Raw genomic sequence first — 110,912 nt, 5'->3', positions numbered from 1 at the left:
CCGCCCTGCACGCCGGCCAGGCTGTTGGCCACGGCCAGGCCCAGGTCGTTGTGGCAGTGGGTCGAGAAGATCACCTTGTCGGCGCCCTCGACATTGTTGACCATCCAGTTGAACAGGTCGGCGTATTCCGACGGATAGGTGTAGCCCACCGTGTCGGGCAGGTTGATCGTCGTGGCGCCGGCCTTGATGGCGGTCTCGATGGCGCGGCGCAGGAACTGGCGGTCGCTGCGGGTGGCGTCCTCGGCCGACCACTCGACGTCGTCGCGCAGGTTGCGGGCGTGCGTCACCGAGCGGGCGATCACGTCGATGACGGCGTCCGGCTCCATCTGCAGCTTGTGCTTCATGTGCAGGTCGGAGGTGGCGATCACCACGTGGATGCGGCCGCGCTGGGTGGGCTTCAGGGCCTCGGCGCAGCGGTCGATATCCACCTGGTGGGCGCGGCACAGGCCGGCGATCGTGCTGTTCTTGACGATCTTGGCGATCTCGTTGACCGACTGGAAGTCGCCGTTCGAGGCGATCGGGAAGCCGGCCTCGATGATGTCGACCCCCATCTCCTCGAGGATCTTGGCCAGCTCCAGCTTCTCTTCCAGCGACATCGAGGCGCCGGGCGACTGCTCGCCGTCGCGCATGGTGGTGTCGAAGATGACGACGTTGTCGCGGCCCGACCCGATCTTGGAATCAGCGGCGACGGGCGAGATGGGGGCGGTCATGGAGGTGTCTTTCGCGAGGTCCGGAGGGCTGAAGGGTGTTGTCCCCTGAGCGACCGGCCGCGACGATACGTACGCGCGGCTAGACGGACGCCCAGGGGCGGCTAAGCCCCAGCGCAAGGAGAAGAAGGTTGTCGCGTTCGCGGCACATGCCGGTTGTATTACCCAACCACGCCAAATCCAGCAAGCCGTTTGCTCACAGGGCAGTCAATTCGCCGCGCCAGGGGCAATAATTACCCCAAACCCGATTATTGGTCAGCTTGTTCTTCCTTGGCCTTCAGCCAATCGCGGGCGACCCAACCCGCGCCGATCCAGATCGCGGCCGCCACGACCAGCAGGATGACGTGCTGCACGCCCCCGCCCCGCATGGCCTGGACGATGGTGTTGCCGGCAAACGCCGTCAGGGCGATCTTCGGGATGATGCCGATGGCCGTGCCTGAGACGAAGTCGCGCACCCGCATCGGCGTGACGCCGGCGGCCATGTTGACGACGATGAACGGCGCGGACGGCACCAGGCGCACGATCAGGCTGGCCATGAAGCCGTTCTTGCCGATCAGCTTCATGAACTTGTGCACGCCGTCGCTGGGCAGGCTGGCCAGCATCTTGCCGCCGAACGCCCGGCCGACCCAGAAGCCGACCATCGACGAGACCAGGGTGCCGATCCAGCTGTAGGCGAAGCCGGTCCACGGCCCGAAGGCCACCACCGCCGCGGCGATCAGCACGAACTGCGGCACGCCCACGAAGGCCAGGGCCGCGAAGGCGCCGACGGCCACCGGCAGGGCCCAGGGCCCATGCGCCGCGCTCAGCCAGTGCTCGACCGTGGTCTCGCCATCCAGGCCCAGCAGTTGGGCGCCGAACAGGAAGACGATCCCCACCCCGCCGAACAGCACGAAGGAGACGGCCACCGCGCGCCAGGCGCGGGCGTCCATGTTGGTGAAGAAATCGATGAGACGGCGGATGATCACGGCCCCTGCCTCGCGCATGGCTATCGCCGGGTCAAGCGCCCCGATGGCGTCAAAAGCGTGGCCGCTGCGCATTCGCGGCCAAACTTCGCCGTTCAGGCGGGCGCCGGCGAGCGGATTCGCCCTTCACGACATTTACGTTGCGATAACGTCGTAGAGCGACGCTACTTATCCACAGGCCTGCAGGGGGACGTGGGCGCTTGGTGAGGAAACGTACGTGAAGACCTTGGCCGTCATCTCGCGCAAGGGGGGCGCGGGCAAAACCACTCTATCCGTCAATCTGGCGATCGCCGCCCATCTGGCCGGCTGCCGCACCGTGCTGGCCGACATCGACCCGCAGCGCTCGGCGTCGGACGTGCTGCGCGGCCGCGAAGCCGACGGTCCGGCCCTGCTGGAAAGCAGCGCCGGCAAGCTGTTCCAGGCGCGCTTCCACGCCGAGCACGAGCGGTTGGACCTGATGCTGATCGACACGCCCGCCTCGCCCGAGGCCGACGTGGTCACCGCCATCAACACCGCCGACCTGTGCCTGCTGGTCTGCCGACCGACCTTCCTCGACATCGCCGCCGTGGCGCGCTCGGCCGAGGCCGTGCGGCGCCTGGGCAAGAACGGCCTGATCGTCATCAATCAGGCGCCGGCCAAGCGCGGCGGGCAGGAGCCGGCCAGCGTGGTCAAGGCGGCCGAGGCCCTGCGCTTCTGCGGGCTGCCTCTGGCGGCCGTCGGCCTGCGCTCGCGCGCGGCCTTCCAGCAGTCGATCGCCCACGGCCGCTCGGTGCTGGAATGGGAGCCCGCCGGCGCCGCCGCCCAGGAGATCAGCCGCCTTTGGGGCCAGGTCGCCGGTCATCTGGCCTTGCCGATCGCCGCCCCGGCCGCCCGCGCCAGCTGAACCTTGCCCGGGCCGCCCGACGGCGGGCATGGTCGCGGCTCCTAGCGTTTCGGAGTCGCGCATGAACCTTCTCGGCATTTCCGGCAGCCTGCGGGCCGGCTCGTTCAACACCGCCCTCCTCCGCGCCGCCCAGGGCCTGGCGCCCGAAGGCGTGTCGATCACCCAGTTCTCGCTGCGCGACCTGCCGTTCTTCGACCAGGACCTCGAGGCCGAGGGCGATCCCGCCGCCGTCGTCGCGTGGAAAGAGGCGGTGCGCGCCTCCGACGGCCTGCTGATCGCTTGTCCCGAATACAACGGCGGGATCACCGGCGTGCTGAAGAACGCCGTCGACTGGGCCTCGCGCGGCAAGCCCGCGCCGCTGGCGGGCAAGCCGTGCTGCCTGGTCGGCGCCTCGCCGGGGATCACCGGAACCGTCCGCGCCCAGGACGCCCTGCGCCTGTCCCTGCGCCGCGCCGGCGCCCGCACCGAACCGCAGGGCGACGTCCTGGTCGGCCAGGCCCACACCAAGATCGAGGACGGCGTGCTGACCGACGAGCGCACGATCGAGGCCCTGCGCCGGCACCTGAAGGAGTTCGCCGAGGTGGTGCGGGCGTGAATTTAGATCCTCCCCCTTTGAGGAGGCAGCCCAGAAGGGTCGGAAGCCCCTACCAATCCCATTTTCCGCAAAACCCCCGCGAAAGCGGGGGCCTAGGCTTTTTCTGAAGCGCGGGAAGCTCGACGATAAAACGCCTGGGTCCCCGCTTTCGCGGGGATTTTACGGGATGTTGGTCGGGCGAGTACGAAGACCTGGCTCTCCCTACTTCACCTGCGACGGATCGTAGTTGGCCCCGAAGTCCAGCACGAACAACGGACCCAGCACCACGGTCTGCTTCGTCGAGCCCAGGTGCAGCGACACCGCCGCCCCGCCCTTGTCGGCGTCCATCGTGGCGCGGCCGCTGACGGTGTAGATCTTCCAGTCGGGGCTATCGACCTTGATGGCCCCGCCCTCGACGATCCCGCCCCACGGCTCGGCCGACTGCTGAACGCGGACATTGGTCACGGTGGCGGCCGGCGCGCCGCCGTCCACCGCCTCGGCCTTGGCCCAGAAGGCCACGGTGATGACGTCGCCCTTGGTGATCTTGCCGTTGACCGCCTGGCTGCCCGACACCCGCCAGGCCGCCGCCGGATCGGGCGTGGCGACCACCACCCGCACCCCGCCGCCGCCGACCACGGCCTTGTCCTTGACATAGGCGTTGGTCTGGCCGGGCCCGTAGACGTTCCAGGCCGTCGACGGCTTGTTGATGGCGTACTTCATGATTCCCTCGTCAGCCGCCGTGGCGACCGGCGCGGACAGCGACAGGGCGAGCGCCGCGACGGCGGCTCCGAGAATCGTCTTCTTCATGTGGCTTCCCCCTTCCGAAAGGCATGATCTTGCTCGCCCGCGCGATGCGGACGAACGGCCGTCTCCTTCCCTGGGGGATTGTCGAAAATGCTCCGACCACGTCCCCCGACGCGGGGTTCCGTCGTGCGCGCGGCGGAACCTTGTTCTTCGATGGTAGCGGTAGCGCGGCCGCCACAAACTGGCAAGAAGCGGCGCTTTGCGGCCCCTCCCGCGTTGCGCCGCGAGGGGGTCGGGCGTAAAGACCGCCGCAATCCTGAAACCGGTCCTTTCCAGGGGAGTCCAAGACAATGTCGCTCGAGTCCGCCGCACTGCGGCGCATCGCACCGTCGGCCACCATCGCCATCAGCGCCAAGGCGCGCGCGCTGAAAGCCGCCGGTCGTGACGTGATCGCCCTTTCGGCGGGCGAACCGGACTTCGACACCCCGGACAATATCAAGGACGCGGCCATCGCCGCCATCAAGGCCGGCAAGACCAAGTATACCGACCCCGACGGCATGCCCGAGCTGAAGGCGGCCATCTGCGCCAAGTTCAAGCGCGAGAACGGCCTGGACTACAAGCCGAGCCAGGTGCACGTCGCCCCGGGCGGCAAGCCGGTGATCTACAACGCCTTCGTCGCCACCCTGAACCCGGGCGACGAAGTGATCATCCCCGCGCCGTACTGGGTGTCCTACCCCGACATGACGCTGCTGGCCGGCGGCACGCCGGTGCCGGTCGAGACCACCGCCGAGAGCGGCTTCAAGATCACCCCGCAAGCCCTGGAAGCGGCGATCACGCCCAAGTCCAGGTGGCTGATCATCAACAGCCCGTCCAACCCCTCGGGCGGCGCCTATACCCGCGCCGAACTGCAGGCCATCGCCGACGTGCTGCTCAAGCACCCGCACGTCTGGGTGCTGACCGACGACATGTACGAGCACCTGGTGTTCGACGACTTCGAGTTCACCACCATCGCCCAGGTCGAGCCCAGGCTCTATGACCGCACCCTGACGATGAACGGCGTCTCGAAGGGCTATTCGATGACCGGCTGGCGCATCGGCTACGCCGCGGGTCCCGAGGCGCTGATCAAGGCCATGGGCAAGATGATCAGCCAGACGACCTCGAACCCCTGCTCGATCAGCCAGTGGGCGGCGCTTGAGGCCCTCAACGGCCCGCAGGACTTCATCAAGCCGAACGCCAAGCTGTTCCAGGAGCGCCGCGACCTCGTCGTGTCGATGCTGAACCAGGCCACCGGCCTGCACTGCCCCACCCCGGAAGGCGCGTTCTACGTCTACCCCTCGTGCGCCGGCCTGATCGGCAAGACCGCTCCCTCGGGCAAGGTCATCCAGAGCGACGAGGACTTCGCCGTCGAACTGCTGGAAACCGAGGGCGTGGCCGTGGTTCACGGCGCGGCGTTCGGCCTGTCGCCGTTCTTCCGCATCAGCTACGCCACCAGCAACGAGGTGCTGGAAGACGCCTGCTCGCGCATCCAGCGCTTCTGCGCCAACGTGAAGTAAGCTTTCCGGCCCGTCCGGAAACGACGAAGCCGCGGTCCCTGGGCCGCGGCTTTTTCATTGGCCGAGCTGCGCCCTCAGTGCTTCTCGCGCCAGCCGGCCTTGGCGTCATCGCGGGTCATGCTGAGGTGCACCGCGTCGTCGTCGACATAGTCGACCCACGACAGCGGGATCATGTGGTGCTTGAGGCCCGAGCCCAGGTCGAGCTTGGTCAGTTCGATCTCCGTGCCGACCACGTGGTCGACCCGGCCGACATGCTTGCCGTCGGAACCGACCACCTCGAGATGCTCGCGGATCAGAGATGCATCCATCATCGGACATGTCCTCCCATCGTCGGCGCCTCCACCGCGCCGTCATGGGGCTTCAAACGGCTGTGGGCGACCATTGGTTTCCCGATTGCCGAGCCCCTTCGTTCGCCTTACGTTCGCCGGCAAGACCGCGAGGCCAAGCGGTTCAAGGAGACGCGTCATGCTCACCCTCTTCCACGCTCCGCGATCGCGCTCGACGCGCTTCCTCTGGCTGCTGGAGGAGCTGGGCGCGCCCTACCGCATCGAGAAGGTCGACATCTTCCGCAGCATGAGCGGCACGGGCGCGCGCGACCCGCGCAATCCCCACCCGCACGGCCAGGTGCCGGCCCTGCTCGACGAAGGCGTGCTGATCACCGAAAGCGCCGCCATCGCCCTCTACCTGACCGACAAGTTCCCCACCGCGGGCCTGGGGCCCATGATCAGCGACCCGCATCGCGGACCCTACCTGTCGTGGCTGGCCTACTACGCCGGGGTGCTGGAGCCGGCGGTGACCAATCTCTGGAAGCAGCGGCAGGACGACCAGGACAAGGCCCAGTACGCGGCCCTGGACGAGCGCCTGCGCACCACCCTGGAAAAGCAGCCCTGGCTGCTGGGCGAGCAGTTCTCGGCCGCCGACATCCTGTTCGTCAGCCTGTTGCAGTTCGCGCGCCAGATGCTGCCGCCCCATGCGGTCTATGACGACTGGCTGGCCCGCGCCAACGCCCGCCCCGCCCTCGCCCGGGCGTTCGCCAAGGACGACCTGTCTTGAGAAAAGCCGCTCTCGCCGCCGCCATCCTCTTCAGCGCCGCCACGCCGGCTCTGGCCGGCCGCATCGACGCTGTGCTCAGCGACGACGCCCTGACCGTCACCGAGGACGGCAAGACGGTGCTGGTCTATCGCACCAAGCCGCTGGACCCGGCCAAGGAGCCGGGCCGCTCCAACTACGTGCATCCGCTATACGCGCCCGACGGCACGGTGCTGACCGAGGACCGGCCCGCCGATCACCTGCACCAGCGAGGGGCCTTCTGGAGCTGGCACCAGGTGCTGGTCGACGGCAAGAGCATCGGCGACGGCTGGTTCATGCAGGGCCTCTCCTTCAACATCCACGACCGCAGCTTCGAGGGCGACGGCGCCGGGCGCGGCAAGCTGACCATCAAGGCCGACTGGCTGGTCAATTCCGGGCCCGAAGTGGTCTATGCGGCTGCCGAGACGACCTCGATCATCGTCCATCCGCTGAAGGGCGGCGCGCGGCGGATCGAGTTCGACACCACCATCACCGCCCGCACCGACAGCCTGGCGCTGGGCGGCAGCAACGACGTCAAGGGCTATGGCGGCTTCTCGATCCGCCTGATCCGGCCCGACGCCCTGGTGTTCGGCTCGGACGGCAAGCAGGTCAAAGCCCAGAACGAACCGGTCGAGGCCGGCAAGGCCATGGGCTTCGCCTGGTCTTCCCCCTCTGGGGCGCCGGGCGTCCCGGCCTGGACCGTGGGCCTGAGCTGCAAGGCCAACGGCAAGCCGGTCACCCGCTGGATCCTGCGCAACGAGCTGTCGATGCAGAACTGCGTCTTTCCCGGCCGCGCGCCTTATGTGATCAAGAAGGGTGAAAGCCTGCGCCTGCAGGAAACCCTCGTCATCCGTCCGGCCAGCAAGCGCGCGCCCGCCCCTGCTCCGGCCGCCAAGCCCAAGACCTGAACAACGACCCGATCACCATGGCCGAGATCCTCAACCTCAACCACGCCCGCAAGGCCAAGGCCAAGACCGACGCCAAGCAGACCGCCGCCGAGAACCGCGCCCGCTTCGGCCGCACCAAGGCGGAAAAGACGCTCGACGCGGCGCGGGCCGAAAAGCTTTCGCGCGGGCTCGACGGCGCCAAGCGCGAGGAATGACCGAGCCTTTCCACCGCAACCCAAGGGCGGAATCCTTCACCTCCGGCCAACGAAAGTGGGCGGAAGCGGCGATCTATGCCGGTGTGGTCGGCGCGCTGCTGATCGGCTGCCATCTGTTCTGGAACTGGATGATCCCGCTGGATCCAGCCTGGTCGCCGCCGCCGCGCAATCAGACTCTCATCGCCAGCGGCGTCTTCGCCAGCAGCACCGACGCCTTCCAGCCGCGCGGCTATGACTTCGTAAGCCTTGGCGGCGGCCACCTGCGCCTGCGCTGCACGCCCTATGCCGACGCATCGCCGACCACCCGGGACAACTGCCTGGCCGGACGCGGTCGCCTGGGCGACTACTCAGGCCAGCGCGTCAGCCTACGCTACTACGAACTGCCCGGCGCCTTCGGCGGCGAACCCGAACGCATCCTGCTGAGCGCCAACGCCGGGCGGCGCTGGATTCTTTCCCCCGAGGACCAGGCCGATCGGCTGGCCGCCGGCGCGGCGAGCCAAAGGCGCAACGAGGTTTCTCCCCGCGCCGTGACGTCGTTCACGGGCGCGATCATCCTCTCCGTGATCGCCGCCATGATCTTCGATGTGGTGCGTCGCAAGGCGCGTCGTCCCGCTCCATCGGCCAAATGACCGGGCAGCCCCGGTCTCCCTGGCCGTTCCAGGCCCTGGCGTTCCGCTTCGCGCCGGTGCTGGTCGCCGTCATCGCCTGGAACGCGATCTGGGATTGGGCGACACCGGTCGATCCGGCCTGGAACCCGCCGCCCCGCGAACGAACGGTCCTGACCATCGGCGTCTTCAAGACCGCCACCGATGCGCCTCGGGCCGACGGCTACGAATTCGAGACAGTCGACGGACACCGCCTGCGCCTGCGCTGCCGGCCGACCGGCGCGGTGCCTGACGATTGCCTGAACGGCGGCGGAAAGGTCGGCGACCATTCAGGCCGCTACGCCACCGTGCGTTATTACGAACGGATCGAAGGCCAGGGCGCCGCGCCCAGGCTTGTGTTGCTGGGCGCAAAATCCGGCTCGGACTGGTTGCTGCGCACCGACGACCAGAAAGCGAAACTGACCGCGCTGGGCGAGGCCGAACGGCGGCGCAAGGCGCACTGGCGGACGGCGATCTCGGCCGCCGCGACCCTGTTGGCCGGCTTCATCGGCCTTGTGCTTTTCCGTCGCCTCCGGGGCTGAGCGCCAGGCTCACCGCGGAACCAGATAGCGCGCGCCCTTGGGCAGGCTGTCGCAGCAGCCGACGACCGGCGGCGCCTGGACCTCGCCCATCCGCTTCCAGGCGGCGATCAGGCGCTCGATCGCCCACACCCAGCCGAACGTGGTTTCCTTATGGGTCTTGTGGAACTCTTCCATGGCCGCATCTCCTGTTCCCCGGCGACACAGGGAAGATCGGCCTGATCGAGGCGCGCGACAAACGCGGTTCGTTGAGTTATGGATAAGCCAGACTTATGGCTGACATCCTCGCTTCATATTCGCTCGGCGCCATTCGCGTGTTCGAGGCCGCCGCCCGGCTGAAGAGCTTCACGCGCGCCGCCGACGAGCTGGGCGTCACCCAGGCCGCGGTCAGCTGGCAGGTGAAGACGCTGGAGCAACGGCTGGGCCAGCCGCTGTTCGTGCGCAAGGTGCGCGAGGTCGACCTGACCCCCGCCGGCGAGCGACTGGCGCGCGCCGCCACCGAGTCCATGGGCCTGCTGCGCGCGGCGCTGTCGGACCTGGTCGAGGCCGACCAGGGCGTGCTGGCGATCACCACCATGCAGAGCCTGGCCAACCACTGGCTGGCCGCGCGCCTGGGCGCGTTCCAGCTGGCCCACCCGATGATCGCCGTGCGGCTGGAGGGCAGCCACGTCCTGCGCGACCTTGATCGCGGCGAGGCGGACCTGGGCCTGCGCGCCGGCGATGGCCAGTGGCCGGGTCTGGCCGCCCACTTCCTGATGCCCTTCGTCCAGACCGCCCTCTGCTCGCCCGAGTTCCTGGCGCGGCATGGACCGTTCGAGCGCCCCGCCGACCTGCTGAACGCGCCACGCATCGGCGCCTCCCGCGAGTGGGAGGTGTGGTTCCGCGCCGCCGGCGTCGCGCCGCCGCAGAACCCCGAGGCCCCGCGCCTGGCGGCCGACGCCCAGTCGATCGAAGTGGCCTCGGCGCTGGCCGGCCAGGGCCTGGCCGTGGGCTCGCCGATCTTCTTCGCGGCCGAGATCGCCTCGGGGCGCCTGGTGCAGCCGTTCGACATCGCGCCGCACTACGGCGGCGGCTACTGGCTGGTCTATCCGGAAGAGCGCAGACGCGTGCGCAAGATCGCCGCCTTCCGCGACTGGATCCTCGAGGCCGTGGCCGCCGACCCGTCCATCGCCCGCTACGCGGCGGCCGACGAGCGGGCCGGCTGAACCTCAGCCGACCGAGGCCGCCTCGACCGTACGCGGCGTTCGCTTCAACACCAGCCGCAGATCCAGGCGATCGTGGGTGAGGATCAGCGACCCGTCCTTGGCCACGCGGTAGTCGAAGACGAGCTGGGACTCCGTCAGGGCCACCTGGTCTTCGTTCGCCTCGTAGCCCTCGGGATTGTCGGCCGTGAACGCGCCACGCTTCAGGCGGCTGACCACCAGCACATCCTCGTTGAAGCGCAGCTGGTCACCGCGCCGAACGTCGATCTGGCCATCGCCGTCGACCCGCGCCACCGTCCAGGCGCCCAGCAGGTTCACAGGCCCTTCGGCCCTGGCCTCGCCGGCGTAGCCCGCCAGGAAGGCCGCCCGCGTCAGCATCTCGGCCACCAGCCTGCGCTCGGGCTCGAGCCGCGGATCGGCCTGGGCCCGCAGGCGGCCGTCGAAGCCGCGCAGCACCTGGTAGGTTCCCTCCTCGTCGCCGTCCTTGTGGTGCAGGGTGGCGGCGCGGTGCAGCGACTGGAACTCGTCGAGCAGAAGATGGCCCAGCTTCAGGCCGTCCGACGCCTGCCCCACGGGCGCGGCCACGGCCAAGACCTGCCGAGCCTCGGTTCCGTCGGCGGCGGCGATATAGTTCAGGTCGACGTCGAGCAGGCGCTGGCCCGGCTCCAGGCGGGGCTCGGGAAGGAAGGCGCCGCCCGCGTCCTTGGCCAGGGACACGAACAGCCCGCCGCCCTCGGTGCTGAGGAAGGCGGTCGGCACGGTCATCGACACAGCTCCGTCCGGCCCCGACTTCAACTCGTCGCCCGGCACGCCGTAGACGCCGCTGATCCGGTAGCCCGGCCGCGCCTTGAGCGTCAGCGTCAGGTCGTAGGCCAGTTCGGAAACCATGGTGTCCAGCTTGGCGGCGAACACGGTCTCGACGTCGGCCTTGTCGCGCAGGAAGTAGAGATTGCCGCCGCGCACGCTGGAGACCTTGGTCGCCAGGGGCGCGTCGAACTGCGTGCCCACCCCGATGGTCGTCAGGCCGACGCCCTTGTGCGAGGCCTCCCTGGCCATGCCCATGAAGCTCTGCGCATCGGTGCGGCCGACATTGGGCTGTTCGTCGGTGAACAACATCACCCGGGTGACGCCCTTGAAGCCGTCGCGGGTGGCGAAGGCGGTCTCGTAGCCGACCTTCAGGCCCGCCTCCATGTTGGTCGAGCCCGCGCTCTCGATGGCGTCGATAGCCAGGCGAATGGCGGCGCGCTTGTCGCCGATCACCGTCGGCTCCAGGTGGCGATACGAGCGGTCGCCGTACAGCACGATGCTCAGCTGGTCTCCGGGACGCAGCTGCTCCAGGATCTGGTGCAGGCTTTCGCGCACCCGCATCAGCGGTCCGCCCTGCATCGAGCCGGACTTGTCGACCACGGCCACCAGGTTCAGCGGCGCGCGCTTCCAGGTCTTGGCGTCGACGCCGCTATCGAAGCCCAGCCCCACCAGAATCTTGTCGGCCGGCGACAGCGGCAGCTCGGCGCGCATGGCCTCGCCCGTGATGCACAGCACCCGCACGCAGGCCTCCTGGCCGGGGATCCTGAGATCGTAGCCGCCCATCAGTCCCTCGGGCGTCAGGGTGTCGGGCTGCGGCATCCGGCTCGCGGCCGCCTCGCCCCTGAAGTGGTTGATGTCCTGGGCGCCGCCCTGGCGCACCCGCATGCCGGTGACGACCACTTCATGGACGTCCTGCTCGTCCTGGGGCGGCTGGACCTGGGACCAGGCCGGGGCCGAAACGAGCGCCAAAGCCAGGATGGAAGCGGCGGACCAAAGGCGACGCGACATCGAAACCTCCCGTTTTGATTGCAGGAAGGCTAACGCCGCGCGCTCAGGGAGAACAAGCGAAATTGCTAAGGTTCAGGCGGCCCGCTGGTAATGCGTGCGCAGGTCCTGCGGAATGGCCTGGTAGGTGGCCGGCGGCTTGATCTTCAAGGTTCGCCGCGCCTCTTCGAGCGGCATGGCGAACAGGGCCGGATAGTCGACCTCGGGCAGCCAGGCGGCCTTGCGCCCGGCCCGCCAGGCCTCGCGCACCGCCTTGCCGTAGGGCTGGCCATCCTTCAGGCGGCGGAACTCCCGGGCCCCGGCCAGGGCGATCAGGGCAAAACCCAGGCTGCGGGTCTGGGCATAGGAGAAGGCCACCACGCAGACCTCGCCCAGCGCGTCGGTGCCATAGCCGGTCAGAACGTGCCAGACGTCGTGCACGTCGCGAAGGCGGCGAGCGTACCACAGCAAGGGGTGGGCCGCGTCCATGTCGGCGTCGGCGACCTTGCGGCTCTCCTCGGCCAGGCCTTCGGCGGTCAGGCCGCGCGGGGCGATGAAGTCACGATAGGCCGCGCCCACCGTCCCCGGCTGGAACTGCGCCAGCCAGGCCTCGTCCGACAGCCAGTCGGCGAATTCCTCGCGCCGATAGGCGATCGCCCCGCCTTGCGGCGTCTTCAGCAGGCGGGCATAGCCGTCAGGGATCGCCTTGCCCGACAAGGCCCGCATGACCTCGAACACCTGGGCCGTGTCTTCCTTGTCGGCGATCAACCGACGGACGGCGCGAAACGCCCGCAAAGGCTGCAAACGGAAGCTCGCATCGCGGGCGCCCAGCGGAGGACGCGCGGAAGTAGCGTCAAGGACTTGCGCGGCTGTGCTCATCAGGCATGCTCCCGGCGTGGCGTCACTAAAGATGACACGCCGTCATTTTTAATCAAGAGCCGAACCGTCGTTCCGCCGGAGAGTTGCGCCGATGGGCAGTTTGAAGAAGCGATCGGTGAACTTGGCGGGCCACGCCACCTCGCTGGCCCTCGAGCCCGAGTTCTGGGCGGCGCTCGACCGCATCGCCAAGCAGGACGCCGTCAGCATCGCAGCCCTGATCCAGCGCATCGACGTGGGTCGCGGCGAGCGCCCGCTGGCCTCGGCCTGCCGTGTGTACGCCCTGCAGCGGGCGGGAGGCTAACCACAAGGAACCTCCCCCTCTGGGGGAGGCGATCGCGTAGCGATCGGTGGGGGCGTGCATGCCGAACCTGCCAGCCCCGGGGAAGCTGAAAACTTCCCCCCACCGGCCTTCGGGCGCCCCCCCTCTGGGGGAGGTTCCTTCAATGCCTCCCCTACCCCGGCCGCGGAACCGGCGACGGCAGCGGCTCGGGATTGGGCGTCGGCATGGTCGGCGGCGCCAGATTGGGCAGCCTCAGGTCGGCGATGTCCGGCCGCACGGCCAGCAGGCCCGACTGCCAGACGGCGTAGACCAGCAGGGCGACCAGGACGAGAACCGTCAGCAGCGCGGCCCCGCTCCAGGCGCCTTCATGATGATGTCCATGATGGCGAGCCATGCCCGCCTCCTCTTTCTAGGCCAGCGCGTTCTTGGCCGGCGCGGCTCAGCCAGGCGCCTTGGGCGCTTCGGGAACCTTCGGCGCTTCGGGCATCTTGGGCGCGTCCGGCAGCTTGGGCGCGGTCGCGGTGATGTCGACGTCCACCGACTTCTTCTGGGTGAAGCCGCCGGAGAACATCACGAAGGCCAGCACGGCCACGACGACCACGAGGGCGCCGACGATAAAGGCCAGCCCGCCGTTGCCCCCGCCCGATTTGGATTCTTCCGCCATGTTCCTGCTCCTGTCTCGTCCCTGCCGATCAACGGGAGGGCCGCGGCCAGGGTTCCGTAAAGCCGCCTCTGGGGCTTAAGCCCGGGGAACTTTGTGCTACATATGTTCCCATGTCTTCCGGCTTCGACTCGACCGACCCGTTCGGCGACCTCCCCGCTCCGCGCATCTCCGACCTGGCCCGACCGCAAGCCCCGGGCGGCGGCGGGCCCGCGCCCGACTATCTGAGCGGCCTCAACACCGAGCAGCACGAAGCCGTCGTCACCACCGAAGGCCCGGTCCTGGTGCTGGCCGGCGCCGGCACCGGCAAGACCCGGGTGCTGACCACGCGCCTGGCCCACATCCTGGCCACCGGCCGCGCCCGGCCGTGGGAGATCCTGGCCGTCACCTTCACCAACAAGGCCGCGCGCGAGATGCGCGAGCGGATCACCCACATCATCGGGCCGGAAGCCGAAGGCCTGCGGTGGCTGGGCACCTTCCACTCGGTGGCCGCCCAGATCCTGCGCCGCCACGCCGAGCTGGTGGGGCTGAAGTCAAACTACACGATCATCGACACCGACGATAACGAGCGGCTGCTCAAGCAGTTGATCGAGGCGGCCAATATCGACGCCAAGCGCTGGACGCCGCGCATCCTGTCGGGCCTGATCGACGCCTGGAAGAACCGCGGCTGGACGCCCGACAAGGTGCCGCCCAGCGAGGCCGGCGAGTTCGCCAACGGCAAGGGCATCAGCCTCTATCGCCAGTACCAGGAGCGCCTGCGCATCCTGAACGCCTGCGACTTCGGCGACCTCCTGCTGCACAACATCACGATCTTCACCGGCAATCCCGACGTGCTGGCCGACTTCCAGCGCCGCTTCCAGTACCTGATGGTCGACGAGTACCAGGACACCAACGTCGCCCAGTACCTGTGGCTGCGCCTGCTGGCCCAGGGCCGCCAGAACGTCTGCTGCGTGGGCGACGACGACCAGTCGATCTATGGCTGGCGCGGGGCGGAGGTGGACAACATCCTGCGCTTCGAGCGCGACTTCCCCGGCGCCAAGGTCCTGCGGCTGGAGCGCAACTACCGCTCGACCGAGCATATCCTGGCGGCCGCCTCGACCCTGATCACCGCCAACAAGGGCCGCCTGGGCAAGACGCTCTGGACCGAGGAAACCGGCGGCGAGAAGGTCAAGGTTTCGGGCGTCTGGGACGGCGAGGCCGAGAGCCGGATGGTCGCCGACGAGATCGAGAAGGCCAAGCGCGCGGGCCGCCGCTACAATCAGATGGCCATCCTGGTGCGGGCCAGCTTCCAGATGCGCGCCTTCGAAGAGCGCTTCGTGATGCTGCAGATCCCCTACAAGGTGGTCGGCGGCCCGAGGTTCTTCGAGCGGGCGGAAATCCGCGACGCCCACGCCTATCTGCGCCTGATCCAGTCGCCCGACGACGACCTGGCCTTCGAGCGCATCGTCAACACGCCCAAGCGCGGTATCGGCGACACCTCGGTGCAGAAGCTGCTTCAGATCGCGCGCCTGGAAGGGATCTCCACCGTCGAGGCCGCCCGGGTGATCATCGGCAGCGACGACCTGCCGGCCCGCACCCGCACGGCGCTTTCCAACTTCATCCGCGATCTCGACCGCTGGCGCGCCCAGATCGGCAACATGCACCACCAGCGGGTGCTGGAGATGGTGCTGGAGGAGAGCGGCTACACCGACGCCCTGCGCCTCGACAAAGGCCCGCAGAGCCAGACGCGCCTGGAAAACCTGAAGGAACTGGTCCAGTCGATGGGCCAGTTCGACAGCCTGGAGGCCTATCTGGAGCACGTGTCGCTGGTCATGGACCTCGACCGCGAGGCCACCGGCGACGCCGTCTGGATCATGACCCTGCACTCGGCCAAGGGCCTGGAGTTCCCGCTGGTGTTCCTGCCCGGCTGGGAGGAAGGCGTGTTCCCCAGCCAGCGCAGCATGGACGACAAGGGCGAGAAGGGCCTCGAGGAAGAGCGACGCCTGGCATACGTGGGCATCACCCGCGCCCGCGAGGAGGCCCGCATCAGCTTCGTGGCCAACCGCCAGGTCTACGGCCGCTGGACGTCGCAACTCCCCTCGCGCTTCGTCGACGAACTGCCGCTGGAGCACGTCGATGCGGGGTCGGAGACCGGCTACTACGGCGGCGGACCGGGCATGCAGCAGACGGTGTCGTCGCGCTGGGACGATCCGGGCGTCAGCGCCTTCCAGAGCGGCAGCTACGACAGCCCCGGCTGGAAGCGGGCGCAGGACCGGGTGCAGCAGACCTCGCGCGGCTTCGCCGAAAAGGGCGGCGGCCACGCGGCCTGGCGCGGCGGCGGCTCGGCGGCGCGGGCCAAGCCGATCGAGGGCGAAGGCCGGCTGGTCGCGGTCTCGGCCCCCACCAACAGCGCCTACAGCCGCGGCGACCGCGTGTTCCACGTCAAGTTCGGCTACGGCCAGGTGGCCTCGATCGAGGGCAACAAGCTGACCGTCAATTTCGACAAGGCCGGCGAGAAGAAGGTCATCGACAGCTTCGTCGAGAAGGCCTGATGGCGGCGGGGGCCAGGCGCGGGATCAATCCCGACAGCCCCCTCGCCCGGCTGATCGCGGGGCCCATGCGCCCTGGCCGCCTCGTCTGGATCGGCCTGCGCCCGGCCCGGCGCGCGGCGCTGAATTCCGTCGAACGCGCGCAGATCACCGTCGAGGCCGGCCTCGTGGGAGACCACTATGCCGGCCGCCCCGGCGGTCCGCGCCAGGTGACCCTGATCCAGGCCGAGGACCTTGCCGCCATCGCCGGCTTCCTGGGCCGCGACGAGCCCGCCTCCCCCTTCGACCTGCGCCGCAACCCGGTGGTCGAGGGCATCAACCTCCTGGGCCTGTCCGACAAGCGCTTCCGGATCGGCGGCGCGCTGCTGGAGGCCACCGGCGGCTGCCATCCTTGCAGCCGCATGAACGATATCCTCGGTGAAGGCGGCTACAACGCCGTCCGCGGCCGCGGCGGCCTGACCGCCCGGGTCATCGAAGGCGGCGAGATCGCGGTGGGGGATGCTGTGGCGGCGCTTAGTCCCTAGCCCCTTCGGGTACCTCCGATCGCGGGTCACGACTTGGGCTATCGAACCAGTAATTTGGACGAGCTATGAAGAAATCGCCGATAGCATCCAACAATCTTGAATTTATTTTGGGGTTCCGCCGAGCGACCCGCCCAACCGGCATCCAAACCACACCGCTATACTTAGCAGCAAGCCCCTCATCGGAATGCTTCACAAAGGCCGACAATAAAGCAAGATCGTCATTCACGCAGGCCTTAGCAAGACGTCCGTAAACTCGCTCCACAAGCATCCACGGCAGATGATCGAGAACATCGATCCCTTCATTCCCCACATTTCCATCTTGATCGAGAACTTCATAGCGCCGCATTTCGCGCCAGGCCTCTTGAGGGCTTTCGTCGGAGACTATGAGATGAGCGACACCCACGTAGGGGAACCCCATCTCGAGCAGCGCTCTTCCTTGCGAAAATCCAAATTCGTTGGGTGACTTCCCCTGCCTTTCATAGCTAGCCCGCACGATCTTGACCTCCAACGCGAAGGCCTGATCTAGGATCAACTCATCCTTTTCATACGGCACAATAAGAAGGTCTATGTCCCCGGGGCGCTCCACCCCACTCAGGAACAATTTCGTTTCAGCGAACGACAATATGAATACGCCGGAAATTTCACTGACCGAAAATCGGTATTTTGGAAAAATGCGACTGTAACACTCCCCGAAAAGTCGACGATGACAGATAAGACTGATCGTTACAGCCTCCTCTGCATTCGCCTCTGCCAACTTCTTGGGAAGGGCGAAGGCAACTCCACCCGCAGGAATATATGGCGGTCGACGCTCAAACTTCCTGCGATAGCTGTGAGAAGCCATGCTCTGATGTCTCAATCTGGAGCGCACGACCTTGCTCCTAACTTTACGAGAACAGAACCAGAAAGGGTTAGACGACCCACGTTTTACCGCGGCAGGATCGTCACCACCACCCGCCGATAGCGCGTGATCGGCGGAGCGCCCTTGTCGGTCACCGCGACGATGAAATGCGCGGTCTCGGGCCTCGTCACCTGCGGCGCCTTGAAGGCGGTGCGATAGACGTTCTCGGCCCCGGCCGGCGCGATCGGGCTCGTCCAGCTGCCGACCTCCGGATAGTGGAACCACAGGAAGCTCAGGCTGTCGCCGTCGGGGTCGGTGCTGGGCTCGGCGCTGAGCACGAAGGTCTCGCCGGCCTTCACCGTCAGGTGGTCGGGGTGGCCCAGGCGCGCGACCGGCGGATGGTTGGCCTTCTCGTAAGGCAGGGTCGTCCAGCCGATACGGGCGGCGAAGTCGTTCTGATAGGCGTCGCGCCAGCGCCAGAGGGTGACGCGGAAGTCCTCGAAGCTCTGCTTGCCCAGCTTGATCGGCCGACCGTGCGCGGCGGGGTCGTAAGGGGTGTAACGGTCGACGGCGTTGGTCCAGATCGGCCGCGTCTCGGGCTCGACCGGCACGCCGCCGTTGAAGCCCTTGGGATCGGTGTCCTCCAGCCTCGGCGTATAGAGGCGATAGCGGCCGCCCCAGCCGCCCCAGTCCGGGCGCTCCGGCGTGTTCAGGCCATTGGGGATCAGACCCAGGAAGGCGGGGGTGTCGCCCTCCATGCCGTAGGCGACGTCGGGATAGGCCGCGCCGAGCGGGCCGTGGCCCTGCTGGATGTTGGCGGCGATCCAGGCGTTGGACACCGTGGCGTTGTCCAGCCCCTCGGCCGAGAAGCCCATGCCCATCCAGGTCGCCGCGCCGTAGCCGCCGGGCTGACGATGTAGAACAGCTTGGGAAAGGTCTTGCGGATCCAGGCGCCGGTGTCGTCCTGGTCGGAGATCGCATAGACGCGCAGCTTGCCGATCAGGCGCTCCAGCTCGGCCGGGCCGCGGGTCGCCCGGAGCGTCGTCAGGGCCTGGGCCAGGGTGTTGGTCCCGCCCCAGGCGCCGATCCACAGCGGGCGGGGGTCGGGCCGGTCGAGGGCGGCGATGATCGCCCGCGAGCCGTCGGTGTCCTTGCCCGGACCGATCGCGGCCATGCCGTAGGCCGGCTGGCCGACGCTGACCTTGGCCAGCAGCGTCTCGGCGGTCGGATAACCCGGGACGTGCTTGGCAAGGTTGGGCTGGACCTGGCCATAGGCGGCGATGATCCGGGGCATGGTCTCGGGATGGACCTCGGCGCGCATGTGGGTCGAGGTGATGGCGACCAGCCCCTCGATGTCGATCTCGTTGGCGTAGAGCAGCAGGCGCACCAGCGACTGGCTGTCGTCGGGATCGGCCTCGATATCGCTGAGCACGATCAGCCGCGCCTTCTGGGCCGGCGCCGTCGTTTCGACGGCCGCGGCTTGGGCGACGGCGACCGTCGGGGGCAGGACGGCCAGGGCCGCCGCCAGAACCAAGGACCTCATGCCGTCACCTTCCCCGCCGCGCTCATGTTAGCGCTCACATGCGCTTATGGCGTCGGAGGGCGGACGACCGCAACCTGCTTTTGGACGCGCAACCTTAGACCAGATCAGCGTTCAAGCCCGTGCGTGGCCCTCGTCCTTCGACAAGCTCAGGATGAGGACCATGTTACAGGCCCGGGCTACTGAAAAACCTCATCCTGAGCCTGTCGAAGGACGAGGTTTTCGTCTCAAAAGCCAAACGTCGATCCGCCTAGGCCTGGACGGTCGCCGGCTCAGGCGTCGGCTTGACCTTCACCGCCTTCTTCTTCCGCCGCTTGGGCAGGCCCGAGGGATTGCCCCAGAACGTCACCACCGCCAGCGAGCCCAGCAGCGTCAGGGCCAGGCCCGACACCGTCATGACCAGCCGGTAGGCCAGCCCCCCGACCTTGGCCGCGTGCAGCGGGAAGTCGGCGTTGGTGATGCGCGAGCCCAGCGGCATGCCTTGCGCGTCGCGCGAGGCGACCATCTTGCCGGTGGCCGGGTCGAACCAGGCCATGGTGCGGCCGTTGGGCAGCCACTCGGCCTGCTGGCGCAGGCGGATCGCAACCAGGCCGCCGGTCTTGGCCGGCAGGCCGATGGTGCGCACTTCCGCGCCGGGGAAGCGGGCCTGGGCCTGGCCGATCACCTTGCCCCAGTCGAGGTCGGCGGCCAGCTTGCCGCCCTTGATCTTCGGCGCGGCCGAGGCCTTGTCCATCGCCGCCGGCGCCGTGAACGGCGCGCGCAGGGCTTGCGAGAACCATTTCAGGTTCATGGTCGCGCCCGTCGTCAGCGACAGGACCAGCAGCGGCGCCACCAGCACCCCGAGGTCGCGATGGTGGTGGACGATGGCCGCCCGCTTCATCATCCGTGGCCAGGCGCGCAGTTGAAACATCCGCCGGGTCGGCCACCACAGGATCAGGCCGGTGACCACGAAGGCCAGGCCCGCGAGGCCGGCGATCCCGCCGACGATGTCGCCCACGTCGCCGGCGAACAGGTGGTGGTGCAGGTCGAACAGCCAGATCTCGGGCCGGGCCCAGTTGCTGGTCCAGGCCTGGACGATGGCGCCGTCCTGGTCGGCATAGGCGCCCTTCTGCGTCTCGCCGGGATAGGACAGCTTGTGCAGGCCCTTGCGCTCGGTCGCCAGCACGATCGAGCGCGGACGCTCCTGCGCGGCGAAGATCCGCGTCGCGGCGGCCGCCAGGGTGGCGACGTCCTGCCGCTGAGCGTCGGCGGCATGGGGCACGGTGGCGCGCAGAAACGCGTCCTCGTGCACCAGCAGCGCGCCGGTCAGCCCCAGCACCGCCAGCAGAAGGCCGATCAGACCGCCCGACCAGCGGTGCAGGAGCCGCAGGATCTTCATCAGAAGCGCGCCGTCCAGCCCAGCGTCGCGGTGCGGCCGCGGCCGGCGTAGAACTTGTCCTTGGCCGGGGCGACGGTGTCGGAGTTGTAGGTGATGTACTGCTTGTTCAACAGGTTAAGCACCCCCAGCGACAGGTCGCCCACCGGCAGCTGATAGCGGACGAAGGCGTCGGCCAGGGTGTAGCCGTCGAAGTCGTCCTTCACCAGCGCGTTGCTCATGTCGCGCTGCAGATAGGCCCGCACCTGCAGGCGCAGGGCCCACTTGCCGGCGGCGTAGTCGGCCGCCAGGTTGATGCGGTCGGGCGAGATGTTGGCGCCGTCGAGATCGGTGTCGAGGCTGCCGTCGCCGTTGGCGTCGGTCCGGCCGCGCAGGCGGGCGTAGCCGGCCGACAGGTCCAGACCCTCGACCGAGGTCCTGGTCTTCACATTGACCTCGAGACCCTCGATGGCGACCTTCTGGCGCTGCACGTCGAAGATGCCGCCCGAGTTCTTGACCAGCAGTTGGCCCAGCTTCGACGACGACCAGAAATAGGCGACGCTGGCGTCGATCGGGCCGCGCTTCCATTCCCCACCGATCTCGCGGTTGTTCGACACGATCGGCTCGATGCTGAGATAGCTGTCGACGTCGACGCCGTTGACGTTGATCGACCGCAGGATCCGGCCGACGTCCGGCACGGTGTAGCCCTCGGCGTAGCTGGCGTAGAGGCGCAGGCCCGAGGCCGGCTCGAACACCACCCCGCCGTTGGCCAGGGTGGCCTTGAAGTCGGGATTGCCGCCGGCCACCTTGCGCGAGCCGTACGAGGCCAGGGTCTCGAAGTCGTCGACCTTCAGCTCGACGTTCTCGAAGCGCACGCCGCCGGCCAGGCGCAGGCGGCCGTCCAGCAGCGCGTAGTTGCCCTGGATGAACGGCGCGACGCTCTGGAACTTGGTCGGCGGCACCCAGGCGCGGCCGGTGGCGATCAGCATCTGCTCGGTGCGGTCGCTCATGGCGTCGAGACCGACCGTGGCGGTCAGGTTCTCGATGCCCGGGACCTGGCGCTCGTAGTTCATCCGCGCGCCCAGCTTGCGCGAGCGGTTGGACGACTGGTCGAACAGCGTGCCGGAGGGCGCGATGCGCACGTCCTGGAAGGTGGCGTTGCGGTCGCCGCCGAAGGTGTCGCGCGAGCGGTTGTAGAAGACCTGGGCGGTGAAATCGCCGCCGAACAAGTCGCTGTCGGTCAGCTGGGCCGACAGGGTCTCGACGCGGTTGGCGGCCGGAACGCCGGGCACGTCGCCGCGGATCGAGGTGGTCGGCAGGCGCGTGGCGCGGTTGCCGTCGGTGACGGCCGGGGGCGTGCCGGTGATGGTCAGGTAGTCGCCGTCGCCCTTCAGCTCGAAACGGTTGGCGACGACGTCGAGGCGGACGGTCTCGTTCAGCTGCCAGCCGAAGCGGCCGAAGAACGACAGGGCCTTGGAATCCTGGACGTCGCCCTGGGTGTTGTCCATGCCGATGCGGCGGCCGTCGGCGTCGTAGAAGGCGCCGCGCTTTTCCCAGGCGACGCCGGCGGTGGCGTCGAAGGCGCCCTGGCGCCAGGCGACCAGCCCGCCGACCTTGGCGCCGACGCTGTCGCCCATGTCATGGCCGATGGTGGTCTGGGTCAGGACCTTGCCCGAGACGCCGTCGCGCTTGGGCGGGCCGACCGTCACCTGGTTGACCACGCCGCCGGTGGCGCCGATGCCCTGCAGGGCGTTCGAGCCGTAGATCAGCTCGACGCGGTCGATGAAGAACGGGTCGATCGTGTAGCCGTCGCGCGAGCCGTCGCGGATCGGCGTCGACTGCGGGATGCCGTTGATGGCGTAGAGCGGCGAGCGGCCGCGCAGGCTCTCGCCCGAGCCCGACAGCTTCTCGCGGGTCGGCGAGAACGAAGCCGACAGGTTGGAGATGGCGTCGACCACCGAGCCGCTGACGGCCAGTTGCTGGTCCAGCGCCTGGCTGTCGATCACGTCCACCGTCAGCGGCAGGGCCGTGACCGGCAGCTTGGTGCGGGCGGCGGTGACGACCACGCGCTCGACGTCGTCGGCCTGCCCCTGGGGGGCCTGGGCATGGGCGGCGGCGCCCGTCGAGAGCGCCGCCAGGCTGAGCGTCGAGAACAGGGCGCGCCGAGCGGCGGCGCGCGAGAAACGGAGTCGCATGACCATCCCCAGAAAAGAGACGGCGGCTATAGGCGCAACTGCGACTGAGTTTCAATCCTGAAATCTATCCGACAGGCGATCAGCCGTCCTGCTGCATGGCGGCCATGTCCATGTACATCAGCTCCCAGACGTGGCCGTCGGGGTCCTGGAAGCTGGCGCCGTACATCGGGCCCATGTCCATGATCGGCTTCCAGGCCTTGCCGCCGTTGGCCAGGGCCTTGGCCAGAAGGTCGTCGACCTCCTCGCGGCTCTCGGCAGACAGGCAGGTCAGCACCTCGGTGGCGGCATGGGCGTCGCTGATCTCGCCGGTGATGAACTGGCGGAACTTGTCGTGGGTCAGCAGCATCACGAAGATGGTCTCGGACACCACCACGCAGGCGGCGGTCTCGTCGCTGAACTGCGGATTGATCGAAAAGCCCAGGGCCTCGAAGAAGGCCTTGGAGCGGTCGAGATCGGCGACCGGCAGGTTGACGAAGATCATGCGCATGATGGCGGCTCCCTAGTGTCTGGTTGTCGGGCCAAGGACGCTGGCCGCGGCCCGGTCCCGACACCTTGTCCGAACTTTTTGTCGGGCTTTGCTGTCAGACCTTCACGCGGGCCGGATTGCCGACCGCCGTGGCGCCGGCCGGCACGTCGCGGGTGACCACCGCGCCGGCCCCGATCACCGCGCCGTCGCCGATGGTGACGCCCGGGACGATGATCGCCCCGCCGCCGATCCAGACGTCCTTGCCGATGACCACGGGGCGCCCGAACTCCAGCCCAGTCTTGCGGGTGTCGGCGTCGCGCGGGTGATCGGCGGCGAAGATCTTCACGTGCGGGCCGATCATCGTGCGGTCGCCGATGGTCACCGCCACCACGTCCAGGATCACGCAGCCGAAGTTCATGAACACCCCGTCGCCCAGGGTGATGTTGTAGCCGTAGTCGCAGTGGAAGGGCGCGCGGATGTTGACCCCAGCCCCCACTCCGCCGAACAGCTCGGCCAGCAGCGCCTGGCGCTGGGCGATCGTCTGGCCGGGCGCGTTGAAGCGCTCCATCCAGGCCAGGGTCTGCTCCTGGTCGGCGACGATCTCGGCGTCCATCGGATTGTAGAGATCGCCGGCCAGCATGCGCTCTTTGTGGGTGCGATTGTCGGTCAAGCCAGTCTCCATGGGCAACAAGAGCCACCGATTGGACCCGGGGCCGCCTGCAAACAATGAAAATGTCACGCTTGGGCCGACCGCCGCGCCAAGGCGACCGCGAACAGGCGCCCTGAGCCATCGCGTGGCGCGTCGCGGGATGGACCGCCAGGTCCGACCATGCCCCCGAGGCTCGCGCGCTCCGGAGACGACGCCGGCGCGGGTGACGCCCATTCCATCGAATTCCGTTACGCCAGCTTACCGCAAGGCCATACTATAAACGATGGCGGGATGCTCTATATAGCTCGGCGACTGACACGGAACGCCGCCCCCTCCCCCACCGTCGGGCGGCCTGGAGCCGATCATGAGCACCGCCGCCCTTCCCGCCCCCAACGACACCGGCGCCTCGCCCGCCCTGGGCCGGGGCCTGACCTTCGCCATGGCCGCCGCCGCCGGCCTGGCCGTGGCCAACATCTACTACAACCAGCCGATGCTGGGCCTGATCGAGCGCGACCTGCCCGGCCCGCTGACGGCCTTCGTGCCCACCGCGACCCAGCTGGGCTACGCCGCGGGCCTCTTCCTGCTGACACCGCTGGGCGACCGCATGGAGCGCAAGAGCCTGATCGTCGGCCAGTTCCTGGTGCTGGCCATCGCCCTGGTCGCGGCCGCCCTGGCGCCCAGCACCGCCCTCCTGCTGCTGGCCTCGTTGCTGGTCGGAGCCGGGGCCACCGTGGCCCAGCAGATCGTGCCCTTCGCCGCCCACCTCTCGGCGCCGGAAAAGCGCGGCGCCACGGTCGGCACGGTGATGTCGGGCCTGCTGTGCGGCATCCTGCTGTCGCGCACCCTGGCCGGATTCGTCGCCACCCACGGCGGCTGGCGGGCGATGTTCTGGCTGGGCGCGCCGATCGCCCTGGCCGCCGCCGCGCTGATGGCTCTCGCCCTGCCGCGCAGCAAGCCCGACGCCGACCTCTCCTACGCAGACCTGCTGGCCTCGCTGGGCAAGCTGTGGCGTGAGTTCCCGGAACTTCGCCTGGCCGCTCTGACCCAGGCCAGCCTGTTCGCCGCCTTCACCGCCTTCTGGACCATCCTGGCCCTGCAGCTGCAGCAGCGCTTCTCGCTGGGCGCCGATGTCGCCGGCCTGTTCGGGATCGTTGGGGTGGTCGGCGTGCTGGCCGCCCCGGTCGCCGGCCGGATCGCCGACAAGCGCGGCCCGCACCTGACCATCGCGCTGGGCGCGGTGCTGACCCTGGCCTCGTGGATCCTGTTCGGGACCTGGGTGTCGATCGCCGGCCTGCTGGTGGGCGTGGTGCTGCTCGATTTCGCGGTGCAGGGATCGCTGGTCTCGAACCAGCACCTCGTCTACGCCCTGCGGCCGCAGGCCCGGGCGCGGCTGAACACCCTGTTCATGGGCGGCATGTTCCTAGGCGGCGCGGCCGGCTCGGCCGCGGCCGCGGCGGCCTGGAACCTGGGCGGCTGGAGCAGCGTGGCCCTGATGGGCGCGGGCCTGGCGGCCATCGCCACCGTGTTGCAGGTGGCGAGCCTGAAGCGGCGACGCTGAGGCCGCCTCCCCTTCCTCAATCCACCGAGTGCTCGACCGCCAGCGCCAGGTCGAGCGCCCGGGCGGCTTCCTCGCCGGTGACCACCGGACGCGGGGCCTCGCCACGGACAGCTTTCAAGAAGCCCGCGACGCTCTGGCCCAGCGGATCCTTGCCGGCCGGGGTCTCGGTGAAGTCCTCGATCAGCGGGAACGGCGTGGTGTTGCGGAAAGTGCGGGCCAGGAAGTCGATCTCGACCTCGCCCGAAGGGTAGACGACCTTCATCGTCCGTTCGCGGGCCTGCGCCACGCGCGAGCTGTCGAACACGGCCGTGAACCCGTTCGCGAAAGTCGCCTCGACCTTCACCCAGTCCAGGCCATAGCCGCGATCCGCCTCGCCCTCGCCCTCCACGGCCACCGGATCGGCGGCGCACAGAGCCAGGGCCAGGTCGATGTCGTGGATCATCAAATCGAGCACCACGGAAACATCGAGGTTGCGGTCCGACGGCGTGCCGCGACGCACCGCTTCCAGGCGCGTGGGCTGCTCGGGAATGTCCAGCAGGCCCATGGCCTGGAACACCACGCGCTCCTGGTGGCCGCAGGCCAGCGGCAAGCCGGCCTTGGCGGCGGCGGCGATCAGGGCGTCGGCGTCTTCGGGCGACACGGCCAGCGGCTTTTCTGAATAGACCGGCTTGCCCGCCTTCAGCGCCGCCAGCGCGGCCTTGGCGTGATGCACGGCGGGGGTGGCCACTGTGACCACGTCGACGGCGGCCAGGAAGGCGTCCATGTCGTCATAGGCCTTGGCGCCCAGCGGCCCGGCCAGCGCTTCGGCGCGCGCCAGGTCGATGTCGAACACGCCGACAAGCTCGACGCCCGGCAGCTCGACATACTTCTTGGCGTGATAGCCGCCGAACACGCCGGCGCCGACGACGCCGGCTTTCAGAACTTGGACTTGCGCTTCTTGGGTCATGGCCCGTCTCTAGCCGCTTCGAGTTGCCGCGAAAAGCTTTGGCGGCGGGCGCAAGCCAGGGCTAAACATTCGTTTGAACGAGAACATAAAGGGAGGTCGCCATGACCACGTCGCGTGAGATCCGCCTCAAGAGCCGCCCCGTCGGCGTGCCGGCCGCCGACAACTTCGAGCTGGCCAGCGTCGAGCTGCCGCCGCCCGGCGACGGCGAGATCCAGGTCAAGAACCTCTGGATGTCGGTCGACCCCTATATGCGCGGCCGCATGACCGACCGTAAGAGCTACGTGCCGCCGTTCGAACTGGGCAAGGCGCTGCAAGGCGGCGCGGTCGGCGAGGTCACCGCCTCCAACGATCCCGACTTCAAGGTCGGCGATATCGTCAGCTCGATGTTCGGCTGGCGCGAGGCCTACAACGCCAACCCCAAGGCGCTGGCCGCCGCCGGGCCGATGGGCGGGATCATGAAGCTTTCCACCCACGGCATGCCGCCCCAGGCGTTCCTGGGCGTGGCCGGCATGCCCGGCATGACCGCCTACGCCGGCCTGCTCAGGGTGGCGGCTCTCAAGGAGGGCGACATCGTCTTCGTCTCGGCCGCCGCGGGCGCGGTCGGCTCGGTCGTCTGCCAGATCGCCAAGATCAAGGGCCACACGGTCATCGGCTCGGCCGGCGGACCCGAGAAGGTCGCCTTCCTCAAGGAGATCGGCGTCGACCACGTGATCGACTACAAGGCCACGCCCGACGTGACCGCCGAACTGGCCAAGGTCGCGCCCAAGGGCATCGACGTCTATTTCGAGAATGTCGGCGGCGTGCACCTGGAGGCGGCGCTGAACGCGGCCCGCCCCTTCGGCCGCTTCGCCCTGTGCGGGATGATCTCGCAGTACAACGAAACCGGCCGCCCGACCGGCCCGGCCAACATCATCCAGGCGGTGGGCAAGAGTCTTCGCCTGGAGGGCTTCATCGTCTCCAACCACTACGACCTGTTCCCGGCCTTCGTCCGCGACATGGCCGACTGGATCAATTCCGGGAAGCTGACCTGGAAAGAGACGGTGGTCGAAGGCGTCGACCGCGCCCCCGAGGCCTTCATCAAGCTGTTCTCGGGCGAGAACCTCGGGAAGATGCTGGTGAAGCTGTAGGAGCTTAAGATCCTCCCCCTCTGGGGAGGTGGCCCGGAGGGCCGGAGGGGGACGTTTTCAGCCGCCGCCAAGTCGGCAGTAACTTCCCCCTCAGTCGCTCCGCGACAGCTCCCCCTTCAGGGGGAGCATCTTCTTTTACCGCCCGCGCATCTCCGTCAGTTCCCAGCCCTCGCCGACGGCGAGCTTGCGGAACTTGAAGGTCACGCGGGCGCCCGGCTCCAGCGGGGCTTCGGCCAGGACGTCGCCATAGGCCTGGAAGACGGTGCGGCCGGCGGCCAGCGGCGCGGCGCTCGCGCCGTCGTGATCGAGCGTGAGCACCTGCCCCTCGACGCTGGCGATCACGCCCTGAGTCTCATGCTGCGGCGCCGTCGAGATCGGCGGCGCGGGCTGGGCGGCGGGCGATTTCGAGCCCTCGCTCTTCCCGCCTGGACCGCAGCCGACCAGGGCCGCAACCGCGAGAATCCCAAAAACCACCTTGAATTTCATAACCTTGACCTGTCTCCGGCGGGCTCCCCGCAGCCCATCTTTGCGCATTTGCACAGATTTTTCATCGCACCTGCGAGATGGATCACATTTTCGATAGCGATTTCGTGATCAAAGTTTTACCCTAGGTGCGTCGGCGGTTTTCCTCCGCCGGACTTCGTTCAACGCCAGACCCTTGCTGAACGCGCCCGATCCCTAGCGGACCGGAGGCGTCCCGTGAAGGCGTTCGGCGCGAAATCGAAGCTCTGCATTTCGTCCGACCACGGTCGGATCACCGAGACGGACCCGATGACCGAACGCGGCGCCTTCTTCGACCTGGCCACCTCAACGCCCGTGGCCTTCGAAACCGTGATCGCCCCGCGCGACCGGGTCGAGATCCCGACCGAGGCCCCCCTGGCCATGCCGGTTCAGCCGCTCGGCTTCTGGCAGGGCGCGGCGCGCGCCGTGCGCAGCCCGGGCTCGGAAACGGTCATGCGCCGCTGGGTGATCTTCATCGCCACGGCGATCATGGGCGCGGCCGGCTGGAAGGCCACCTTCGACACCGTGGCCCTGGGCGGCGTCACCCGCCTGGAAGCCGTCTGTCTGACACTGCTGGCCCCGCTGTTCCTGGCCCTGGCCCTGTGGTTCGTCACCGCGGTCGCCGGCTTCGTGGTGCTGCTGCGTACGCCGAAGGACCCGCTGGGCATCGACAGCAGCAAGCCCATGCCCAAGCCGCGCGCCCGCACGGCGATCCTGATGCCGGTCTACAACGAGGACGCCCAGGCGGTGTTCGCCCGCCTGCGGGCCATGGACGCCTCCATCGCCGAGACCGGCGCCAGCCGCGCCTTCGACATCTTCATCATCTCCGACACCCGCGACGCCGCCGTGGCCCTGGCCGAGCAGGCCTGCTTCGCCCGCTTCCGCCGCGAGGCCTCCAGCCACGTCTTCTATCGCCGCCGCGCCGACAATGCGGGCCGCAAGGCCGGCAACGTCGCCGACTGGGTCGCCCGCTGGGGCGGCGACTACGAGCACATGCTGGTGCTCGACGCCGACAGCCTGATGACCGGCGACGCCATGGTCCGCCTGGCCGACGCCATGGAGCGTCACCCGGGCGTGGGTCTGATCCAGACCATGCCGACCATCATCAACGGCCAGACGATCTTCGCCCGTACGCTGCAGTTCGCCACCAAGCTCTACGGCCGCGTGGCCTGGACGGGCCTGGCCTGGTGGTCGGGTTCGGAAAGCTCGTTCTGGGGCCACAACGCCATCATCCGCACCAAGGCCTTCGCCCAGACCTGCGGCCTGCCCTCGCTGAACGGCCCCAAGCCCTTCGGCGGCGAGGTGATGAGCCACGACGCCCTGGAAAGCGCCCTGCTGCGCCGCGGCGGCTGGGCCGTGCACCTGGCCCCCTACCTGGAAGGCTCGTACGAAGAGAGCCCCTCCAACCTGCTCGACTTCGCCACCCGCGACCGTCGCTGGTGCCGGGGCAACGTCCAGCACGTGCCGCTGATCGGCCTGCCGGGCCTGCACTGGATGAGCCGCCTGCACCTGGTGATCGGCGTGCTCAGCTACGCCCTGTCGCCGATCTGGTTCGTCGCGCTGTCGGCGGGCGTCATCTCGCGGGCCCTGATGCCCGAGGTGAAGAAGGCCGCCTTCACGATGGCCGACCTGCAGGCCGCCGCCCACGCCCTGATCGACTGGCGCGAGATCCAGGCCACCGCCTGGGCGATGATCATCACCTTCGTGCTGCTGTTCGGCCCCAAGATCCTGGGCGCCACCCTGATCTTCATGCGCAAGCACGAGCTGAAGGGCTTCGGCGGCCGCCGCCGCGTGGTGGCCGGCCTGGGCGTCGAGATGCTGCTCTCGGCCCTGGTCGCCCCGATGCTTATGTTCACCCAGACCCGCGCCGTGGTCGAGATCCTGGCCGGCCGCGTCGGCGGCTGGAGCGCCCAGCGCCGCGACGCCGACAAGGTCGCCTTCAAGGAAGCCTGCGCCGCCATGGGCTGGATCAGCGCCACGGGCCTGGTGCTCGCCGGACTGTTCTGGTTCACGCCGGACCTCTTGACCGCCACCGCCCCGATCCTGGCCGGCCTGATCCTGGCCGTGCCGCTGACCATGCTGGGCGCCAGCAAGGCCGCCGGCCTGGCCATCAAGGCCAACGGCCTGTTCATGACCCCCGACGAGCGCACGCCGCCGGCCATCGTCCGCGCCGCCCTCGGCCCGGTCTGCGAACCGCCGGTCCGCTGGAACGTCGGCAAGGCCAAGGCCCCCGCCCTGGCCCCCGCCGAACAGACCGCTGCCTGATCGCCCGATCACCGCCCCTCGAAGAACCCCGCCCCTCCCGGGCGGGGTTTTTTATTGGCCGTCGATACGGACGTCCGAGAAACACCAACTCAAGCTCCGCAACGGCTGGCGGCTCGCCCTTTGGGGGAGTAGAAGCGCGCTTCGTTTGGATTTGACGGAGCCTCCGCCGTGTCGCGGCTTTTCAGCGCCTATGTGATCGTCGACTGGAGCGCGGCGGCCAAGCCGACCACCGGGGCCGACTCCGTCTGGATCGGCGTGCTCAAGCGCGACGTGCGCTTCCGCCTGACCTTCGAGAGCTACAACCCGGCCACCCGCAACGAGGCCGAGGCCAAGCTCGCCGTCATCCTCGACGACCTGAAGAAGCGCGGCGAGCGCGCGCTGGTCGGCTTCGACTTCCCGCTGGGCTTCCCGCGCGGCTTATCCCAGGCCCTGAACCTGCCGGGCGAGACGCCCTGGCGCGCGGTCTGGGACCAACTGAACAAGATGGTCAAGGACAAGGCCGACAACACCAACAACCGCTTCGGCGTCGGCTCGGAGATCAACCGTCGCCTGACCGGCGGTCCGTTCCCGTTCTGGGGCTGCCCGCCCAAGGACGCCCTGACCACGCTGCAGCCCAAGCGCACGCGCGAGCATGGTCCGGACGACCTGCCGGAGTTCCGCCATGCCGACGTGGCGGCGAAAGGCGCGCACTCGATCTGGAAGCTCTATTACAACGGCTCGGTCGGCGGCCAGGCGATCATGGGCATCCCGGCGGTGCGCCGCCTGAGGGACGCTCGCGGCGAGGCCGTGCGCGTCTGGCCGTTCGAGACCGGCTTCAAGGCCCTGACCGAAGCCGACCTCGACGGCGTCGAGGCCGTGGTCGCCGAGGTCTATCCGTCGCTGATCAAGGCCGTCCCCGGCCCCGGCGAGATCAAGGACCTGGCCCAGGTGCGCGGCCTGGCCGAACACTTCGCCAAGCTGGACGAGGCCGGCAAGCTGGCCGCCCTGTTCGGACCGTCCAAGGACGCGCCGGCGGAGCTGGTGGAGGACGTGCAGACCCAGGAAGGCTGGATCCTCGGGGCCGCCATTTAACCTTCTCCCAGAGGGAGAAGGATCAGCCCCGCTTATCCAGCATCCGATACCGCCCCAGCAGCATCGCCGCCGCCGCGAAGCTGGTGACGATCACCGACCAGACGATGCCGTCCAGGCCCATCTTCATCGGCAGGGCCAGCCACCAGGCCAGCGGCCCCATGATCAGGGCGTAGGCGACCATGTGGGTGGCGGCCGGGATCCAGACCTCTCCCCGCGCCCGCAGCGCCTGGGCGCAGACCACCTGCACGGCGTCGGGCACCAGGAACAGGCAGGTCAGCACCAGCGCCGGCGCGATCAGGGCGATGGCGGCCGGGTCGGCGGTGTAGGCGCCGGCCACCAGGTGGCGCAACGGATAGAGCAGCAGCGCCACCACCAGGGCGAAGACGGCGGTGACGCCGAAGGATATCCAGCCGGCCCGGCTCATGCCCGCCGGGTCACGCGCGCCGTGGGCGCGGGCCACCTGCACGGCCGTGGCCGTCGCCAGGCCCAGCGGGACCATGAAGATCACCCCCGCCACGTTCAGCACCACGGCCCAGGCCGCGACGTTCAGGCCGCCCAGCCAGCCGGCCACCAGGCTCATGCCGGCGAAGGCCGAGACCTCGAACAGGTTGGAGCTGCCCGCGCCGTAGCCGACCCGGCGCTGCTCCTTCTCGGCCGCGCGGTCGCGCACCGGCTTGTCGAACACGCCCATGGCGCGGGCGTCCTTCAGGCGCACGATCACGATCACCAGCATGATGGTGAAGGCCGTGCGGGCGACGAAGGTGGCCCAGGCCGCGCCCACCGCGCCCAGGGCCGGCAAGCCCATGACGCCGGGCACCAGCAGCAGGTTGACCGCCAGGTTGATCAGGTTGGCCACCCACATGTTGACCGTCACCAGGCCCGGCCGCCCCAGACCCTCGAGCCAGAAGCTCAAAGCGACGCTCAGGGCATAGGGCGTCAGCGACAGCGAGAACACGATCAGCGGCGCGGTCGCCCCGTCGGCCAGGGCCTTCTCGATGCCGACGTGGTGCAGCAGCGGCGGCGCGGCCACGGCCAGCAGCACCGAGCCGGCCAGGCCCAGCCAGAAGGCGTAGACCACGCCCCGCCGCAGCACCGCCCCGGCCTCATGCGGCCGCCCGGCCCCCATGGCCCGCGAGCCCATCACCTGGGTCCCGACCAGCAGGCCGACGGTCACGGTGACGAACACCGAGGTCGGCGCCCAGGCCATGGCGTGGAAACCCAGCTGCTGGGCCGAGAAGTGGCCCACGACGATGGCGTCGGTAAGGCCCATGACCATGATCCCCAGGCGCGACAGCACCACCGGCCCGGCCAGGCGCAGCAGTTCGATCAGGTCTGTGACGATGACGCCGCGCGACTTCCCGGAAGCCGGCGCGGCCGCGGGACGCGACATGGGGTTGGCCTTTCAAAACGGGGCCGGAAGGTGGCTGATGCCCATCGATTGGGCAAGGGGCGCCTCTAGATCCTCACCCGGAAGGGGGGAGCTATCGGCGAAGCCGACGGAGGGGGACGTGACCTGTGAACCAGCCGCCGTCCCGCCACCAGAAGGAACTTTCCCCCTCCGCCCCTCCTCCCCCTTCAGGGGGAGGATCTCATTCCGCGTACAGCCGCAGCGCCTGCAGGCACATCTCCAGCCCCGTCAGGTCGTGCAGCGGATCGGGCGTGACGATGACGAACAGCCGCCGCGCCTCGGCCCACAGCATCACGCTCTCGGGCAGGCCCAGGTCCTCGACCATGCAGCCGTTCTCGTCGCGCCAGACGCCGTCCTCGCCGCGCTCGGCGCCGACCAGCACGTCGACCCGGTCGACATACTCGGCCAGGCTTTCGTCCTCGACATTGAGATAGGCGAACACCGGCCTGCCCAGCCCGGCCAGCACACCGGCCTCGAAGGCGACGCCAGTGTCGCAGGACGCCCCCCGCCAAGGGGTCAGGTTGACGATCGCCGCATCGACCTGACGCAATTGGGCCATGCGGTCCATGTAGAGTTCACGGGCCTGGATTTCGGAGCTGAAGTCGTCGCCCGGCGCGGCCTGGCCGCCCGAGAACGGCGTGAAGCCCGCGTCCAGGCACAGGGCCTTGCGGCGCAGGTCTTGAGCTTGGGCGTCAGGGAGCCAGGCTTCGGGGCCGGCCAGCCAAAGGGAACGGACAGGTCGCATCCGGCCTTAGAGCGGGCGACCGGCCCGACCTGTCAACCGTCTTGGAGATCGAACCGTCCGCCGATGACCACCCTGTCCCGCCGCGCGACCCTGGTCCTGGGCGCCGCCGCCCTGACCGCGCCGAGCCTGGCCGCCGCCGCTTCGGCCCAGCCCTTCCTCGCCTACGAGCGCCGCCTGCGCGACCAGCTGGCCGTCCGCCGAGGCGATTTCGACGCCGATTTCGAGCGTGAACTGCTCGACCAGGGCGACGCTTTCCGGGAGGCCCGGGGCCTGTCGCCCCTGCGTTTCGATCCTGGCCTGGCCCTGGCCGCCCGCGCCCATGCGGCCGATATCGCCCGCAGCCAGATCTACGACCACATGACCCGCGAAGGATTCGGCCCGGCCGCGCGCGTGGGCCTCCTGGCCCGCGACCTCGTCGGCGCCCCGGCCGAGAACATCGCCATGCGCCGCAACGCCGCCGGCCAGGTTCGGCCCGACCAGATCATGGGCCAGTGGAAGACGAGCCCAGGCCACCGCGCCAACCTGCTGGCGCCGGGCTTCACCCATGTGGCCTACGCCGCCCTGCGCGAAGGCCCGCAGGTCATCGCCGTGGGCGTCTATGCCGAGGTCTCCGCCCGCCTGGCCGCCCCCGCCCCGCTTCGGGCCCAGAGCGTCGAGGCCATCGCCGCGGCCCTGTCACGCGCCAGCCCCCGCATCGACCAGTTCTCGCTGTCCGAACCCGGCGGCGACGTGCTGACCCAGACCTATGTCGAGCGCCCGCAGCCGGTGAACATCCCGCCCGGCGCCTGGCAGTTGCGCCCTCACCTGTCGAGCGGCACGCACAAGTACCAAGTGGCCTGGGGCCCGGTGTTCGTGCTGGGCTAGGTGCGTTGGGGCCGTGCGTCCTTCGAGGCTCACCTTCGGCTCGCACCTCAGGATGAGGGAGGTCATTGCGCTATTCCCTCATCCTGAGGCGCCCGTGCAGCGGGCCTCGAAGGACGCAATGACGCCTAATCCCCAAACGAAAAACGGCGGGCCCTTGCGAGCCCGCCGTCGTCCGTTCAGCCGTGAGGCCGACGCTTAGTTCTTGGTGACGTCCACCAGCTTGTTCTTGGCGATCCACGGCATCATGCCGCGCAGGCGCGCGCCGACTTCCTCGATCTGATGCTCGGAAGCGCGACGGCGGGTCGCCTTGAAGGACGGCTGGCCGACGGCGTTTTCCAGCATGAAGTCGCGCACGAACTTGCCCGACTGGATGTCTTCCAGCACGCGCTTCATCTCGGCCTTGGTCTCGGCGGTCACGACGCGCGGGCCGGTGACGTACTCACCGTACTCGGCGGTGTTCGAGATCGAGTAGTTCATGTTGGCGATGCCGCCTTCGTAGATCAGGTCCACGATCAGCTTCAGCTCGTGCAGGCACTCGAAGTAGGCCATTTCCGGCGCGTAGCCGGCTTCAACCAGCACTTCGAAGCCGGCGCGGATCAACTCGACCGTGCCGCCGCAGAGGACGGCCTGCTCGCCGAACAGGTCGGTTTCGCATTCCTCGCGGAAGTTGGTCTCGATGATGCCCGAGCGGCCGCCGCCGATGGCCGAGGCGTAGGCCAGGCCGAGGTCGAGGGCGTTGCCGGTGGCGTTGTGGTGCACCGCGATCAGGCAGGGCACGCCGCCGCCCTTCTGGTACTCGCCACGGACGGTGTGGCCCGGGCCCTTCGGGGCGACCATCAGCACGTCGATGGTGTCCTTCGGCTCGATCAGGCCGAAGTGGACGTTCAGGCCGTGGGCGAACAGCAGGGCCGCGCCGTCACGGATGTTGGGGGCGATGTCGTTCTTGTAGATCGCGGCCTGGTGCTCGTCCGGCGCCAGGATCATGATCAGGTCGGCCCAGGCGGCGGCTTCGGCCACCGACATCACCTTCAGGCCTTCGGCTTCGGCCTTCTTGGCCGAGGGCGAACCCGGACGCAGGGCGACGGCCACGTTCGGCACGCCGCTGTCACGAAGGTTGAGGGCGTGAGCGTGGCCCTGGCTGCCATAGCCTACGATGGCGATCTTCCGGTCCAGGATGCGGGCGAGGTCGGCGTCGCGGTCGTAGTAGACGCGCATGATTTCTTCTCCAGGACTGGTCAATCTGCCCGCCTCACGCAATCTGAAAGCGGGAAAGGCGGGCGTTTGAGCGTTTTTTTGCCGCCTCGTCAAGGCGGGGGGCGCCCCGAGCGACGTTCGGCGACGCTTAAATACCGCGAGTGAGGCGAAAAAGCCCTCCCAAAGGCAGGCCGCCGGCCCCGAAAACGAAAAGGCCGCGCCTCGGTCAGGAGACGCGGCCTTCGGTTCGGAGCGGTCGCCGCCTACCAGAAGAGGTCGTAATAGACGCTCAGCACCTGGCCCGACCAGACGTCCACCAGGACGGCGTCGCTGCCGACCCGCACCCATTCGCAGCCGATCGGCGGCATGGGCAGGCCATAGCGGAACCAGTCGAGGTAGTAGTAGCTGGAGTACCAGCCGCCCGGCAGGTAGTCGCCGAAGCTCCAGCGGTTCACGTACCAGCCCCGCGGATAGCGATAGGCCGGGACGCGATAGCGCTGGGGCGCGCGGTAGCTGGGCCGCCAGCGACGCTGGTCGTACTGCGGACGACCGTTGTCGCGGTCGCGCCAGCGCTGGTCGCCGGGACGCGAGCCCGGGCGGTCCCGGTCACGGTCGCGATCGCCGCCCTGCCAGCCGCCGCCGGGACGGCCGCGGTCGGGACCACGGTCCCCACGGTCGCCCTGCCAACCACCATTGGGACGGTCGGGACGCTCGCCGCCGGGACGGTTGGGGCGGTCGGGGCCGCGATCGCCGCGGTCCTGCCCGCCCTGCCAGCCGCCGTTGGGGCGGTCGGGGCGGTCGCCACGATCCGGACGCTCGCCGCGATCGGGACGGTCACCACGATCGGGACGGGCGCCGCCCGGGTTGCGGTCCTGGCCGCCTTGCCAGCCGCCGCCGGTGGGGCGGTCGGGGCGGTCGCCCCTGCCCTGCCAGCCGCCGCGATCGCCGCGGTCAGCCTGCGGAGCCGACGGCGCCGGACGAGCCTCGGGGGCGCGCGGCGCCTGGGGCGCGGAATCGTTCACGCGACCGCCGCCGCCGCGCCAGCCGCCTTCCTGGCGGTCGCCGCGGTCGGCGCGTGGGCCACGATCCGGACGGTCGCCGCGATCACCGCGGTCGCCGCGCTCGTTCTGCTGCTGCATCGCCAGGACCGTCGCGGCGGAGCCGGCCTGGGCCGCCGCGCCGCCCGTCAGCGACAGGATCATCGCGACGGTGATCAGACGTTTCATCTCTTGCTCCAAGGGGCCTTGCGCCGGCCCGTGGCTCATCCCTTGATCACAGTGTCGCGCTTGGCGCATGAACCGCAATTGAACGAAACCCGCAGGAGAAGGCCATGGCCGCCCGACCGCAGGACATTCTGGGCTTCTGGAGCGAAGCCGGCCCCAGGCGGTGGTTCGAGAAGAACCGATCCTTCGACGAGGCGATCCGCCTGAAGTACGAGCCGACCCACCACGCGGCCGCCCGCGGCGACTACGATTCCTGGGTCGAGACCCCCGAGGGCTCGCTGGCGCTGATCATCGTGCTCGACCAGTTCCCCCGCAATCTCTACCGCCGCAGCGGCCACGCCTTCGCCACGGACGGCAAGGCCCGCGCCGTGGCCCGCGCCGCCATCGCCAAGGGGCACGACACCGCCGTCGTCCCGGAACTGCGCTATTTCTTCTACCTGCCGTTCGAGCACTCCGAATCCCTGGCCGACCAGGAGCTGTGCATCGAGCTGTGCGCGGGCATGCAGGCCGACACCGGCGACGAGGACGCCATGAAGTGGGCGATCATCCACCGCGACATCATCGCCCGCTTCGGCCGTTTCCCGCACCGCAACGTCGCGCTGGGGCGGGAAACCACCCCGGCCGAGCAGGCCTTTCTCGACGAAGGCGGGTTCGCCGGTTAGGCGAGCTTGGCTTGCGTGCAATCGATACTGTAGTGTCCGCGCGGAATTCGAAGGGGCCTGGAGGGCGCTGTCTATGTCGATGAAGAAACTCATGCTCGCGGCGAGCGCGATGATTTGCGTCGCCGTTCCGGTCGAAGCCTTCGCTCAGGCCAAGCCGACCAAGGCCCAGCAGATGCAGACCCAGGCCCAGGCCGAAGTGCCGCGCTGCACCCGCAAGCTGGGCACCCTGTCGATCATCGACGGCGACGATCCGCGCGGCTGGACCCAGTATAATCTGGCCTCGCCGCAGAAGCTGCTGCGCGCCATCGTCCAGAAGTCGGGCTGCTTCAACCTGGTCGACCGGGGCGCGGGCCTGAACGCCGCCCAGATCGAACGCAACATCGGCGGCAATCTCGGCCTGCAACGCGGCTCCAACGTCGGCCAGGGCCAGATCAAGGCGGCCGACTACGTGCTGGTCGCCGAGGTCCAGGCCAGCGACAGCAACGCCGGCGGCGGCGCGGTGGCCGGCGCCATCGGCGGCCTGATCGGCGGTCGCGCCGGCGGCCTGATCGGCGGCATCAAGACCAAGAAGCTGGAAGCCAACACCGTCCTGTCGCTGACCAACGTCCGGACCACCGAGACCGTGGCCGTGCAGGAAGGCTACGCGGTGAAGAACGACATCGGCTGGGGCGCGGGCGGCGGCATCGGCTTCGCCGGCGCGGTCGGCGGCGGCTACGAAGACACCGAGATCGGCCGCATCATCACCCTGGCCTTCATCAACAGCTACTCGAAGATGGTCGGCGAACTGGGCCTGGTCGGCGACAGCGCCGCCTCGGCGCAGGCCGCCCCGACCAAGTCCTTCGTGGCCACCCGCGTCGTCAACATGCGCGCCACCCCGGTCGCGGCCGGCAAGCTGATCCGCGCCCTGCCCGCCGGCGCCATCGTCTACCCGACCGGCAAGAAGCAGGACCTGTGGTGGGAAGTCGCCGACGAGAACGACAACGTCGGCTGGGTGCTGAACACCGGCCTGGAGCCGGGCAAGTAAGGCTCGCCTCCACCTGAACGAGAACGCCCCGCCGGCTCGCCGCGCGGGGCGTTTTTGTGATTGGCCACGGGCTCGATTCGTCGCGATTGTGCGGCCCATGACCACCGCCGTCCTCGACGCCCCGAAAGCCGCCGCCGCCGACCATCCCGAGCGGCAGTACCTCGCCCTGCTGGCCGACATCCTCGACAACGGCGTCGAGCGCGGCGACCGCACGGGCACCGGGACCAAGGGCGTGTTCGGCCGCCAGATCCGCTTCGACCTCGCCAAGGGCTTCCCGGTCCTGACCACCAAGAAGCTGCACCTGCGGTCGATCATCATCGAGCTTTTGTGGTTCCTGAAGGGCGAGACCAACATCGCCTATCTCAAGGACAACGGCGTGCGCATCTGGGACGAGTGGGCCGACGAGAACGGCGAGCTCGGCCCGGTGTATGGCAAGCAGTGGCGCTCGTGGGCGGCCCCGAACGGCCAGTCGATCGACCAGATCGTCAATCTGGTCGAGGGGCTGAAGACCAATCCCAACAGCCGCCGGCATATCGTGTCAGCCTGGAACCCGGCCGACGTCGAGGACATGGCCCTGCCGCCCTGCCACTGCCTGTTCCAGTTCTTCGTGGCGGATGGAAAGCTGTCCTGCCAGCTCTACCAGCGCAGCGCCGACGTATTCTTGGGGGTGCCGTTCAACATCGCCAGCTACGCCCTGCTGACCCTGATGGTGGCCAAGGTCGTCGGCCTGCAGCCGGGCGAATTCGTGCACACCTTCGGCGACGCCCACCTCTACCTGAACCATCTCGACCAGGCCCGCGAGCAGCTGACCCGCGAGCCCTACGCCTTCCCGACGATGAAGATCGCCGACAAGGCCGACCTTTTCGCCTTCGAATACGAGGACTTCACGCTGGAAGGCTACGAGGCCCACCCGCACATCAAGGCGGCGGTCTCGGTCTGAGCTTCCGCTAGCGACGGCGGGCCGCTAAGACTCGCCGTCATGACCGCCCCCATCCTCACCGTCGGCCCCGTCGCCCGCTCGCTCAACGGCGTCATCGGCCGCGACAACGACCTGCCCTGGCGTCTGAAGTCGGATCTTCAGATGTTCAAGGCCGCCACCCTGGGCAAGCCGGTGATCATGGGCCGCAAGACCTGGGACAGCCTGCCCAGGAAGCCCCTGCCTGGCCGCCTCAACATCGTGCTGACCCGCGACCACAAGTTCGAGGCCGAGGGCGCGGTGGTCTGCGACACCTGGTCCGAAGCCGTTCAGATCGGCAAGGAGCAGGCGGCCGAGGACGGCGTCGAGGAGGTCTGCGTGATCGGCGGCGCGGCCCTGTTCGAGCTCGCCCTGCCCCGCGCCAAGCGGATTTACGTCACCGAAGTCCAGGCCGAGGTCGAGGGCGACGTCGCCTTCCCCGCCTTCGACGAAAGCGCCTGGACGGAAGTACGCCGCGAGGAGCGCCCCGCCGGCGAGGGCGACGACTTCCCGTTCGTCTTCCGCGTACTGGAGCGCAAGTGAGCGCCCTGCTGGCCGCCTTCGTCCTGGCCCAGGCGGCGTCCGCGACGCCGCCGCCCGCCGACGCGCGCCAGCACGCCCGCGACAAGGCCGCCGAGATCGTCGTGCTTCAGGTCAGGCATGTGGGCGTGCCGCGCGGCGTGCGCGGCAACTGCTTCGTGGCGGCCACCGTGGTCCGCGCCGAGCCGGGCGTGAAGCTGAAGGTCGGCCGAAACTTGCGGCTGTCGGTTCCCTGCGCCGCCCCTGGGGCCAGCGGTTCGGACGTCGAGCACGGCGTCGACCAGGCCGCCCTGCGGCGCTCCAGCTACGGTCGCGCCTTCTTCGACGAGCGGTTGAAGCTGATCGCCTACGACCTCTTCGACCTGAACTGAGAGCGCGGAGCCCCGGATGAGCGCCTGGACCGACCGCCGGCTGATCGACCTGCTGGGGATCGCCGCCCCCGTCCTCCAGGCCCCGATGGCCGGCGCCACCACCCCGGCCATGGCCATCGGCGCGGCGCGCGGCGGCGGCCTGGGGTCGCTGGCCTGCGCCCAATATGCGCCCGACCAGGCCCGGGCGGCGATCGGCGAGTTCCGCGCCGCCGTCGACGCGCCCCTGAACCTCAACTTCTTCGCCCACACGCCGCCCGCCGCCGATCCCGCCCGCATGTTGGCCTGGCGGGCGCGCCTGGCGCCCTACTATGTCGAGGCAGGCCTCGATCCGGCCCCGCCGCCGCCGGCCGGAGGCCGCGCCCCCTTCGACGAGGCCTTCTGCGCCCTGGTCGAGGACCTGCGGCCGCGGGTGGTCAGCTTCCACTTCGGCCTGCCCGAGCAAACCCTGCTCGACCGCGTGCGGGCCACGGGGGCGAAGATCCTGTCCTCGGCCACCACCGTCGCCGAAGCCGTCTGGCTCGAAGCCAAGGGCGTCGACGCCGTCATCGCCATGGGCGCCGAGGCCGGCGGCCACCGCGCCACCTTCCTGCCCGGCCATGGCGAGGCCATTGACAACCGGCTAGACACCGCCAGCCAGCCCGGCCTCTTTTCCCTGCTGCCCCAGGTGGTCGCCGCCGTCGCCGTTCCGGTGATCGCCGCCGGCGGCATCGCCGAGGCGCGCGGCGTCGCGGCCGCCCGGGCCCTGGGCGCGGCCGGGGTGCAGGTCGGCACGGCCTACCTCTTCACGCCCGAGGCCCAGGTCCCGCCGGCCCATCGCGCCGCCCTCGACGAGGCCCGCGACGACAACACCATGATCACCGACGTCTTCACCGGCCGCCCAGCGCGGGGCGTGGCCAACCGGCTGATGCGCGAGGTCGGGCCGATCGGCGGCGAGGTCGTGCCGCCCTTCCCCCTGGCCGGCGGGGCGCTGGTCCCCTTGCGTCAGGACGGTGCCAACGGCGACTTCACCAATCTCTGGGCCGGCCAGTCGGCGCGCCTGGCCCCGCGCGGGCTCAACGCGGAAGACCTGACCAGGCTGCTGGCTGACGCCTGAGTGGGTTGCGGCCCGGTTCAAACGAACGTTTACTCGACTTCCAGGCGTCCGTTCAGAGACGTCCATCAAGCGTGACAGCCGAAAGCGTAAGCGGTTTCGGCGCCCGTCGCGCGCCAGAAAATGGGAGCGAGACGACATGGACCTGACCCTCGTCGCCGAAGGCCTGCAGTTTCCCGAAGGCCCGGTCGCCATGGCCGACGGCTCGGTGCTGCTGGTCGAGATCCAGCGCCAGACCCTGACCCGCATCACGCCGGAGGGGAAACGCGAGACGGTGGCCGACCTGCCCGGCGGCCCCAATGGCGCGGCGATCGGCCCGGACGGCGCGGTCTACGTCACCAACAACGGCGGCAGCTTCCAGTTCTTCGACATGGGCGGGCTGAACATCCCCGGCCCCACCCCAGCCAGCTACGTGGGCGGCTCGATCCAGCGCGTGGACCTGGCCACCGGCGCGGTCACCACCCTCTACGAGGCCTGCGACGGCAAGCGCCTGGTCGGGCCCAACGACCTCGTCTTCGACCGCCAGGGCGGCTTCTGGTTCACCGACCACGGCTGCTCGACGCCGGACGGCCGCAGGTACGGGGCGCTCTACTACGCCAAGACCGACGGCAGCCACATCGTGCGCCTTCGCGACCACCTGATCTCGCCCAACGGCGTGGGCCTGTCGCCCGCCGAGGACGTCGTCTACGTGGCCGACACCATGCTGGGGCGGCTCTGGGCCTTCGACGTCGTCGCGCCCGGCGAGCTCGCCCCGCCCGCGCCGCTGCAGCCCGGCCGCGTGGTCTGCAACCTGCCGGGCTATCAATTGCTCGACAGCCTGGCCGTCGAGGCCGACGGCCGCGTGTGCGTGGCGACGATCATCAACGGCGGGATCACGGCCTTCTCGCCGGACGGTGCGACCGAGCACGTGGCCGTGCCGGACGTGATCACCACCAACCTCTGCTTCGGCGGGGAAGACATGCGGGACGTGTGGATCACGGCGTCCGGGACCGGAAAGCTGTGGCGTGGGCGGTGGGAGCGGCCGGGGCTGAAGCTGAACTTCAACGCCTGAAATCCTCCCCTGAAAGGGGGAGGTTTCGCCGAAGGCGACGGAGGGGGAAGCGCGGAACACTTCGGCCGCCGAGAAAGCTGAAAACGTCCCCCCTCCGGCCCTCCGGGCCACCTCCCCCAGAGGGGGAGGATCCTCCTTATGGCGGAGCTGTCGCGGAGCGACTGAGGGGGCCGGCGCAGGCGGCTAGTAAAGAACCCCCAGCGCCTCACGGCTGAAGCTTTGCAATTCGTCGTTCCGTCCCTCGCGGATCTTCACCACCCACTCGGGATCCTGCAGCAGCGCGCGGCCCACGCCCACGAGATCGAACTCGCCGCGGTCCAGGCGCTCGAGCAGGCCGTCGATCGAGGCCGGCTGGCTGCCCTCGCCGCCGAAGGCCGCGATGAACTCGCCCGACAGGCCCACCGATCCGACGGTGATGGTCGGGGCGCCGGTCAGCTTCTTGGTCCAGCCGGCGAAGTTCAGGTCGGAACCCTCGAACTCCGGCTCCCAGAACCGGCGTTGCGAGCAGTGGAAGATGTCGGCGCCGGCGTCGGCCAGCGGCTGCAGCCAGGCTTCCAGGGCCTGCGGCGTCTCGGCGTTCTTCACCGCATAGTCCTGCTGCTTCCACTGCGACAGGCGGATGATCACCGGATAGTCGGGGCCGACGGCGGCGCGGACGGCTTTCAGGATCTCGGCGGCGAAGGCGCTGCGCTCGGCGATGGTCGGACCGCCGAAGGCGTCGCCGCGCAGGTTGGTGCCGTTCCAGAAGAACTGATCGATCAGGTAGCCGTGGGCGCCGTGCAGCTCGATGGCGTCGAAGCCCAGGCGCTTGGCGTCGGCGGCCGCCGTGGCGAAGGCGGCGATGGTGTCGGCGACGTCTGAGTCGCTCATCGGCTCGGTGAACTGGCCGCCGCCCGCCTTGGACACGCCCGAGGGGCTGTCGACCTTGCCCAGTTGCGCCGGGCCCTTGGCCGAGCCCACGTGCCACAGCTGCGGGGCGATCAGGCCGCCGGCGGCGTGCACCTCGTCGACGACCTTCTTCCAGGCCGCCAATTCCTTCTCGCCGTGGAAGCGCGGCACGTTGGCGTCGTTCAGCGAGGCCGGACGGGCCACGCCCGTGCCCTCGGTGACGATCAGGCCGACCTGCGCCGCCGCGCGGCGGGCGTAGTAGGCGGCCACGTCGTCGGTCGCCACGCCGCCGGGCGAAAACGAGCGGGTCATCGGCGCCATCACCACCCGGTTGGGCAACTTCAGCGACTTGAATTCGAACGGCTTGAAAAGAGAGTCGAGGGCCATGGGGGCGCTCCGGGAGACGGGAGGTTTCGGCAGCAAGTTAAACGGTCGTTTTCAGGCCCGCGCCATGCAGAAAAACTGCAACGGTTGCGGTTATCCGGCATAGCCCGGGGGGCTTGAAAACGCCCCCTACTCCACCGCGTCGAGATATTCGATCTCGGGCCGCCCAGCCAGGAAAGGCGCCATGGCCGCGCCGGCGGCCTTGAAGTAGTCGGTCCCGCCGTGGTGCTTCAGGGCGTCGGCCGAGGCGTAGAGCTCCAGCACCTTGTAGGCGCCGGCCTCGGTCTTCGACCTGGTCAACTGGTAGACGATCGCGCCGGGCTCGTTGGCCTTCACCTTGGCCGCCAGGTCGAGGAACACCGCCTCGAATTCCGCCGTCTTGTCCGGCTGCACCTTCAGGCTCGCCACCACGCCGATCATGCTCATCCTCCCAACGCTTGTTTGAATGCACGGTGGACGAGGTTGAGCCGCGGGGCAAGCACCAACGAAAAACGCCGCAACGGCCTCTCGGCGGTCACGGCGTTCAAAACTCAATGGAGAAGGATGGCGCTTTAGCGCCGCTCGTTCCAGCCGTAGGCGACCCACGAATGGCCGCCGACGTTGCGGGCCTCGATCAGGTTGGGATCGGCGGAAGCCTTGGCGCGGGCCTGGCGGCGTCCGCGAAGGGCGAAAGCCGCGAGGCCGAGCAGCGCCGTGGCCATGAAGCCGACCACCACCAGGGTCGCGGCGAACACCACCGCCACGATGGCGGCCACCGAGACCGCGATCGCCGTGGCCACGCCGCCGACCACCGCGGCCAGACCGCGCCAAGCCGAAGAGTGCGTCGCGCCGATGTTCGCGCCCAGGGTCATGGTCATCGTCGTCCTCGATCGGCGCCGGGGCGCCCAGAATCTCCGTCCTCGCCCCTTAGGTTGGCTCTGGAGGTCTGAACGTCAACTGAACACCCATTGGGTTCAATCACAAAGACTTTTCCGTTCAACCCGCGGCGGCCAGCCCGAGTTCCCGCCGCTCGCGCATGACGGTGCTGAAAGCCGCGTTGATCGCCGCGGCCTTGGCCTCGGCCACCTCGATGAACTCGGCCGGCAGGCCGCGCGCCCGGGCCCGGTCGGGGTGGGCGTCAGACAGGGCCGACTTCCAGGCCTTGCGCACCACCTCGTCCTCGGCGTCGGCCGGCACGTCGAGGATCACGTAGGGATCGTCGGCGCCCGCGCCCAGGTGAGTGGCGCTGAGGCGGCGGAAGGCCAGCGGCGACAGGCCGAACAGCTCGGCCACCCGTTCCAGGTAATCGAGCTCGTCCTGGGTCACGGCGCCGTCGGCCTTGGCGATGTGGAACAGGCCGTCGAGCACGTCCTCCAGCAACTGCGGGCACGAGCGATAGCGCTTGGCCAGCCGCTTGGCGTAGCTCTCGAAGCCGTGCGTGGTCTGGCGGGCCAGGTCGTACAGGCGGTGGATGTTCTGCTCGGAGGCCGGGTCGGGATGGAAAACCTGCGAGAAAGCCTCGAACTCGTGGCCGTCGGCGCTGCCGTCGGCCTTGGCGAGCTTGGCGCCCAGCGCCGTCACGGCCGTCGAGAAGGCCGGATCCTGCCCCGGCGGCCCCGGGGGACATTCAGCGCATTCCGCCAGGTCCAGCCGACGGGCCGCGATGCTTGCGATGTTGCGCCAGAAGGTCATGCGGGAATTCTAATGTCGGCGGGTCTCGGAAGATACGGATCCGGACAGCGCCAGGATGCCGCACCGGAAGCGCCTTCTAGCATACGCATCGCACGCGACCCACCCGGCGATTGCTGCATCGCACATGTAAACTTGTTCAGAATTGTCGCCATCTTCGGAGCCATCCGGCGTCTGCGTCGTTATGGCTGAGCTTGGCGCGCGACTTTGACCATTCGGCGCCATGCTGAGGTCCCAATGCGGCCCGAAATGATCTAGTCAGCTCTACTGACGCTACCGAAAAGGATTCCCGGCCGTATGGCGACCGCCCTTCTCTTCGCTCTCGCCCTGATGGCGCAGGACGCGCCCGTGACCACCGCCGCCCCTCCCCCGCGCACCCAGCCGGCGGCCACGCCGCCGACCGACGAGTACGGCTACATCGCCTGGTGCTACGGCGCGCTCAGCGGCTATGTCGACCTCTACGACAAGGTCATGCCCGAGGTGACGCGGATCGAGAAGGCCTTCCCCGGCCCCGACGGCGCGGCCGCGGCGCTGAAGGAATATCCGGCGATGCGCATCCAGGCGCGCTCGGACCTTAAGACCTACGGCTCGGCCATCACCGCCGCCGAGAAGGCCAGCCCGCGCCCGATCTCCGAATACGGCGCCGGCGCCATGAAGAAGGGCCGCTCGATCTGGGGCGGTTCGGAAGCCGTCGACAAGGCGCGCCTGGCCCAGGTGTGGATGAGCTGGTCGCCGCCCGGCGACTGCGAGACCCGCGCCAAGACCCTCGAGACCAAGTCCAACCTGCTGGGCCAGGCCCTGAACTACAACGTCAAGAGCGCCGTGCCGGTCGAGCCGCAGGCCGCTCCGGCGCCCGAGCCGGAAGCCGCCCCGCCGCCGCCGGCCGAAACGCCCGTCGAGGCGCCCGCCCCGGCCAAGATCGAGGCCTCGGCCCCGCCCGCGCCCAAGCCGGCGGTCCAGAAGCCCGTCGCCAAGCCGGCGGCCAAGCCCGCCTCCACGGCCGCCAAGCCGCTGGCGCCGATCGGCTCGACCCCGGCCAAGCTGCCGGCCAGCCGCGAGATCATCATCGACCCGGCCAATCCCCAGGCCTGCGCCGGCAGCCTCCTTCCCGCCAAGCGCGGCGGCAAGGACGTGCTGATCTGCAAGCCGGACTGACCCTCAAGTCGCTCTTCTCCCGTCATTCCCGCCACAAGGGCGGGAATGACGGGGAGGATAGTAACAAGACGCTCTTCATCTAAGGCGCCGTCGGCAGGACCCCGCTCCGCGCCAGGCCCGAATACCAGCCGTACGAGGCCTTGGGCTTGCGCGCCCCGCTCGTGCGGTCGTGGCTGACCAGGCCGAACTTCGAGCGATAGCCCAGCGCCCATTCCCAGTTGTCGACCAGGCACCAGGCGAAGAAGCCCTTCACCGGCGAGCCAGCCTCCATGGCCGCCTTCACCGCCTGCAGGTGGCGGCGCAGGAAGGCGATGCGGAAGGTGTCGGCCTGGATCGCCCTGCCGTCGCCGAACGGATCCGAGCAGCCGTTCTCGGTGACGAATACCGGTGGGTTGCCGTACTCGGTGCGCAGCCTCGCCAGCACCTCCAGCAGGCCCGACGGATCGACGTGACGCCCGAAGGCGTCCAGCTCGACGCCGCGCGGCGGATCGGCCGGCTTGATCCGACCCGGCGACAGCGGCGCCAGGCGCATATAGGCCGGCGCGTAGTAGTTCACGCCCATGAAGTCGACCCGCTGGCGGATCGTGGAAAGATCCTCCGAACGCACGTGGTCGCCCAGGAACTCGTTCATCTGGTCGGGATACTCGCCCTTAAGCAGCGGATCGAGCCAGGCGCGGTTCCACAGCGCGTCCAGGCCGTCCGAGGCCAGCCGGTTCCAGAACGCCAGGCCGCCGCCCGCGGGCCGGCAGGGTTGCAGCGCCAGGGTCGTGCCGATCGACAGGTCGCCGTGCGCGGCGCGCAGGGCCTGGATCGCCATCCCTTGGGCGAGGTTCATGTGGTGGGTGACGGGCCCCAGCAGGGCCACGTCCTTGAACCCCGGCGCGTGCTCGCCGGTGACGTGGCCAAACACCGTGTGCACCGCCGGCTCGTTCAGCACGATGATCTTCTTGAGCCGGTCGCCCAGCCGCTCGCCGATCAGGGCGGCGTAGTCGGAAAAGGCCTTGGCGCTGTCGCGCGCCGCCCAGCCGCCGCGATCCTGGATCGCCTGCGGCAGGTCCCAATGGAACAGCGTGGCGTAGGGCGTCACGCCCTTCTCCAGCAGGCGGTCGACCAGGCGGCTGTAATGGTCGATCCCGGCTTGCGCGACGCCCCCCGCCCCCGTCGGCAGCACCCGCGACCACGAGATGGAGAACCGGTACGCGCCCATTCCCGCCCCGGCCACAAGGTCGACGTCCTCGGCCCAGCGGCGATAGCTGTCGGTGGCGACCTTGGCGTCGGAACCGTCGATGATCTTGCCCGGCTGGTCCTGGAACAGGTCCCAGACGCTGGGGCCGCGCCCGTCGGCGGTCGGCGAGCCCTCGGTCTGGAAGGCCGCGCTGGCCGTGCCCCAGACGAAATCCTTGGGAAAGTCCCGCGACTTCGGCTTCACGTCGCCGCCCTTAGGCCCAGCGCATCCCGCCAGCCCCGCCGCCGTTCCCCCCACCGCCAGCGCGCCCAGCGCACGGCGGCTCACCCCGCTCCCGTCCATCGCCCCACTCCCCCAGGGTCATTCGTTGGGGAGAGGATGACCTGAAAGCGCAGGACTTGGCCAGAGCAGCCAGATCCTCCCCCTGAGGGGGGAGGTGTCGGCGAAGCCGACGGAGGGGGATGTAACTAAAGAGAAGTGAGAAGAACCGCCGTCAGCGGAACTTTCCCCCCTCCGGCCCTTCGGGCCACCTCCCCCTTCAGGGGGAGGATTTCGGTCCTTAAGCCGCCTCGCCTCGCGCCCGCGCGTGCGGGTCGTAGTTGAGGATCGGAGAGAGCCAGCGCTCGGTCGTGGCCAGGTCCCAGCCCTTGCGGCGGGCGTAGTCCTCGACCTGGTCGAAGTCGATCTTGCCAACCCCGAAATAGTGGCTCTGCGGGTGGCTGAAATAGAGGCCCGACACGGCCGCGCCGGGGCTCATGGCGAAGCTTTCGGTCAGGGCCATGCCGGTGGCGGCCTCGGCGTCCAGCAGCCGGAACAGCGTGCCCTTCTCGGTGTGGTCGGGCTGGGCCGGATAGCCGGGGGCGGGACGGATGCCCTGGTACTTCTCGGCGATCAGGCGATCGGCGTCGAAGCCCTCTTCCGGCGCGTAGCCCCACAGTTCGACGCGAGCCTTGTGGTGCAGCCACTCGGCGAAGGCTTCGGCCAGGCGGTCGGCCAGGGCCGAGGCCATGATCGCGCTGTAGTCGTCGCCGGCGTCCTTGAACTTCTTGACGATCTCGTCCTCGCCATGGCCGGCGGTGACGGCGAAGCCGCCGACATAGTCGGCCGGCCCGCCGACGGGCGCGACGAAGTCCGAAAGGGCCAGGTTGGCCTTGCCCGCGCCCGGGCCCTTGTCGATCTGCTGGCGCAGGGTGTGCAGGCGGGCGATCTCGACGTTACGGGTCTCGTCCGAATACAGCACCACGTCGTCCTCGACCGCCTGGGCCGGCCAGAAGCCGATCACGCCCTTGGCCCCGAACCACTTCTCGGCGATGACCTTGTCGAGCATGGCCCGGGCGTCGCGATAGAGATCGCGGGCGGCCTCGCCGACCACGTCGTCTTCCAGGATCTGCGGATAGCGGCCGATCAGCTCCCAGCTGGCGAAGAACGGCGACCAGTCGATGAACGGCTCCAGCTCGGCCAGGCTGGGTTCGAAGGTCCGCGCGCCGGTGAACAGCGGCTTGGGCGGCTCATAGCCCTTCCAGTCGATGGCGTACTTGCGCTTGCGGGCCTCGCCGATGGCGGTGCGAGCCTTGACCGTCTGGCCGCGCGCGTACTGTTCGCGCACCTTGACGTACTCGGCGCGGGTGTCGGCCATCACCCGGTCCTTCTCGGTCGGCGACAGCAGCGAGGAGACCACGCCCACCGCCCGGCTGGCGTCGACCACATAGGTGGTCGGGCCACGGCGATAGGCCGGCTCGATCTTCACCGCCGTGTGGGTGCGGCTGGTGGTGGCGCCGCCGATCAGCAGCGGGATGTTGAAGCCCTGGCGCTCCATCTCGGCGGCCACGAACACCATCTCGTCCAGCGACGGGGTGATCAGGCCCGACAGGCCGATCATGTCGACCTGGTGCTTCTTGGCCTCGTCGAGGATGCGGTCGGCGGGCACCATCACGCCCAGGTCGACGACCTCGTAGTTGTTACATTGCAGCACGACGCCGACGATGTTCTTGCCGATGTCGTGGACGTCGCCCTTGACGGTGGCCATCAGCACCTTGCCGGCGGCCTTGCGCTCCTGGCCTTCCTTCTCGGCCTCCATGAACGGCATCAGCCAGGCCACGGCCTGCTTCATGACGCGGGCCGACTTGACCACCTGGGGCAGGAACATCTTGCCCGCGCCAAACAGGTCGCCGACGACGTTCATGCCGTCCATCAGCGGGCCTTCGATGACGTGCAGCGGGCGCTCGGCCGCCAGGCGCGCCTCTTCGGTGTCGGCCTCGATGAACTCGGTGACGCCGTTGACCAGGGCGTGGGTGATGCGCTCACCCACCGTGCCCTCGCGCCAGGCCAGGTTGACCTGCTGGGCCGCGCCCTTCTCGCCCTTGTAGCCGGGCGCCATGTCGACCAGGCGCTCGGTATTGGAGATGTTGGTCCGCTGCGGGCGGTTGAGGATCACGTCCTCGACGGCCTCGCGCAGCACCGGGTCGATGTCGTCATAGACCGGCAGGTCGCCGGCGTTGACGATGCCCATGTCCATGCCGGCGTTGATGGCGTGGAAAAGGAACACCGAGTGGATCGCCCGGCGCACCGGCTCGTTGCCACGGAAGCTGAACGAGACGTTCGACACCCCGCCCGAGATCCGGGCGTAGGGGCAGCGGGCCTTGATCTCGCGCGTGCCCTCGATGAAATCGACGGCGTAGTTGTCGTGCTCCTCGATCCCCGTCGCCACGGCGAAGATGTTGGGGTCGAAGATGATGTCCTCGGGCGGGAAGCCGACCTTGTTCACCAGGACATCGTAGGCCTTGGTGCAGATCTCGATCTTGCGGGCGGCGGTGTCGGCCTGGCCGACCTCGTCGAAGGCCATGACCACCACGGCCGCGCCGTAGCGCAGGCACAGCTTGGCCTGCTCGATGAACTTGGCCTCGCCTTCCTTCATCGAGATCGAGTTGACGATCGCCTTGCCCTGCACGCACTTCAGGCCGGCCTCGATCACCTCCCACTTGGAGCTGTCGATCATCACCGGCACGCGGGCGATATCGGGCTCAGCCGCCATCAGGTTCAGGAAGGTGACCATCGCCTGCTCGGAGTCGAGCAGGCCTTCGTCCATGTTGACGTCGATGACCTGGGCGCCGGCCTCGACCTGCTGGCGGGCGACCGACAGGGCCTCGGCGAAGTTGCCCTCGACGATCAGCTTCTTGAACTTGGCCGAACCGGTGACGTTGGTCCGCTCGCCGATGTTGACGAAGACAGGTCTCATTGGGATGCGCTCAGGATATTCTGCAGGCTGGCGATGTGGGTCAGCCACGCATCGTGCGCGTCGCCTTCCTGCCAGAGTTCGTCGATTTCGGAAGCGGGGGCGACCACGCGGGCCAGGGCCGCGCGCGCCAGCGGGACGAGGCCCTCGGGCGGGGCGCCCAGGGCGTCCTTGAGGCCGCTCTGGTCGTCAGGCAGCACGGCGACGTCGCCGATGCAGGCCGCCACGATGGCCGCGGCGGCCACGGCCATCTCGCCCTCGGGCGCTTCCAGATAGCCCACGGCCTTGGTCACGTGCTCGAGGATGCGCACCACCGTGCGCCAGTCCGGCGCCTGCGCCAGGTCCTCGATGAAGTCGGCCGCCTCGTCATTGTCGAACGGTCCGTTGTCCCAGGCGCTCATGATCAGGCCGCCGTCACGGTCTGCTTGGCGCGGGCCTCGGCAAGGGCCAGCTGGCCGCGCAGGAACTCGCCGAACTCGATCCCCTGCGCCTTCAGCGCCTTGGGATACAGCGACGAGGCCGTCAGGCCCGGCAGGGTGTTGGTTTCCAGATAGACGAGGCCACGGTCGGAGACGATGAAGTCCGAACGCGAATAGCCGCGGCAGCCCAGCGCCTTGTGAGCCTTCAGGGCCTGATCCTGCAGGGCGGCGTTGACCTCCGGCGCGAAGGTCGCCGGGCAGATCTCGACCGTGTCCTTGGCCAGGTACTTGGACTTGTAGTCGAACTTGCCGGCCGACGGACGGATCTCCACCGGCGGCAGGGCGATCAGCTCGCCGCTGGCCAGCTCCAGCACGCCGCAGGTCGATTCCAGCCCCTGCACGAAGGGTTCGAGGAGGTAAGGCATCTCCTTGGCCGCCTCGGCGACGGTCGCCAGATCGGCGGGGCCGTCGACGAAGATCAGTCCATAGCTCGAGCCGTCCTCGGCCGGCTTGGCGATCAGCCGGCCATAGTCGGCCAGCGCCCCCTCGGCGCCCTCCAGGAAGATGCTTTCGGGAACCGAGACGCCGGCCCTGCCGACGACTTCCTTGGCCAGGATCTTGCCGAAGGCCAGGCGGCTGGCCTCCGAACCCGAGCCGGTGAAAGCCACGCCCCTGGCTTCGCACAGCGCCTGCAGGCCGCCGTCCTCGGCGAAGCCGCCGTGCAGGCTCAGCAGCAGAACCCGGTCCTCGCGGACGGCCAGGTCCAGGGCCGCCTCGATGTCGCCGATCGGCGCGCCTTCGGTCGGCAGATCCAGTTCGAACGGGCGCTCATGGCCCAGCAAGACGTCCTGGGTTGCGACATAGACCCAGCCGTCCGGGGCCCAGAACCAAAGATCGGCTTCCGGCAGGGTCCGCGACAGGCCCTGGGCGCTGGCCACGGCCACGAGACGCTCGCGGCTGGGGCCGCCGAAAAGGATGGTGGTGCGCATCGTCTCGTACTCGATCAGGCCAGCTCGAAGGGTTCCAGGCCGGCAAGGCGCATGGCCTTGGGGCGCTCAGGAATAGCGCGGGGCGTGACGCCGCGCACCTCGTCCGCCACGTGGCGGATATGGTCGGGGGTAGTGCCGCAGCAGCCGCCCAGGATGTTGACCAGACCGTCCTTGGCCCACTCATGCAGGGCGTGGCCGGTCTCGTGCGGCTCCTCGTCGTACTCGCCCATGGCGTTGGGCAGGCCGGCGTTGGGATAGGCCGCGACCAGGGTGTCGGCGATGCGCGCCATCTCGGCGATGTGCGGGCGCATCAGGTCCGCGCCCAGGGCGCAGTTGAACCCGACGGCGAAGGGCTTGCAGTGCTTGATCGAGTTCCAGAACGCCTCGGCCGTCTGGCCCGACAGGGTGCGGCCCGAGCGGTCGGTGATCGTGCCGCTGATCCAGATCGGCAGCTCCTCGTGGCCCTCGTCGCGCCAGTCGAGGATCGCCTTGATGGCCGCCTTGCAGTTCAGGGTGTCGGTGATGGTCTCGATCAGGAACAGGTCGACCCCGCCCTGGTAGAGGGCGTCCACCTGCTGGCGATAGGCCTGGTAGACCTGGTCGAAGGTCACCTTGCGCGCGCCCGGGTCGTTCACGTCCGACGACATCGACAGCATGACGTTCAGCGGGCCGATCGAGCCGGCGATGAACTTCGGACGGTCGGGGTTTTCGCCGTTCCAGCGGTCGGCGACCTGACGGCCGATCTTCGCGCCCTCCAGGTTGATGTCCCAGACGTCCTGTTCGCCCAGGTGATAGTCGGCCTGGGCGATGGTCGTGCCCGAGAAGGTGTTGGTCTCGGAGATGTCGGCGCCGGCGGCGAAATAGGCGTCGTGAAGCTCGGCCACGAGATCGGGCCGGGTCAGGCACAGGATGTCGTTGTTGCCCTTCATCTGCCCGTCGAAGTCGGCGAAGCGCTCGGCCCGATAGTCGGCCTCGGTCAGCTTCTTCTTCTGGAACATCACGCCCCAGGAGCCGTCGAGAATGAGGATGCGCTCCTTGGCGGCGGCCTTGAGGGCGGCGACACGGTTGGCGCGGATGGAAAGGTCGGTCATTTGGCGGCTCCCTGCTGACGCGCCAGTTCCTGGTTGAACCGGGTCTCGTAGCCGTCGACGAAACGGGTCAGCTCGGTCGGATCGATGAAGGCGTCCGCGTCGCCGCGCAGCTGCTTCTGGCGCTTGGCCAAGAGGTCGCCCTGCTCTTCGTGGCTGGGCAGCATGATGTCGGTCGGGATGGCCCGCAGCGCCGCGAAGCTGGCGCGGTAGTCGGCGACGATCGACTTGTGGGTCTTGTTGCCGACCAGCACGTTGCCGGCCACCGACAGCGAGCACGGGAAGGTCACGTTCAGCGGCCTCCCCTTCTCGACCACCTGGGTGGTCCAGCTGGTGCAGCCGATGGTGTGGCCAGGCGTCAGGTGGGCGACGAGGGTCGTGCCGCCCATCTTCAGCTTCTGCTCGTCGCCGAACGTCTTGTCGACCTTCACGGCCGGAAAGGGCGTCAGGCCGTTGGCGTTGTCGCCGAAGTGCTGGCCCTTCTCCAGGGCCTGCTTGTCGGCGCGCGAGGCCCACAGCTTGCCCCCGGTGTCGGCCTTCAGCTGGGCCAGGCCCCCGGCATGGTCGTAGTGGGCGTGGGTGTTGATCAGCACCTTCACGTCCGACAGCTTGAAGCCCAGCGACTGGATGCTGCGCTCGATCAGCTTGCCGCCTTCCGCCGACGGACCGCCGTCGAGCAGGACGTGGCCCTCCGACGTGGTGATCAGCCAGGCCGACAGGCCCTCGGAGCCGACGTAATAGATGTTGCCCGCCACCCGGTACGGCTTGATCGGCCGCGTCCAGTTGGCGTTGTCGTCAGCTTGGGCGACGACGCTCGTCGAGGCCAGGCCCAGCGCCAGGGCGAGAACCAGGGCCTTCATGCAGCCGCCTCGTGGGCCGGGGCGGTCTCGCGCACGCCCAGCACCCGGCAGATGGCGTAGACGAGGTCGGCGCGGTTCAGCGTGTAGAAGTGGAAGTCGTTGAAGCCCTGCTCCTGAAGCTTGGCGCACATTTCGGCCGCCACCGAGCAGGCGATCAGGCGGCGGGTCTCCGGATCCTCGTCCAGGCCCTCGAACAGGTTGGCCAGCCACGACGGCACCGAGGTCTGGCACGCGGCCGACATCGTCTTGAGGCCCTTGAAGTTGGTCACCGGCATGACGCCCGGCACGATCGGGATGGTGATCCCGGCGGCGCGCGCCTTGTCGACGAAGCGCAGGAAGGCGTCGATGTCGAAGAAGAACTGGCTGATGCCCAGGGTCGCGCCGGCGTCGACCTTGGCCTTCAGCACCTCGATGTCGTGGTCCAGCGACGGGCTCTCGGGATGCTTTTCGGGATAGACCCCGACCAGCACCTCGAACGGCGCGACGCCCCGCAGGGCGGCGGTGAGTTCGGTGGCGTTCTTGTAGCCGTCCTCGCGCGGCACGTAGACACCGCCGATGCCGCCCTCGCCCGGAGGCGGGTCGCCGCGCAGCGACACGATGTGGCGCACGCCGATGTTCCAGTAGTCGTGGATGACCTCGTCGACCTCTGCGCGGCTGGCGCCGACGCAGGTCAGGTGGGCGGCCGGCTTCAGGCTGGTCTCGTCGAGGATGCGCTTGACCGTACGGTGCGTACGCTCGCGGGTCGAGCCGCCGGCGCCGTAGGTCACCGAGACGAAGGCCGGGTCCAGCGGGGCCAGGCGGGTGATCGCCTCCCACAGGCTGGCTTCCATCTTCTCGGTCTTGGGCGGGAAGAACTCGAACGACACGCGCGGCCGGGCGGCGCCGACGGGACGCTCGCCGGCGCGGGCCACCGGCCCGATCACGCGACGGGTGGGCGGCAGGGTCATGCGGCGGTCCTTTCGGCGAGGGCCGCGCCGGGGCGCCGGGCGGTCCAGATCTTGACGGTCAGCCCCTCGGCCGTGGTCGGCGGCAGGGCGATGTTGGTTTCGGGGACCAGGCCCGCGGCCTCGATCCACGGCAGGATCTCGTCGTCGGCGAAGCCCAGGCGGCGATGCTGGTGGGCCTCGCGCAGGAACTCGTGGTCGTGCGGGGCGAAGTCGGCGATCAGCAGCAGGCCGCCCTTGCCCACCAGGCGCGCGGCCTCGACCACGGCCGCGGCGGGGTCGCCCAGATAATGCAGCACCTGGTGCACGGTGACGAGGTCGGCGCAGCCGCCCGGCAGGCCGGTGTCGAAGATGTCGCCGTGACGCAGCTCGCAGGCCGTCAGTCCGGCCTTGGCCACCTCGTCGCGGGCGATGTTGAGCATCTGCTGCGACAGGTCCAGGCCCAGGGCGTTGACCGCCCGTCCGCCAAGGAGCGTCAGCATCCGGCCAGCGCCGGCGCCCAGGTCGACCATCTCGTCGAAGGGGCCCTCGCCGGTCGCGCGCAGGATGGCCGTCTCGACCTCCTTCTCGTCGACATAGAGCGAGCGGATCTCGTTCCAGCGCGCGGCGTTGCGGGCGAAATAGGCCTGGGCGCCGGCCGAGCGCTCGGCCCGCACGGCCGCCAATTGGCTGGCGTCGCCCCGCACCACCTCGTCGTCAGCGCCGATCAGCGCAAGGGCCGCGGCGACCACCGCCCCGCCGCCCGAGGTTCCGGCCAGGCGGTAGAACACCCAGGCCCCATCGGGGAAACGCTCGACCAGCCCGGCCTCGGCCAGCAGCTTCAGGTGGCGAGAGACGCGCGGCTGGCTCTGGTCGAGAATCCGGCACAGCTCGAGCACCGAAAGCTCCTCGACGGCCAGCAGCGCGAGGATGCGCAGACGGGTGCTTTCGCCCGCCGCCCGCAGTACGTCGACAACCTGTTCGCTCGATAGCGCCATAGGGATATAAAGATATCTTTATGTCCGATTTGGCAAGCGAATTCTGTGACAGCGGGGCGCTCCATATCCCGCCGCGCGGAGATCAAAAAGCCCTTCCGCGCGACCCTGGCGACGGGATCGGGGATAAATCTTCCAATCCTCAACCTTCGGCGGCCGGCTGCCACAGCTCGACCTTGAAACCGGCCGGATCCACCAGCCAAGCGAAGCGGCCGTACTCCTCGTCCTGCCGCCCGGTCGGCTCGACGCCCTCGGCGGCGGCCTTGGCCAGCACGCCGTCGATGTCGTCGACGATCAGGTTGATCATGAACGGCGCGGTCGACGGCTCGAAATAGCGGGTGTCGGCCGGGAACGGCGACCAGTTGGTCATGCCGACCTTCGGGTGGCTGAACATCGCCCCGCCCCAGTCCTCGACCTTGATCCCCAGCACCCGCGCGTACCAGGCGGCCAGCCCCTTGGGGTCGTCCGCCTTGAAGAACACGCCGCCCAGACCCAGCACCTTGGCCATGCGATCCCCTTCCCTCTTGCCGCCTACAGACCTCAGGCCGCCACGGGGCTGGCCAGAGGCTCGCCGTGGAAGTAGCGGCGCAGGTTTTCCAGGGTCAGGTTGACCATGGCCGGGATGCTGTCCAGCGTCGCGCCGGCCATGTGCGGGGTCAGCACGGTATGGGGCACGTCGGCCCAGCGCGCCGGCGGGGTAGGCTCCTGCTCGAACACGTCCAGCGCGGCCATGCCCAGGCGGCCGTCCTTCAGCGCCGCGACCAGGGCGTCCTCGTCGACCAGCGACCCGCGCGAGACGTTGACCAGCAGGCCGTGCGGACCCAGGGCGTCGATCACCCCGGCATTGACCATGTGGCGGTTGCTGGCGTCCGGCCGGGCGCAGACCACCAGGATGTCGCTGTCGCGGGCCAGGGCCAGCAGGCTTTCGGCGCGCGGCCAGTTGGCCTCCTTCGGGCGCGGCCCCCACCAGGCGACCTTGATGTCGAAGGCTTCGAGGCGACGAGCGACGGCCTCGCCGATGTGGCCCAGGCCGATGATCCCGGCCTTGCGGCCGCGCAGGCCGTGGCGAGCCCCCATGCGGTCCATCGAGGTCCAGCGGCCGGCGCGCACCCGGCGATCGCCCTCGCCGATCCCGCGCCAGGCGCTCAGCAGCAGACCCAGGGCGTGATCGGCCACATCGCCGGCGTTCAGCCCCACCGAGTGGGTCACCGCCAGGCCATGAGCCCGGCACCAGGGCACGTCGACGCCGTCATAGCCGGCGCTGACGCAGGCGATCAGGCCCAGGCGCGGCATCTCCGCCAGCAGGTCGCGCGGCAGCACCATCTCACCGGCGTGGACGATGGCCTGCACCTGCTTGCCCGGCCCCTCCAGGAAGGCCAGGCGATCGGGATAGTCCCACAGGCGATGCACCTCGTAGGCGCCCTCGAGCAGCGGCTGCATCGGCAGGAGCATCTCGTGGGACAGGACGACGTGGGGCTTCACGACGGGGGTCTGCGACATACGGCTTCTCCGGTCCCGGCGCGCGGCGGACTGCCTCCGCCGCCGATCCGCGGGACGATCGTTCTTGCTGGGGAACAGGCTACTCCTCTGACGCCCGCGCGCCAGCACTCAACACGCGACGCACGAACATCTGAAGCGCCGTTCTCAACCCGTCATGGGCGCCGACGGTTCCGTTCGCGGCGAAGCTGTGAACGCCTTGACCGCGAAGGGGTTTTATCGACTGGCGCCGAAACCGGCGCTTTAGGGAGAGCTCCCATGTTCACGAAAACCCTCCTGGCGGGCGCGACGCTCGCCCTGGTCGCCTCCGGGGCCGTCTGCGGCGCGGCCGTCGCCAATCCGAAGATCAAGGCCTCGGCCGCCGTCGCCAGCCCCAAGCAGCCGATCCCCTACGGCCAGCTCGAAGCCTATTCCAAGGCCTCGGCCAAGCAGCGCGCGACCAAGGACTGGTGGGCCGGCGAAGCCGCGGTCGGCGCCTCCACCGACACCTCCGCGACCCTGCCGCCAGCCTCGACCACCGGCTCGATGTCGGGCGACGCGGCCGCCAGCACCCAGGTCAATCCGCCGACCACCGACGCCCCGCCCTCGATGCCGGTCACGCCGCCGACCAACACCCCGCCCGACGACATGATGGCGCCGAACCCGGGCTCGAACCTGCCCGGCTCGGATCCGGTCATGCCGCCGAAGGAACCCAAGTAGGCGCAAAAGCAAAAGGGGCGGCTCCTGTGGAGCCGCCCCTCTCACTTCGTCTTCGACCGAAGCTCGCGCTTAGCGGGCGAACTTCTGGAACTTGATCCGCTTGGGGATCAGGCTGTCGGCGCCCAGGCGGCGCTTCTTGTCTTCCTCGTACATCTCGAAGTTGCCTTCGAACCATTCGACGTGGCTGTCGCCCTCGAAGGCCAGGATGTGCGTGGCCAGGCGGTCCAGGAACCAGCGATCGTGGCTGATGACCACGGCGCAGCCGGCGAACTCTTCGAGCGCCTCTTCCAGGGCCTGCAGGGTTTCGATGTCCAGGTCGTTGGTCGGTTCGTCGAGCAGGATCAGGTTGCCGCCGGTGGCCAGGGTCTTGGCCAGGTGGACGCGGTTGCGCTCACCGCCCGACAGCAGGCCGACCTTCTTCTGCTGGTCGCCGCCCTTGAAGTTGAAGCTGCCGACATAGGCGCGGCTGTTGATCTCGCGCTTGCCGACGACCATCACGTCGGTGCCGCCGCTGACTTCTTCCCAGACCGTCTTGTTCGGGTCGAGGGCGTCGCGCGACTGGTCGACATAGGCCAGCTTCACGGTCTCGCCGACCTTGACGGTGCCCTGGTCGGGGGTCTCGCGGCCGGTGATCAGCTTGAACAGCGTCGACTTGCCGGCGCCGTTGGGGCCGATGACGCCGACGATGCCGTTCGGCGGCAGGCGGAACGACAGGTCCTTGAACAGCACCTTGTCGCCGTACTCCTTCTCCAGCCCCGTGACTTCCAGGACCACGTTGCCGAGGCGCGGGCCGGGCGGGATCTGGATGTGAGCCTGGGTCTGGGCGGCGCGGGCGTTCTCCTGCGCGGCGACCATTTCCTCGTACGAGGCCAGGCGGGCCTTCGACTTGGACTGACGGGCCTTGGGCGAGCTGCGCACCCATTCCAGTTCGCGGGTGAGCGCGCGCTGGCGGGCTTCCGATTCCGACTGCTCCTGGACGACGCGCTTCTGCTTCTGCTCGAGCCAGCCCGAGTAGTTGCCCTCGTAGGGGATGCCCTTGCCCCGGTCGAGTTCCAGGGTCCACTTGGTGACCTGGTCCAGGAAATAACGGTCGTGGGTGACCAGGATGACGCAGCCCGGGAACTCTTCCAGGTGGTGCTGCAGCCAGGCCACCGACTCGGCGTCCAGGTGGTTGGTCGGTTCGTCGAGCAGCAGCATGTCGGGCTTGCTGAGCAGCAGGCGGGCCAGCGCGATGCGGCGCTTTTCACCGCCCGACAGGCTTTCGATGTTGGCGTCGTTGGGCGGGCAGCGCAGGGCGTCGATCGCCATCTCGATCTTGGAATCGATGTCCCACAGATCCTTGGCGTCGATGATCTCCTGGAGCTTGGTCATCTCCTCCATCAGCTCGTCGGTGTATTCCTCACCGAGCTGGGCCGCCAATTCGTTGTACTTGTCGAAGACCTTCTTGTCCTCGCAGTCGGCGATCACATTGCCCCAGACGTCCAGGGTCGGATCCAGCTGCGGCTCCTGCGGGAGATAGCCGCGCTTGACGCCGTCGGCGGCCTTGGCCTCGCCCGAGAATTCCTTGTCCAGGCCGGCCATCACCTTCAGCAGGGTCGACTTACCCGAGCCGTTGACGCCGACCACGCCGATCTTGGCGTCGGAATAGAACGACAGCCAGATGTTCTCGAAGACCTTCTTGCCGCCGGGATAGGCCTTGGTCAGGCCCTGCATCTGGAAAATGTATTGCTGCGCCATGAGGGGCTTTTCGTCTCTCGGGTCGGGTTCGGGGATCGGCCGCTCAAATAGCGGCTGAGGCCGGTTTGCGCAATCGCGGCCCCTTCACAGGTTCGTCGCCGGACTGTCGGCGAGACGACAAATAACCGTCGCAGCCACGTCGCCGATCCACGTTAGGCGAACAGCCCCAGACGCGCCCGGCGGCCTCCCCGCCCTCGGCGCACTAGGGGATAGTCCAATGAAGTCCGCCCTCCTGCTCAGCGCCGCCCTCGGCGCCCTCCTGTTCGCCGCGCCCGTCCTGGCCGCCGAAAGCCCCGCGCCGGAACCCGCGCCCGACGCCGCCGCCGAAGTTGAGGCCGTCGTGGTCATCGGCCAGGGCCAGAGCCGCCAGGTCCAGGTCCTCAACGAGGACAGCATCGCCACCCAGGCCGCCGGCACGAGCCCGCTGAAGGCCATCGACAAACTGCCGGGCGTCTCGTTCCAGTCGGCCGACCCGTTCGGCGCCTACGAGTGGTCGACCAGCCTGTCGATCCGCGGCTTCAACCAGAACCAGCTGGGCTTCACCCGCGACGGCGTGCCGCTGGGCGACATGAGCTACGGCAACCACAACGGCCTGCACATCAGCCGCGCCATCGCCAGCGAGAACATCGGCAAGGTCGAGCTGGCCCAGGGCGCCGGCTCGCTGGGCACCGCCTCGACGTCCAACCTCGGCGGCACGCTGCAGTTCTATTCGCGCGATCCGTCGGAAGTGATGGGCGGCCAGGTCAACCTGACCGGCGGCTCGCAGAACATGCACCGCGTGTTCGCCCGCTTCGAAACGGGCGCCCTGGAACAGCTGGGCGGCCTGCGCGCCTTCATCTCGGTGGCCGACCAGAAGACCGACAAGTGGAAGGGCGGCAGCGAGCAGAAGCAGCGCCAGTACGACGCCAAGGCCGTCCTGCCGCTGGGCGAAGGCTCGCTGACCGGCTTCTACACCCGCTCGGAACGCCGCGAGCAGGACTACCAGGACATGTCGTTCGAGATGATCAAGCGTCTCGGCCGCGACTGGGACAACCTGATCCCCAACTGGAACCTGGCCGTCGCCGCGGCCCGCGCCTACCAGACCGGCACGGCCCTGCCCGCCCCGTTCGCCACCGTCGACGACGCCTACTACGCCGGCGCCGGCGTGCGTGACGACGACCTCTACGGCGCGACCCTGGCCCTGCCCTTCGGCGACCGCGTCGACTTCAAGGCCACCGCCTACCAGCACAAGAACAAGGGCCAGGGCCTGTGGTACACGCCCTACCTCGCCAGCCCCGGCTTCGGCACGGCCGGCTCTGACGCCGCCCCGCTGTCGATCCGCACCACCGAGTACGACATCGACCGCGGCGGCCTGACCGCCAGCCTGTCGGTCGACCTGGGCGCCCACAAGCTGAGCGGCGGCTTCTGGACCGAGACCAACCACTTCAACCAGGCCCGCCGCTTCTACGCCGAGACGGTCTCGCGCCCGTCGCGCGATCCGCTCGACTTCCAGCAGAACCCCTTCGCCACCCAGTGGCAGTACCGGTTCAAGACGCAGACCCTGACCGGCTACATCGAGGACAGCTGGGCGATCACCGACGCCTTCAAGGTCAATTTCGGCTTCAAGGCCATGAAGGTCGAGAACAGCGTCGAGACCGTGGTCGGCAACCCGCTGGCCGGCACGATCAAGAGCGAGGAAACCTTCCTGCCGCAGGTCGGCGCGGTCTACGCCTTCGACAGCGGCCTGGAAGTCTTCGGCGGCTATACCGAGAACGTGGCCGCCTACGTCTCGGCCGCCACTGCTGGTCCGTTCGCCTCGCAGAGCCAGACGGTGGTCGACTACGTCGCCAAGACCCTGGAGCCGGAAAGCTCCAAGACCTGGGAAGGCGGCGTCCGCTATCGCAACGGCCGCTTCCAGGGCGTCGCGGCGCTCTATGACGTGACCTTCGAGAACCGCCTGCTGAGCGCCTCGACCGCCTCGCCGATCCTGGGCCTGCCCGCCGTGCTGTCGAACGTCGGCTCGGTGAAGACCCAAGGCGTCGAACTGGCCGGCGAGTTCCGCCTCACCGACGCCTGGTCGGTCTACGGCTCCTACACCTACAACAACTCCGAATACGAAGACGACGTCATGAACGGCGACGGCACCATCGCCGCCCGCACGGCTGGTAAAACGGTCGTCAACACGCCCAAGAACCTGTTCAAGGGCGAGGTGAAGTTCGAACAGGGCGGCTTCTTCGCCCGCCTCGGCGTCAGCTACACCGGCGAGCGCTACTACACCTACGAGAACGTCGGCGGCGAGGTCGACGGCTACACCGTGGCCGACCTGACCTTCGGCTACCGCTTCGACGGCGAGGGCTGGAGCAAGGGCCTGGAGATCCAGGCCAACGTCACCAACCTGACCGACGAGGACTACATCTCGACCGTCGGCTCGGGCGGCTTCGTCAACCGCGACACCGCCGGCACGACCATGACCCTGCTGCCGGCCCCGCCGCGCCAGGGCTTCGTGACCATCAAGAAGGCGTTCTGATCAAGCCTCCTCCCTTCCCCCTCGATTGGGGAAGGGCCGGGGTTGGGGGTGACGGCGCTGGACAACAAGCGCTGCTTCACCCTCTCCTTCCGCAGGACACCCCCATCCCAACCCTTCCCCCATCGAGGGGGAAGGGCTTTTTCGTGGAGGTTCACGCCCGTGACCGACCTCTCCCGCCGCTCGGCGCTCGGCCTGTCGGCCGCCGCCCTGGCCGTCGCGCCGGCCGCCGCTCAAGCGGTCGTGGACGCGCCCCACCCGGCTCTCGACAAGCCGCTGACCCGCATCGCCTTCGGTTCCTGCGCCAAGCAGGACAAGGACCAGCCGATCTGGGAGGCGATCTTCGCCACCAAGCCCGACCTCTTCATGTTCCTGGGCGACAACATCTACGCCGACACCCGCGATCCCAAGGTGATGGCCGCCAAGTACGCCATGCTGGCCGCCAAGCCGCACTTCAAACGGCTGCGCGACGAAATCCCCGTGGTGGCTATCTGGGACGACCACGACTTCGGCGAGAACGACGCCGGCGGCGACTATCCGATGAAGGCCGAGAGCCGCCGCCAGTTCTGCGACTTCTGGGGCGAGCCGGAAAATTCCCCCCGCCGCACGCGCGACGGCGTCCATGCCGCCTATGTCTTCGGCCCCGAAGGCCGCCGGGTGCAGATCCTGCTGCCCGACCTGCGCTGGAACCGCACGCCGCTGGCCGAAAAGACCTTCAAGGGCGGCTACAAGGCCTGGGCCGTGGCCCGCGGCCTGCAGGGCAAGGAGACGCCCGGCCCCTACGACCGCATCGCCGACCAGGACGCCACCATGATCGGCGAGCCGCAGTGGGCGTGGCTGGAGGCCCAGCTGGCCCAGCCCGCCGACCTGCGCATCTTCGGCTCCAGCCTTCAGGTGCTGGCCGACTTCGCCGGCTGGGAAAGCTGGATCAACTACGCCCGCGACCACCAGCGCCTGTTCGAGGCCATCCGCCGCCAGCGCGCCGAGCGCCTGTTCTTCGTCAGCGGCGACACCCATTACGCCGAGGTCTCAAAGCTCGACCTCAACGTCCCCTATCCGATGTGGGACGTCACCTCCTCGGGCCTGACCGAGGTCTGGCCGGTCACCCCGCCCAACGCCCTGCGCGCCTCGGCCGTGCTGCGCGAACGCAACTTCGGCCTGATCACCATCGACTGGTCGCCGCCCGCCCCCAAGGTCACGGTCGAGATCCGCGACGAAAAGGGCCAGGTGAGGATCAGCCAGGCGATCGACGCGGGAACGCTGAGGGTGGGGTGAGCGGCTCTTCGTCCCCTCTTCCATAGGGAGAGGGAGGGGCCCGCCGCGAAGCGGTGGGAGGGTGAGGGGTTTCACCGTCTGCAAGTAAATCGGAAAAGGGCGACCACCCGCGAAGCGCCGTTGCTCGAACGCCGCGCTTCATGCCGCGAGTTTGTTACCTCTCACCCTCCCACGCCTGCGGCGCGGGCCCCTCCCTCTCTCAAAGAGAGAGGGTTTTCATTACTGCGGTCGCTGCATCAGACGCTCTGCTCGCCTGCGCATGGCGGCGGCCAGTTGCAGCAGGGCCAGGGCCGAGGCCTCGTCGCGCTCGGCCGCGCGCATCGAATAGACCCGGGCCAGCACCAGCAGGGCCTCGGCGCGGTCCAGACCCTCGGCGCCGAACATCTCGGCGATGGAGTTGTCGAGCTCGGCCAGCTGATCGTCGGTCAGCAGGTTCAAGAGGTCGTCGTCGGTCAGGTCTTCGGGCGTGGTGCTCATGCGCACGCACCATAACGGGAATCGTGGCGTCTAGGCGACCTCGACGGGACGGGCCTCGGCCAGCAGCGGGTTCAGGAGGCGCGCGAAGCTGTCGTACGAGAAGGCGCCGGCCTTGGCGTGGCGCACCACGCCCTTGCGGTCGATGACGAAATTGGTCGGCACGGCGTTGTCGATCTTGCCGTAGCCCTTGCCCGCCAGGCGCCGTCCGACCGGGAACGACAGCGCGCCCGAAAGGTCGCGCATGGCCTTCTCCGGCGGCGAGCTCTCGATGTTGACGGCGTAGATCCGCAGGCCCTTGCCGGCCTTCTCGCGCATGAACTGGTCCAGGGCCAGCATCTCGGCCCGGCACGGGGCGCACCACGACGCCCAGTAGTTGATGACCACGACGTCGCCGCGCATGTCGGCCAGGCGATGGACGCCGCTGTTGACCGTGGAGATCGAGAACTCCGGAGCGACGTCGCCGGCGACCGCGTGCTTGGGCTTGGCCAGCACAAGGCTCGGCGCCGCCAGCGCCGCGACCAGTCCGCCCGCCATCAGTTCCCGCCGCCGCATGCCGCTCGCCCCCGAATTTCAGCCCTCAAGCGCGTTATCGCCCAGGTTGCCGGCGGTCAAGCTTGCTCACGGCCTTCCGCCGACGAACAAAGCGCCGTTCACACGGACAAGCAAAACGCCTAGGCTCGCGCCATGGACCGTCACGCTTCACTCGCAGCCATGTCCTCCATCGGCCGTCGCGGCCTCTATCGCGAGGTCGAGCCGTTCTCCTTCGGCTGGCTGCCCACCGGAAGCGCCCACGAGATCTATTACGAGGAATGCGGCGCGCCGCGCGGCAAGCCGGCGGTGATCCTGCACGGCGGCCCCGGCGGGGCGATCAACCCCACCATGCGGCGGTTCTTCGATCCGTCGCGCTGGCGCATGACCCTGTTCGACCAGCGCGGCTGCGGCCGCTCGCGGCCCAACGCCAGCCTCGACGACAACACCACCTGGAGCCTGATCGCCGACATCGAGCGGCTGCGCGAGCACCTGGGCATCGAGAAGTGGACCGTGTTCGGCGGCTCCTGGGGCTCCACCCTGGCCCTCGCCTACGCCATCAAGCACCCCGACCGCGTCGAGGGCCTGGTGCTGCGCGGCGTCTTCCTGCTGACCGACAAGGAGTTGGCCTGGTTCTATCAGGACGGCGCCTCGATGCTGTTTCCCGACGCCTGGGAGCGGTTCCTGGCCCCGATCCCGCCCGAGGAACGCGGCGACCTGATGGCCGCCTATCACAAGCGCCTGGTCCACCCCGACCGCCGCGTCCAGGCCGAGGCCGCCAACGCCTGGAGCCAGTGGGAGGGCGACACCATCTCGCTGCGCGGCCCCGAGGCCCGGCCGCCGAAGTTCAACGAGGAAGACTTCGCTATCGCCTTCGCGCGGATCGAGAGCCACTTCTTCGTCAATCGCGGCTTCTTCCCGCAGGACGGCTGGATCCTCAACAATATCGAGACGATCCGCCACATCCCCGCCTGGATCGTCCAGGGCCGCTTCGACGTGGTCACGCCGCTGGCCAGCGCCTGGGCCCTGCACCGCGCCTGGCCCTCGGCCCATTTCGAGATCGTCTGGGACGCCGGCCACGCCTCGACCGAGCCCGGCGTCATCGACGGCCTGATCCGCGCGACCGAGGCCGCCTACGGGCGCTAGCTAGGCCGCCTCTTCCATCAGTTCGCGCACGTCGATCGCGTTGCAGCCGGCCGCCGCGGCCGCCTGCAGGCCCTGGATGCTGTCTTCGAACACCAGGCAGTCGCGTGGCGCCACGCCCAGCCGGCGGGCGGCTTCCAGGAAGAGGTCCGGGGCCGGCTTGGCCGCCGCCACATCCTCGACCGTGACGATGGTGTCGAACAATACGTCCAGCCCCCGCGCCTTCAGGCTCAGCCGCACGAAGTCCGACGGCCCGCTGGAGGCCACCGCCATGGGCAGGCGGCCGTGGAACGCGCGGGCGATGGCGGTGACGGCCGTGATCTCGGTCAGGCTGTCGATCCCCTCGCTATAGGTCGCCCACACCGCCTTCATCACCTGGGCCCGGTCCAGCGTCTGGCCGACCTCTTGCTCGAAAGCGTCCATCAGCATGTCGCCGGAAAAGCCGCCGCGCTCCAGGTACCAGGACGCCTCCATCGCATGGCCCGTGGACCGCAAGCCCGCCGGCCAGGCGACGGCATAGAGGCCCAGGCTGTCGACCAGGGTGCCGTCGCAGTCGAAGATCAGGGCCTTGGTGTCGGGGAAACGCTCTTTGATCACTGGAAGTCCCGGTTGCGGCCGCGCGTGGAGGAAGGCGGCGCTTATGGTGCGACCCTATAGACGAGTCTTGCGGCGCCGTTGCGGCGCCATGTCAGCCGCGCAGCTGATGCCCGCGCCGCCGTATCGCCAGGCTCTCCCAGGCCCCGACCAGCACCAGCACGGCGGTGGTCAGCAGCGACAGCACCAGGGGCGAGACGAGCGGCGACACCGGGATCAGCAGCAGCAGCGCCGCCATGCCCGCGCTGCGCGACGGCGACCAGATGCGGAACACCGCCTTCTTGAACAGCACCCCGCCCAGCAGGAACAGCAGCGGCCCGCCGATCAGGGCGGCCGAGATCTTCGGGTCGGCATGGCCCAACGGATGATGGATCACCCACTCGTCGCCGACGGCCGCCACGATGATCCCCGCCACCGGCAGGAGGTGGCTGTAGGTGTAGGCGATGCGCGCCACCCGGCCCGGGTCGTCGGAATGGCTGATCGCCTCGCTGGCCGCCTCGGCCGTGAACGAGAAGTAGATCCACCACATGGCGATGCTGGCCACGAAGGCCGAGGCGAACGAGGCCGCCACCACCGGCGTCCAGGCCATGCCGGCGGCGGTCGCGCCCATGACCAGGATCGACTCGCCCAGGGCGATGATCGTGAACAGGGCGCAGCGCTCGGCAAGGTGCGCTCCCTCGACCGTCCAGTCGGCGGTCCTGCTGCGGCCAAGGCCCGGGGTCCAGAAGCCGGCGGCCGGCGAGGCGTATTCGATGGCGATCGCCGCCGTCCAGCAGGCCAGGCGCAGGCCGTCATGAGCCAGCCCCCCGGCGATCCACAGCACGCCCGACACCGCGAGCCAGGCAGTGATGCGCAGGAAGTTGAGCTTCAGTCCCCGATCGCGGCGCACGCTCCAGGCGGTGAACAGGCTGCGCCCCACCTGGATACCCACATAGGCCAGGGCGAACAGCAGCCCCCGCCCCTCGAAGGCCGTGGGGATCGACATGGTCATCACCATGCCGGCGGCCATCACCAGGAACAGCATGATCTGGACGGGCGGCCGCTCGGGATCCAGCCAGTTGGTGACCCAGGCGGTGTAGATCCAGGCCCACCAGACGGCCATCAGCAGCAGGCCCGTCTCGACCACGCCCAGCAGGCTGGGGTGGCCGATCAGCCCGTGCGACAGCTGGGTGATCGCGAACACGAACACCAGGTCGAAGAACAGCTCCACATAGGTCACCCGCGCGTGGCCGCCCTCGCGGATCCGCAGCAGGCCCCCGCCCCTGATCTTGCTCATGATCGCTCGCGCCTTTCCGCCCGGAATCGAACCCAAGCCTAGAACGAATCTCCGGCTCGAACGCTATCTGCACATGAAGCCGCTCGACCTCTTGAAGACCCGGGCCGCCATCGTCGGCCTCCCCGTCGCCCTGACCCTCGGCGCGATCGCCGGCGCCGCCATGCAGATCGGCCCGCAGGAGCGAGAGCCCCAGCCCTACGCCGAGATCCAGGGCAGCCAGTACGCCGAGGCCGCCCCGATGGTTTGGCCCGCCGGCAAGGTCCCGGACTACGTCATCGGCCAGGACTTCCTGCGCCCGCCGGTCGACGAGACCCCGGTCGTGCTGACCTCGGCCGACATGGCGCAGATGGGCCTGATCGAGCCCGCCAGCTACGAGCCAGACCCGGCCGACGCCGACATCGTCTCGGCCTCGGGCGCCACCACCGTCGCGCTCGACGACCAGCCGGCCGTCCCCACCGAACCCGCCGACGCCCCGCCCCGCAGCTTCGCCTCGACCAGCGGCGACATCCTCGACAAGCGCCTGCCGGAGGAGGTGGTGGCGGGTCCGCCGGCCCAAACCCCGGTCCCGACCGAAGTGGCGCTACGCTACTGAAGATCCTCCCCCTCTGAGGGAGGTGGCCCGCAGGGCCGGAGGGGGGCCGTTATCAGCTTCCCCAGCATTGGCCGATCACCCAAAACTCCCCCCACCGATCGCTGCGCGATCGCCTCCCCCAGAGGGGGAGGTTCCCTGACTTACGGCCTCCCCTTTGCAGCCTCCCGCCAATGCGACCGGTAACTGTGCCGTTTCGCGCCACACGGGAACGACCATGGACGCGGCGGCGCCGGACAGGATCGAGGAGGACGGCGGGCTGGTGCGCACGCTGGAGGCCTGGGCCTGCGGCTTCGTGCTGTTCATGCTGTCCAACGCCCTGATCGGCCCGCTCCTCGATCCGGAACAGGCCGGCGGCGAAGACATGCCGATCCTTCGCCTGATGTGGCTGCCAGTCTATGCGCTGATCCTGGCCCTGGTGCTGTGGCGCGCGCCCCGGCTGCTGAAGTTCTGGCTGCCGGCGGGGATCCTGAGCCTGCTGGTGTTCTGGGTGTTCGCCTCGGCCTCTTGGTCGTTCGACCCGGGCACCACCAACCGCCGCGCCCTGGCGGCGGCCTTCACCACCCTGTTCGGCTTCTATTTCGCCGCCAGCTTCGACGGCCGCCGCATGGCCGAGATCCTGGCGACCACCTTCCTGGTGCTCGGCGCCGGCGGCCTGCTGGCCGCGATCGCCTATCCGAAGATGGGCGTGCAGCACGACATCAACGCCGGCGACTGGCGCGGCCTGTGGTTCGAGAAGAACCAGATGGGCGCGATGATGGTCTACGGCGCGCTGGGCGCCATGGCCGCCATCCTGGCCGGCACGCGCCATCGCAGGCTGTTCATCGGCGCCATCGTGCTGTGCGCCTTCATGATCGTGATGAGCAAGTCCAAGACCTCGCTGATGGTGCTGCTGATCGGCCTTACGGGCTCTGGCCTGCTGGGCATGATGCGGCGCGGGCCGGCGACTGCGATCACCATGGTCTGGCTGGGCGTCACGGTGATCGGCGGCGCGGCCATCGTCATGTGGCTGGCGCCCGAACTGCTGTTCAAGGCGCTCGGCAAGGACCCCACCCTCACCGGCCGCACCGAGATCTGGGACGCCCTGATGCGCCAGTCGGCCAAGGCCCCGCTGACCGGCTACGGCTATGCGGTGTTCTGGCGCGACGACTCCGTGCCGGCCCTGTTCATCCGCAAGGAGACCGGCTGGAACGTGCCCACCGCCCACAACGGCTGGCTGGACGTGCTGGCCCAGCTGGGCTGGATCGGCGTGGGGCTGTCGGCGCTGGTGCTGGGCCTGCCCCTGCTGGTCGCCCTGTTCCGGTTCGACAAGGTGCGCGACGGCTACTGGGCGACGCTGTTCCTGGTCATCTTCCTGATCACCACCTTCTCGGAAAGCTTCATCCTGGAGCGTAACGGCATCGCCTGGGCCCTGGCCTGCGCGGCCGCCACGCGCCTCCTGGGACCCGCCCTCGGCGCTGCTCGAAACGCACTGCCGGCCCGCCAACGGCGCCCGCGCGAGGAGCCGCCGCTGACCTGGCGACTGGCGCCGCCAGACCCCGCGCCCGAAATTTGGAGCCCCGCCCCCGCTTTCGGACGCCGGACGGTCTCGCCTTTGGCCGCGCGTCCGACTATTGGAGCGGCATGACCGACTACACCCACCAGCAGATCGTCGCCCGCGGCGCGCGCGCCGACGCCGAAGCCGCCGCCGACGCCATCGACAACATGCCCGGCCTGGAAGGCGCCACCTACTCGATCCTGGAAGAGGACGAGGACAAGGGCATCTGGCGCATCGACGCCTTCCCGACCACCGAGGACGAGGACGCGGCCCTGCTGGAGCTGCTGGGCGGCTATCCGCTGAAGGTCGAGCGCGAGGCCCTGGCCGACGCCGACTGGCTGGCCATGGCGCTGTCGGGCCTGCCGCCGGTGCGCGCCGGCCGCTTCTTCGTCTACGGCATGCACGATCGCGGCCGCCTGCCGGCCAGCACCGTGAACCTGCGCATCGAGGCCGGCGCGGCCTTCGGCACCGGTCACCACGGCACCACGGTCGGCTGCCTCCAGGCCTATGACCGCCTGATCAAGGCCAAGAAGTTCAACAAAGTGCTCGACGTCGGCGCCGGTACGGGCCTGCTGGCCATCGCCGCCGCCCGCACGGGCAGCAAGCTGGCCGTCGGCACCGACATCGACAAGCCCAGCGTGCGGATCTCCAAGGAGAACGCCAAGGTCAACATGGCCAACGCCCGCTTCGTCCATGCCTCGGGCCTGTCCAACAAGCTGGTGGCGCAAAACGCCCCCTACGACCTGGTGTTCGCCAACATCCTGGCCCGCCCGCTGATCAGCCTGGCCCAGGACATCAAGCGCGCGCTCGTTCCCGGCGGCACGGTCATCCTGTCGGGCCTGCTGCGCACCCAGGAGCGGATGGTCAAGGCCGCCTACCTGTCGCGCGGCTTCAAGGTGGTCAGCCGCATCCACCGCGACGCCTGGGCGACCCTGGTCCTGCAGCGCCCGTAGGCTCTCGGCGCCGCCCCTCGACGACGAGGGGCGGAACGCCCCCGCTTGCCTCCACGTTCTCTCGGACAACATCGTTCGAGGAAACGACCATGACCTACACCGATCCTTCGCTTCATCCCGAGGCCCCGCGACAGCCCGAGCGCGTGGTGGAAGTTCGCCGCGAGTCCAGCCCCCTGGGCTGGCTGGTCGCCGGCGTCGTGGCCATCGTGGCGGTGATCGCCGTGGCCTTCATGCTGACCTCGCGTCCGATGGACGCCAGTTCCGACCAGCTCGCCCAGGCCCAGGAACAGGGTCGCGCCGCCGGCCTCGTCGAGGGCGCGCAGGTGGGCCTGCAGACCGGCGCCGACCAGGCCCGCCAGGCGGCCGAGGCCTCGGCCCGTGAAGCCGCCTCCGCCGCCGAGAGCGTGCGCCGCCAGACCGAGATCCAGGCCCAGACCGCCGCCGACGCGGCGCAGGACGCCGCCGCCACCGCCCCGGCCGCGACCGACGGCACGGCCCCGTCGCCCCAGGCCGATCAGCCGCGATAACTCCCCTTCCAACTCGGGCGCATGCGGCATACATCGGTCGTCATGCGCCAGACCTTCGATGAATCCACCGATCCGGGCTTTGGCCCACGCCACGTTCCGCTGATCCGCGAGGCCATGGCCCGCCAGGGCCTGGACGGCTTCCTCGTGCCGCACGAGGACGAGCACCAGAACGAGTACCTGCCCGCCGCCAACGACCGCCTGGCCTGGGCCAGCGGCTTCACCGGTTCGGCCGGGGCCGGCGTCATCATGAGCGACCGCGCCGCCGTCTTCGTCGACGGCCGCTATACGCTTCAGGTCCGCGAGCAGGTCGACCAAGGCGTGTTCGAGATCCGCAACCTCGTCGAGGGCGGCGTTCCGGCCTATCTGGAGACCGCCCACAAGGGCGCGGTGATCGGCTACGACGCCCGCCTGCACAGCCCCGCCGCGCTCGACGTGCTGAAAGCCGCCGCCGCCCGCGCCGGCGTGACGCTCAAGCCCGTCGCCGCCAATCCGCTGGACGAGGCCTGGGGCCAGCAGCGCCCGGCTCAACCCCAAGCGCCTGTCGTGCCGCATCCGGTGCAATACGCCGGCGAGGAAAGCTCGGCCAAGCGCGCCCGCGTCGGCTCGGGCCTCGCCTCGACCTTGGGCGCCGACGCCGCGGTGATCACCGCCCCCTCCTCGATCGCCTGGCTGTTCAACATCCGCGGCGGCGACGTCATCCGCACGCCCCTGCCGCTGGCCCAGGCCGTGCTGCGCGCCGACGGCAGCGCCCGCCTGTTCCTCGACCCGGCCAAGGTCACCGAGGACCTGCCGGCCTGGCTCGGCAACGAGGTCTCGCTTGAGGCGCCCGAGGCTCTCGAAGGCGCCCTGGCCGACCTGTCGGGCAAGAGCGTGCTGGTCGATCCGGCCCAGTCCTCGGCCTGGTACTTCGACACCTTGGTCGCCGCCGGCGCCAAGGTCGTGCGCGGCATGGACCCCTGCACCCTGCCCCGCGCCTGCAAGAACGGCGTCGAGCTGGACGGCACGCGCGAAGCCCACCGCCGCGACGGCGTCGCCCTGACCCGCTTCCTGCACTGGCTGGCCACCGACGGCCAGGTGAGCCCGCCGGACGAGAAGGAGGCCGTCGCCAAGCTGGAAAGCTTCCGCGAGGCCACCGGCGTGCTGAAGGACCTGTCGTTCGACACCATCGGCGCGGCCAACGGCCACGGCGCCCTGCCCCACTACCGCCCGACCGAGCGCAGCAACGAGCGCGCCGCGCTGGGTTCGCTACTGCTGGTCGACAGCGGCGGCCAGTACCTGGACGGCACCACCGACGTCACCCGCACCGTGGCCATCGGCGAGCCCTCTGCCGAGATGGTCACGCGCAACACGCTGGTTCTGAAGGGCCACCTGGCCATCGCCCGCCTGCGCTTCCCGGCCGGGACCACCGGCTCGGCCATCGATGCTCTGGCGCGCATGGCGCTTTGGGCCCACGGGCTGGACTACGACCACGGCACCGGCCACGGCGTCGGCGTCTATCTGGGCGTCCACGAGGGTCCGCAACGGATCAGCAAGGCGCCCAACACCATCGCGCTCCAGCCCGGCATGATCGTCTCCAACGAGCCCGGCTACTACAAGGACGGCGAGTACGGCATCCGCATCGAGAACCTGGAAGTGGTCATGCCGGCCGAGCCCGTGGCCGGCGGCGACCGCCCGATGCACCGCTTCGAGGCCCTGACTCTGGCCCCCATCGACCGCCGCCTGGTCGACAAGGCGCTGCTGACGGCCGAGGAGGTCGCCCAGTTCGACGCCTACCACGCCCGCGTGCTCAAGGAGATCGGCCCCCGCGTCGAGCCGGAGATCCAGGCGTGGCTGGAAGAGGTGTGTAAGCCGCTGTAGCGGCAAAAAAGAACCTCCCCCTGTGGGGGAGGTGATCGCGAAGCGATCGGTGGGGGGCGTTGCTACAAAATCACCAACGCGCAGGAAGTTGAAAACTTCCCCCCACCGGCCTTCGGCCGCCTCCCCCACAGGGGGAGGTTCCCTTGCGTCCTACTTCACCCGGGTCCAGGTCTGGGTCTTGCACAGCGGCGCGACCACGCAGCCCTTAAGCTTCAGGGTGTCAGCGTTGGTCATGGTGATGGTGCCCGAATAGGTCTTGCCGTCGTCGGCCTTGTAGACCTTGCCGCCGGTCCATTCGGTCGGACCGCCGCTGAAGCCCCACAGCAGCTGCAGGCCCTTCAGGGGACGCGTGCGCAGCGACGGGTCCTTGTTCTTCTCGTCCTTGAGGGCGGGGTTCTTCTTGATGTTGTCCGAGGTCAAGAGCTTGCCGCACAGGCTGTTGCCGCAGCGGGCGATCTCGACCTGGCCGCCGTTGGTCTCGGTCTGCCACAGACCCGAGATGTCGGCGGCCATGGCCGGCGCCACGAAGGCGGCGCTGGCGACGGCGGCGAGGATGGCGGTCCTGAGCATTCGGTTTAGACTCCCTTGGCGCGTTGCGTTTGGAACGCGCGTTTTATCCCTCGTCGCCTATCTCGCCGTGATCGGCAAGGCGATTTCGGGGCGCCGTTCAGCGCAGGGTCGTAACCATCGCTTGAGCCGCCTGGTTCCGCTCGCGCTTGCCGCCCCAGCCGGCCGTGGCCTTCTCCAGGCGCGGCTTGAGCCAGTCCTGCAGCGGCGCGTCGACCAGGCGCTCGAACAGCCAGGCGAACACCAGGGCAGCCGGGAAGGCCATGGCCCAGATCGCCCAGTGGGCGGCCTCGGGCAGCGCGACCTTCTGGTCCAGCAGGCGCTGCACGGCGAACCACACCGCGCCGACGAACTGGTTGGTCAGGTACAGCGAGAACGACAGGCGCCCGCCGGTCTTGGCCCAGCCCCAGCCGTTCTGGGCCGAGCCGCTGGCGGCGAAGATCAGCAGACCCAGCAGGGCCAGGCTCGGATAGGCGAACTCGCCGATCACGTTCAGCACCACGAAGCCGACCACCGCGAACACGGCCAGGGCGTCGGCCAGCTTCGGGCCGATGACGACCTCGCGGGCCAGGCGGGCGATCAGCACGCCCATCAGGAACAGCGGGATGGCGCGATAGAGGCCGTTCTTCAGGTGCAGGTGGAACGACGGCAGGCCGAACACCTGGCGCGAGAACACGTCCACGGCCACGAACACGGCGGCGCCGACCAGCAGCGCCATCCACGGCGAGCCGATCCTGCCGAACAGCCGCCACATGGTCGGGAACAGGGCGTAGCAGACCAGCAGCGCCGACAGCGTCCAGGTCGGCATGTTCCAGCCCGACGGCCCCTGGAAGCCCCACGTCTGAATGAGGAACACCTGCTGGGGCAGTTGGTCCCACTGGTACCATTGCGGATTGCGCGGCTGCATGCCCAGCGCCGTGGTGCCCAGCACCAGGGCCACGAAGGCGGCGATCATGACGAGGTGCGCGGGCCACACCCGGCCGATCCGCTTGATCAGGAAGGCGCCGTCATGGATCTGGCCGGCCGCGACCCGCGAGCCATAGGCCCGGCCCAGCACATAGCCCGACAGCAGCAGGAAGAAGTCGGTGGCCAGGTAGCCGCGCCCGAACGCCGGGTGGATGGCGAACAGCGAGACCGGCGCCTGCTCGGCGTAGTGATAGACCACGATGAAGAAGGCCGCGAAGAACCGCAGCGCGTCCAGCGGCCCGCCGCGGGACAGCGGACGCGCGACCTTGGCCGTGTTTGCACCAGTATCGGACATGGCGGACTCCTTCGGGAAGGAAGGAGCAAAAGCCGGGCCAGGGTCAAGATCCTCCCCCTGAAGGGGGAGGTGGCCCGAAGGGCCGGAGGGGGAAGTTCCTGATGAGGTCGGTAGATCCGCCAAGATCGCAGCCCCTTCCCCCTCAGTCGCTCCGCGACAGCTCCCCCTTCAGGGGGAGCGTCTATGACGACGATCCTCCCCCTCCGGGGGGAGGTGGCCCGAAGGGCCGGAGGGGGGCCGTTTTCAGCTTCCAGGGCGAGGGGCTAATTTCGCAACCACTCCCCCCACCGATCGCTTCGCGATCACCTCCCCCTCTGGGGGAGGTTCTCTCGGGGACGATCAATCCCCTCGGTCGCCCTTCATCAGGCGCGCCTTGTCGCGCGCCCAGTCCCGCGCGGCTTCGGTCTCGCGTTTGTCGTGGTTCTTCTTGCCCTTGGCCAGGCCGATCTCCAGCTTGGCCAGGCCCTTCTCGTTCCAATAGAGTTTGAGGGGGATCAGGGTGCGGCCGTCGCGCTGCACCGCGCCGATCAGCTTCTCGATCTGCTTGCGATGCAGCAGCAGCTTCCGGTGGCGGCGCGGCTCGTGGTTGAAGCGGTTGGCGTGGCCGTAGGGCGGGATGTCGGCGTTGATCAGCTTGATCTCGCGCCCTTCGACCGAAGCATAGGACTCGGCGATGTTGGCCCGGCCGACGCGCAGCGACTTCACTTCGGTGCCGGTCAGCATGATGCCGGCCTCGAAGGTCTCCTCGATGAAGTAGTCGTACCGGGCGCGCCGGTTTTCCGCGATCGGCTTGGTCATCAGACCAGACCCGCCTCGCGCATGGCTTCCAGGATCGCCGGACGCACGGCCTCGCTGCACGGCGTGATGGGCAGGCGCACGTCTTCCGTCGACAGGCCCAGCTGGGCCAGGGCGAACTTGGTCGGGCCCGGCGAGCTGTCGAGGAACAGGGCCTTGTGCAGCTTGATCAGGCGGTCCTGCCAGTAGCGGGCCGTCTCCCAGTCGTTGCCGACGCAGGCGTTCATGAAGGTGGCGCAGGCGTCCGGCGCGACGTTCGAGGTCACCGAGATCACGCCGTGGCCGCCGTGGGCCATGTAGCCCAGGGCCGTCGGATCATCGCCCGACAGCATGACCCAGTCCGGACCACAGGTGATGCGCTGCATGCTGATGCGGGTCAGGTCGCCGGTGGCGTCCTTGATGCCGACGATGTTGGGCAGCTTCGACAGGCGCACCAGGGTGTCGTTGGAGATGTCGACGCCGCTGCGGCCCGGCACGTTGTAGACGAACACCGGCAGCTCCACGGCGTCGTTGATCGCCTTGTAGTGCTGGTACATGCCTTCCTGGCTCGGACGGTTGTAGTACGGCGTGACCACCAGGGCCGCGTCGGCGCCGACGGTCTTGGCGTGGCGCGCCAGGTCGATGGCCTCGTCGGTCGAGTTCGAACCCGCGCCGGCGATCACCGGCACGCGGCCGCGGGCGGTCTTCACGCACAGCTCGACGACGCGCTTGTGCTCGTCATGCGACAGGGTCGAGGTCTCGCCCGTCGTGCCGACCGGCACCAGGCCGTGCACGCCGCCGGCGATCTGGCGCTCGACCAGGGCGACGAACCCTTTCTCGTCGACCTCGCCGTTCAGGAACGGGGTGACCAGGGCCGGGATGACGCCCTTGAAAGGGGAATGGACCATGACTTGCAATTTGCCGTGAGCAGACGCCGCGAGAGTTGCGGCTGAAACGTGGGGGCGGACAATATGTCTCCGCCCCCGTCGACCGCAACTGGTCCTTCCGACCTTTTCGTCACTCTGCGGTGTTGAAAGGCGGGTCGATCAAGCGGCGAACCGGGCTATACGGCTCATGCGGCCCAAAATCGGCCGCCGGACGCCCTCATCAAGGGCTCGGACCACCGCCTCGGTACTGAAGGAGACCGCGTTTTGGCTTTTGGGATTCGTCGGCTTCTTCTCGGTTGCGTCAGCCTGACCCTGTTTGCGAGCGTCGCCGACGCCCAGACAGAGCAGCTGGACGAGGAAGGCCTGCCGAGCGCGCCCCAGCCCTATACCGGTTCGGCCCGTCCTGGCCTCGTCAGCACCCCGCCCACCGCCTACGCCGGCACGCTGTCGGACACCGACGCGGCCAATCTGCGCGCGGCGGTGATGGGCCAGCGCTCGGCCTCGACCGTGCGCGCGGCGATGATGGGCATCTCCGATCCCCTGGCCCGCAAGATCGCCCTGTGGGCCCTGGCCGACGTCGGCGCCGAGAGCATGAGCTTCTTCGAGCTGGACCAGGCCCGGCGCGACCTCAACGGCTGGCCGCGCAGCTCGCGTCGCGACCTGCCGGCCGAAAAGGCCCTGTCGACCTCGGGCCTGACGCCCGCCCAGACCATCGCCTGGTTCGGCGGCTCCGAACCGCAGACCGCCGAAGGCGCCATGGCCCTGGCCGGCGCCTACCAGGCCAGCGGCCGAGCCCAGGACGCCACGAACCTGATCCGCCGCTTCTGGCGCGGCAAGACCTTCGAGGCCGACGCCCAGCGCGCCATGCAGGCCCGCTTCGGCGCGATGCTCACCGCCGACGACTACGCCCAGCGCGCCGACATGCTCCTGTACGGCCCGCAGGGCCCTGCCGCGCGCGACATGGTCGCCATGCTGCCCTACGACCAGCAGGCGACCGCCCAGGCCCGCATCGCCCTGCGCGCCAACGCCGGCAACGCCAACGACCTGGTGGCCGCCCTCACCCCGGCCCAGCAGGTCTCGCCGGGCGTCGCCTTCGAGCGCGCCGCCTACCTGCGCCGCAAGGGCATGGACGTGATGGCGCTCGATCTGGTGCGCTACTTCCCCGCCGCCCCGCCGTCCGACGACACCGCCGGCCCGATCTGGCGCGAGCGCAAGCAGCTGGTCATGTCGGCCATCAAGAACGGCGACAGCCGCGGCGCCTACGCGGCCGCCAACGCCGGCCTGCCCGGCGGCGCCGACGCGGCCGAGGCCGAGTTCTTCGCGGGCTGGATCGCGCTCTCGCGCCTGAAGGACGCCAACGCCGCGGCCGCCCACTTCGGTCGCATCAACGAGATCGGCGCCTCGCCGATCACCCGCGGCCGCGCCCTCTACTGGCAGGGCCGCGCGGCCGAGGCGCAAGGAGACGTCATCGCCGCCCAGGCCTTCTATGCCGAGGGCGCGCGCCACATCACCACCTTCTACGGCCAGCTGGCCGCCGAGAAGGCCGGGATCAAGGAGATCCGCCTGGAGAAAGACCCGGTGGTCACGGGGGCCGACCGCGCCCGCTTCGAGAGCCGCGAGCTGATCCGCGCCGCCAAGCTGCTGCGCGACGTCGGCGCCAACGACGCCTTCCGCGCCCTGGTCCTCTATATCGACGACCAGCTGCCGACGGCCCAGGAGCAGGCCCTGCTGGTCGACTTCGCCCGCAACACCGGCGACCAGGACCTGGCCATGCGCGCGGTGCGCACCGCCGCCCAGCGCGGCTTCATCCTGCCCGAGCGCGGCTACCCCCTGCTCGACCACCACTTCACGCCCATTCCGGGCGCGGCCGAGACGGCCTTCGTCTATTCGATCTCGCGCCAGGAGAGCAATTTCGACCCCCGCGCCCGCTCGTCGGTGGGCGCGCGCGGCATGATGCAGCTGATGCCGCCCACCGCCGCCGGCGTCGCCCGCAAGCTGGGCGAGAGCCACAGCGTCGATCGCCTGTTCGAGCCCGACTACAACATGCGCCTGGGCTCGGTGTACCTGGGCGACATGATCAACCGCTTCAGCGGCTCCTACATCATGGCCGCGGCGGCCTACAACGCCGGCCCCGGCCGTCCGCCGCAGTGGACGGCCCTGTGCGGCGATCCGCGCGGCGCCAGCACCGATCCGCTCGACTTCATCGAGTGCATCCCGTTCAGCGAGACCCGCAACTACGTTATGCGCACGCTCGAGACGACCATGGTCTACCGCGCCCGCCTCAACGGCGGCGTCGCCCCCCTCACCCTCTCGGCCGACCTCAAGCGCGGCGGCTACAGCTACGCGCCAGCCTCGGGGACCATGGCGCCGATCGGGGGACGGTAGGGGAAATCCCTCTCTCTTTGAGAGAGGGATCAAGGATCTCAGATCCCCTTCTTCTTCGCATAGGTCTCGAACAGCGTCGGCCAGGCCGCCACCGGCTTGCCGGCGATCGAGCGCAGGCCGAAACCGTGGCCGCCTTCCTCGAAGACGTGCAGTTCGGCCGGGATGGCCTTGGCCTTCAGGGCGGCGAACATCATCAGGCTGTTCTCGACCGGCACGGCCTTGTCGTCGGCGGCGTGGACCAGGAACACCGGCGGCGTGCGCCCGCCAACGCCCGTCTCGGCCGAATAGGCCTGCACCGCCTCGAACGACGGCGACGCGCCCAGCAGCTGTTTGCGCGAGCCGGCGTGGGTGGTTCCGGCGACCATGGTGATCACCGGATAGATCAGGGCCGACAGGTCCGGACGCGCGGAAAGATCATCGGCCGCGTCGACGCGGTCGTAGACCTGGGCCTCGAAGCGGGTGGTCAGGCTGGCCGCCAGGTGCCCGCCGGCCGAGAAGCCCATGATGGCGATGCGGTTCTGGGCGAACTTCATGCCCGGCGCCCACGAGCGCACCAGGCGCAGGGCCCGCTGGGCGTCCTGCAGCGGCGCGTCCGGCCCCGCGCCCCAGCCGTCGCCCGGCAGGCGATAGAGCAGGACAAAGCAGGTGTAGCCGCGATCGGCCAGCCACTGGGCTGTCTCGAAGCCCTCCTTGTCCATGACCACCCGCTCGTAGCCGCCGCCGGGGATCAGGATCACCGCCGCGCCGTTGGGCTTGCGCGGGCGGAACAGGCTGAGCGTCGGCTTGCGGGTGTGGGTCACGGCTCGATCGCGCGGGCCCTTGCCGTCGCTGCGCTCGATCACCGTCTCCTGCGCCGTCACGCCGGCCGAGCCTGGCGGATCATTGGGCCACAGGGGGCGCACCTCGCTCGGCTCGGGAACGGCCGGCTTGCGCGCGGCGCTGGCCATGCTCGCGGTCGACAGGGCGGTGATCCCTGCCAGCAGGGCGAAGGCGCTCCGGCGGTTCAGTTGCGGCATGACGTTCCCTCCAAGCTTTACAAGTTGGTCCAGACCTTAAGGCCCTCGGTAACCGGTGGACAAGATCAGCGGGCGCCGCCGCCGAACCTCAGGTGATGCAGCACGATCCCGCTGGTGGTCGCCACGTTCAGCGAGTCGAAGCCATTGGCCATCGGAATGCCGATCCCCTGCGCCCGCGCGATGACGTCGGCCGACAACCCCGGCCCCTCCGCCCCCAGCAACGCGGCCGCCCGGGCCGGCGGCTCCAGTTCGGCCAGCGTCCGCCCCGCCGACGGCGTCAGGGCCAGCGGCGTGAAGCCCGCGCCGCGCAGCAGGTCGACCGCGTCCTCGCCTCGACCGATGTATCCCGTGGGCACGCTCAGCGTCGCGCCCACCGAGACGCGGATGGCCTTGCGATAGAAAGGATCACAGCAGTCGGCGTCCAGCAGCACCGCGTCGGCCCCGAAGGCGGCGGCGTTGCGGAAGATGCCGCCCAGATTGTCGTGATTGGCGATGCCGAACAGGGCCAGCACCACCGCCTGCTCGGGCAGGCCCGCCAAGAGGTCGGCCGCCGCGATCGCATCGGGCTTGCGGCCCACCGCCAGCACCCCGCGATGCAGGTGGAAGCCGGCCAGCGCGTCCAGCACCGCCTGCTCGACCAGATAGACGGGCGTCTCGCCGGGCAGGCCGTCGAACACCTCCGACAGCTTGTCGCGACGCTTGGGGTCGATCAGCAGCGACTCCACCCGCCCCGGCGCATCGCGCACGAACGCCCGCAGCACCGTCTCGCCCTCGGCGATGAACCGCCCTTCCCGGCCGACCAGGTCACGCTCCTTGATGTCGCGATAGGCGGCCACGCGCGGGTCGGCGGGATCGGTGATGGTGACGAACTGCGGCACGGGGGCTCCGCTTGGGACTCTACCGCACGCCCCGTATCGGAAGGATCGCCAGACCGCCAGCCATGGCCAGCCCCGCCGCCACCAGGAACAGCGAATGATAGTCCGTGCGGCTGGGCCCCAGGAACCAGACCGCCAGCACCGGGGCCAGGGCCTGGGGCAGCGTGTTGGCCAGGTTGATGACGCCCAGGTCCTTGCCCGCGTCGTCCTGCGAGGGCAGCACCTGGCTGACCAGGGCGATATCGACGGCGTAGTAGCAGCCCGCCCCGCAGCCGAAGACCACGAAGCCGGCCAGCACCACCGTCCAGCCTGGGGTCAGCGAGAAGGTCACCATGGCCGCCGCCAGGATCATCGCCGCGCCCGCCGCGAACAGCTTTCGCCGTCCCAGCCGGTCGCTCAGCATGCCGAAGATCATGGCGCAGCCCACATTGGCCACGGTCGCCACTGTGGTCAGCAGGGCCAGGCCCTGCTCGGCGCGCCGGCCGGGGAACAGCGCCGGATAGTTCAGCGCGTCCTGCAGGTAGTAGAGCATGTAGCACTGGGTCAGGGTGATCGCGACCAGCACCATGAACCGGCTGACCCAGGCCAAGGCGAAGTCGGGATGCTTGCGCGGGTCGACCCACAGGCCTTTCAGGAACGCCACCAGGCTGAAGCGCTCGTTCGCGTCGGCGGTGATCGGCGGGTCCTTCAGGCGCAGGGCGAAGGGCGCGATGGCCAGCACCAGCACGACGCTGATGGCCGCGTAGCGCGAGGCCTCCGAGGCCAGCAGCCCGCCGACCAGCACCGCCCCGGCCACGGCGCCGATGGGGTGCCCCAGGCTGAGGAACGCCGCCACCCGGCCCTTCTGGGCGTCGGGCACGCGGTCGGGCAGCAGGGCCAGCAGAGCGGCGAACAGCATGTTGAAGGCCAGCTGGAAGACGATGACGCCGAGGATCAGCTCCAGCCGGCTGTCGGCCAGCATGATCGCGCCATAGGCCAGCACGGTGCCCACCAGGCCGATCAGCAGCCACGGCCGCCGGCGTCCGAAGCGCGAGGTCGTCCGATCGCTGATCGCCCCGGCCAGCAGGTTGGCTATGCTGGCGGTCAGCGCGCCCCAGAACGCCGTCTGGCTGAGCACCAGGGCCTTCTGGGCGGGATCCAGCGCGGCGGCCTTCAGCGGCAGCAGCACCTGGATCAGCGGCATGAAGCTGATGAACGCGCCGATCTGGGCGAAGGTGAAGGCGGCGATGAAACTGGGCCGTACCGGTTGCACCGGCCGGCTGGCGCCGCTCCGCGACATGGCTGCTCCCTGTAACCGACGCGGTCATTTAAAGCCGCCGCGTTCGCCTGCCCGGCGACCTTCGCCGCGCCTTCCGCCCCCGGCAAGGGGCCTTCAGGCCTGTCCCCGAGTTTTTTCGTCGCTGGCGGGGTCGCCCTAGGCACGACAAATGCTCTAGGCTCGGACAAAGGGTTGAGTCCGGTAGCGGGGGAAACGGCAGACCGATGGCCTCGGTGACGATCTACGACGTGGCGGCGCGCGCCGAGGTTTCGATCAAGACCGTCTCGCGGGTCATGAACAACGAGCCGAACGTGCGGCCGATGATGCGCGAGCGCGTGCTCGAGGCCGCCCAGGCGCTCGGCTACAGCCCCAACCTGTCGGCCCGCAGCCTGGCCGGCTCCAAGAGCTTCGTCATCGCCGTCTTCGTCGACGCGGCCCTGACCATCGACCACTGGCGCAGCGAGCGCGGCGCCGACTACCTGTCGCGCATCCAGCTGGGCGCCACGCTGCAGTGCCGCGACGCCGGCTACCACCTGCTGGTCGAGCTGATCGACCACGAGGCCCCGCAGATCCGCCAGGAGGTCGGCGCCCTGCTGGCCGCCCTCAAGCCCGACGGCGTGATCCTGACCCCGCCCAGCTCCGACAACGAGATCGTGCTGGAGCTTTTGAACAAGTCCGGCACGCCCTATGTACGCCTGGGTCCGGAAGAGACCGAGGGTCCCGGCCCGCGCGTGCACATGGACAATTTCGCCGCCGCCCGCGACGTCACCGAACACCTGGCCGGTCTTGGCCACAAGCGCATCGGCTTCGTGGTCGGCGAGCCGCGCCACGGCGCCAGCCAGGCCCGCCGCCAAGGCTATCTGGCGGCCATGGAGGCCCGCGGCCTCTCCGTCGACCAGGCCTGGATCCGCCAGGGCGACTTCACCTTCCAGTCGGGCCACGACGCGGCCAAGGCCTTGCTGGCCCTGCCCGACCGCCCCACCGCCATCTTCGCCTCGAACGACGACATGGCGCTGGGCGTCCTGGCCGCCGCCGCCGAGGCCGGCGTGCTGGTACCGGGCGAGGTCTCGGTCGCCGGCTTCGACGACAGCCCCAGCGCCCGCTTCTCGCGCCCGCAGCTGACCACCGTGCGCCAGCCGGTCGTGGAGATGGCCGAACTGGCCACGCGCCTGCTGATCAAGGGCCAGGTCAAGGGCGGCGCGGCCGGCGCCATGGCCGCACCGATCGACGAGCTGCTGCCGTTCGAGCTGATCCACCGCGCCTCGACGGCCCCGCCGCCGGCGCCCTAGAGCCTAAAGACCTATGTAGCCCCGGCGCACGGCGGCGACGACGGCCTGGGTGCGGTCGCCGACGTCGAGCTTGAGGTAGATGGTCTTGAGGCAGGCCTTGATCGTGTCGGGCGACACCGACATGCGCCGGGCGATCTCCTTGTTGGCCCGGCCCTCGGCCACCTGCAGCAGGATCACCCGCTCGCGGTCAGTCAGCGGCTCTTCCAGCGCGTGCAGGGCGATCTCCTGGGCGATCTCCGGCGCCAGCACCCGCCGCCCGGCATGGACGTTGCGGATGGTCTCCAGGAGCTCCTTGCGGATGCAGTTCTTCAGCAGGTAGCCGCTGGCCCCCGCCCTCAGGGCGCGCAGGGCCAGGGTGTCGCCGGGATAGGTGGTCAGGACGATCACCGCCGCCCGGGGATCCAGGCCCCGGATCCGCTCGATCGCCGCCACGCCGTCCAGGCCCGGCATCTGGATGTCCATCAATGTCAGGTCCGGCCGTAGCGCGGCGAAGGCCTCCAGCGCCTGGACGCCGTCGGCCGCCTCGCCCACCACCCGCATGTCGGCCTGCCGGTCGACGAGCCCGACGATGCCGTCGCGCAGCATCGGATGGTCGTCGACCACCAGGATCCGGATGACCCCGGCGGAGGCGCTCGGGTCATCCATGCCAGGGCCTCCCCTTCCAAAGCCGCGAGAGCAGCGCGCGCCATGACGGCCAAGGTCGGGGACTATAGGCCGTCCGCGCCGGAATGGTGACGACAATGCGCGTGCCGCCGCCCGCCGGGCTTTCGATGACCAGCCTGCCGCTCAGCGTTCGCGCCCGCTCGCGCATGCCGGCCAGGCCGAAATGACGATGACGGCCGCCCTCGCGCAGGATGTCGGGCCCCATGCCCTTGCCATCGTCGACGACCGCCACGGTCAGGCGGCGCGATCCGAACGCCACGCGAACCTCGATGCAGCCGGCGCCGGCGTGGGCCCGCGCGTTGGCCACGGCTTCGCCGACGATCGCCAGCACCTCGTCGGCGGCGATCTCGTCCAGCGCCCGGGGCGTTCCCTCGACGAACACGCCCACCAACGGCCCGCCCTCGCCGCCATGGGCCTGGGTCAGCTTGGAGAGCGCCGCTTCCAGGTCTTCGGCGCGATCGGCCGCGCGCAGGTCCAGCACCCGGTCGCGAGCCTGGCCCAGCGCCTCGTCGGCGGCGTCGAGCGCCCGTTCCAGCGGCGCCCGCTGGGGCTGCTCGCGTGGCAGGTCCTCGACGATCAGTTGGAAGCGCAGGATCAGGCCCTGCACGCCCTGCAACAGCGTGTCGTGCAGCTCGCGGGCGATCCGCTCGCGCTCGGCGATCCGCTCATTCATCCGTGTACGGATTCTCTCTGTCACCGTCCGCAGCCGGACGCGGTAGAGCCCCCAGACCATGGCCGCGAAGGCCAGCAGGCACAGCACCAGGAACAGCCGCGACTGCCAGAAGGTCGGCGGCACGGTCACGTCGAGGGAGGCGCCCGTGGTGTTCCAGACCCCGTCGTCGTTGGCGGCCACGACCGTGAAGCGATACTGGCCCGGCGGCAGATTGTTGTAGAAGGCCGTGCGGCGCGAACCGGCCTCGACCCAGGCCTCGTCGATTCCCGCCAGCCGATAGCGGAAACGCACCCGTCCCGGCGTGCGCAGGCTCAGCGCCACATAGTCGATCTGCAACCGCGAGGTCCCGACCGGCAGGGTGACGGCCCCGCCCGCCGGCAGCGCCCGTCCGCTCGCCGTCGCGGCCCGGATCAGGATCGGCGGCGGCGCGTCGTTGCGCATCAGGCCGCCGGGGGTGATGCGCATGACGCTGGCCGTGCCTAGGAACCACAGCCGCCCGTCGCCGCCGCGCGCCGCGCGCACGCCGTCATAGCGCGCCGAACCGCTGGTCAGCCCGTCCAACTCGTCGAAGACCCGATGCGGGATCGGGTCGTCGGGATGGGCGAAGGCGCGGTTCAGATCGGCCGCCGACAGCCGCACGATGCTGGAGAAGGTGAACAGCCAGACCTCGCCGTCGGGCGTCTCCAGCATGTAGCGCACGTTGCGCAGCCAGGGATGGCGACGCAGGTCGATGTGCTCGATACGACCGGGAGACAGCCGCGCCAGGCCCGCCGCCCCGCCCACGACCAGGCCGGCCGCGCCGTCGTTGACGAAGGTGAGGCGCCCCAGCCGCAGTTGCGCGGCGCTCCAGGCCGCGGTCTTGTCGCCGTCGATGCGGGTCAGGCTGGAAAAGCCGCTGATGACGATCGGGCGCCCTCGCCGGTCGACCGCGAACTGCTCGTCGACGCCGCTGGTCAGCGCCCGCCGGTCATGCCAGCCGGCCTCGTCGTGCATGGCCAGTCCGTGGTCGTTGGACGAGACCCATAGCCGCCCGCCGGCCCCGACCGCGCAGCGGAACAGGGTCCGAGGCTTGTCCATCGCGAAGGACCGGACCGTGCGCCCATCCCGGATCTCGTCCACGACGCCGTCGTGCAGCAGGAAGACGGCGCCTTCACCACCGCACAGGACGATGTCGCGCGTCAGTCCCTGGCGGATCCGGACGGGCGACTTGTAGGGGCGGATCACGAAGAGGCCCGCACTGTCGCTGACATAGACGAGGCCCCGGCCGTCCTCGGCGACGTAGTATTCGTCCGCCCCGGCCGGGATCGCCGCCTCCTCGACGATGCTGGGCGCCACGAAGGCGTTGAGGCCCCGGTCGCCGCCGGTCCAGACCGTGCCCTCGCGGTCGACGAAGATCGACGCCGCCTGGTCGTCGGTCAGGCCGTCCTTGACGCCGTAGGTCGTTATCACGCCGGGGCCGTCGGGATGGGTGATGCGGAACAGGCCGGCCGAACCGGTCGCGCCCCACAGGCTGCCGTCGGGCGCGAAGACGATCTTGGTGCGCAGGCGCCGCCCCGGCGCCGGATAGTTGGGCAGGCCCCGAGCGCTGGTCTGGCCCGCGGCGTAGTCCGGCAGTCGGCGGGTTCCCGCCTGGTCGGAAATCCAGATGTGGCCGGCGCCGTCCTCGGCCAGCCCGGCGCCCCTCTCGACCCTGGCGTTGGTCGTCTCGAAGCGGCGCGCGCCCCGTCGCAGGAAGAACAGCTTGTCCTGCGTGGCCACCCACAGCACGCCGTCGCGCGCCGCCGCCATCGACATGATCCAGCCGTCGGGCGCGTCCCAGCCCGCCCCCAGCGTCTCCCAGCGCCCGCCGACGAACCGCGACAGCGAGTTCGTGGCCCTGGCGTTGACCGCCCAGATGACGCCGTCCTGGTCCTGCAGCAGTTCGGTGATCTGGCGCGAGGGATCGAGCATGCCGGTCGAGGCGAACCGACCGTCCCGGAAGATCGACACCCCCTCGCCCTGGAACCGCCCGACCCACAGCTCGCCCGTGCGGGTCTCCAGCATCTGGGCGACGCCATAGAAGACGGTGGGATCATCGCTCGCCGGCGAGTAGGTGTCGAAGGTGACGCCGTCGAACCGCGCCAGGCCGTCCGAACCCGAAATCCACAGATAGCCGTCCCGCGTCTGGGTGATGTCGTTGATCCGCCCAGGCGCCGAGGCCGCGCCCCGCCAGGCCGTATGGCGAAACTGCGCGATCGACAGGGCGTCGGACTGCGCCGGCGCCGCTGTGGGGGCGAACAGGAAGGCGGCCAGCAGCGCCAACGCGAGGGCGGCCCGCGAACCTCGACAGTCGATCATCGCGTCCCCCTGAAGCCGGACTGAAGCCAGGCCTCACACTGCGCCGAACCGCGCCGCGCCCGCATACCCATCCGGGTAAGCACTCGCTCCCCGGTTGGCATTGAGGGCTCAAGCACACCGGACGAACAGTGTCATCGGAAATCGCGGAGGCGTCGACGAACGCCGGCCGCACGCCTCCGGAGAGACACCGATGACCCGTACATTCCTCGGCGCCACAGCGGCCGCCGTCCTCACCGCCGGCCTGGCCTCGGCCTCGCCGAGCCTGGCCCAGCCCCCACCCTTCCCCGCCGGCTTCAAGACCAGCCAGATCACCACCAACGGCGCGACGATCCACGTGCGGGTCGGCGGCAAGGGCCCCGCGGTCGTGCTGCTGCACGGCTATGGCGAGACCGGCGACATGTGGGCGCCGCTGGCCGCCGACCTGGCCCGCGACCATACGGTCATCGTGCCCGACCTGCGCGGCCTTGGCCTGTCGTCGCGCCCGGCCGGCGGCTATGACAAGAAAACCCAAGCCGGCGACGTGGCCGGGGTGCTGGACGCCCTGAAGGTCGACAGGGCCGACCTCGTCACCCACGACATCGGCAACATGGTCGGCTACGCCTTCGCCATGCGCAGCCCCGAGCGGGTGGGCCGCTTCGTCCTGATCGACGCTCCCGTGCCCGGGATCGGCCCCTGGGACGAGATCACCAAGAACCCGCTGCTCTGGCACTTCCGCTTCGGCGGTCCGGACATGGAACGGCTGGTGGCCGGCCGCGAGCGGATCTATCTCGACCGCTTCTGGAACGAGTTCTCGGCCGATCCGGCCAAGTTCTCGGAAGGCGCCCGCGTCCACTACGCCAAGCTCTACGCCCAGCCCGGCGCCATGCACGCCGGCTTCTCCCAGTTCGCGGCCTTCGACCAGGACGCCATCGACGACAAGGCCATCCTCGCCGAGAAGGGCAAGCTTCCGATGCCGGTCCTGGCCCTGGGCGGCGAAAAGTCGTTCGGCCTGACCATGGCCGCGGTGATGCGCTACACGGCCAGCGACGTCACCGAAGGCGTGATCCCCGCCTCCGGCCACTGGATCATGGAAGAGAACCCGGCCGCGACGGTGAAGATCGTCCACGACTTCCTCGACGCCAAGCCGACGGCCAGGCCATGAGCCCGCGCCTCGCCATCCTCGCTGGCCTGACCCTGGCGAGCGTCGCCTCGGCCGGGCCGCTCCACGCCCAGGACCTGCGCCTGACGCCGCCCGAGATCGCGGCCCTGGCCAAGGGCGGCGCGGGGGCCGGCACCTCCGGCGTCGCCGGGATCCGGACCACCACCCTGTACGGCGATCCGACCAAGGCCGGTCCCTACACGATCGAGATCCGCGTGCCGCCCCATACCCGCATCGCCGCCCACAGCCACAAGGACGACCGCACGGCCGTGGTGGTCTCCGGGACTTGGTTCTTCGGCTACGGACGCAGGAACGAGGACCCGCTGGTCAAGGAGCTGCCGCCGGGCAGCTTCTACACCGAGCCGGCGGGCGTGGATCACTTCGCCCAGACGCACGACCAGCCGGCCAGCGTCTACATCTTCGGCTACGGCCCCACGAGCACCGACTATGTCGTCGCCTCGGACGCGCCCAAGCCCTGACCACAACGAGAAAGGGGCGCGGCCCTGCCGGACCGCGCCCCTTCTGATCTCTAACGCCTGAACGTCCTAGCGGCCCGGACGAGCGAACGCGGCGACCTTGGCGCGGGCCGCATGCACCGGATGCTCCGGCTCGGCGTAGCGCTGGGCCGGCGCGGTCGACCCGATGCGGAAGCCGCCGACGTGGTTGGCCAGGTCCGCGGCCTCGGCGCGCAGGGCGCGGGTGGCGTCGGTGGAGCGCTGGGCCATGGCGGTGTTGCGCTGGGTGACCTGGTCCAGCTGGCCGACGGCGCTGTTGACCTCGGTCAGGGCGCTGGCCTGCTCGTTGGCCGAGGCGGCGATCTCGTTGACCAGGCTGTCGATGGCGCCGACCTTGTCGACGATGCCGCGCAGGGCGTCGCCCGTCTGGCGCACCAGCTCGACGCCCTCGCCCACCTGACGGCTGGAGTCGGAGATCAGGCTCTTGATCTCCTTGGCCGCTTCGGCCGAGCGCTGGGCCAGCGCGCGGACTTCCTGCGCCACGACGGCGAAGCCCTTGCCGGCGTCGCCGGCGCGGGCGGCCTCGACCCCGGCGTTCAGGGCCAGAAGGTTGGTCTGGAAGGCGATCTCGTCGATGACGCCCAGGATGTGGTTGACCTGGTTGGACGAGCTTTCGATCTGGCTCATGGCCTCGGCGGCGCGGGTCACGACGGCGCCCGAACGCTGGGCCTCGGTGGCGGCCTCGCCGACGCGCGAGGAGACCTCGCGGGCGCTTTGGGCGGTCTTGGCGACGGTCGAGGTCAGCTGCTCGACGGCGGCGGCGGTCTGTTCCAGCGTGGCGGCCTGCTGCTCGCTGCGCATGGCCAGGTCGTCGGCGGCCGAGGCGATCTCGTCGGCGCCCGAGCGGATGCCGCGGGTGGCGCGGTCGACCGCGCCCATGGCTTCGGCGAGGGCGGCGGCGGCCTGGTCGAAGTCGGATTTCAGGCTGACGAACTCGGGAGACAGGGCGCCGTCGACGCGGGCCGACAGGTCGCCGGCGGCCAGGCGCGACAGGGCGTCGCCCACGGCGCGCACGGCGTCGGCCTGGCGCTGCTCGGCGCTGGCGCGCTCGGCCTCCAGCTGGTCGCGCTCGTCCTGCAGCAGTTCCAGATAGGTCGAGATGGCCAGGTCCATGTCCAGCATCACGGCCTTGTTCAGCGCCACCAGGCCGTCGGCCAGGTCGGCGTCGTTCTTGGCGCTGGCGAACAGGCCCTTGGCGCGCTTTTCGACCATGGCGCGGATCAGCTTCTCGGCCACCAGGGCATAGCCGCCGATGTACCAGCGCGGTTCAAGCCCGATGACGGCGTGGGCCTTGCCGATGCGGGCGACGTCGCCCTGATAGTCGGCGCCGTATTCGGCGGTGGCCAGGCGACGCCAGTGCGAGGCCTGCCGGCCCTGGGCGTTGCTGATGTGGGCGTCGCTCGAGAACATCTTGCGCGTCTCGGGGAAGGCCCGGACCTGCGCGTAGAACGCGTCCAGCGCGCCGTTGATCTCGGCGTCGATCACCGGCTTGGCGGCCCGCAGGGCGGCGCGGTCCTTGTGGTCGAAGCGCATGAAGCTCATGCGCTGGTCGAGCTGGTTCTGCGCGCTCATGCCGCCACCCCTGGTCACTGGAATCCTGATCGGAAGAGCCGTGACGGCAATTCATTAACCAAGATTGAAACCCAGGCGGGTTCTTACGCAAAAGCCGTATAAGCCGCCGCCCTGCGACGACCCGTCACGCCGTCCAGAGGTAGCGCCAGGTCTCCGAGATCGGCTTGCCGTCGCGGGTCAGGCGCAGGCTGAGCTCGGCCTGCTTGCCCGTGGGCTTCAGGCCGAACGCCGCCCGGGCGGTCGCCGCGCGGGGATAGGGGGTGATGTTGCTCCAGGTGGTCTCGCCGCCCTTGGCCTCGATCTCGAGCTTAACGCCGTCCAGCCCGTCGGCCAGCATCGGCCCCGACAGGTCGATCGTGAACATCCGAAGGCCGTCCTGGGCGTCCGCGCCGGTGCGGGTGCGCACCACCCTGGCCTCGCCGTCGCCCAACCGTTCGCCGCCCCAGTGCAGGCGGTAGGACAGGTCCACGCGCGAACCGGCCTCCCAGGCCTGCTCCGGCCGCCAGAAGACGGCGATGTTGTCGTCGCTCTCCTTGCGGGTGGCTAGTTCCGCCAGCACCACCGCGCCCTTGCCCCAGGCGCCCAGGGGCTCGACCCACAGGCTGGGCCGCAGGTCGTAGCGGGCTTCCAGGTCGCCGTAGTCCTCCAGCCGCCGCGCCCGCTGCACGAGGCCGAAGCCCCTGGGGTTCTCGTCCTGGAAGTACGACAGCCGGTGGGCGGTCGGGTTGGTCAGCGGCCGCCAGATCTGCTCGCCGGTCCCGGTCAGCATGGCCAGGCCGTCACTGTCGTGCACGGCGGTGCGGAAGTCATCGCCGCGCGGACCGTCCGAGACGTTGAACAGGAACATGCTGCTCTGCGCGGCCACGCCCATCTTCGTCATCTTCACGCGCGGGAAGATCGTCGCCGTGACGTCGAAGGTCACCGCCTGGCCCGGCCGGATGGTGAAGCTGTAGGCGCCCGTGCAGCTTGGGCTGTCCATCAGCGCGTGGACCACCACCGTCTCGGCCCCGTCGGCCGGACGCTCCAGCCAGAAGCGCTCGAAGCTGGGGAACTCCTCGTTGGGCTCGCCCGCGCCGATCGCCAGGCCCCGCGACGACAGTCCGTAGAACTGGTCGCGGCCCAGGCTGCGGAAATAGCTCGCGCCCTGGAAGACGGCGATCTCGTCCAGCTTGTCGGCCCGGTTCAGCGGCCACAGCAGCCGCAAGCCCGAAAAGCCGCCGATGGCCTTGGCCGCGCCGGCGTGCTCGCCCGGCACGTCGAACATCTCCGGATCGAACGGCACCGGCCGCGCGACGCCGCCCTCGACCTCGTAGATCGGGAAGACCCGCGGATAGAGATAGGCCGGCGGGAAGAACTCGGCGCGGAACGGCGCGGCGCGCTCGGCCCACAGGGCGTGCTCGCCGCGGAATCGGATTCGGAAATATTCGTCGTAGGACAGTCCGGCCAAGCCCCCGCCACCACTCTTGTCGCCGCCGGCGGCGGGCGCGCGATAGGGCTTCTTGGCCAATTGCTCGGCGATGCCGCGCAGGATGTCGGGCGAGAACGCCTCGCCTTCGACAGGCGCCGGTTGCGCCGCAACAAGACGGGGGAGCATGGCCATCAGGGCTCCGAGGGACAGCGTACCGAGCGCGCCGCGCCGGCTGACAGAAGCAAATTCCATGCGGCCCTTCTATGCCGCGCGCCCGGGCGACGCTACAAACCGAGCGTTGGATTATCGCCAGTTGACGGCGTCTTTGCGGCGGCGCCGCATAAAGCTGCAAGCCGAGTCGTCCGTGTTCGGCCATGATCATGACGCAACAAGCTGCGCCTTGAAGCGTTTGAGCCGGACGCGCGGTCCCTGCTAGGCTGGGCGTGCGTGGTAACAAGGGGTAAGCGCAGTAGATGGGCGTGCCGGCGGAATTCACCCTGGACGACAAGGACGGCGGCAGGTCCGTCGTGCTTTCCGGGGACTGGACGGCGCGCGGCATGGCCGACGCCGGCCTGCGACTCGCCGAGGCCATGAAGGGCTCGGAATCGTTCGACCTAGACCTGACCGGCATGAATCGCTGCGACACGGCCGGCGCCTACGCCATCATCCGCGCCGCCGACGGCCGGCTGACGGCGGGCGCCATCAAGGCCCGTCCCCAGACCCTGCGCCTGCTGGAGCTGGTCGGCGAGGCCACCCAGGCCGAGTGCCCGCCCGACAACCGCCTGCACGGCTTCGTCGCCCTGCTCGATCGCATCGGCCGGGGCCTGTTCGACCTGCTGCGCGACGGCTACGGCACGCTGGTCTTCCTGGGCCACCTGCTGACCGCCCTGGCCCGCTGCGCGATCAACCCGCGCAAGATCCGCTGGGCGCCGATCATCTCGCTGTCCGAGCGGGCGGGCCTGGACGCCATGCCGATCGTGGCCACCACCACCTTCTTCATCGGCGCGGTCGTGGCCCTGCTGGGCGCCAACCTGCTGACCGACTTCGGGGCCCAGGTGTTCAGCGTCGAGCTGATCGGCGTGTCGGTGCTGCGCGAGTTCAACATCCTGATCACCGCCATCCTGCTGGCCGGCCGCTCGGCCTCGGCCTTCGCGGCCGAGATCGGCTCGATGAAGATGAACCAGGAGATCGACGCCATGCAGGTCATCGGCGTAGACCCCTACGAGGCCCTGGTGCTGCCCCGCTTCGCGGCCCTGCTGATCACCATTCCGCTGCTGACCTTCGTGGCCACCCTGGCGGGCCTGGCCGGCGGCATCGTCGTGGTCTGGGTGGTGCTGGACCTGTCGCCCGGCTTTTTCCTGCAGCGGATGACCGACTATGTCGGCGCCACCCACTTCTGGATCGGCATGTCCAAGGCCCCGGTGATGGCCATGGTCATCGCCGCCATCGGCTGCCGCCAGGGCATGGAGGTCGGCAACGACGTGGAGTCGCTGGGCCGCCGCGTCACCGCCGCCGTCGTCCACGCCATCTTCGCCATCATCCTGATCGATGCGGTCTTCGCCCTGCTCTACATGGAGCTGAACGTATGACCGCCGCTCCCGCCGCCGCGCCGGCCGCCAAACCGACCGAAGCCGCCCCGCCGATCCAGGTCGACGGCCTGGTTTCACGCTTCGGCGACAACGTCGTGCACGACGACCTCGACCTCACCGTCGAGCGCGGCGAGGTGCTGGGCGTGGTCGGCGGCTCGGGCACCGGCAAGTCGGTGCTGCTCAACAGCATCATCGGCCTGAAGGTCCCCGACGGCGGCGTCATCCGCCTGTTCGGCGAGGACATGCAGGAGGCCTCGCGCCGCAAGTGGACGGCGCTGGAGCGCCGCTGGGGCGTGCTGTTCCAGCAGGGGGCGCTGTTCTCGAACCTGACCGTGCGCGAGAACGTCGCCGCGCCGCTGTTCGAGCACACCCGCCTGCCCAAGAGCGAGATCCTGGAGCTGGCCGACCTGAAGATCGCCCTGACCGGGCTGCCGCCGCGCGCGGGGGCCCTCAAGCCGGCCGAGCTGTCGGGCGGCATGCGCAAGCGGGCGGGCCTGGCCCGCGCCCTGGCGCTGGACCCCGAGCTTCTGTTCCTCGACGAGCCCACCGCCGGCCTCGACCCGATCGGCGCGGCGGCCTTCGACGAGCTGATCAAGGACCTGTCCGACAGCCTCGATCTTACGGTGTTCATGATCACCCACGACCTGGACAGCCTCTACACCATCACCGACCGCGTCGCCGTGCTGGCCGACAAGAAGGTGATCGCCAAGGCCCCGGTCGAGGAGCTCGAGCACTCCGACCACCCCTGGATCAAGGAATACTTCCTGGGCCCGCGCGGACGCGCGGCCGGGAAAGCCGCTACGGCGAGGAGCCGCTGATGGAAAGAAACGCCAACTACGCCCTCGTCGGGGCCGCCTGCCTGATCCTGTTCATGGGTCTGGTGGTGTTCGTCGTCTGGCTGGCCAAGCTGCAATTCAACAAGGACTACGACCTCTACGACGTACTGTTCGTCGGGGCCGTGCGCGGCCTGTCGGAAGGCGGCGAGGTGCACTTCAACGGCATCAAGGTCGGCGAGGTCACCAAGATCGAGCTCGACAAGAGCGACCCCAACCGCGTCATCGCCCGCACCCGCCTGACCTCGGACGTGCCGATCCGCGTCGACAGCTACGCCACGCTGGAGCCGCAGGGCATCACCGGCGTCAACTACATCCAGCTGACCGCCGGCACCTCGACCAAGCCGCTGCTCAAGGACACCGTCAAGAGCGGCGAGGTGCCGATCATCCGCAGCCAGCGCAGCGCCCTGTCCGACCTGCTGGAAGGCGGCGGCACGGTGCTGACCCGCACCATCGAGGCGCTGGACCGCGTCAACCGCGTGCTGTCCGACCGCAACATCAAGACCTTCAGCGCCAGCCTCTCCGACGTCCAGTCGGTCACCGCCGAACTGCGCGAGCGCAAGGAGATCATCGCCGACGCCCAGAAGGCGCTGCAGAGCATCGACGCCACCGCCCAGGAGATCGCCAACCTGTCGCGCTCCACCCAGGGCGTGGTCGACGGCGACGGCCGCAAGGCCATCAAGGACCTGGGCGCGGCCGCCGACGAGATCAAGCTGGCCGCCAAGGACGTGCGCACCATGGTCAGCCGACTGGAGGGCCCAACCAGCGACTTCGCCTCCACCGGCCTGCCGCAGCTGTCCTCGGCCATCGTCACCCTGCAATCGGCCGCCGAGTCCCTCGACCGCCTGGTCGGCGAGGTGGAGCAGAACCCGCGCGGCCTGGTGGGCAAGGCCCCGGCCAAGGAAGTGGAGATCAAGCCGTGAGCGCGTCCTTCAAAAAATACGCCTCGGGCCTGGCGCTGGCCGGCCTCGCGCTGGGCCTGTCGGGCTGCATCAGCGTGTTCCCCAAGGCCGAGCCCTCGGGCATGTATCGCTTCGGAACCACGGCCCCGGCCGCCACCAAGGGTCCGCCGGGCGCGATGTTCGGCGTGCTCAAGGCCCCGACGGTCTTCACCCGTCCCTCGGCCGGCGACCGCATCCTGACCACCGGCCCCGGCGGCGAGGCGGCCTATGTCGCCGGCGCCCGCTGGATCGCCCCGGCCAGCGTGCAGTTCGACGAAGCCCTGTCGCGCGCCTTCGACGCCGATCCCGGCCGCGCCCGCCTGATCGGCCGCGGCGAGGTGGCGAAAGCCCAGATGGTCCTGCGGCTCGAGGTCCGCACCTTCGAGGCCGCCTATGTCGACGGCCCCAAGGCCCCGCCCGAAGTCATCGTCCAGGTGCGCGGCGTCATCAGCCGCACCGGCGACCGCGCCCTGGTCGGCGACCAGGTCTTCGAAGCCAAGGTGAAAGCCGCCGACAACCGCGTCGGCCCCATCGTCGCCGCCTTCGACCAGGCCAACGCGAAAGTCATCGGCGACCTGGTGGGCTGGATCAACGCGGCGGGCGCCGGTTTGCCGAACGAGTAAGGCGCGGCGCAACAGATCCTCCCCCTCTGGGGGAGGTGGCCCGGAGGGCCGGAGGGGGGACGTTCTCAGCTGCCGCGACCTCGGAAGGTCATCACCAACTCCCCCCGCCGATCGCTACGCGATCGCCTCCCCCACAGGGGGAGGTTTCCGGAGAAGAAGGCCCTTACCCCGCCGCGCGGGCCTTGAAGCCGGCCAGGCGGTCGAGCTTGTCGAGCAGGTAGTCGCTCTCGTCGCGCGACACCGCCTGGGACGAGGTCAGGAAGCGTTGCAGCATGTGTTCCTGGAACCGTTCGCGCTCGCCCGGGCGGCCGTCGAACTCCATGCCGTGATAGGCGTCGACCCCGGCGCGGAAGGCCGGGAACAGGCGCGACGGCAGGCCGGCCCGCTCGTAGACGGCCTTCAGGCCCAGCGCGCCGGCGTCGTGCACCATCAGCCAGGTGCGGTGATGCGGCACGCCGGCCAGTTCGGCCAGCCCCCATTCGACGAAGGTCATGTGGCCATGGGCCAGGGCCCGCAGCAGCAGCGACGGCGTCAGGCGCTGGGCGCGGTTCAGGTGGGCGACGAAGGCCTTGGGATCAGCGGTGCGGCCGGCCTGGTCGACCAGGTCGATGGTCGCCCGCTCCTTGGCGCCGACGATGATCTCCAGCGCCCGCTCGGCCGACAGGGCGTGATTGTCGAGGATGTGCTCGCGCAGCTGGTCGCCGACCATGTCGATCAGGCGCTCGGTCACCGACAGCGGCAGCACCGCGCGGTACGCGACGGCCTGAAGCACGCTCTCGGACTTGGCGAAACGGTCTAGCGCCTTCTGCAGGGCCAGATCCGAGAAGCGGGCGTTGTCGTTGGCGCAGACCGCCGCCACCACCTCTTCGGGCGCCTGGTCGACCAGCAGGCCGGTGACCTTGCTCGACAGCTTGGGCCGGCGGGCGATGGCCATCTGCCGCACGGGGCCGCCCAGGCGGATGATCTCGGCCAGGTCGTGATCGGTGAACACCGGCGAGAAGCTGATCACCGGCAGCGACACGCTCTCGACGTCGCGCGCCAGGCGATTGGCCACGTCCGGCGGCAGCAGCGGCGAGGTCTTCAGCGTCACGGCCAGGGCCCGGCGCACCAGCTCGGCGGCGTCGGCGGCCATGACCCGCAGGATTTCCTGGGCCTGCAGGCGCTCTTCCTCGGAAAGTTCAGCGCGGTCGATCTTGCGGCACAGCCGGTGCGCGGCCAGGGCGCGCTCGTCGGGCGTCGCGCCCTTCACGAGCATGCGGATGTCGTCGTTGGTCAGCGCGGCGCGGGTCGTGGCCATGGGCCTGGCCTTCTGCGAATGGACGGTCGAATCAAAGGATGGGCGGTTAGGCTTAACGATTGTTTGCCCGGAAAGCCCTGTGCATTAACGATACCGCGTAACCACCCGCAAACCGTGCTCGCCTAGCGTCCTCGCCTGAACGCCCGAGGATCCGATTCTTGTTCGCTGAGCGCCGAACCCACGATGTGAAAAGGCCCGGGGCCGACACCGCGCTCGCCCTCGGCGTGCAGGTGGCGCTGCTGCCCTACGCCCTGGCCATCTTCGCCGTAAGCCTGCCCTTCTTCGTCTGGGCAGGCTCGTTCGCCCGCAACGCGGTGTGGATGTCGCTGAGCTTCGCGATCTTCGCCATCAACTGGGGCGTGTTCTACGGGATCAACAATTGGCTGAAGACGCCGAAGGCCGAAGACCTGGCCATGCGCCTGCGGCTTCAGGTCGCGGGCGGCCTGCTGTGGGCGCTGGGCGTGGTCCAGATGTCGGCCTTCGCCGACGGCGCTGGAGCGATCCGCGAGACCCTGCTGCTGCTGGCCGCGGCCGCCGGCATGGTCTGCATCTTCTTCGCCTCCCCCGTGCCGCAGTGCCTCGTCGTGGTGGCCCCGGTGGCGGCGGCGGGACCGCTGTGGGCGCTGTTCAGCCGCCCCGAAAGCCGCCAGACCGGCCTGATGGCCGTCGGGGGCCTAGCCCTGGCGCTGGCCATGGCGCTGGTCTTCAACCGCATGCTGCGCCGCCAGCACGCCCTGGCCGTGGCCCACGAGGCCCTGGTCGAGGAACGGATGCGCGTGCTGGAGAGCGCCGAGCGCACCGCCCGCTCCAAGTCCGACATCGTCGCCACCCTCAGCCACGAGATCCGCAACGGCCTGACCGGCGTCACCCACGTGCTGGCCGCCGCCGCCGGCAAGGGCGGGCGCGCCGCGCCTTCGCGCGAACAGCTGAACGCCGCTCTCGACGCGGCCCAGGACCTGATCGCGGTGCTCAACGCCACGCTCGACGCCGAAACCGCCGAGTCCGGCCGCCTGGCGGTCGAGACCCAGGCCTTCGAGCCCGTGCGCCTGGTCCGCGACCTCGTGCTGCTGGAACGCCCGCACGCCCTGGCCAAGGGCCTGGAACTGGCCGTCCACGTCGACGCCTCGCTGGAGAACCGGGTGCTGGGCGCGGCCATGGCCGACCCAATGCGCACCCGCCAGATCATCGCCAACCTCGTCGGCAACGCGGTGAAATACACCGTCCGCGGCCGGGTCGAGGTGCGGATCGAGCCGCGCGGCGACGACCGCATCGCCATCGAGGTCGCCGACACCGGCCCCGGCCTGTCGGCCGAGGAGCTGGAGCAGGCCTTCGAGCCCTTCCGACGCGTGGAGCGCACCGGCGCGGGCGTCAACGGCGCGGGCCTTGGCCTGTCGCTGTCGCGCCAGCTGGCCCGGCTGATGGGCGGCTCGCTGGAGACCAGCAGCGCGCTGGGCGTCGGCAGCTGTTTCACCGTGCTGCTGCCCTACGACGTCGCCTGCCCCTGCCCGCAGGAGCCGGTCGAGGAGACCCTGGCCGCCGCCGATCAGGCCCCCGACGTCCAGCGCAGCCTGCGCGTGCTGATCGCCGAGGACGACGCCCTGAACGCGGCCATGCTGCGCGCCATCCTTGAGCAGCTCGGCCACCAGGTGGTCCACGCCCAGAACGGCCGCCGCGCGGTCGACCTGGCCAAGGTCTGCGAATTCGACCTCGTCATGCTCGACGGCCGCATGCCGGTGCTGGACGGTCCGCAGACCGCCGCCGAGCTGCGCGCCCTGCCCGGCGCCAGCGGCCAGATGCCGATCATCGCCGTCATCGGCGGCGACGCCGACGAGGCCCGCGAGTGCACCGAGGCCGGCGCCGACACCGTGCTGCGCAAGCCGGTCAGCGTGGCCGGCGTCGCCCGCGCCGTGGCCGACGCCGCCGCCCTCACCCGCTCGCCCCGCTCGGAGGCCTCGCGCGGCGTCGCCTGACAAGGCTTCCCAACGCTCGTTTGACCGCCCATCCTGTCGCCAACGACAAGAACAGAGCGGAGGAAGCGGATGCTGCGGGACCTCAAGGTCGTCGAGCTGGCCACCTACATCGCCGCCCCGGGCGCGGCCGGCATCATGGCCGACTGGGGCGCCGACGTGGTCAAGGTCGAGTCGCCCGAAGGCGATCCGATGCGCCGCTTCTTCGAGACCATCGGCTCGGACCACGCCGCAAATCCGGTCTTCGAGCTCGACAACCGGGGCAAGCGCTCGGTCGTCCTCGACATTCGCACCCCGGCCGGCGCCGAGGCCCTCAAGCGCCTGGTAGCAACCGCCGACATCTTCCTGACCAATGTCCGCCCCGCCGCCCTGCGCCGCGCCGGACTCGACCACGAGACCCTGCGCGAGGCCTTCCCTCGCCTGATCTACGCCAGCCTCACCGGCTACGGCCTGACCGGTCCCGACGCCGACAAGCCGGGCATGGACGTCGCCGCCTTCTGGTCCCGCGCCGGGGTCGGGGCCCTGACCGCGCCCAAGGGCGCCGAGCCCTTCCCGATCCGCACGGGCATGGGCGACCACGTCACCTCGCTGGCCACGGTCTCGGCGATCCTGGCGGCCGTCCACGAGCGCCATCGCACCGGCGTCGGCCGCCTGGTCGAGACCTCGCTGTTGCGCACCGGCGCCTACGCCATCGGCTCGGACCTCGCCATCCAGCTGCACTTCGGCAAGCTGGCCTCGACCCGTCCGCGCCGCGAGGCGGTTCAACCGCTGGCCAACTTCTTCCAGACCCGGGACGGCCGCTGGATCTGCCTGCTGGCCCGCCAGGGCGCGACGGACTGGCCACGCATCGCCGCCGCCGTCGGCCGCCCCGAACTGGTCGACGACCCGCGCTTCTCCGGCGCACGTGCCCGGCGTGAAAACACGTCCGCCCTGGTGGACATCCTCGACGCGGCCTTCGGCGAGATGGACTACGAGACTGCCGCCGCCGCCCTCGACGCGGGCGACATCACCTGGGCGCCCTGGCAGACGCCGCGCGACCTGGTCGAGGACCCTCAGGCGCAGGCCGCCGGCTGCTTCGTCGAGACGCAGGACGGTCAGCGCTCGCCGGCTGCCCCGGCCCGCTTCTCGGATGTCGACGAGGCGCCGCGCACGCCCGCGCCGGCGCTGGGCGCCGACACCGCCGCCGTCCTGGCCGAGCTCGGCTATTCGAAGGAAGAGATCGAGGCCTTCGGCCTCTAGCGCGCCTTGCCGCCGGCCGATCCGGCATTGGCGTCCGACAGCATGCGCAGCATCTCGGCCGAGAACAGGCTGTTGGCCACCCGGCTGACGCCGCCGCCATCATCCGAACGCGTGCCGCTGAAGGCGCCGCCATAGCCCTGAGACCCGCGCAGCACGAGATCGACGACGGCCTTCTGCTGGTCGATGCGGTCGAGGCGCCGCCCCGAAGCGTATTGGAGGAAACCCTCGTCGGTCTGCGGCTCGCGCTCGCGGACAGTCGCGACGCCGCCGTTGCCGCCGGCGCTCTTGGTCAGGTTCGCGTAGACCTCGCCCACGGTGGCGGCGCGGCCGTCGCGATAGAAGATCGAGCGATTGGCGGCGGCGGCTTCGGGGAACATCGAAGCGGCGCTGGCACCCGGATTGCGGTTGGCCGCCTCGATCAGGCGGGCAGAGCCTTGCGGACCCAGGAAGTGTGCGGCGTAGAGCTCGCCCGAGGTCGGGCTGCGCCCCACCCGGCCGCGCAGATAGGAGGCATGGTCCGACGCCAGCTCGCCGGCCATCAGCGAGGCGGCATGCGGGTCCAGCTTGAGGCCCAGAACGGCCTTGCGGGCCTCGTCGCCGGCGACGCGGTACTTGCCGTCCGAGCCCTGCTGGATCAGGTCGGCATAGCGGGCGTAACCGTACTTGGCGCCGTGCTTCTTCAGCGTGGCCAGCCAGGTCTGGTCGACGAACTGGAACAGGCCCGAGGCCGAGGAGGTGCGCGCCTTGGCGGCCGGATTGTAGCCGCTCTCGCGCTTGGCGGTCCCCATCAGGAACGTGAAGTCGACACCAGTCGCGTTCGACGCGCGCTGGATCGCCGACTCGACGACGTTGCGGATGGATTGGACGGCCATGGCCTGAATGTCTGAACCAGCGTGGTTAACGCCGGCTTAACCACGTTTCCGCGTTCGCCGGACCACCCCGCGACAAGTCGCCCCGCCCCCTCCGGGCCCGCGACAAACTGCCACGCTGAAGCTTGCCCCATTTATGCGAGAAACATTGTTTCGATAACGCAACAATGTTACCGCGCGCCAACTTTCGGGGGAAACGATGGCCAGACTCTCGGCCTTGATCTGCGTACACAATGAAGAAGCTCGCCTGGCCGAATGCCTGTCGCGCCTGGCCTTCGCCGATGAACTGGTGGTCGTGCTCGACCGCTGCACCGACGGCTCGGCGACGATCGCCAGGCAGTACGGCGCGATGCTGGTCGAAGGCGCGTTTCCGCTGGAGGGCCCCCGTCGCGCGGCGGGCGCGGCTGCCGCCACCGGCGACTGGATCCTCGAGATCGACGCCGACGAATATGTCGGCCCCGAGCTCGCCGCCGAGGTGCGCGCCGCCGTGGCGTCCGGCCAGGGCGACTGGCGGCAGATCCCGGTCGACAACTATATCGGCCCCCGGCTGGTGAAGTACGGCTGGGGCGGCTCGTTCGGCACCACCTCGGTGGCCCGTCTCTTCCGACGCGGCGTCAAGAGCTGGGGAACCCAGCGCGTCCATCCGTCGGTGAAGTTCGTCGGAGAGGCGGGCCCGTCGCTGCGCACGCCGATCCGCCACGAGGTCGACGACAACATCTCCGACATGCTGCGCCGGCTAGACCGCTACACCGAACTGCGCGCCAGGGATCTGGCCGAGACCGGCGAGTGGCCGGGCCTGGGCCGCAACGCCTTCCGCGGCGTGCGGCGCTTCTACAAGTGCTACGTCTCGCGCCAGGGCTGGCGCGAAGGCGGCTGGGGCTTCCTGATCGCGCTGATGGCGGCGATCTATCCGCTGCTGTCGGTGCTGCGCATGCAGTTGGAAGTGCGCGGCACGGCCTCGATGGTCCAGGACCCGACAGCGGTCTGCGCCGAGGCCGTGGCCTCGACCTCGCCGCTGGCCTGATGCTTGAAGCCCTGCTGCTGTCGCGCGAACTGGCGCGCTGGCGCGCGGCCGGGCGCCGCGCCCGCCTGTGGTGGCGCGACGACGACGCCCGCATGCCCGGCCCGGCGCTGGAACGGCTGCTGGCCCACGCCCTGGCCTTCGACGCCCCGCTGACCCTGGCGGTCATTCCCGACGGCGACCGCGCAAGTCTCGCCGAGCGCCTCGCCACCGTGCGCGGCGTGCGGGTGGTGCAGCACGGCGCCGACCACGTTGACCGCAGCGCCGGCGGCGGCGCCTTCGAGTTTCCGCCCGAGCGCACCGCCGACGAGATCGCCGCCGCCCTACGCGACGGCTGGACCAGGCTCGCCCCCCTGCCCGGCGCCCTCAAGCTGTTCACCCCGCCCTGGAACGCGATCCACCCCCGCCTGACCGACGCCCTGGCCAGCGAGCGCTATGTCGGCTGGAGCGCCTGGTCGGAAGTCGCTCCCCAAGCCACGCCGCCGCGTGTCGACACCCATCTGGACCTGTTGCGCTGGAAGCCGGCGCCGCGCTTCCGGGGCAAGGCTCGCCTGGCGTCGCAGCTACGCCGCCAGCTGGCGCGCCGCCGGAAGGCCGGGACCTGGGACGCGCCGATCGGCCTGCTGACCCACCACCTCGACCATGACGAGGCGGCGTGGAAGTGGCTTGCAGGCTTGATGCGCATGGTGCGTCGTCATCCCGTCCTGACCTGGAGCGACCTGGGCGACCTGCTGCCGGAGACCGGACGCGCCAGATAGATTTTACGTGCGTCATTTTATCTGTTTACGAGCGTCATTTTCCGTGACAGCGTGAAGACGTCGACACCGATCGACGCCGCTTCACGGAGGTCGCCATGATCGCCCAACCCGCCGACTTCAACCCTCGCATCGCCGGCCTGGACCGCGACGAGAAGCGCAAGCTCTCCAAGGGCCTGGTCATCGCCCTGGCGGTTTCCGGCGCGGCGCACGTGGCCCTGTTCGCCTACATCGCGGTGCAGAAGTACGTGGCGCCGCCGCCGGTGATCCAGGAGGATGACGGCTTCAAGCTGCTGCCGTTCATTCCCGATCCGCCGCCTCCCCCGCCCCCCGAAAAGCCCCTGCCGACGCCGCCCAGGGCCTCGAACCCGATCCCGGTGCATCCGCCGCTGCCGACGCCGTTCCAGACGCCCGAACCGCTGCCAGTGCCCATCCCCAAGGATCCAGGCCCTCCGACCATCGCCGCGCCGCCCAACTTCACGGCCGATCCCCCGGCGCCGCCCGCGCCGCCGTCGACCGCCCCCGCGCCCCGGGTCATCACCCGGGCGACCTGGCTGCGGATGCCCAGCGCCGACGACATGTCGCGCTACTACCCCGAAAGCGCCCAGCGGCGCGGGGTCTCGGGCGGGGCGACGCTGAACTGCGCGGTCACCGCCAAGGGCACGGTGGAGAACTGCATGGTGATCGCCGAAAGCCCGGCCAGCGAAGGCTTCGGCAATGCGGCTCTGAAATTGTCGCGGTTCTTCAAGATGAAGCCGCAACTCGAGAACGGCCAGGCGGTCGACGGCGCGCAGGTGAGGATCCCCATCCGCTTCAGCGCCGCCGACTGACCCAGCCGCCGACGCCCGCTCCCTGCGTATCCTTGGGGGCGGGCGTCGGGGTTCTAGTAGCTCTTGGGCAGGCCCAGCACGCGCTCGGCGATGAAGTTGAGGATCATCTCGCGGCTGACCGGCGCGATGCGGGCGATCATCGCCTCGCGGAAATAGCGCTCGACGTCGTATTCCTTGGCGTAGCCCATGCCGCCGTGGGCCAGCACCGACGCCTCGCAGGCCGAGAAGCCGGCTTCAGCGCCCAGGTACTTGGCGGCGTTGGCCTCGGCCCCGCAATCCTTGCCGGCGTCGTAGAGGGCGGCGGCCTTGAAGGCCATCAGGTTGGCCGCCTCCAGCTCCGCCCACGACCTGGCCAGCGGATGGGCCACGCCCTGGTTCTGGCCGATCGGGCGGCCGAACACCACGCGCTCTTTGGCGTAGGTCGAAGCCTTGGCCAGCGCCGCGCGGCCCAGGCCGATGGCCTCGACGGCGAACAGCACCCGCTCGGGGTTGAGGCCGTGCAGCAGATACTGGAAGCCCTTGCCCTCCTCGCCCACCAGATCCTCCTGGGGCACGAACAGGTCCTCGATGAAGAGCATGTTACACTCGACGGCCTTGCGACCCATCTTCGGGATCGGCTTGGCCTCGATCTGCGCGCGGTCGGTGTAGAACAGGCTCAGGCCCCCGGTGGGCTTGGCGCACTGGTCCTTGGGCGTCGTGCGGGCGATGATCAGGATCTTGTTGGCCCGCTGGGCGCCGGTCGTCCAGATCTTGCGGCCGTTCAGGCGATAGCCGCCGTCGACCTTCTCGGCCTTGGTCTCCAGGCTCGAGGTGTCGAGCCCCGAATTGGGCTCGGTGACGGCGAAGCACATCTTGTCCTCGCCCGAGATGATCCGCGGCAGCAGACGCTCGCGCTGCTCGTCGGTGCCGAACTTCACCAGCGGCATCGGGCCGAAGATGTTGAGGTGAATGGCGCTGGCCCCGGAAAAGCCCGCGCCCGACTGGGCCACGGTCTGCATCATCACGGCCGCCTCGGTCAGGCCAAGACCGGCCCCACCGACGCTTTCGGGCATGGCCACGCCAAGCCAGCCGCCCTCGGCTATGGCGGCGACGAATTCCTCGGGGAAGTTTCCGGTCTCGTCGGTCCGCCGCCAGTATTCGTCGTCGAAGGCGGCGCACACCTTGGCCACGCCTTCACGGATCGCTTCCTGCTCGTCGGTCAGCCAGAAACCGGCCATGTCGTCCCTTCCCTGCGCTTCGTCGTTCTTTATCTAGCCCTCGAAACGCCGTGGATCGAAGGCGGCCGCATCCTCTCCGGGATCGGCGTCCGTCAGATACGCCGCGACCATGTCGGCCACAAGCGGAGCGAGCAGCCAGCCGTTGCGACGAGCGCCGGCCGCCAGGATCACCCCGGGAACCCGGCTCTTCCCCACCAGCGGCAGGCCGTCGGAGGTGGAAGCCCGCACGCCGACCTCGATCACCGCCCGCGCGCCCGCCAGTTCGGGGCGAAGCACCTCGGCGGCGATCCGCAGCGGCTCGACCACGGCCGGATCAGGCTCTCGATCGTCGCGCCCCGCCTCCATGGTCGCGCCCACCGCGGGCCTAGGGCCCGGCGCGATGTAGACGCCCTTGCCCCGCAGCACCGGGCCGCCGGCCAGGGGTGTCCCCAGGCGCAGGATCTGGCCCTTGATCGGCGTCAGCGTCGCGAGTTCCGGCGCCAGCCCCCGGCCGCCGCCGCCCGTGGCCACCACCAGGGCGTCGAAGGCCAGAACCTCGCCGTCGTCCAGGGGCGCGCGCCCTTCGGAGAAGCCGACCACGCCACGCGCGTCGAACGTCGCGCCGGCCACGATCGCGGCCTCGCGCAGGGTCGCCAGCGCCTGGCGCGCGTCGAGCCGCCAGTCCTCGTCGCTGAACAGGCCGCGCGGCGTGCGTTCGAACCGCGCTCCGGCCTCGACCAGCGCCGCCTCGACCTCGGCCAGGAAGCCCGCGTCGCCCTCGATGGCCAGGCCCTCGCGATCGAGCGCGATTCCAAGGTCCTGGGCAAAGGCTGTCCAGCGCTCGCGCGCTCGCCGCAACACCGGCAGGTGACCACGCGAGACCTTGTCGAACACCGCCTCGGCCACCGGCGCCAGCATGCCGGCGGCCACGCCCGAGGCGTTTTCTCCGGGCGGCGCGGGGTCGAATACCGTCACCGCGAACCCGAGTCGCGAGAGAATCAGCGCCGTCGCCGAGCCGAAAGCGCCGGCTCCGGCGATCGCGACGCGCGCGCCTGACTGCAAAATCATGGGCGGCAGACACCGCCCGGCGGCCGAAAGGTCAAGTCCGAATGCCTTTCTGTCGGCGGACCGACGCAAGGGTGCGGCATTTGTGTCGTGTTAGCGACATGCGACGTCGAGGCGAGGTGACGGAATACGATCAGCGGTCTATTCTCGACCGTAAACAACCGCGCCACGTGCACCGCTACGGTCCGACCGGAGCCGAGGACGAGAACACCATGACCCAGAAGCCCACCGCCGAAGTCGCTCACCCCGTCGACATCTATGTCGGCGCCCGCATGCGGATTCGGCGCAAGGTTCTCGGCTTGAGCCAGACGCAGCTCGCCGACGCCCTGGGCATCACCTTCCAGCAGATCCAGAAGTACGAGCGCGGCGCCAATCGCATCAGCGCCAGCAAGCTGTACGACGCCGCCCGCCTGCTGCAGTCGCCGGTGTCCTACTTCTTCGACGGCCTGGAAGAGACCGACAACGGCGAGGACGACGGCGTCGCCCAGCGCATGACCCAGTTCGTGGCCACGCCCGAGGGCCTGGAGTTGGCCGACCTCTTCCCCCGCCTCAACGACCGTCGCCTGCGCCGCCGCGTGGTCGACCTGGTCAAGGCGATGGTCGACGACGAACCGGCCTGAGGCCCTCTCCTCATTTCGATCTTCCGATCACGCGCCTCATCCCTCGCGGAGAGGCGCGTTTTCGTTTGTGCGCCGCCCTCTGCTTCAATAGGCCGCAGCGCGCGGATACCAGCGTTCAGTAGATGTGAAGGCGTATCGGGTCAGCTTATCGACCTGAGATAGCGGCGTCCCGAACATGCTCGAAACCGATCGCCTGGCGGCCCTGGCCTCCTACCGCATCCTCGACACGGCTCCCGAGCCGGCCTTCGACCGGCTGACCGGCTTCGCCGCCGAGCTGTTCGACGCGCCCATCGCCCTGATCTCGCTGGTCGACGAGCACCGGCAATGGTTCAAGTCGCGCTACGGCCTGGACGCGGAGTCCACGCCGCGCGAAATGGCCTTCTGCGCCCACGCCCTGCGCCAGGAGCCGCATTCGGTGATGGTGGTCGAGGACGCCACCGCCGATCCGCGCTTTTCCGCCAATCCGCTGGTCACCGGCGCGCCGGACATCCGCTTCTACGCCGGCGCCGTGCTCAGCGACCGCGACGGCCATAACCTGGGCACGCTGTGCGTCATCGACACCGCGCCCCGTCCCCGCCCCTCCGAGGAAGACCTCGACCGCCTGCGCATGCTGGCCGACGCCGTGGTCGCCCGGATGGAGAAGGGCCGGGCCGAACGCCACATGGTCGAGCAGCGCCGCATGCTGGCCATGACCGAGGCGATCTCGGGCGTCGGCCACTGGCGCTGCGACCTCGTCAACCACACGATCACCTGGTCGGACGAGGTCTATCGGATCTACGGCCGCGATCCGGCGACCTTCACGCCGACCTTCGAGAACTGGCTGGAGATGTACCATCCCGACGACCGCGCGGCCGCCGAGGCCAGGGCTCGCCAGGTTGTGGTCGAGCGCGCGGTGCTTGAGCACGAGCTGCGCCTGCTGCGGGCCGACGGCTCGGTGCGCCAGGGCCATTCGCGCGCCACCTGCGAACTGGACGAGGACGGCCGTGTGATCGCCGTCTTCGGCGTGCTGCGCGACATCACCGACGAGCGCGCCCTGCGCCGCAAGCTGGAAGCCAGCGAGGCCCGCGCCCGGCGGGTGATCGCCGACGCCTACCAGGCCATCGTCACCATGGACCAGGCCGGCGTGGTCACCGACTGGAACCGCTTCGCCGAACGCACCTTCGGCTGGACGGCCGCCGAGGCCCAGGGGCGGCGGCTTTCCGACCTGATCATCCCCGCCGGCCTGCGCCAGGCCCACGACGAGGGCCTGACCCAGTTCCTGGCCACCGGGCGAGGCGCCGTGCTCGACCAGCGGATCGAGATCTCGGCCCAGCGGCGCGACGGCGAGGTCTTCCCAGTCGAGCTGGCGATCAGCGCCGCGCGCAGCGCCGACGGCTGGCAGTTCACGGCCCTGATGCACGACATCAGCGCCCGCAAGGCGCAGATGGAGGAGTTCGAGACCGCCTTCCACCACGCCTCGGTGGGCATGGCCCTGGTCACGCTCGACGGCGCCTTCAACAAGATCAACGCCGCCTTCTGCGACATCGTCGGCTACGACGAGGCCGAGATGCTGGCGACTGACTTCCAGACGATCACCTATCCCGCCGACCTCGACAAGGACCTGGCCCTGCTGGGCCAGCTGATGGCCGGCGAGATCCCCAGCTACGGCATGGACAAGCGCTACATCCACAAGGAAGGCCGCATCGTCTGGGTGCACCTGTCGGTGTCGCTGGTCCGCGCGCCGGACGGCTCGCCCAAGCACTTCATCGCCCAGGTCCAGGACCAGACGGCCCGCGTCGAGGCCCAGGAGGCCCTCGAGCACCAGACCTTGCAGCTGGCGGCCATGGCCACCCAGCTGGCCTCCGCCCGCGACGCCGCCGAGGAAGCCAACCACGCCAAGGCCGAGTTCCTGGCCAATATGAGCCACGAGCTGCGCACGCCGCTGAACGGGGTGATCGGCTTCTCGCGCCTCCTGGCCGAAAGCCCGAACCTGGCCGCCGAGGACCGCCGCCGGGCCGAGCGGGTGCGCGGGGCCGGCGAGGCCCTCAACGCCCTGATCAACGACATCCTCGACTTCTCCAAGCTCGAGGCCCGCGCCGTCACCCTGGAAAGCGCCCCCTTCGCCCTCAAGGAGATGCTGGTCGAGACCACGGCCATGGTCGAACCCCAGGCCGACGAGCATCAGGTCGACCTGCGCATGGTCGGAGACCTCGACGGCTGGTACGTCGGCGACCGTCACCGCCTGCGCCAGATCCTGCTGAACCTGTTGTCCAACGCCGTGAAGTTCACGCGCCATGGCTCGGTGACCACCCAGGTCGAGGTTCTCGGCCAGGCCGGCGGCCGTGCGAGCCTGCGCATCAGCGTCGTCGACCAGGGCGTCGGCATCTCGCCCGACAAGCTGGACCGCCTGTTCAAGCGCTTCTCCCAGACCGACAGCTCGATCACCCGCACCTTCGGCGGGACCGGGCTTGGCCTGGCCATCTCCCGCGAGCTGGTCGAACTGATGGAGGGCCGCATCTGGGTGGAGAGCGAGCTTGGCGAAGGCTCGACCTTCGCCTTCGAGATCGAACTGCCCCCGGCCCAGAGCCCGACCGCCGTGGCGCCGGCCGAAGCGACCGGACGCGCCGCCTTCCCCGGTCGCCGGATCCTGCTGGTCGACGACGTAGAGCTGAACCGCGAGCTGTTCCGCGAGTTGCTGGGCCGCCGCGGCTGCGTGGTCGAGACGGCCGACGACGGCGCCCAGGCGGTCAAGGCGCTGGAGCGCGCCGGCTTCGATCTGGTGCTGATGGACGTGCACATGCCGGTGGTCGACGGCCTGACGGCCACCCGCGAGATCCGCCGGCGCGGCCTGACCCTCTCGCCGATCGTGGCCTTGACCGCCAGCGGCGCGCCCCAGCAGATCGCCGCCTGCCTCGAGGCCGGCATGGTCGGCCACCTGCTGAAGCCGCTCAGCGAGCGTGACCTCGACCAGGCCCTGGCCCTGCATCTGGCCAACGCCGCCGCCATGGCCGCCCCCAGCGACGAAGCCGAAGACGAAGCCGCCGCCCGCGACGCCCTGGCCGCGGCCATGGGCCCGGCCCGGGTCGCGCGCCTGGCCGGCATGCTGCGCCAGCAACTGGTCGAACGCTTCCAGGACGACAGCCTTGAGGCCCTGCGCGAGGACGCCCACCGGCTGGCCGGCTCGGCCGGGATCCTCGGCTTCATGCGCCTGTCGCGCGACGCCGCCGAGCTGGAGACGACCTGCATCGAGGGCCGTCCCCTGGCCGCGCCACTGGAGCGCCTGCGCCAGGGCGTGCGCCGCGCGGTGGCCGATCTCGACGCCTGGATCGAGGATCTGTCGCGTCAGGCCGCCTGATTTCGCCGCAATCGGCCTACAAACGGAAATACTGCGCAGACCCTGTCGCGCTATAGTAGAGGCTGGTCCGATCAGGAGGCCTTCGACATGCAACGCTCCGTCTTTCTCGCCTGCGCGCTCGGCCTGGCCGCCGGCCTCGCCGCGCCGGCCCTGGCGCAAACCCCGGCTCCGGCCGGCAAGGCCAAGTCCAGCACGGCCGACCGCTGCTTCTTCGCCGACCAGATTCGCGGCTACCAGGTCGTCGACGACCGCACGCTCAATGTCGATCTCGGCCGCAAGGAAGCCTTCCAGCTGACCCTGCTGAACACGCCCTTCGACCTGGAGGTCGCCAACCGCATCGGCATCAAGTCGCGCGGCGGCTCGTGGATCTGCTCGCCGCTCGACGCCTCGGTGATCGTGCCCGAGGTCACGGGGTCCTCGCGCAGCTATCGCGTTTCGGCGATGCGCAAGCTGTCGCCCGAGGAATACGCCGCCGCCTGGCCCAGCGTGAAGTCCAAGAAGCCCAAGTCGTAGGCCCTCCTCCGGCCACGCCCGAAAACGCTTGCCCCGCCTCGCTGGGCGGCGACATCTAGAGCGTGGCCGCAGCGGCGTCGGGATCGGCGACGACGGCCGGGGAGGCCATCGATGATCCCGCAGACGAACGCCGCCGGAGGCGCGCCGCCTCGCCAGGGGCCGTGGTACACGCACCTCTATGTGCAGGTGCTGGTCGCCATCGTGGCGGGGGCCCTGATCGGCCACTTCTGGCCTAAGTTCGGGGCCGACCTGAAGCCGCTGGGCGACGCCTTCATCAAGCTGGTGAAGATGGTCATCGCCCCGGTGATCTTCCTGACCGTGGTCACCGGCATCGCCGGCATGCGC

The 110,912-nt window shown here is 69.5% G+C and carries 106 protein-coding genes and 1 pseudogene (1 of these 107 running past the window's edge); 51 read left to right on the top strand and 56 right to left on the bottom strand.

What is annotated here, in order from left to right; translation table 11 throughout:
- Both DDF62_RS01990 and DDF62_RS01985 read right to left on the bottom strand, forming a co-directional pair.
- On the bottom strand, positions 1-710 hold the start of the coding sequence (locus DDF62_RS01990) for a 2-isopropylmalate synthase (RefSeq protein WP_116487558.1). The gene continues 880 nt to the left of window position 1, outside the view; only the first 710 of its 1,590 coding nucleotides appear in the window; its start codon is at positions 708-710; the stop codon falls past the left edge of the window.
- A gap of 245 nt (positions 711-955) precedes the next feature.
- A complete protein-coding gene (locus DDF62_RS01985) occupies positions 956-1,669 on the bottom strand; it encodes a TVP38/TMEM64 family protein (protein ID WP_116487568.1) in 714 nt (237 codons plus the stop codon).
- Between the two features lie 217 nt (positions 1,670-1,886).
- Here DDF62_RS01985 and DDF62_RS01980 point away from each other — a divergent pair, with 217 nt between their 5' ends.
- Both DDF62_RS01980 and DDF62_RS01975 read left to right on the top strand, forming a co-directional pair.
- Positions 1,887-2,552 carry a ParA family protein gene (locus tag DDF62_RS01980; protein ID WP_116487557.1) on the top strand — a complete coding sequence of 222 codons (666 nt, stop codon included), beginning with the start codon at positions 1,887-1,889 and terminating at the stop codon, positions 2,550-2,552.
- Between the two features lie 61 nt (positions 2,553-2,613).
- The gene (locus DDF62_RS01975; RefSeq protein ID WP_116487556.1) at positions 2,614-3,147 is read left to right on the top strand and encodes an NADPH-dependent FMN reductase; all 534 of its coding nucleotides are present in this window, start codon (positions 2,614-2,616) and stop codon (positions 3,145-3,147) included.
- Positions 3,148-3,348: 201 nt separating this feature from the next.
- Here the strand turns inward: DDF62_RS01975 and DDF62_RS01970 are convergent, their stop codons facing one another.
- Positions 3,349-3,933 carry a hypothetical protein gene (locus tag DDF62_RS01970; protein WP_116487555.1) on the bottom strand — a complete coding sequence of 195 codons (585 nt, stop codon included), beginning with the start codon at positions 3,931-3,933 and terminating at the stop codon, positions 3,349-3,351.
- 287 nt (positions 3,934-4,220) lie between these two features.
- On the opposite strand from DDF62_RS01970, the gene DDF62_RS01965 reads away from it, so the two are divergent.
- Complete coding sequence (locus tag DDF62_RS01965) at positions 4,221-5,423, top strand: pyridoxal phosphate-dependent aminotransferase (protein WP_116487554.1); 1,203 nt, start codon at positions 4,221-4,223, stop codon at positions 5,421-5,423.
- Between the two features lie 74 nt (positions 5,424-5,497).
- On the opposite strand, the gene DDF62_RS01960 is transcribed toward DDF62_RS01965, so the two are convergent.
- Entirely contained in the window at positions 5,498-5,734 is a 237-nt protein-coding gene (locus DDF62_RS01960; RefSeq protein WP_116487553.1) for a DUF2171 domain-containing protein, read from the bottom strand.
- Between the two features lie 154 nt (positions 5,735-5,888).
- Here DDF62_RS01960 and DDF62_RS01955 point away from each other — a divergent pair, with 154 nt between their 5' ends.
- The 5 genes from DDF62_RS01955 to DDF62_RS01935 are packed head-to-tail and all read left to right on the top strand — an operon-like array spanning position 5,889 to position 8,779.
- Complete coding sequence (locus DDF62_RS01955) at positions 5,889-6,476, top strand: glutathione S-transferase family protein (protein ID WP_116487552.1); 588 nt, start codon at positions 5,889-5,891, stop codon at positions 6,474-6,476.
- Complete coding sequence (locus DDF62_RS01950) at positions 6,473-7,399, top strand: DUF6807 family protein (RefSeq protein WP_116487551.1); 927 nt, start codon at positions 6,473-6,475, stop codon at positions 7,397-7,399. The genes DDF62_RS01955 and DDF62_RS01950 overlap by 4 nt, the downstream gene beginning before the upstream one ends.
- A 17-nt stretch (positions 7,400-7,416) precedes the next feature.
- Positions 7,417-7,593, top strand: a complete 177-nt coding sequence (locus tag DDF62_RS01945; RefSeq protein WP_116487550.1) for a DUF4169 family protein — start codon at positions 7,417-7,419, stop codon at positions 7,591-7,593.
- A complete protein-coding gene (locus DDF62_RS01940) occupies positions 7,590-8,222 on the top strand; it encodes a hypothetical protein (RefSeq protein WP_116487549.1) in 633 nt (210 codons plus the stop codon). The genes DDF62_RS01945 and DDF62_RS01940 overlap by 4 nt, the downstream gene beginning before the upstream one ends.
- 56 nt (positions 8,223-8,278) lie before the next feature.
- A complete protein-coding gene (locus DDF62_RS01935; protein WP_133244867.1) occupies positions 8,279-8,779 on the top strand; it encodes a hypothetical protein in 501 nt (166 codons plus the stop codon).
- A gap of 9 nt (positions 8,780-8,788) precedes the next feature.
- Here the strand turns inward: DDF62_RS01935 and DDF62_RS25465 are convergent, their stop codons facing one another.
- Complete coding sequence (locus DDF62_RS25465) at positions 8,789-8,953, bottom strand: hypothetical protein (protein WP_165832148.1); 165 nt, start codon at positions 8,951-8,953, stop codon at positions 8,789-8,791.
- A 95-nt stretch (positions 8,954-9,048) separates the two neighbouring features.
- Between DDF62_RS25465 and DDF62_RS01930 the strand changes: the two genes are divergently transcribed.
- Complete coding sequence (locus DDF62_RS01930) at positions 9,049-9,981, top strand: LysR substrate-binding domain-containing protein (RefSeq protein ID WP_116487547.1); 933 nt, start codon at positions 9,049-9,051, stop codon at positions 9,979-9,981.
- Positions 9,982-9,984: 3 nt separating this feature from the next.
- Here the strand turns inward: DDF62_RS01930 and DDF62_RS01925 are convergent, their stop codons facing one another.
- Both DDF62_RS01925 and DDF62_RS01920 read right to left on the bottom strand, forming a co-directional pair.
- Positions 9,985-11,793, bottom strand: a complete 1,809-nt coding sequence (locus DDF62_RS01925) for a vWA domain-containing protein (protein WP_116487546.1) — start codon at positions 11,791-11,793, stop codon at positions 9,985-9,987.
- Between the two features lie 72 nt (positions 11,794-11,865).
- Positions 11,866-12,537, bottom strand: coding sequence for a ubiquinone biosynthesis protein COQ4 (locus DDF62_RS01920; protein ID WP_244286671.1), 672 nt, complete (start codon positions 12,535-12,537; stop codon positions 11,866-11,868).
- A gap of 202 nt (positions 12,538-12,739) precedes the next feature.
- Between DDF62_RS01920 and DDF62_RS01915 the strand changes: the two genes are divergently transcribed.
- The gene (locus DDF62_RS01915; protein ID WP_101716539.1) at positions 12,740-12,949 is read left to right on the top strand and encodes a ribbon-helix-helix domain-containing protein; all 210 of its coding nucleotides are present in this window, start codon (positions 12,740-12,742) and stop codon (positions 12,947-12,949) included.
- A 151-nt stretch (positions 12,950-13,100) separates the two neighbouring features.
- Here DDF62_RS01915 and DDF62_RS01910 read toward each other — a convergent pair whose 3' ends face one another.
- Both DDF62_RS01910 and DDF62_RS01905 read right to left on the bottom strand, forming a co-directional pair.
- Positions 13,101-13,322 carry a hypothetical protein gene (locus DDF62_RS01910; RefSeq protein WP_116487544.1) on the bottom strand — a complete coding sequence of 74 codons (222 nt, stop codon included), beginning with the start codon at positions 13,320-13,322 and terminating at the stop codon, positions 13,101-13,103.
- A gap of 45 nt (positions 13,323-13,367) precedes the next feature.
- Positions 13,368-13,592, bottom strand: a complete 225-nt coding sequence (locus tag DDF62_RS01905; protein ID WP_116487543.1) for a hypothetical protein — start codon at positions 13,590-13,592, stop codon at positions 13,368-13,370.
- Between the two features lie 110 nt (positions 13,593-13,702).
- Here DDF62_RS01905 and DDF62_RS01900 point away from each other — a divergent pair, with 110 nt between their 5' ends.
- Both DDF62_RS01900 and DDF62_RS01895 read left to right on the top strand, forming a co-directional pair.
- Positions 13,703-16,120 carry a DUF3553 domain-containing protein gene (locus tag DDF62_RS01900; RefSeq protein WP_116487542.1) on the top strand — a complete coding sequence of 806 codons (2,418 nt, stop codon included), beginning with the start codon at positions 13,703-13,705 and terminating at the stop codon, positions 16,118-16,120.
- Positions 16,120-16,641, top strand: a complete 522-nt coding sequence (locus tag DDF62_RS01895; protein WP_116487541.1) for an MOSC domain-containing protein — start codon at positions 16,120-16,122, stop codon at positions 16,639-16,641. Before DDF62_RS01900 ends, DDF62_RS01895 begins: the two co-directional genes overlap by 1 nt.
- On the opposite strand, the gene DDF62_RS25315 is transcribed toward DDF62_RS01895, so the two are convergent.
- From DDF62_RS25315 to DDF62_RS01865, 7 genes and pseudogenes are all read right to left on the bottom strand, one after another.
- Positions 16,631-17,482, bottom strand: a complete 852-nt coding sequence (locus DDF62_RS25315; RefSeq protein ID WP_133244866.1) for a hypothetical protein — start codon at positions 17,480-17,482, stop codon at positions 16,631-16,633. The genes DDF62_RS01895 and DDF62_RS25315 overlap by 11 nt on opposite strands.
- 83 nt (positions 17,483-17,565) lie before the next feature.
- A complete protein-coding gene (locus DDF62_RS26545; protein WP_341871556.1) occupies positions 17,566-17,817 on the bottom strand; it encodes a hypothetical protein in 252 nt (83 codons plus the stop codon).
- A 387-nt stretch (positions 17,818-18,204) separates the two neighbouring features.
- Positions 18,205-19,022 (bottom strand): annotated as a pseudogene (locus DDF62_RS26540) (DUF1593 domain-containing protein); the annotation flags it as partial.
- A gap of 247 nt (positions 19,023-19,269) precedes the next feature.
- On the bottom strand, positions 19,270-20,397 hold the full coding sequence (locus DDF62_RS01880) for a PepSY-associated TM helix domain-containing protein (protein WP_116487539.1): 1,128 nt from the start codon (positions 20,395-20,397) through the stop codon (positions 19,270-19,272).
- Positions 20,397-22,568: a TonB-dependent receptor gene (locus tag DDF62_RS01875; protein ID WP_208866807.1), complete on the bottom strand. Its 2,172-nt coding sequence runs from the start codon at positions 22,566-22,568 to the stop codon at positions 20,397-20,399. Before DDF62_RS01875 ends, DDF62_RS01880 begins: the two co-directional genes overlap by 1 nt.
- Before the next feature lie 79 nt (positions 22,569-22,647).
- Positions 22,648-23,055 carry a VOC family protein gene (locus DDF62_RS01870; RefSeq protein WP_116487537.1) on the bottom strand — a complete coding sequence of 136 codons (408 nt, stop codon included), beginning with the start codon at positions 23,053-23,055 and terminating at the stop codon, positions 22,648-22,650.
- Positions 23,056-23,149: 94 nt separating this feature from the next.
- Positions 23,150-23,704 (bottom strand): sugar O-acetyltransferase, encoded by a 555-nt coding sequence (locus DDF62_RS01865; RefSeq protein ID WP_279629653.1) that lies wholly within the window; start codon positions 23,702-23,704, stop codon positions 23,150-23,152.
- A 343-nt stretch (positions 23,705-24,047) separates the two neighbouring features.
- Here DDF62_RS01865 and DDF62_RS01860 point away from each other — a divergent pair, with 343 nt between their 5' ends.
- Positions 24,048-25,241, top strand: coding sequence for an MFS transporter (locus DDF62_RS01860; RefSeq protein ID WP_208866806.1), 1,194 nt, complete (start codon positions 24,048-24,050; stop codon positions 25,239-25,241).
- A 16-nt stretch (positions 25,242-25,257) separates the two neighbouring features.
- On the opposite strand, the gene DDF62_RS01855 is transcribed toward DDF62_RS01860, so the two are convergent.
- Entirely contained in the window at positions 25,258-26,187 is a 930-nt protein-coding gene (locus DDF62_RS01855) for a Gfo/Idh/MocA family protein (protein ID WP_116487535.1), read from the bottom strand.
- 101 nt (positions 26,188-26,288) lie between these two features.
- Between DDF62_RS01855 and DDF62_RS01850 the strand changes: the two genes are divergently transcribed.
- Entirely contained in the window at positions 26,289-27,314 is a 1,026-nt protein-coding gene (locus tag DDF62_RS01850; protein WP_116487534.1) for an NADP-dependent oxidoreductase, read from the top strand.
- Between the two features lie 135 nt (positions 27,315-27,449).
- Here DDF62_RS01850 and DDF62_RS01845 read toward each other — a convergent pair whose 3' ends face one another.
- On the bottom strand, positions 27,450-27,800 hold the full coding sequence (locus tag DDF62_RS01845; RefSeq protein WP_116487533.1) for a copper-binding protein: 351 nt from the start codon (positions 27,798-27,800) through the stop codon (positions 27,450-27,452).
- A 285-nt stretch (positions 27,801-28,085) separates the two neighbouring features.
- Between DDF62_RS01845 and mdoH the strand changes: the two genes are divergently transcribed.
- Together mdoH and DDF62_RS01835 are read left to right on the top strand one after the other, a co-directional pair.
- Positions 28,086-30,080, top strand: a complete 1,995-nt coding sequence (mdoH, locus tag DDF62_RS01840) for a glucans biosynthesis glucosyltransferase MdoH (RefSeq protein WP_116487566.1) — start codon at positions 28,086-28,088, stop codon at positions 30,078-30,080.
- Positions 30,081-30,248: 168 nt separating this feature from the next.
- Positions 30,249-31,151 (top strand): cobalamin biosynthesis protein CbiG, encoded by a 903-nt coding sequence (locus tag DDF62_RS01835; protein ID WP_116487532.1) that lies wholly within the window; start codon positions 30,249-30,251, stop codon positions 31,149-31,151.
- 22 nt (positions 31,152-31,173) lie between these two features.
- Here DDF62_RS01835 and DDF62_RS01830 read toward each other — a convergent pair whose 3' ends face one another.
- Together DDF62_RS01830 and DDF62_RS01825 are read right to left on the bottom strand one after the other, a co-directional pair.
- Positions 31,174-32,541 carry an MATE family efflux transporter gene (locus DDF62_RS01830; protein WP_116487531.1) on the bottom strand — a complete coding sequence of 456 codons (1,368 nt, stop codon included), beginning with the start codon at positions 32,539-32,541 and terminating at the stop codon, positions 31,174-31,176.
- A 199-nt stretch (positions 32,542-32,740) separates the two neighbouring features.
- Complete coding sequence (locus tag DDF62_RS01825) at positions 32,741-33,304, bottom strand: nucleoside 2-deoxyribosyltransferase (RefSeq protein ID WP_116487530.1); 564 nt, start codon at positions 33,302-33,304, stop codon at positions 32,741-32,743.
- Positions 33,305-33,367: 63 nt separating this feature from the next.
- Here DDF62_RS01825 and DDF62_RS01820 point away from each other — a divergent pair, with 63 nt between their 5' ends.
- Entirely contained in the window at positions 33,368-34,168 is an 801-nt protein-coding gene (locus DDF62_RS01820; RefSeq protein ID WP_116487529.1) for a CAP domain-containing protein, read from the top strand.
- A 195-nt stretch (positions 34,169-34,363) separates the two neighbouring features.
- Here the strand turns inward: DDF62_RS01820 and ilvC are convergent, their stop codons facing one another.
- Together ilvC and DDF62_RS01810 are read right to left on the bottom strand one after the other, a co-directional pair.
- A complete protein-coding gene (gene ilvC, locus DDF62_RS01815; protein WP_116487528.1) occupies positions 34,364-35,383 on the bottom strand; it encodes a ketol-acid reductoisomerase in 1,020 nt (339 codons plus the stop codon).
- Between the two features lie 242 nt (positions 35,384-35,625).
- A complete protein-coding gene (locus tag DDF62_RS01810; protein WP_116487527.1) occupies positions 35,626-36,588 on the bottom strand; it encodes an RcnB family protein in 963 nt (320 codons plus the stop codon).
- A 104-nt stretch (positions 36,589-36,692) separates the two neighbouring features.
- Here DDF62_RS01810 and DDF62_RS01805 point away from each other — a divergent pair, with 104 nt between their 5' ends.
- The 7 genes from DDF62_RS01805 to DDF62_RS01775 all read left to right on the top strand — a co-directional run bounded on the left by DDF62_RS01805 (position 36,693) and on the right by DDF62_RS01775 (position 42,278).
- Positions 36,693-37,247 carry a DUF924 family protein gene (locus tag DDF62_RS01805; protein ID WP_116487526.1) on the top strand — a complete coding sequence of 185 codons (555 nt, stop codon included), beginning with the start codon at positions 36,693-36,695 and terminating at the stop codon, positions 37,245-37,247.
- Positions 37,248-37,326: 79 nt separating this feature from the next.
- Positions 37,327-38,271 carry an SH3 domain-containing protein gene (locus DDF62_RS01800; protein WP_116487565.1) on the top strand — a complete coding sequence of 315 codons (945 nt, stop codon included), beginning with the start codon at positions 37,327-37,329 and terminating at the stop codon, positions 38,269-38,271.
- A gap of 97 nt (positions 38,272-38,368) precedes the next feature.
- A complete protein-coding gene (locus tag DDF62_RS01795) occupies positions 38,369-39,211 on the top strand; it encodes a thymidylate synthase (RefSeq protein ID WP_116487525.1) in 843 nt (280 codons plus the stop codon).
- 39 nt (positions 39,212-39,250) lie between these two features.
- Positions 39,251-39,769 (top strand): dihydrofolate reductase, encoded by a 519-nt coding sequence (locus DDF62_RS01790; RefSeq protein WP_116487524.1) that lies wholly within the window; start codon positions 39,251-39,253, stop codon positions 39,767-39,769.
- Positions 39,766-40,137 carry a hypothetical protein gene (locus tag DDF62_RS01785; RefSeq protein ID WP_116487523.1) on the top strand — a complete coding sequence of 124 codons (372 nt, stop codon included), beginning with the start codon at positions 39,766-39,768 and terminating at the stop codon, positions 40,135-40,137. The genes DDF62_RS01790 and DDF62_RS01785 overlap by 4 nt, the downstream gene beginning before the upstream one ends.
- A 16-nt stretch (positions 40,138-40,153) precedes the next feature.
- Positions 40,154-41,230, top strand: coding sequence for an NAD(P)H-dependent flavin oxidoreductase (locus DDF62_RS01780; RefSeq protein WP_116487522.1), 1,077 nt, complete (start codon positions 40,154-40,156; stop codon positions 41,228-41,230).
- A 136-nt stretch (positions 41,231-41,366) separates the two neighbouring features.
- Complete coding sequence (locus tag DDF62_RS01775) at positions 41,367-42,278, top strand: SMP-30/gluconolactonase/LRE family protein (RefSeq protein ID WP_116487521.1); 912 nt, start codon at positions 41,367-41,369, stop codon at positions 42,276-42,278.
- A 183-nt stretch (positions 42,279-42,461) separates the two neighbouring features.
- On the opposite strand, the gene DDF62_RS01770 is transcribed toward DDF62_RS01775, so the two are convergent.
- From DDF62_RS01770 to DDF62_RS01755, 4 genes are all read right to left on the bottom strand, one after another.
- Entirely contained in the window at positions 42,462-43,553 is a 1,092-nt protein-coding gene (locus DDF62_RS01770) for an NADH:flavin oxidoreductase (RefSeq protein ID WP_116487520.1), read from the bottom strand.
- A gap of 126 nt (positions 43,554-43,679) precedes the next feature.
- The gene (locus DDF62_RS01765) at positions 43,680-43,970 is read right to left on the bottom strand and encodes a putative quinol monooxygenase (protein ID WP_116487519.1); all 291 of its coding nucleotides are present in this window, start codon (positions 43,968-43,970) and stop codon (positions 43,680-43,682) included.
- Between the two features lie 131 nt (positions 43,971-44,101).
- Positions 44,102-44,401 carry a hypothetical protein gene (locus DDF62_RS01760; RefSeq protein ID WP_101716627.1) on the bottom strand — a complete coding sequence of 100 codons (300 nt, stop codon included), beginning with the start codon at positions 44,399-44,401 and terminating at the stop codon, positions 44,102-44,104.
- A 124-nt stretch (positions 44,402-44,525) separates the two neighbouring features.
- Complete coding sequence (locus DDF62_RS01755) at positions 44,526-45,221, bottom strand: J domain-containing protein (RefSeq protein WP_116487518.1); 696 nt, start codon at positions 45,219-45,221, stop codon at positions 44,526-44,528.
- A 294-nt stretch (positions 45,222-45,515) separates the two neighbouring features.
- Between DDF62_RS01755 and DDF62_RS01750 the strand changes: the two genes are divergently transcribed.
- Complete coding sequence (locus DDF62_RS01750) at positions 45,516-46,373, top strand: hypothetical protein (protein ID WP_116487517.1); 858 nt, start codon at positions 45,516-45,518, stop codon at positions 46,371-46,373.
- A 79-nt stretch (positions 46,374-46,452) separates the two neighbouring features.
- Here the strand turns inward: DDF62_RS01750 and DDF62_RS01745 are convergent, their stop codons facing one another.
- From DDF62_RS01745 to DDF62_RS01700, 10 genes are all read right to left on the bottom strand, one after another.
- The gene (locus tag DDF62_RS01745) at positions 46,453-47,901 is read right to left on the bottom strand and encodes a GH1 family beta-glucosidase (RefSeq protein ID WP_116487516.1); all 1,449 of its coding nucleotides are present in this window, start codon (positions 47,899-47,901) and stop codon (positions 46,453-46,455) included.
- A 217-nt stretch (positions 47,902-48,118) separates the two neighbouring features.
- A complete protein-coding gene (gene metH, locus DDF62_RS01740) occupies positions 48,119-50,794 on the bottom strand; it encodes a methionine synthase (RefSeq protein WP_116487515.1) in 2,676 nt (891 codons plus the stop codon).
- Positions 50,791-51,192, bottom strand: a complete 402-nt coding sequence (locus tag DDF62_RS01735) for a DUF4259 domain-containing protein (protein ID WP_116487514.1) — start codon at positions 51,190-51,192, stop codon at positions 50,791-50,793. Before DDF62_RS01735 ends, metH begins: the two co-directional genes overlap by 4 nt.
- 2 nt (positions 51,193-51,194) lie before the next feature.
- The gene (locus DDF62_RS01730; protein WP_116487513.1) at positions 51,195-52,199 is read right to left on the bottom strand and encodes a D-alanine--D-alanine ligase family protein; all 1,005 of its coding nucleotides are present in this window, start codon (positions 52,197-52,199) and stop codon (positions 51,195-51,197) included.
- Positions 52,200-52,213: 14 nt separating this feature from the next.
- Entirely contained in the window at positions 52,214-53,290 is a 1,077-nt protein-coding gene (locus DDF62_RS01725) for a homocysteine S-methyltransferase family protein (protein ID WP_116487512.1), read from the bottom strand.
- Positions 53,287-54,147: a CAU/MBL1b family subclass B3 metallo-beta-lactamase gene (gene blaCAU, locus DDF62_RS01720; RefSeq protein WP_116487511.1), complete on the bottom strand. Its 861-nt coding sequence runs from the start codon at positions 54,145-54,147 to the stop codon at positions 53,287-53,289. The genes DDF62_RS01725 and blaCAU overlap by 4 nt, the downstream gene beginning before the upstream one ends.
- Positions 54,144-55,094 carry a methylenetetrahydrofolate reductase [NAD(P)H] gene (gene metF / locus DDF62_RS01715; RefSeq protein ID WP_116487510.1) on the bottom strand — a complete coding sequence of 317 codons (951 nt, stop codon included), beginning with the start codon at positions 55,092-55,094 and terminating at the stop codon, positions 54,144-54,146. The genes blaCAU and metF overlap by 4 nt, the downstream gene beginning before the upstream one ends.
- On the bottom strand, positions 55,091-56,068 hold the full coding sequence (locus DDF62_RS01710; RefSeq protein WP_116487509.1) for an ArsR/SmtB family transcription factor: 978 nt from the start codon (positions 56,066-56,068) through the stop codon (positions 55,091-55,093). The genes metF and DDF62_RS01710 overlap by 4 nt, the downstream gene beginning before the upstream one ends.
- Positions 56,069-56,207: 139 nt before the next feature.
- Positions 56,208-56,573: a VOC family protein gene (locus tag DDF62_RS01705; RefSeq protein WP_116487508.1), complete on the bottom strand. Its 366-nt coding sequence runs from the start codon at positions 56,571-56,573 to the stop codon at positions 56,208-56,210.
- Positions 56,574-56,605: 32 nt separating this feature from the next.
- Positions 56,606-57,565 carry a 2-hydroxyacid dehydrogenase gene (locus DDF62_RS01700; protein WP_116487507.1) on the bottom strand — a complete coding sequence of 320 codons (960 nt, stop codon included), beginning with the start codon at positions 57,563-57,565 and terminating at the stop codon, positions 56,606-56,608.
- Positions 57,566-57,820: 255 nt separating this feature from the next.
- Here DDF62_RS01700 and DDF62_RS01695 point away from each other — a divergent pair, with 255 nt between their 5' ends.
- Entirely contained in the window at positions 57,821-58,261 is a 441-nt protein-coding gene (locus DDF62_RS01695; protein ID WP_116487506.1) for a hypothetical protein, read from the top strand.
- 69 nt (positions 58,262-58,330) lie between these two features.
- On the opposite strand, the gene ettA is transcribed toward DDF62_RS01695, so the two are convergent.
- Positions 58,331-59,998 (bottom strand): energy-dependent translational throttle protein EttA, encoded by a 1,668-nt coding sequence (gene ettA / locus DDF62_RS01690; protein ID WP_116487505.1) that lies wholly within the window; start codon positions 59,996-59,998, stop codon positions 58,331-58,333.
- Positions 59,999-60,215: 217 nt separating this feature from the next.
- Between ettA and DDF62_RS01685 the strand changes: the two genes are divergently transcribed.
- Both DDF62_RS01685 and DDF62_RS01680 read left to right on the top strand, forming a co-directional pair.
- Positions 60,216-62,504, top strand: a complete 2,289-nt coding sequence (locus DDF62_RS01685; protein ID WP_116487504.1) for a TonB-dependent receptor — start codon at positions 60,216-60,218, stop codon at positions 62,502-62,504.
- A 159-nt stretch (positions 62,505-62,663) separates the two neighbouring features.
- Positions 62,664-63,776 carry an alkaline phosphatase D family protein gene (locus DDF62_RS01680; RefSeq protein ID WP_116487503.1) on the top strand — a complete coding sequence of 371 codons (1,113 nt, stop codon included), beginning with the start codon at positions 62,664-62,666 and terminating at the stop codon, positions 63,774-63,776.
- 219 nt (positions 63,777-63,995) lie between these two features.
- On the opposite strand, the gene DDF62_RS01670 is transcribed toward DDF62_RS01680, so the two are convergent.
- Both DDF62_RS01670 and DDF62_RS01665 read right to left on the bottom strand, forming a co-directional pair.
- Complete coding sequence (locus tag DDF62_RS01670; protein ID WP_101716585.1) at positions 63,996-64,253, bottom strand: low temperature requirement protein A; 258 nt, start codon at positions 64,251-64,253, stop codon at positions 63,996-63,998.
- Between the two features lie 30 nt (positions 64,254-64,283).
- On the bottom strand, positions 64,284-64,805 hold the full coding sequence (locus DDF62_RS01665; RefSeq protein WP_116487501.1) for a TlpA family protein disulfide reductase: 522 nt from the start codon (positions 64,803-64,805) through the stop codon (positions 64,284-64,286).
- Positions 64,806-64,937: 132 nt separating this feature from the next.
- Here DDF62_RS01665 and pip point away from each other — a divergent pair, with 132 nt between their 5' ends.
- Positions 64,938-65,927, top strand: coding sequence for a prolyl aminopeptidase (gene pip / locus DDF62_RS01660; RefSeq protein WP_116487500.1), 990 nt, complete (start codon positions 64,938-64,940; stop codon positions 65,925-65,927).
- Here the strand turns inward: pip and DDF62_RS01655 are convergent, their stop codons facing one another.
- Both DDF62_RS01655 and DDF62_RS01650 read right to left on the bottom strand, forming a co-directional pair.
- Complete coding sequence (locus tag DDF62_RS01655) at positions 65,928-66,521, bottom strand: HAD family hydrolase (protein ID WP_208866805.1); 594 nt, start codon at positions 66,519-66,521, stop codon at positions 65,928-65,930.
- A gap of 91 nt (positions 66,522-66,612) precedes the next feature.
- Entirely contained in the window at positions 66,613-67,794 is a 1,182-nt protein-coding gene (locus tag DDF62_RS01650) for a low temperature requirement protein A (RefSeq protein ID WP_116487499.1), read from the bottom strand.
- A 73-nt stretch (positions 67,795-67,867) separates the two neighbouring features.
- Here DDF62_RS01650 and DDF62_RS01645 point away from each other — a divergent pair, with 73 nt between their 5' ends.
- From DDF62_RS01645 to DDF62_RS01625, 5 genes are all read left to right on the top strand, one after another.
- On the top strand, positions 67,868-68,386 hold the full coding sequence (locus tag DDF62_RS01645) for a hypothetical protein (protein WP_116487498.1): 519 nt from the start codon (positions 67,868-67,870) through the stop codon (positions 68,384-68,386).
- A gap of 214 nt (positions 68,387-68,600) precedes the next feature.
- Positions 68,601-70,010 (top strand): O-antigen ligase family protein, encoded by a 1,410-nt coding sequence (locus DDF62_RS01640; RefSeq protein WP_116487497.1) that lies wholly within the window; start codon positions 68,601-68,603, stop codon positions 70,008-70,010.
- Positions 70,007-70,873 carry a 50S ribosomal protein L11 methyltransferase gene (locus DDF62_RS01635; RefSeq protein WP_116487496.1) on the top strand — a complete coding sequence of 289 codons (867 nt, stop codon included), beginning with the start codon at positions 70,007-70,009 and terminating at the stop codon, positions 70,871-70,873. The genes DDF62_RS01640 and DDF62_RS01635 overlap by 4 nt, the downstream gene beginning before the upstream one ends.
- Before the next feature lie 89 nt (positions 70,874-70,962).
- Entirely contained in the window at positions 70,963-71,400 is a 438-nt protein-coding gene (locus DDF62_RS01630; RefSeq protein ID WP_116487495.1) for a hypothetical protein, read from the top strand.
- A gap of 42 nt (positions 71,401-71,442) precedes the next feature.
- Positions 71,443-73,257 carry an aminopeptidase P family protein gene (locus DDF62_RS01625; RefSeq protein WP_116487494.1) on the top strand — a complete coding sequence of 605 codons (1,815 nt, stop codon included), beginning with the start codon at positions 71,443-71,445 and terminating at the stop codon, positions 73,255-73,257.
- Between the two features lie 150 nt (positions 73,258-73,407).
- Here the strand turns inward: DDF62_RS01625 and DDF62_RS01620 are convergent, their stop codons facing one another.
- The 4 genes from DDF62_RS01620 to dapA all read right to left on the bottom strand — a co-directional run bounded on the left by DDF62_RS01620 (position 73,408) and on the right by dapA (position 76,767).
- On the bottom strand, positions 73,408-73,827 hold the full coding sequence (locus DDF62_RS01620; protein ID WP_116487493.1) for a DUF2147 domain-containing protein: 420 nt from the start codon (positions 73,825-73,827) through the stop codon (positions 73,408-73,410).
- 97 nt (positions 73,828-73,924) lie between these two features.
- Positions 73,925-75,085, bottom strand: coding sequence for an acyltransferase family protein (locus tag DDF62_RS01615; RefSeq protein WP_116487492.1), 1,161 nt, complete (start codon positions 75,083-75,085; stop codon positions 73,925-73,927).
- Positions 75,086-75,424: 339 nt separating this feature from the next.
- Positions 75,425-75,883 carry an SsrA-binding protein SmpB gene (gene smpB / locus DDF62_RS01610; protein WP_058349779.1) on the bottom strand — a complete coding sequence of 153 codons (459 nt, stop codon included), beginning with the start codon at positions 75,881-75,883 and terminating at the stop codon, positions 75,425-75,427.
- The gene (dapA, locus tag DDF62_RS01605; protein ID WP_116487491.1) at positions 75,883-76,767 is read right to left on the bottom strand and encodes a 4-hydroxy-tetrahydrodipicolinate synthase; all 885 of its coding nucleotides are present in this window, start codon (positions 76,765-76,767) and stop codon (positions 75,883-75,885) included. Before dapA ends, smpB begins: the two co-directional genes overlap by 1 nt.
- Before the next feature lie 243 nt (positions 76,768-77,010).
- On the opposite strand from dapA, the gene DDF62_RS01600 reads away from it, so the two are divergent.
- Entirely contained in the window at positions 77,011-79,131 is a 2,121-nt protein-coding gene (locus DDF62_RS01600; RefSeq protein WP_425266995.1) for a lytic transglycosylase domain-containing protein, read from the top strand.
- A 38-nt stretch (positions 79,132-79,169) separates the two neighbouring features.
- On the opposite strand, the gene DDF62_RS01595 is transcribed toward DDF62_RS01600, so the two are convergent.
- From DDF62_RS01595 to DDF62_RS01585, 3 genes are all read right to left on the bottom strand, one after another.
- Positions 79,170-80,147 carry an alpha/beta hydrolase gene (locus tag DDF62_RS01595; protein WP_116487490.1) on the bottom strand — a complete coding sequence of 326 codons (978 nt, stop codon included), beginning with the start codon at positions 80,145-80,147 and terminating at the stop codon, positions 79,170-79,172.
- Between the two features lie 65 nt (positions 80,148-80,212).
- On the bottom strand, positions 80,213-81,025 hold the full coding sequence (locus tag DDF62_RS01590) for a TrmH family RNA methyltransferase (RefSeq protein WP_116487489.1): 813 nt from the start codon (positions 81,023-81,025) through the stop codon (positions 80,213-80,215).
- Between the two features lie 19 nt (positions 81,026-81,044).
- Entirely contained in the window at positions 81,045-82,301 is a 1,257-nt protein-coding gene (locus DDF62_RS01585; RefSeq protein WP_116487488.1) for an MFS transporter, read from the bottom strand.
- A gap of 203 nt (positions 82,302-82,504) precedes the next feature.
- Between DDF62_RS01585 and DDF62_RS01580 the strand changes: the two genes are divergently transcribed.
- Entirely contained in the window at positions 82,505-83,569 is a 1,065-nt protein-coding gene (locus tag DDF62_RS01580; RefSeq protein WP_116487487.1) for a LacI family DNA-binding transcriptional regulator, read from the top strand.
- 3 nt (positions 83,570-83,572) lie between these two features.
- Here the strand turns inward: DDF62_RS01580 and DDF62_RS01575 are convergent, their stop codons facing one another.
- Both DDF62_RS01575 and DDF62_RS01570 read right to left on the bottom strand, forming a co-directional pair.
- Positions 83,573-84,214 (bottom strand): response regulator, encoded by a 642-nt coding sequence (locus DDF62_RS01575; RefSeq protein ID WP_116487486.1) that lies wholly within the window; start codon positions 84,212-84,214, stop codon positions 83,573-83,575.
- The gene (locus DDF62_RS01570; RefSeq protein WP_116487485.1) at positions 84,207-87,242 is read right to left on the bottom strand and encodes a sensor histidine kinase; all 3,036 of its coding nucleotides are present in this window, start codon (positions 87,240-87,242) and stop codon (positions 84,207-84,209) included. The genes DDF62_RS01575 and DDF62_RS01570 overlap by 8 nt, the downstream gene beginning before the upstream one ends.
- A gap of 190 nt (positions 87,243-87,432) precedes the next feature.
- On the opposite strand from DDF62_RS01570, the gene DDF62_RS01565 reads away from it, so the two are divergent.
- Together DDF62_RS01565 and DDF62_RS01560 are read left to right on the top strand one after the other, a co-directional pair.
- Complete coding sequence (locus tag DDF62_RS01565; RefSeq protein WP_116487484.1) at positions 87,433-88,383, top strand: alpha/beta fold hydrolase; 951 nt, start codon at positions 87,433-87,435, stop codon at positions 88,381-88,383.
- A complete protein-coding gene (locus DDF62_RS01560) occupies positions 88,380-88,859 on the top strand; it encodes a cupin domain-containing protein (RefSeq protein ID WP_116487483.1) in 480 nt (159 codons plus the stop codon). Before DDF62_RS01565 ends, DDF62_RS01560 begins: the two co-directional genes overlap by 4 nt.
- A gap of 66 nt (positions 88,860-88,925) precedes the next feature.
- On the opposite strand, the gene DDF62_RS01555 is transcribed toward DDF62_RS01560, so the two are convergent.
- Positions 88,926-90,467: a globin-coupled sensor protein gene (locus DDF62_RS01555; protein ID WP_116487482.1), complete on the bottom strand. Its 1,542-nt coding sequence runs from the start codon at positions 90,465-90,467 to the stop codon at positions 88,926-88,928.
- 124 nt (positions 90,468-90,591) lie between these two features.
- The gene (locus tag DDF62_RS01550; protein WP_244286669.1) at positions 90,592-92,067 is read right to left on the bottom strand and encodes a glucan biosynthesis protein G; all 1,476 of its coding nucleotides are present in this window, start codon (positions 92,065-92,067) and stop codon (positions 90,592-90,594) included.
- A gap of 281 nt (positions 92,068-92,348) precedes the next feature.
- Here DDF62_RS01550 and DDF62_RS01545 point away from each other — a divergent pair, with 281 nt between their 5' ends.
- From DDF62_RS01545 to DDF62_RS01530, 4 genes are read left to right on the top strand one after another with little or no spacing between them, the layout of a single operon-like run.
- Positions 92,349-93,464, top strand: coding sequence for an MlaE family ABC transporter permease (locus DDF62_RS01545; protein WP_116487480.1), 1,116 nt, complete (start codon positions 92,349-92,351; stop codon positions 93,462-93,464).
- A complete protein-coding gene (locus DDF62_RS01540; RefSeq protein ID WP_116487479.1) occupies positions 93,461-94,282 on the top strand; it encodes an ABC transporter ATP-binding protein in 822 nt (273 codons plus the stop codon). Before DDF62_RS01545 ends, DDF62_RS01540 begins: the two co-directional genes overlap by 4 nt.
- Positions 94,282-95,220 carry an MlaD family protein gene (locus DDF62_RS01535; RefSeq protein WP_116487478.1) on the top strand — a complete coding sequence of 313 codons (939 nt, stop codon included), beginning with the start codon at positions 94,282-94,284 and terminating at the stop codon, positions 95,218-95,220. The genes DDF62_RS01540 and DDF62_RS01535 overlap by 1 nt, the downstream gene beginning before the upstream one ends.
- Complete coding sequence (locus DDF62_RS01530; protein ID WP_244286668.1) at positions 95,217-95,861, top strand: ABC-type transport auxiliary lipoprotein family protein; 645 nt, start codon at positions 95,217-95,219, stop codon at positions 95,859-95,861. Before DDF62_RS01535 ends, DDF62_RS01530 begins: the two co-directional genes overlap by 4 nt.
- A gap of 163 nt (positions 95,862-96,024) precedes the next feature.
- Here the strand turns inward: DDF62_RS01530 and spbR are convergent, their stop codons facing one another.
- Positions 96,025-97,158 (bottom strand): SpbR family protein, encoded by a 1,134-nt coding sequence (spbR, locus tag DDF62_RS01525; RefSeq protein ID WP_116487477.1) that lies wholly within the window; start codon positions 97,156-97,158, stop codon positions 96,025-96,027.
- 158 nt (positions 97,159-97,316) lie between these two features.
- On the opposite strand from spbR, the gene DDF62_RS01520 reads away from it, so the two are divergent.
- Positions 97,317-99,128 carry an ATP-binding protein gene (locus DDF62_RS01520; protein ID WP_116487476.1) on the top strand — a complete coding sequence of 604 codons (1,812 nt, stop codon included), beginning with the start codon at positions 97,317-97,319 and terminating at the stop codon, positions 99,126-99,128.
- A gap of 69 nt (positions 99,129-99,197) precedes the next feature.
- Positions 99,198-100,364: a CaiB/BaiF CoA transferase family protein gene (locus DDF62_RS01515; protein WP_116487475.1), complete on the top strand. Its 1,167-nt coding sequence runs from the start codon at positions 99,198-99,200 to the stop codon at positions 100,362-100,364.
- Here the strand turns inward: DDF62_RS01515 and DDF62_RS01510 are convergent.
- A complete protein-coding gene (locus DDF62_RS01510) occupies positions 100,361-101,236 on the bottom strand; it encodes a lytic transglycosylase domain-containing protein (protein WP_116487474.1) in 876 nt (291 codons plus the stop codon). The genes DDF62_RS01515 and DDF62_RS01510 overlap by 4 nt on opposite strands.
- A 196-nt stretch (positions 101,237-101,432) precedes the next feature.
- On the opposite strand from DDF62_RS01510, the gene DDF62_RS01505 reads away from it, so the two are divergent.
- The 3 genes from DDF62_RS01505 to DDF62_RS01495 all read left to right on the top strand — a co-directional run bounded on the left by DDF62_RS01505 (position 101,433) and on the right by DDF62_RS01495 (position 103,839).
- On the top strand, positions 101,433-102,257 hold the full coding sequence (locus tag DDF62_RS01505) for a glycosyltransferase family 2 protein (protein ID WP_116487473.1): 825 nt from the start codon (positions 101,433-101,435) through the stop codon (positions 102,255-102,257).
- Positions 102,257-103,012 carry a polysaccharide deacetylase family protein gene (locus DDF62_RS01500; RefSeq protein WP_116487472.1) on the top strand — a complete coding sequence of 252 codons (756 nt, stop codon included), beginning with the start codon at positions 102,257-102,259 and terminating at the stop codon, positions 103,010-103,012. Before DDF62_RS01505 ends, DDF62_RS01500 begins: the two co-directional genes overlap by 1 nt.
- Before the next feature lie 95 nt (positions 103,013-103,107).
- A complete protein-coding gene (locus DDF62_RS01495) occupies positions 103,108-103,839 on the top strand; it encodes an energy transducer TonB family protein (protein WP_116487471.1) in 732 nt (243 codons plus the stop codon).
- 53 nt (positions 103,840-103,892) lie between these two features.
- Here DDF62_RS01495 and DDF62_RS01490 read toward each other — a convergent pair whose 3' ends face one another.
- Positions 103,893-105,056, bottom strand: a complete 1,164-nt coding sequence (locus DDF62_RS01490; RefSeq protein ID WP_116487470.1) for an acyl-CoA dehydrogenase family protein — start codon at positions 105,054-105,056, stop codon at positions 103,893-103,895.
- A gap of 33 nt (positions 105,057-105,089) precedes the next feature.
- On the bottom strand, positions 105,090-106,103 hold the full coding sequence (locus tag DDF62_RS01485; RefSeq protein ID WP_116487469.1) for an NAD(P)/FAD-dependent oxidoreductase: 1,014 nt from the start codon (positions 106,101-106,103) through the stop codon (positions 105,090-105,092).
- Positions 106,104-106,312: 209 nt separating this feature from the next.
- Between DDF62_RS01485 and DDF62_RS01480 the strand changes: the two genes are divergently transcribed.
- From DDF62_RS01480 to DDF62_RS01465, 4 genes are all read left to right on the top strand, one after another.
- Complete coding sequence (locus DDF62_RS01480) at positions 106,313-106,720, top strand: helix-turn-helix domain-containing protein (protein WP_058350643.1); 408 nt, start codon at positions 106,313-106,315, stop codon at positions 106,718-106,720.
- Between the two features lie 175 nt (positions 106,721-106,895).
- Positions 106,896-110,054, top strand: a complete 3,159-nt coding sequence (locus DDF62_RS01475; RefSeq protein WP_116487468.1) for a GAF domain-containing hybrid sensor histidine kinase/response regulator — start codon at positions 106,896-106,898, stop codon at positions 110,052-110,054.
- Positions 110,055-110,141: 87 nt separating this feature from the next.
- Positions 110,142-110,567, top strand: coding sequence for a DUF6491 family protein (locus DDF62_RS01470; protein WP_116487467.1), 426 nt, complete (start codon positions 110,142-110,144; stop codon positions 110,565-110,567).
- 111 nt (positions 110,568-110,678) lie between these two features.
- Positions 110,679-110,912: cation:dicarboxylate symporter family transporter (locus DDF62_RS01465; RefSeq protein ID WP_133244865.1), on the top strand; the 234-nt coding region annotated here is incomplete at its 3' end.

This window comes from Caulobacter radicis (assembly GCF_003094615.1).
GTDB classification, from domain to species: Bacteria; Pseudomonadota; Alphaproteobacteria; order Caulobacterales; family Caulobacteraceae; genus Caulobacter; species Caulobacter radicis.
This window is presented reverse-complemented; position numbering and strand designations above follow the sequence as displayed.

What these genes read in the sequence shown, in the direction of transcription:
- DDF62_RS01825 (WP_116487530.1), bottom strand. Translation starts at nt 33,304, where the DNA reads ATGCGACCTGTCCGTTCCCTTTGGCTGGCCGGCCCCGAAGCCTGGCTC.
- DDF62_RS01705 (WP_116487508.1), bottom strand. Translation starts at nt 56,573, where the DNA reads ATGGCCAAGGTGCTGGGTCTGGGCGGCGTGTTCTTCAAGGCGGACGAC.
- DDF62_RS01635 (WP_116487496.1), top strand. Translation starts at nt 70,007, where the DNA reads ATGACCGACTACACCCACCAGCAGATCGTCGCCCGCGGCGCGCGCGCC.
- DDF62_RS01900 (WP_116487542.1), top strand. Translation starts at nt 13,703, where the DNA reads ATGTCTTCCGGCTTCGACTCGACCGACCCGTTCGGCGACCTCCCCGCT.
- DDF62_RS01620 (WP_116487493.1), bottom strand. Translation starts at nt 73,827, where the DNA reads ATGCTCAGGACCGCCATCCTCGCCGCCGTCGCCAGCGCCGCCTTCGTG.
- DDF62_RS01545 (WP_116487480.1), top strand. Translation starts at nt 92,349, where the DNA reads ATGGGCGTGCCGGCGGAATTCACCCTGGACGACAAGGACGGCGGCAGG.
- DDF62_RS01745 (WP_116487516.1), bottom strand. Translation starts at nt 47,901, where the DNA reads ATGGACGGGAGCGGGGTGAGCCGCCGTGCGCTGGGCGCGCTGGCGGTG.
- DDF62_RS01485 (WP_116487469.1), bottom strand. Translation starts at nt 106,103, where the DNA reads ATGATTTTGCAGTCAGGCGCGCGCGTCGCGATCGCCGGAGCCGGCGCT.
- DDF62_RS01475 (WP_116487468.1), top strand. Translation starts at nt 106,896, where the DNA reads ATGCTCGAAACCGATCGCCTGGCGGCCCTGGCCTCCTACCGCATCCTC.
- DDF62_RS01570 (WP_116487485.1), bottom strand. Translation starts at nt 87,242, where the DNA reads ATGATCGACTGTCGAGGTTCGCGGGCCGCCCTCGCGTTGGCGCTGCTG.
- DDF62_RS01805 (WP_116487526.1), top strand. Translation starts at nt 36,693, where the DNA reads ATGGCCGCCCGACCGCAGGACATTCTGGGCTTCTGGAGCGAAGCCGGC.
- DDF62_RS25465 (WP_165832148.1), bottom strand. Translation starts at nt 8,953, where the DNA reads ATGGAAGAGTTCCACAAGACCCATAAGGAAACCACGTTCGGCTGGGTG.
- DDF62_RS01565 (WP_116487484.1), top strand. Translation starts at nt 87,433, where the DNA reads ATGACCCGTACATTCCTCGGCGCCACAGCGGCCGCCGTCCTCACCGCC.
- DDF62_RS01855 (WP_116487535.1), bottom strand. Translation starts at nt 26,187, where the DNA reads ATGACCCAAGAAGCGCAAGTCCAAGTTCTGAAAGCCGGCGTCGTCGGC.
- DDF62_RS01585 (WP_116487488.1), bottom strand. Translation starts at nt 82,301, where the DNA reads ATGTCGCGGAGCGGCGCCAGCCGGCCGGTGCAACCGGTACGGCCCAGT.
- DDF62_RS01470 (WP_116487467.1), top strand. Translation starts at nt 110,142, where the DNA reads ATGCAACGCTCCGTCTTTCTCGCCTGCGCGCTCGGCCTGGCCGCCGGC.
- DDF62_RS01555 (WP_116487482.1), bottom strand. Translation starts at nt 90,467, where the DNA reads ATGAGCGCGCAGAACCAGCTCGACCAGCGCATGAGCTTCATGCGCTTC.
- spbR (WP_116487477.1), bottom strand. Translation starts at nt 97,158, where the DNA reads ATGGCCACGACCCGCGCCGCGCTGACCAACGACGACATCCGCATGCTC.
- metF (WP_116487510.1), bottom strand. Translation starts at nt 55,094, where the DNA reads ATGACCCTGCCGCCCACCCGTCGCGTGATCGGGCCGGTGGCCCGCGCC.
- DDF62_RS01960 (WP_116487553.1), bottom strand. Translation starts at nt 5,734, where the DNA reads ATGATGGATGCATCTCTGATCCGCGAGCATCTCGAGGTGGTCGGTTCC.
- DDF62_RS01830 (WP_116487531.1), bottom strand. Translation starts at nt 32,541, where the DNA reads ATGTCGCGTCCCGCGGCCGCGCCGGCTTCCGGGAAGTCGCGCGGCGTC.
- DDF62_RS01730 (WP_116487513.1), bottom strand. Translation starts at nt 52,199, where the DNA reads ATGCGCACCACCATCCTTTTCGGCGGCCCCAGCCGCGAGCGTCTCGTG.
- DDF62_RS01710 (WP_116487509.1), bottom strand. Translation starts at nt 56,068, where the DNA reads ATGGCGCTATCGAGCGAACAGGTTGTCGACGTACTGCGGGCGGCGGGC.
- DDF62_RS01650 (WP_116487499.1), bottom strand. Translation starts at nt 67,794, where the DNA reads ATGAGCAAGATCAGGGGCGGGGGCCTGCTGCGGATCCGCGAGGGCGGC.
- DDF62_RS01630 (WP_116487495.1), top strand. Translation starts at nt 70,963, where the DNA reads ATGACCTACACCGATCCTTCGCTTCATCCCGAGGCCCCGCGACAGCCC.
- DDF62_RS01500 (WP_116487472.1), top strand. Translation starts at nt 102,257, where the DNA reads ATGCTTGAAGCCCTGCTGCTGTCGCGCGAACTGGCGCGCTGGCGCGCG.
- DDF62_RS01945 (WP_116487550.1), top strand. Translation starts at nt 7,417, where the DNA reads ATGGCCGAGATCCTCAACCTCAACCACGCCCGCAAGGCCAAGGCCAAG.
- DDF62_RS01490 (WP_116487470.1), bottom strand. Translation starts at nt 105,056, where the DNA reads ATGGCCGGTTTCTGGCTGACCGACGAGCAGGAAGCGATCCGTGAAGGC.
- DDF62_RS01780 (WP_116487522.1), top strand. Translation starts at nt 40,154, where the DNA reads ATGAGCGCCTGGACCGACCGCCGGCTGATCGACCTGCTGGGGATCGCC.
- DDF62_RS01560 (WP_116487483.1), top strand. Translation starts at nt 88,380, where the DNA reads ATGAGCCCGCGCCTCGCCATCCTCGCTGGCCTGACCCTGGCGAGCGTC.
- metH (WP_116487515.1), bottom strand. Translation starts at nt 50,794, where the DNA reads ATGAGACCTGTCTTCGTCAACATCGGCGAGCGGACCAACGTCACCGGT.
- dapA (WP_116487491.1), bottom strand. Translation starts at nt 76,767, where the DNA reads ATGGTCCATTCCCCTTTCAAGGGCGTCATCCCGGCCCTGGTCACCCCG.
- DDF62_RS01580 (WP_116487487.1), top strand. Translation starts at nt 82,505, where the DNA reads ATGGCCTCGGTGACGATCTACGACGTGGCGGCGCGCGCCGAGGTTTCG.
- DDF62_RS01850 (WP_116487534.1), top strand. Translation starts at nt 26,289, where the DNA reads ATGACCACGTCGCGTGAGATCCGCCTCAAGAGCCGCCCCGTCGGCGTG.
- DDF62_RS01895 (WP_116487541.1), top strand. Translation starts at nt 16,120, where the DNA reads ATGGCGGCGGGGGCCAGGCGCGGGATCAATCCCGACAGCCCCCTCGCC.
- DDF62_RS01870 (WP_116487537.1), bottom strand. Translation starts at nt 23,055, where the DNA reads ATGCGCATGATCTTCGTCAACCTGCCGGTCGCCGATCTCGACCGCTCC.
- DDF62_RS01930 (WP_116487547.1), top strand. Translation starts at nt 9,049, where the DNA reads ATGGCTGACATCCTCGCTTCATATTCGCTCGGCGCCATTCGCGTGTTC.
- DDF62_RS01820 (WP_116487529.1), top strand. Translation starts at nt 33,368, where the DNA reads ATGACCACCCTGTCCCGCCGCGCGACCCTGGTCCTGGGCGCCGCCGCC.
- DDF62_RS01670 (WP_101716585.1), bottom strand. Translation starts at nt 64,253, where the DNA reads ATGAGCACCACGCCCGAAGACCTGACCGACGACGACCTCTTGAACCTG.
- DDF62_RS01725 (WP_116487512.1), bottom strand. Translation starts at nt 53,290, where the DNA reads ATGACCGACCTTTCCATCCGCGCCAACCGTGTCGCCGCCCTCAAGGCC.
- DDF62_RS01910 (WP_116487544.1), bottom strand. Translation starts at nt 13,322, where the DNA reads ATGGCTCGCCATCATGGACATCATCATGAAGGCGCCTGGAGCGGGGCC.
- DDF62_RS01665 (WP_116487501.1), bottom strand. Translation starts at nt 64,805, where the DNA reads ATGCGGCGGCGGGAACTGATGGCGGGCGGACTGGTCGCGGCGCTGGCG.
- DDF62_RS01700 (WP_116487507.1), bottom strand. Translation starts at nt 57,565, where the DNA reads ATGTCGCAGACCCCCGTCGTGAAGCCCCACGTCGTCCTGTCCCACGAG.
- DDF62_RS01915 (WP_101716539.1), top strand. Translation starts at nt 12,740, where the DNA reads ATGGGCAGTTTGAAGAAGCGATCGGTGAACTTGGCGGGCCACGCCACC.
- DDF62_RS01510 (WP_116487474.1), bottom strand. Translation starts at nt 101,236, where the DNA reads ATGGCCGTCCAATCCATCCGCAACGTCGTCGAGTCGGCGATCCAGCGC.
- DDF62_RS01535 (WP_116487478.1), top strand. Translation starts at nt 94,282, where the DNA reads ATGGAAAGAAACGCCAACTACGCCCTCGTCGGGGCCGCCTGCCTGATC.
- DDF62_RS01645 (WP_116487498.1), top strand. Translation starts at nt 67,868, where the DNA reads ATGAAGCCGCTCGACCTCTTGAAGACCCGGGCCGCCATCGTCGGCCTC.
- DDF62_RS01515 (WP_116487475.1), top strand. Translation starts at nt 99,198, where the DNA reads ATGCTGCGGGACCTCAAGGTCGTCGAGCTGGCCACCTACATCGCCGCC.
- DDF62_RS01955 (WP_116487552.1), top strand. Translation starts at nt 5,889, where the DNA reads ATGCTCACCCTCTTCCACGCTCCGCGATCGCGCTCGACGCGCTTCCTC.
- DDF62_RS01735 (WP_116487514.1), bottom strand. Translation starts at nt 51,192, where the DNA reads ATGAGCGCCTGGGACAACGGACCGTTCGACAATGACGAGGCGGCCGAC.
- DDF62_RS01480 (WP_058350643.1), top strand. Translation starts at nt 106,313, where the DNA reads ATGACCCAGAAGCCCACCGCCGAAGTCGCTCACCCCGTCGACATCTAT.
- pip (WP_116487500.1), top strand. Translation starts at nt 64,938, where the DNA reads ATGGACCGTCACGCTTCACTCGCAGCCATGTCCTCCATCGGCCGTCGC.
- DDF62_RS01550 (WP_244286669.1), bottom strand. Translation starts at nt 92,067, where the DNA reads ATGGCCATGCTCCCCCGTCTTGTTGCGGCGCAACCGGCGCCTGTCGAA.
- DDF62_RS01880 (WP_116487539.1), bottom strand. Translation starts at nt 20,397, where the DNA reads ATGAAGATCCTGCGGCTCCTGCACCGCTGGTCGGGCGGTCTGATCGGC.
- DDF62_RS01800 (WP_116487565.1), top strand. Translation starts at nt 37,327, where the DNA reads ATGAAGAAACTCATGCTCGCGGCGAGCGCGATGATTTGCGTCGCCGTT.
- DDF62_RS01540 (WP_116487479.1), top strand. Translation starts at nt 93,461, where the DNA reads ATGACCGCCGCTCCCGCCGCCGCGCCGGCCGCCAAACCGACCGAAGCC.
- DDF62_RS01975 (WP_116487556.1), top strand. Translation starts at nt 2,614, where the DNA reads ATGAACCTTCTCGGCATTTCCGGCAGCCTGCGGGCCGGCTCGTTCAAC.
- DDF62_RS01575 (WP_116487486.1), bottom strand. Translation starts at nt 84,214, where the DNA reads ATGGATGACCCGAGCGCCTCCGCCGGGGTCATCCGGATCCTGGTGGTC.
- DDF62_RS01615 (WP_116487492.1), bottom strand. Translation starts at nt 75,085, where the DNA reads ATGTCCGATACTGGTGCAAACACGGCCAAGGTCGCGCGTCCGCTGTCC.
- ilvC (WP_116487528.1), bottom strand. Translation starts at nt 35,383, where the DNA reads ATGCGCGTCTACTACGACCGCGACGCCGACCTCGCCCGCATCCTGGAC.
- DDF62_RS01770 (WP_116487520.1), bottom strand. Translation starts at nt 43,553, where the DNA reads ATGGCCCTCGACTCTCTTTTCAAGCCGTTCGAATTCAAGTCGCTGAAG.
- mdoH (WP_116487566.1), top strand. Translation starts at nt 28,086, where the DNA reads ATGACCGAACGCGGCGCCTTCTTCGACCTGGCCACCTCAACGCCCGTG.
- DDF62_RS01940 (WP_116487549.1), top strand. Translation starts at nt 7,590, where the DNA reads ATGACCGAGCCTTTCCACCGCAACCCAAGGGCGGAATCCTTCACCTCC.
- DDF62_RS01685 (WP_116487504.1), top strand. Translation starts at nt 60,216, where the DNA reads ATGAAGTCCGCCCTCCTGCTCAGCGCCGCCCTCGGCGCCCTCCTGTTC.
- DDF62_RS01760 (WP_101716627.1), bottom strand. Translation starts at nt 44,401, where the DNA reads ATGACCCTGGGCGCGAACATCGGCGCGACGCACTCTTCGGCTTGGCGC.
- DDF62_RS01695 (WP_116487506.1), top strand. Translation starts at nt 57,821, where the DNA reads ATGTTCACGAAAACCCTCCTGGCGGGCGCGACGCTCGCCCTGGTCGCC.
- DDF62_RS01750 (WP_116487517.1), top strand. Translation starts at nt 45,516, where the DNA reads ATGGCGACCGCCCTTCTCTTCGCTCTCGCCCTGATGGCGCAGGACGCG.
- DDF62_RS01765 (WP_116487519.1), bottom strand. Translation starts at nt 43,970, where the DNA reads ATGATCGGCGTGGTGGCGAGCCTGAAGGTGCAGCCGGACAAGACGGCG.
- DDF62_RS01905 (WP_116487543.1), bottom strand. Translation starts at nt 13,592, where the DNA reads ATGGCGGAAGAATCCAAATCGGGCGGGGGCAACGGCGGGCTGGCCTTT.
- DDF62_RS01810 (WP_116487527.1), bottom strand. Translation starts at nt 36,588, where the DNA reads ATGAAACGTCTGATCACCGTCGCGATGATCCTGTCGCTGACGGGCGGC.
- DDF62_RS01970 (WP_116487555.1), bottom strand. Translation starts at nt 3,933, where the DNA reads ATGAAGAAGACGATTCTCGGAGCCGCCGTCGCGGCGCTCGCCCTGTCG.
- DDF62_RS01775 (WP_116487521.1), top strand. Translation starts at nt 41,367, where the DNA reads ATGGACCTGACCCTCGTCGCCGAAGGCCTGCAGTTTCCCGAAGGCCCG.
- DDF62_RS01495 (WP_116487471.1), top strand. Translation starts at nt 103,108, where the DNA reads ATGATCGCCCAACCCGCCGACTTCAACCCTCGCATCGCCGGCCTGGAC.
- DDF62_RS01860 (WP_208866806.1), top strand. Translation starts at nt 24,048, where the DNA reads ATGAGCACCGCCGCCCTTCCCGCCCCCAACGACACCGGCGCCTCGCCC.
- DDF62_RS01505 (WP_116487473.1), top strand. Translation starts at nt 101,433, where the DNA reads ATGGCCAGACTCTCGGCCTTGATCTGCGTACACAATGAAGAAGCTCGC.
- DDF62_RS25315 (WP_133244866.1), bottom strand. Translation starts at nt 17,482, where the DNA reads ATGGCTTCTCACAGCTATCGCAGGAAGTTTGAGCGTCGACCGCCATAT.
- DDF62_RS01640 (WP_116487497.1), top strand. Translation starts at nt 68,601, where the DNA reads ATGGACGCGGCGGCGCCGGACAGGATCGAGGAGGACGGCGGGCTGGTG.
- ettA (WP_116487505.1), bottom strand. Translation starts at nt 59,998, where the DNA reads ATGGCGCAGCAATACATTTTCCAGATGCAGGGCCTGACCAAGGCCTAT.
- DDF62_RS01755 (WP_116487518.1), bottom strand. Translation starts at nt 45,221, where the DNA reads ATGACCTTCTGGCGCAACATCGCAAGCATCGCGGCCCGTCGGCTGGAC.
- smpB (WP_058349779.1), bottom strand. Translation starts at nt 75,883, where the DNA reads ATGACCAAGCCGATCGCGGAAAACCGGCGCGCCCGGTACGACTACTTC.
- DDF62_RS01625 (WP_116487494.1), top strand. Translation starts at nt 71,443, where the DNA reads ATGCGCCAGACCTTCGATGAATCCACCGATCCGGGCTTTGGCCCACGC.
- DDF62_RS01965 (WP_116487554.1), top strand. Translation starts at nt 4,221, where the DNA reads ATGTCGCTCGAGTCCGCCGCACTGCGGCGCATCGCACCGTCGGCCACC.
- DDF62_RS01790 (WP_116487524.1), top strand. Translation starts at nt 39,251, where the DNA reads ATGACCGCCCCCATCCTCACCGTCGGCCCCGTCGCCCGCTCGCTCAAC.
- DDF62_RS01795 (WP_116487525.1), top strand. Translation starts at nt 38,369, where the DNA reads ATGACCACCGCCGTCCTCGACGCCCCGAAAGCCGCCGCCGCCGACCAT.
- blaCAU (WP_116487511.1), bottom strand. Translation starts at nt 54,147, where the DNA reads ATGAAGGCCCTGGTTCTCGCCCTGGCGCTGGGCCTGGCCTCGACGAGC.
- DDF62_RS01925 (WP_116487546.1), bottom strand. Translation starts at nt 11,793, where the DNA reads ATGTCGCGTCGCCTTTGGTCCGCCGCTTCCATCCTGGCTTTGGCGCTC.
- DDF62_RS01595 (WP_116487490.1), bottom strand. Translation starts at nt 80,147, where the DNA reads ATGCCGCAACTGAACCGCCGGAGCGCCTTCGCCCTGCTGGCAGGGATC.
- DDF62_RS01845 (WP_116487533.1), bottom strand. Translation starts at nt 27,800, where the DNA reads ATGAAATTCAAGGTGGTTTTTGGGATTCTCGCGGTTGCGGCCCTGGTC.
- DDF62_RS01875 (WP_208866807.1), bottom strand. Translation starts at nt 22,568, where the DNA reads ATGCGACTCCGTTTCTCGCGCGCCGCCGCTCGGCGCGCCCTGTTCTCG.